Annotated in this window: 73 protein-coding genes, 2 tRNA genes and 1 pseudogene (1 of these 76 running past the window's edge); 38 read left to right on the top strand and 38 right to left on the bottom strand. The window is 34.7% G+C overall.

Translation table 11 applies throughout. The features are described 5' to 3' along the window. The 8 genes from AC6QZF_RS05955 to tyrS all read left to right on the top strand — a co-directional run. A protein-coding gene (locus AC6QZF_RS05955) for a hypothetical protein (protein WP_499798963.1) crosses the window boundary here: on the top strand, positions 1-443 show its 3' portion. Its footprint begins 247 nt before the window's first position; the window shows 443 of its 690 coding nt (coding positions 248-690); its start codon lies off the left edge, out of view; it ends in the stop codon at positions 441-443. A 171-nt stretch (positions 444-614) separates the two neighbouring features. Next, a complete protein-coding gene (locus tag AC6QZF_RS05960; RefSeq protein WP_499798964.1) occupies positions 615-1,604 on the top strand; it encodes a DNA adenine methylase in 990 nt (329 codons plus the stop codon). Continuing rightward, positions 1,605-1,874, top strand: coding sequence for a PD-(D/E)XK nuclease superfamily protein (locus tag AC6QZF_RS05965; protein ID WP_499798965.1), 270 nt, complete (start codon positions 1,605-1,607; stop codon positions 1,872-1,874). 40 nt (positions 1,875-1,914) lie between these two features. Continuing rightward, positions 1,915-2,097, top strand: coding sequence for a PD-(D/E)XK nuclease superfamily protein (locus AC6QZF_RS05970; RefSeq protein WP_499798966.1), 183 nt, complete (start codon positions 1,915-1,917; stop codon positions 2,095-2,097). Positions 2,098-2,321: 224 nt separating this feature from the next. Beyond that, positions 2,322-6,293, top strand: a complete 3,972-nt coding sequence (gene porU / locus AC6QZF_RS05975; RefSeq protein ID WP_499798967.1) for a type IX secretion system sortase PorU — start codon at positions 2,322-2,324, stop codon at positions 6,291-6,293. Positions 6,294-6,373: 80 nt separating this feature from the next. Further along, positions 6,374-7,468 (top strand): PorV/PorQ family protein, encoded by a 1,095-nt coding sequence (locus AC6QZF_RS05980; protein ID WP_499798968.1) that lies wholly within the window; start codon positions 6,374-6,376, stop codon positions 7,466-7,468. 169 nt (positions 7,469-7,637) lie between these two features. Next, a complete protein-coding gene (locus AC6QZF_RS05985) occupies positions 7,638-8,627 on the top strand; it encodes a CNNM domain-containing protein (protein ID WP_499798969.1) in 990 nt (329 codons plus the stop codon). A gap of 24 nt (positions 8,628-8,651) precedes the next feature. After that, positions 8,652-9,863: a tyrosine--tRNA ligase gene (gene tyrS, locus AC6QZF_RS05990; protein ID WP_499798970.1), complete on the top strand. Its 1,212-nt coding sequence runs from the start codon at positions 8,652-8,654 to the stop codon at positions 9,861-9,863. A gap of 213 nt (positions 9,864-10,076) precedes the next feature. Here the strand turns inward: tyrS and AC6QZF_RS05995 are convergent, their stop codons facing one another. The 9 genes from AC6QZF_RS05995 to AC6QZF_RS06035 all read right to left on the bottom strand — a co-directional run bounded on the left by AC6QZF_RS05995 (position 10,077) and on the right by AC6QZF_RS06035 (position 24,092). After that, positions 10,077-13,961, bottom strand: a complete 3,885-nt coding sequence (locus AC6QZF_RS05995; RefSeq protein ID WP_499798971.1) for a UvrD-helicase domain-containing protein — start codon at positions 13,959-13,961, stop codon at positions 10,077-10,079. A 3-nt stretch (positions 13,962-13,964) separates the two neighbouring features. Continuing rightward, positions 13,965-15,365: a sigma-54-dependent transcriptional regulator gene (locus tag AC6QZF_RS06000; RefSeq protein WP_499798972.1), complete on the bottom strand. Its 1,401-nt coding sequence runs from the start codon at positions 15,363-15,365 to the stop codon at positions 13,965-13,967. Continuing rightward, positions 15,362-15,853, bottom strand: a complete 492-nt coding sequence (locus AC6QZF_RS06005; protein WP_499798973.1) for a hypothetical protein — start codon at positions 15,851-15,853, stop codon at positions 15,362-15,364. The genes AC6QZF_RS06000 and AC6QZF_RS06005 overlap by 4 nt, the downstream gene beginning before the upstream one ends. A gap of 61 nt (positions 15,854-15,914) precedes the next feature. Beyond that, a complete protein-coding gene (locus AC6QZF_RS06010) occupies positions 15,915-16,703 on the bottom strand; it encodes an ABC transporter ATP-binding protein (protein ID WP_499798974.1) in 789 nt (262 codons plus the stop codon). 74 nt (positions 16,704-16,777) lie between these two features. After that, a complete protein-coding gene (locus tag AC6QZF_RS06015; RefSeq protein WP_499798975.1) occupies positions 16,778-19,189 on the bottom strand; it encodes a LysM peptidoglycan-binding domain-containing protein in 2,412 nt (803 codons plus the stop codon). A 158-nt stretch (positions 19,190-19,347) separates the two neighbouring features. After that, the gene (locus AC6QZF_RS06020) at positions 19,348-20,799 is read right to left on the bottom strand and encodes a hypothetical protein (RefSeq protein ID WP_499798976.1); all 1,452 of its coding nucleotides are present in this window, start codon (positions 20,797-20,799) and stop codon (positions 19,348-19,350) included. After that, positions 20,789-21,583 carry a hypothetical protein gene (locus AC6QZF_RS06025; RefSeq protein ID WP_499798977.1) on the bottom strand — a complete coding sequence of 265 codons (795 nt, stop codon included), beginning with the start codon at positions 21,581-21,583 and terminating at the stop codon, positions 20,789-20,791. Before AC6QZF_RS06025 ends, AC6QZF_RS06020 begins: the two co-directional genes overlap by 11 nt. A gap of 1 nt (position 21,584) precedes the next feature. Continuing rightward, the gene (locus AC6QZF_RS06030) at positions 21,585-22,664 is read right to left on the bottom strand and encodes an LptF/LptG family permease (protein ID WP_499798978.1); all 1,080 of its coding nucleotides are present in this window, start codon (positions 22,662-22,664) and stop codon (positions 21,585-21,587) included. A gap of 75 nt (positions 22,665-22,739) precedes the next feature. Then, positions 22,740-24,092 carry a glycosyl hydrolase family 18 protein gene (locus AC6QZF_RS06035; RefSeq protein ID WP_499798979.1) on the bottom strand — a complete coding sequence of 451 codons (1,353 nt, stop codon included), beginning with the start codon at positions 24,090-24,092 and terminating at the stop codon, positions 22,740-22,742. Between the two features lie 209 nt (positions 24,093-24,301). Here AC6QZF_RS06035 and AC6QZF_RS06040 point away from each other — a divergent pair, with 209 nt between their 5' ends. The 6 genes from AC6QZF_RS06040 (at position 24,302) to AC6QZF_RS06065 (ending at position 28,111) form a co-directional block, all read left to right on the top strand. After that, complete coding sequence (locus tag AC6QZF_RS06040) at positions 24,302-24,802, top strand: peptidylprolyl isomerase (protein WP_499798980.1); 501 nt, start codon at positions 24,302-24,304, stop codon at positions 24,800-24,802. Next, a complete protein-coding gene (locus AC6QZF_RS06045; RefSeq protein WP_499798981.1) occupies positions 24,802-25,338 on the top strand; it encodes a D-glycero-alpha-D-manno-heptose-1,7-bisphosphate 7-phosphatase in 537 nt (178 codons plus the stop codon). Before AC6QZF_RS06040 ends, AC6QZF_RS06045 begins: the two co-directional genes overlap by 1 nt. A gap of 2 nt (positions 25,339-25,340) precedes the next feature. Next, positions 25,341-25,871, top strand: coding sequence for an NADH-quinone oxidoreductase subunit C (locus AC6QZF_RS06050; protein WP_499798982.1), 531 nt, complete (start codon positions 25,341-25,343; stop codon positions 25,869-25,871). Between the two features lie 67 nt (positions 25,872-25,938). Beyond that, positions 25,939-27,303, top strand: a complete 1,365-nt coding sequence (locus AC6QZF_RS06055) for an MATE family efflux transporter (protein ID WP_499798983.1) — start codon at positions 25,939-25,941, stop codon at positions 27,301-27,303. Positions 27,304-27,309: 6 nt separating this feature from the next. Next, the gene (locus tag AC6QZF_RS06060) at positions 27,310-27,723 is read left to right on the top strand and encodes a YbaN family protein (RefSeq protein ID WP_499798984.1); all 414 of its coding nucleotides are present in this window, start codon (positions 27,310-27,312) and stop codon (positions 27,721-27,723) included. Then, entirely contained in the window at positions 27,680-28,111 is a 432-nt protein-coding gene (locus AC6QZF_RS06065; protein WP_499798986.1) for a cytidine deaminase, read from the top strand. Before AC6QZF_RS06060 ends, AC6QZF_RS06065 begins: the two co-directional genes overlap by 44 nt. A 10-nt stretch (positions 28,112-28,121) precedes the next feature. On the opposite strand, the gene AC6QZF_RS06070 is transcribed toward AC6QZF_RS06065, so the two are convergent. After that, positions 28,122-28,487, bottom strand: coding sequence for a hypothetical protein (locus tag AC6QZF_RS06070; RefSeq protein WP_499798987.1), 366 nt, complete (start codon positions 28,485-28,487; stop codon positions 28,122-28,124). A 280-nt stretch (positions 28,488-28,767) separates the two neighbouring features. On the opposite strand from AC6QZF_RS06070, the gene AC6QZF_RS06075 reads away from it, so the two are divergent. Then, positions 28,768-31,497 (top strand): cation-translocating P-type ATPase, encoded by a 2,730-nt coding sequence (locus AC6QZF_RS06075; protein ID WP_499798988.1) that lies wholly within the window; start codon positions 28,768-28,770, stop codon positions 31,495-31,497. Here the strand turns inward: AC6QZF_RS06075 and dnaG are convergent. Genes dnaG through folB form a run of 3 tightly spaced genes read right to left on the bottom strand, consistent with a single transcriptional unit; the run spans position 31,494 to position 34,229 of the window. After that, positions 31,494-33,344: a DNA primase gene (gene dnaG, locus AC6QZF_RS06080; protein WP_499798989.1), complete on the bottom strand. Its 1,851-nt coding sequence runs from the start codon at positions 33,342-33,344 to the stop codon at positions 31,494-31,496. The genes AC6QZF_RS06075 and dnaG overlap by 4 nt on opposite strands. A 1-nt stretch (position 33,345) precedes the next feature. Further along, a complete protein-coding gene (gene folK / locus AC6QZF_RS06085) occupies positions 33,346-33,846 on the bottom strand; it encodes a 2-amino-4-hydroxy-6-hydroxymethyldihydropteridine diphosphokinase (RefSeq protein WP_499798990.1) in 501 nt (166 codons plus the stop codon). Then, positions 33,846-34,229 carry a dihydroneopterin aldolase gene (folB, locus tag AC6QZF_RS06090; RefSeq protein ID WP_499798991.1) on the bottom strand — a complete coding sequence of 128 codons (384 nt, stop codon included), beginning with the start codon at positions 34,227-34,229 and terminating at the stop codon, positions 33,846-33,848. Before folB ends, folK begins: the two co-directional genes overlap by 1 nt. Positions 34,230-34,314: 85 nt before the next feature. Between folB and AC6QZF_RS06095 the strand changes: the two genes are divergently transcribed. Next, on the top strand, positions 34,315-35,433 hold the full coding sequence (locus AC6QZF_RS06095; protein ID WP_499798992.1) for a glycosyltransferase family 4 protein: 1,119 nt from the start codon (positions 34,315-34,317) through the stop codon (positions 35,431-35,433). Here the strand turns inward: AC6QZF_RS06095 and AC6QZF_RS06100 are convergent. The 8 genes from AC6QZF_RS06100 to AC6QZF_RS06135 all read right to left on the bottom strand — a co-directional run bounded on the left by AC6QZF_RS06100 (position 35,423) and on the right by AC6QZF_RS06135 (position 45,904). Further along, on the bottom strand, positions 35,423-36,388 hold the full coding sequence (locus AC6QZF_RS06100; RefSeq protein WP_499798993.1) for a helix-turn-helix domain-containing protein: 966 nt from the start codon (positions 36,386-36,388) through the stop codon (positions 35,423-35,425). The genes AC6QZF_RS06095 and AC6QZF_RS06100 overlap by 11 nt on opposite strands. Further along, positions 36,381-37,820, bottom strand: a complete 1,440-nt coding sequence (locus AC6QZF_RS06105) for an APC family permease (RefSeq protein ID WP_499798994.1) — start codon at positions 37,818-37,820, stop codon at positions 36,381-36,383. Before AC6QZF_RS06105 ends, AC6QZF_RS06100 begins: the two co-directional genes overlap by 8 nt. 170 nt (positions 37,821-37,990) lie before the next feature. Next, complete coding sequence (locus AC6QZF_RS06110) at positions 37,991-40,765, bottom strand: hypothetical protein (protein ID WP_499798995.1); 2,775 nt, start codon at positions 40,763-40,765, stop codon at positions 37,991-37,993. Between the two features lie 12 nt (positions 40,766-40,777). Then, positions 40,778-41,653 (bottom strand): hypothetical protein, encoded by an 876-nt coding sequence (locus AC6QZF_RS06115; RefSeq protein WP_499798996.1) that lies wholly within the window; start codon positions 41,651-41,653, stop codon positions 40,778-40,780. An 11-nt stretch (positions 41,654-41,664) separates the two neighbouring features. After that, positions 41,665-42,960, bottom strand: coding sequence for a hypothetical protein (locus AC6QZF_RS06120; RefSeq protein ID WP_499798997.1), 1,296 nt, complete (start codon positions 42,958-42,960; stop codon positions 41,665-41,667). Continuing rightward, positions 42,957-43,508: a hypothetical protein gene (locus tag AC6QZF_RS06125; protein ID WP_499798998.1), complete on the bottom strand. Its 552-nt coding sequence runs from the start codon at positions 43,506-43,508 to the stop codon at positions 42,957-42,959. The genes AC6QZF_RS06120 and AC6QZF_RS06125 overlap by 4 nt, the downstream gene beginning before the upstream one ends. A 230-nt stretch (positions 43,509-43,738) precedes the next feature. Continuing rightward, positions 43,739-44,275, bottom strand: coding sequence for an RNA 2',3'-cyclic phosphodiesterase (gene thpR / locus AC6QZF_RS06130; protein ID WP_499798999.1), 537 nt, complete (start codon positions 44,273-44,275; stop codon positions 43,739-43,741). Between the two features lie 210 nt (positions 44,276-44,485). Then, positions 44,486-45,904: a glycine--tRNA ligase gene (locus tag AC6QZF_RS06135; protein WP_499799000.1), complete on the bottom strand. Its 1,419-nt coding sequence runs from the start codon at positions 45,902-45,904 to the stop codon at positions 44,486-44,488. A 195-nt stretch (positions 45,905-46,099) separates the two neighbouring features. Between AC6QZF_RS06135 and rplS the strand changes: the two genes are divergently transcribed. Both rplS and AC6QZF_RS06145 read left to right on the top strand, forming a co-directional pair. Continuing rightward, on the top strand, positions 46,100-46,441 hold the full coding sequence (gene rplS / locus AC6QZF_RS06140) for a 50S ribosomal protein L19 (RefSeq protein ID WP_499799037.1): 342 nt from the start codon (positions 46,100-46,102) through the stop codon (positions 46,439-46,441). 304 nt (positions 46,442-46,745) lie between these two features. Beyond that, complete coding sequence (locus tag AC6QZF_RS06145; RefSeq protein WP_499799001.1) at positions 46,746-47,711, top strand: aminopeptidase; 966 nt, start codon at positions 46,746-46,748, stop codon at positions 47,709-47,711. Here the strand turns inward: AC6QZF_RS06145 and pdxA are convergent. Genes pdxA through AC6QZF_RS06160 form a run of 3 tightly spaced genes read right to left on the bottom strand, consistent with a single transcriptional unit; the run spans position 47,703 to position 50,683 of the window. Continuing rightward, a complete protein-coding gene (pdxA, locus tag AC6QZF_RS06150; RefSeq protein ID WP_499799002.1) occupies positions 47,703-48,698 on the bottom strand; it encodes a 4-hydroxythreonine-4-phosphate dehydrogenase PdxA in 996 nt (331 codons plus the stop codon). The two genes, AC6QZF_RS06145 and pdxA, sit on opposite strands and share 9 nt — an antisense overlap. Beyond that, positions 48,695-49,945 (bottom strand): rod shape-determining protein RodA, encoded by a 1,251-nt coding sequence (rodA, locus tag AC6QZF_RS06155; RefSeq protein ID WP_499799003.1) that lies wholly within the window; start codon positions 49,943-49,945, stop codon positions 48,695-48,697. The genes pdxA and rodA overlap by 4 nt, the downstream gene beginning before the upstream one ends. 3 nt (positions 49,946-49,948) lie before the next feature. Next, positions 49,949-50,683: a PASTA domain-containing protein gene (locus AC6QZF_RS06160; protein WP_499799004.1), complete on the bottom strand. Its 735-nt coding sequence runs from the start codon at positions 50,681-50,683 to the stop codon at positions 49,949-49,951. A gap of 425 nt (positions 50,684-51,108) precedes the next feature. Here AC6QZF_RS06160 and AC6QZF_RS06165 point away from each other — a divergent pair, with 425 nt between their 5' ends. The 5 genes from AC6QZF_RS06165 to AC6QZF_RS06185 all read left to right on the top strand — a co-directional run bounded on the left by AC6QZF_RS06165 (position 51,109) and on the right by AC6QZF_RS06185 (position 61,458). Beyond that, on the top strand, positions 51,109-54,402 hold the full coding sequence (locus tag AC6QZF_RS06165) for a SusC/RagA family TonB-linked outer membrane protein (protein WP_499799005.1): 3,294 nt from the start codon (positions 51,109-51,111) through the stop codon (positions 54,400-54,402). A gap of 14 nt (positions 54,403-54,416) precedes the next feature. Beyond that, the gene (locus AC6QZF_RS06170) at positions 54,417-55,790 is read left to right on the top strand and encodes a RagB/SusD family nutrient uptake outer membrane protein (protein ID WP_499799006.1); all 1,374 of its coding nucleotides are present in this window, start codon (positions 54,417-54,419) and stop codon (positions 55,788-55,790) included. 398 nt (positions 55,791-56,188) lie between these two features. Further along, positions 56,189-57,373: a T9SS type A sorting domain-containing protein gene (locus AC6QZF_RS06175; RefSeq protein ID WP_499799007.1), complete on the top strand. Its 1,185-nt coding sequence runs from the start codon at positions 56,189-56,191 to the stop codon at positions 57,371-57,373. Between the two features lie 143 nt (positions 57,374-57,516). Further along, complete coding sequence (locus AC6QZF_RS06180) at positions 57,517-59,955, top strand: trypsin-like serine protease (RefSeq protein ID WP_499799008.1); 2,439 nt, start codon at positions 57,517-57,519, stop codon at positions 59,953-59,955. Positions 59,956-60,114: 159 nt separating this feature from the next. Then, the gene (locus tag AC6QZF_RS06185) at positions 60,115-61,458 is read left to right on the top strand and encodes a sodium-dependent transporter (RefSeq protein ID WP_499799009.1); all 1,344 of its coding nucleotides are present in this window, start codon (positions 60,115-60,117) and stop codon (positions 61,456-61,458) included. Here the strand turns inward: AC6QZF_RS06185 and AC6QZF_RS06190 are convergent. The 4 genes from AC6QZF_RS06190 to AC6QZF_RS06205 are packed head-to-tail and all read right to left on the bottom strand — an operon-like array spanning position 61,451 to position 65,911. Then, the gene (locus AC6QZF_RS06190) at positions 61,451-62,674 is read right to left on the bottom strand and encodes a 3-phosphoshikimate 1-carboxyvinyltransferase (RefSeq protein ID WP_499799010.1); all 1,224 of its coding nucleotides are present in this window, start codon (positions 62,672-62,674) and stop codon (positions 61,451-61,453) included. The two genes, AC6QZF_RS06185 and AC6QZF_RS06190, sit on opposite strands and share 8 nt — an antisense overlap. Further along, a complete protein-coding gene (locus AC6QZF_RS06195; RefSeq protein WP_499799011.1) occupies positions 62,664-63,959 on the bottom strand; it encodes a shikimate kinase in 1,296 nt (431 codons plus the stop codon). The genes AC6QZF_RS06190 and AC6QZF_RS06195 overlap by 11 nt, the downstream gene beginning before the upstream one ends. A gap of 1 nt (position 63,960) precedes the next feature. Then, a complete protein-coding gene (locus tag AC6QZF_RS06200; protein WP_499799012.1) occupies positions 63,961-64,584 on the bottom strand; it encodes a type I 3-dehydroquinate dehydratase in 624 nt (207 codons plus the stop codon). Positions 64,585-64,591: 7 nt separating this feature from the next. Next, positions 64,592-65,911, bottom strand: a complete 1,320-nt coding sequence (locus tag AC6QZF_RS06205) for a hydroxysqualene dehydroxylase (RefSeq protein ID WP_499799013.1) — start codon at positions 65,909-65,911, stop codon at positions 64,592-64,594. Positions 65,912-65,971: 60 nt separating this feature from the next. On the opposite strand from AC6QZF_RS06205, the gene AC6QZF_RS06210 reads away from it, so the two are divergent. Beyond that, complete coding sequence (locus AC6QZF_RS06210) at positions 65,972-66,517, top strand: hypothetical protein (protein ID WP_499799014.1); 546 nt, start codon at positions 65,972-65,974, stop codon at positions 66,515-66,517. Between the two features lie 50 nt (positions 66,518-66,567). Here the strand turns inward: AC6QZF_RS06210 and AC6QZF_RS06215 are convergent, their stop codons facing one another. From AC6QZF_RS06215 to AC6QZF_RS06240, 6 genes are all read right to left on the bottom strand, one after another. Then, entirely contained in the window at positions 66,568-67,146 is a 579-nt protein-coding gene (locus AC6QZF_RS06215; protein WP_499799015.1) for a 50S ribosomal protein L25, read from the bottom strand. A 21-nt stretch (positions 67,147-67,167) separates the two neighbouring features. After that, positions 67,168-68,106, bottom strand: a complete 939-nt coding sequence (locus AC6QZF_RS06220) for a ribose-phosphate diphosphokinase (protein WP_499799016.1) — start codon at positions 68,104-68,106, stop codon at positions 67,168-67,170. A 24-nt stretch (positions 68,107-68,130) separates the two neighbouring features. After that, a tRNA-Gln gene (locus AC6QZF_RS06225) sits at positions 68,131-68,202 on the bottom strand. Positions 68,203-68,326: 124 nt separating this feature from the next. Further along, positions 68,327-68,399, bottom strand: a tRNA-Lys gene (locus AC6QZF_RS06230). A gap of 79 nt (positions 68,400-68,478) precedes the next feature. Further along, complete coding sequence (dxs, locus tag AC6QZF_RS06235) at positions 68,479-70,407, bottom strand: 1-deoxy-D-xylulose-5-phosphate synthase (RefSeq protein WP_499799017.1); 1,929 nt, start codon at positions 70,405-70,407, stop codon at positions 68,479-68,481. 63 nt (positions 70,408-70,470) lie between these two features. Next, entirely contained in the window at positions 70,471-70,911 is a 441-nt protein-coding gene (locus AC6QZF_RS06240; RefSeq protein WP_499799018.1) for a septal ring lytic transglycosylase RlpA family protein, read from the bottom strand. A gap of 153 nt (positions 70,912-71,064) precedes the next feature. On the opposite strand from AC6QZF_RS06240, the gene AC6QZF_RS06245 reads away from it, so the two are divergent. The 7 genes from AC6QZF_RS06245 (at position 71,065) to AC6QZF_RS06275 (ending at position 84,977) form a co-directional block, all read left to right on the top strand. Then, complete coding sequence (locus tag AC6QZF_RS06245) at positions 71,065-72,063, top strand: helix-turn-helix transcriptional regulator (RefSeq protein ID WP_499799019.1); 999 nt, start codon at positions 71,065-71,067, stop codon at positions 72,061-72,063. Continuing rightward, positions 72,063-72,503 (top strand): ferritin family protein, encoded by a 441-nt coding sequence (locus AC6QZF_RS06250; RefSeq protein WP_499799020.1) that lies wholly within the window; start codon positions 72,063-72,065, stop codon positions 72,501-72,503. The genes AC6QZF_RS06245 and AC6QZF_RS06250 overlap by 1 nt, the downstream gene beginning before the upstream one ends. A 7-nt stretch (positions 72,504-72,510) precedes the next feature. Next, positions 72,511-73,335, top strand: a complete 825-nt coding sequence (locus tag AC6QZF_RS06255) for a carbonic anhydrase (protein WP_499799022.1) — start codon at positions 72,511-72,513, stop codon at positions 73,333-73,335. Next, positions 73,336-75,027, top strand: coding sequence for a YCF48-related protein (locus tag AC6QZF_RS06260; RefSeq protein ID WP_499799023.1), 1,692 nt, complete (start codon positions 73,336-73,338; stop codon positions 75,025-75,027). 91 nt (positions 75,028-75,118) lie between these two features. Further along, positions 75,119-79,954, top strand: a complete 4,836-nt coding sequence (locus tag AC6QZF_RS06265; RefSeq protein ID WP_499799024.1) for a T9SS type A sorting domain-containing protein — start codon at positions 75,119-75,121, stop codon at positions 79,952-79,954. Between the two features lie 14 nt (positions 79,955-79,968). After that, the gene (locus AC6QZF_RS06270) at positions 79,969-82,107 is read left to right on the top strand and encodes an OmpA family protein (protein WP_499799025.1); all 2,139 of its coding nucleotides are present in this window, start codon (positions 79,969-79,971) and stop codon (positions 82,105-82,107) included. A 17-nt stretch (positions 82,108-82,124) separates the two neighbouring features. Then, positions 82,125-84,977 carry a S8 family serine peptidase gene (locus AC6QZF_RS06275; RefSeq protein ID WP_499799026.1) on the top strand — a complete coding sequence of 951 codons (2,853 nt, stop codon included), beginning with the start codon at positions 82,125-82,127 and terminating at the stop codon, positions 84,975-84,977. Here the strand turns inward: AC6QZF_RS06275 and AC6QZF_RS06280 are convergent. Both AC6QZF_RS06280 and AC6QZF_RS06285 read right to left on the bottom strand, forming a co-directional pair. Continuing rightward, positions 84,961-86,076 carry a tetratricopeptide repeat protein gene (locus AC6QZF_RS06280; RefSeq protein WP_499799027.1) on the bottom strand — a complete coding sequence of 372 codons (1,116 nt, stop codon included), beginning with the start codon at positions 86,074-86,076 and terminating at the stop codon, positions 84,961-84,963. The two genes, AC6QZF_RS06275 and AC6QZF_RS06280, sit on opposite strands and share 17 nt — an antisense overlap. Position 86,077: 1 nt before the next feature. After that, entirely contained in the window at positions 86,078-87,052 is a 975-nt protein-coding gene (locus AC6QZF_RS06285) for a polyprenyl synthetase family protein (RefSeq protein ID WP_499799028.1), read from the bottom strand. Between the two features lie 178 nt (positions 87,053-87,230). Here AC6QZF_RS06285 and AC6QZF_RS06290 point away from each other — a divergent pair, with 178 nt between their 5' ends. The 4 genes from AC6QZF_RS06290 to AC6QZF_RS06305 all read left to right on the top strand — a co-directional run bounded on the left by AC6QZF_RS06290 (position 87,231) and on the right by AC6QZF_RS06305 (position 92,578). Next, the gene (locus tag AC6QZF_RS06290) at positions 87,231-89,771 is read left to right on the top strand and encodes an ATP-dependent Clp protease ATP-binding subunit (protein ID WP_499799029.1); all 2,541 of its coding nucleotides are present in this window, start codon (positions 87,231-87,233) and stop codon (positions 89,769-89,771) included. A gap of 303 nt (positions 89,772-90,074) precedes the next feature. After that, positions 90,075-90,638, top strand: a complete 564-nt coding sequence (locus AC6QZF_RS06295; RefSeq protein WP_499799030.1) for an RNA polymerase sigma factor — start codon at positions 90,075-90,077, stop codon at positions 90,636-90,638. A gap of 12 nt (positions 90,639-90,650) precedes the next feature. Next, positions 90,651-91,805 (top strand): anti-sigma factor family protein, encoded by a 1,155-nt coding sequence (locus AC6QZF_RS06300; protein WP_499799031.1) that lies wholly within the window; start codon positions 90,651-90,653, stop codon positions 91,803-91,805. Continuing rightward, positions 91,802-92,578 carry a hypothetical protein gene (locus AC6QZF_RS06305; protein WP_499799032.1) on the top strand — a complete coding sequence of 259 codons (777 nt, stop codon included), beginning with the start codon at positions 91,802-91,804 and terminating at the stop codon, positions 92,576-92,578. The genes AC6QZF_RS06300 and AC6QZF_RS06305 overlap by 4 nt, the downstream gene beginning before the upstream one ends. 12 nt (positions 92,579-92,590) lie before the next feature. Here the strand turns inward: AC6QZF_RS06305 and AC6QZF_RS06310 are convergent, their stop codons facing one another. Both AC6QZF_RS06310 and AC6QZF_RS06315 read right to left on the bottom strand, forming a co-directional pair. Further along, positions 92,591-94,159 carry a hypothetical protein gene (locus AC6QZF_RS06310; RefSeq protein WP_499799033.1) on the bottom strand — a complete coding sequence of 523 codons (1,569 nt, stop codon included), beginning with the start codon at positions 94,157-94,159 and terminating at the stop codon, positions 92,591-92,593. Further along, on the bottom strand, positions 94,156-94,674 hold the full coding sequence (locus tag AC6QZF_RS06315; protein ID WP_499799034.1) for a peroxiredoxin family protein: 519 nt from the start codon (positions 94,672-94,674) through the stop codon (positions 94,156-94,158). The genes AC6QZF_RS06310 and AC6QZF_RS06315 overlap by 4 nt, the downstream gene beginning before the upstream one ends. Before the next feature lie 167 nt (positions 94,675-94,841). Here AC6QZF_RS06315 and dprA point away from each other — a divergent pair, with 167 nt between their 5' ends. The 3 genes and pseudogenes from dprA to AC6QZF_RS06330 form a co-directional block, all read left to right on the top strand. Beyond that, positions 94,842-95,930 carry a DNA-processing protein DprA gene (gene dprA / locus AC6QZF_RS06320; RefSeq protein WP_499799035.1) on the top strand — a complete coding sequence of 363 codons (1,089 nt, stop codon included), beginning with the start codon at positions 94,842-94,844 and terminating at the stop codon, positions 95,928-95,930. Positions 95,931-95,938: 8 nt separating this feature from the next. Continuing rightward, positions 95,939-96,913 carry a polyprenyl synthetase family protein gene (locus tag AC6QZF_RS06325; RefSeq protein WP_499799036.1) on the top strand — a complete coding sequence of 325 codons (975 nt, stop codon included), beginning with the start codon at positions 95,939-95,941 and terminating at the stop codon, positions 96,911-96,913. A gap of 68 nt (positions 96,914-96,981) precedes the next feature. Further along, positions 96,982-97,590, top strand: a pseudogene (locus AC6QZF_RS06330) (NADH-quinone oxidoreductase subunit F); the annotation flags it as partial.

Here is a 97,590-nt window from a genome sequence, read left to right on the forward strand (position 1 = left end):
GATTTTTCATTTCTGGGGCAAGAAACACAGATGAATTTGAATTTTACGATTATTTTACAGGAAATTCATTTATTCCGAATAAGGTTAATAGATTATATCTTATGCCACTTTCAGTAAACATTACAAGACATTTGTTTTCCGAGACTTTACATAAATCTCTCAGGCCATATGTTTCGGCCGGTGTTGGCCCTGCGTTTATTTTATCAACGCCATATAACCGAGAATTTTTCAATGCGTTTAATTATGCGAAATGGTATACTCGATTTGGAGGAAATGTTGGAATAGGTGCAGTTTTCGGACTGGAATCGAACTCATATTTAAGTGTGAATATAGACTATTACTATATCCCATTCGGTGGTAACGGACTAGAAAGTATTAAAGACAAGCCTATTAAAACTTTCGGTGGGTTGTTTTTGTCTTTATCTATTGGTTCTTTATTTTAGATTTTTTTGTTTTTAATTTCAGAGGCATATACTTATATTTGTAAATAGAGTTATGTTAATTCTCATACCTACGGCGGAGTTGGGCGTAATGCTGCGACAGCGGTTCACATTGAAAATTACGGTTCGACAAACGAACTTTTTGACTAAATTTGAAGACTGACTTTTAATAATATGGCGACAGCAACAAGATATAAAATCAAGGACGAAAATCCTTCAAAGGTTGAAGACCTTTTCAATCCTTACAATGTGGGTGCAAGACCATTTTTAAAATGGGCAGGCGGCAAAGGACAATTACTTGACAAATTTCAAGACCTCTATCCTAAACAGCTAAAACAAAAAAAGATCAAGACTTTTTACGAGCCTTTTTTAGGTAGTGGTGCGGTTTTCTTTGACATTGCACAAAATTACGACATAGAAAGTGCATACTTATACGACATTAACGAAGAACTAATATTAACTTATCAAGTTATTCAAAAAGACGTTTCAAAACTGCTTGACTTTCTGTATCGTTACCAGAAAAACTATCTGAAACTCGACAGAAAACAAAGACAGGAGTTTTTTTACGACCAAAGGACAAACTACAATTTACAACGCTTCAACACTGACTACGACAAGTATTCAGAGCAATGGTTTCCAAGAGCTGCCCAATTTATTTTCTTAAACCGGACTTGCTTCAACGGACTTTACCGGGTTAATTCAAAAGGAGAATTTAATTCACCAGCAGGCGACTACGACAACCCGACAATTTGCGATGAGCAAAACTTAATGGCAGTTCACCAAGTTTTGCAAATTGCGGAAATTAAAAAAGCTGACTTTAGACAAGTTGTTGCAGACTTAAAAGACAAATCATTTGTGTATTTTGATCCGCCATACAGACCAATCAGTAAGACAGCAAATTTTAAATCTTACAGCAAACAAGATTTTGCCGACAACGAACAAATCGAACTCTCAAAATTATTCAGAGAGCTTGACAAGGAAGGAATAAAAGTAATGTTGAGCAATTCTGACCCTAAAAACAATGATCCTACTGACAACTTTTTTGATGAAATATACAGCGACTACAACATAATGAGAGTTCCTGCGAGAAGAATGATAAACTCAGACCCGACAAAGCGTGGAGCAATTAACGAAATCGTTGTTACAAACTATTCAATCGCATAAATGGAAAAAGGAACTAAAAGTAATATTACAGGAAACCAGCTTGAAGTAGCAGTAAAGACAGTATTAACAGGAAAAGGATTTGAGTTAATAAATTATCGAGTTTGGGAAAAGAACAAAGAGAAATACGGTGAAGAATTACTTCTCGAAAATGTTCCATTCACGACAGTTTACGAACATAAAGGCAATACAGAATTTCTACTCATATCCAAAAAATATAACTTGAGAATAAGAATAGAATGTAAGTGGCAACAAAGTAGCAGGTTCAGTTGACGAGAAACTCCCCTATTTGTATTTAAATACCATAGAAGCAATGCCTGAAAATTCAATAATGATTTTAATTGACGGAGCAGGTTGGAAAGCAGGAGCAATCAAATGGTTAAAGGACGCTGTTAAACAAAAGAAATACACGACAGAAGAAACAAAGAACAAAGAAATTTTGGTGTTCAGCTTGACAGAATTTTTCACTTGGGCAAACAAGACGTTCATCAAGTGACGAAAGAAAAAGCACATACGCCCAACACGGGTTTTGCGTCAGGCGGGGTGACGTGCAAAGTTGGAGCTTTGTGCTTCGTATCAAGTTTATTGCTGGTTGACAGTTTTGTGCTCCGAAACCCGCCCGAATGCAAAGCCCGAAAACGTTATTGGCAATTTTTTACAAAATAATTGATTAAATTATTTTTAAATTTGGATTTTTATTTATTTGTTGTGGCGATAGGTATGAGATATTTTAGAATAGCATCGTTTTTTCTGATATTGTTTTTTACAGTAATTGATCTTCATTCATCTTTTACTAAAATTTCTTCCTCAATTGATGAATTAATTATTGAATATAAACCTGAATTAGTCGAATTTCAAGAAACTTCTATCGGTGAAGATATTTTTTACCAACCAATAATCAAAAATTCATATAATATCAATAAAGAAATCGGGACACCGCAGCATTTAGTGGAAAATGTACTTATTACTGTTCCTTCCCAATTTGGTTATGAAATTAAAGATGTTCAGGTGCTTGGAGTGAAAAGCTATGAGAAAAAAATGTCCACAGTTGAAAATCAATTTACCATCAATTTAGATTTCAAGATTAATAAAGAGTATTATTCCAAAAACAATCAAGCTGAGTGGGTTTGGACAGAATATCAGGGGATATCAAGAAGAAGGAACATTGCAAATGTTTATTTTACGGCAGCTCGATTTAATTCAGCTAACTCAACAATAGAAATTCCTGAAAAAATAATCGTAAAGATTGTATTTCATTATTCGAATCTAACGAAAACCAACGAAAAAGATATTTTTTCACCAATTATCACAATTAATCACGATGAAACCCGTGCGTTTGTTCTTTCTACGCAATATGAAAACATTCAAAATCAGCAAGTAAATGATCTAAGTCAAATTAGTAATGGAAAATGGCTAAGACTAACTGTTAACGACGAGGGATTATACAAAATTGATGCAACTCAACTCTCTTCACGTGGAGTAAGGATTGAAAAAGAGCTTATAAATACAATAAAAATATTTGGTCACGGAGGCGATAACCTTAGCGAAAAGGTTTCTGATGGTTTGAGTAACGATATGTGCGAAATTCCTATAATTGTAAAAACGAGCTCAAACGGTGAACTTGAATCAATTATTTTCTACGGCAATGGACCGAAAGGATTTAAATACGTGAATGGTAGTTTTGTGCATTTTAGAAATGATTTTTCGTTCAATAATTATTATTTATTGACTTACGGTGGAAGAGAAGGTAAGCGTTTTTCTATCTCTCAAAACCCAGATGGGGAAATTAATTACAAACCAGATTATTATTTTCATAGAATATTCTTCAACGAAGAGACAACAAATCCATATCCCGATGGGTCGGGACGAACTTATTTGGGGCGTAGTTTCTTTTCGTCACCGTTTATGGATATTTTACATAATTTGAGAAGAGATGAAAATATAATATATAGGATAGCCGTAGCACATCGTTCTGCAAAGTCTGGGGCTGTGGGGCGATTTATTTACAAACAATCAGGCACTCAGATTTTTTCAACTGTTCTTAATGACACTTATGGCGATTATGTTCATATTAATCGTTCAATTCAGCAATTTACTTCACCCGCAAGTTTGGTAGGAATGGATAATAGGAGTGTGCTGACGATTGAGTATTCAAATAGCAACTCATCGGCAGTTCCATATTTCGATTTTTATGAAATACATTATCCGCGAAGTTTTGTTCCGATAGACAATGAAATCGCATTCTTTTCGGATCCCTCAAAATCGGGAATAACAGAGTATCAGATTAATGGTTTTAGTTCAGGCAATATTATTGGGATTGATGCAAGCGATCCAAGGAATCCGCTGCTACTTGATAATCTAGCAAAAACTGGCGGAATGTTCATTTTCAGAAAAGAGGAAAGAAACAGCAACCCATCAAGATATTTTATTAGTTCAAAATACAAAACAGTTTCAAATATAGAAGCAATCTCTCTTGAAAATTTGCGAGGGACAATTCGAGACGTTGATGTTCTTGTAATAACACATTCTCAATTTATAGAAAGTACAAATGAATATGCAAATTATCGTAGAACGCGAAATAATTTGAAAGTAGCGGTTGTCAAAGTTGAAGATATTTATAAAGAATTTTCATCTTGCATTCCTGATGTTACAGCAATTAGAGATTTTATTGCGTTTGTTTATCACAATTCATCAATTAAACCAGCATTTGTAGTATTGTGGGGCGATGCACATTATGATTACAGAAACATACAGGTAAAATCTCCGTTGTATATACCAATGTATATGAACAAAGAGTCGGACTTTTTTGTAACAGAGACAAGTACGATTGCAACAGATGATTATATCGTTTGTGTGGACGGAGACGACTGGGTTTGTGATGTAGCTTTTGGAAGAGTGCCAGTAGATAACATCGAAAATGCGAAAACTTACTTAAATAAGATAATTCACTACGAGACAAACTCCTCGCTTGACAATTGGCGCACAAATATACTGCTCGTTGCAGATGACTCTTATACAACCAAAGGGCAGGACGGCGACATACATACTCGTCAGTCGGAAGAATTATCGTCAAAGTTACCAGCTGAACTTATTCAGAAAAAAGTATATTTAGCAGCATATCCAACTGAAAGCATTGCTGGCGGGAAACGCCGGAAACCAGGAGTAAATAAAGAATTTATTTCAACTGCAAACGCCACCGGTGCGTTAATTTTTAATTGGATTGGACACGGCAACCCGCGTGTACTGGCTCACGAGGAATTTTTTGAACGTGAGACCACCATTCCGCAATTATCTAATTACGATAAGCTGTTTTTTGTTACTGCGGCGACTTGTGATTTTGGTCGATTTGACTTAGTAGGACCACGAAGCGGAGCAGAAGAACTTATTTTTAGCAAAACTGGTGGTGCAATATCGGTCTTCACAGCAACACGCGTTGTCGGAGCATATGCAAATCACGCACTCAACCAGAAATATTATCAATCTTTATTCAATAGAAAAGCAAATGGAAGTTTCCCAACTATTGGGGAAGCTGCATTTGTTGCAAAGCAAACTTTTTTTGATGAAAATTCAAGACGATTTCTAATTCTTGGCGATCCACTGATAAAATTGAATTTTCCTGAGCTCCAAATTGTAATTGACAGCATAAATGGAATAAGCACCAATGAGCAAAGCAATTTTACAATTAAAGCATTAAGTAAAGTGGACATAGTTGCCAGAATTACTGATGAATTCAGAAACAACACGATTAATAATTTTCAAGGTACTGCTATATTTACATTATTAGATGGGGACGATAGCCGAAGCATAACAGATGAATTTGGAATAAGCTACAAATTTACCACTCAGGGGGCAACTCTCTCGCGAGGAGCATATAAAGTTTCTGATGGAATAATGAAAATCAGTTTTGTTGTGCCGAAAGATATTAGTTTCAACGAAAATAGTTCACGCATTTTTATCTATGCTTTTGCGAGTGACCGTCGAACAGCAACGGGTTCTTACTCATCAATCAAGGTATATGGAATAGAGGGGAATGCTCAGAATGATGGGAAAGGACCAGAAGTTAAAATTTACTTTGATAGTTATAATTTTCGTTCTGGTGATATTGTTCGGCGAGAGCCACTATTAATTGTTGCATTAAGTGACGAAACAGGGATAAATTCAACTGGATTAGGGATTGGGCATAATATAGAAGGCTGGATAGATGATAATCCAATACCAATTAATCTAACACCGTATTTTAATAGTTCAATTGAGAATTATAATTCAGGAATCATAAAGTATTTTCTGACAGGGCTTGCACCGGGGCTACATAAGATACGAGTTCGCGGCTGGGATGTGTTCAACAATCCTGGAGAAGCAGAAGCATATTTCCGTATTCCAGAAGAAAGTGAAGTTCAAATTTTCAACGTATTGCTATATCCCAATCCATTTGCGGAAGACGCAAAAATTGAGATTAATCATAATTTCACACCACCATTTAATATTTCTTTGAAAATTTATAATAGTATGGGACAGTTAATCAGGGAAATTGAACAATCCTGGACTTCGCAGTTCGAGACCATAATAAGCTGGGACGGACTGGACAATCAAGGGAATTTACTACCTATTGGAAGTTATTACTATCATTTAATATTATCTAATTTGTCAGGGAATATTGAAAAGAGCGGTGTATTAGGAATAAAATTAAAATAATGGTATTATATTTGATTAATAATAAATAATTTAAAGAAAAAAACGTTTAAATTTTAAATAAGAATAATTGGAGGAAATTAATGAAAAAGACCAGAAAAACAGCAATTACAGCGCTTGCATTTATATTAGGTATTGTTGTTAGCTCACAAATCGCATACAGCCAGGCTGGTGGCTCGGCTGTTCCGTTCTTGCTTATATCCCCTGATGCAAGAGCAAGCGGTATGGGCGAAACAGGCGTTGCAATTGCTGACGACATAAATGCAATTTATTGGAATCCAGGTGGGCTTGCTTTTTTAGACTATTTCCAAAATGAAAGTGGTGATAAGCCTTTCACACAGACAGCACTTTCGTTTTCTCCGTGGCTCCCGCAATTTAATGCCGATTTATTTTATAGCTACGGCACAATTGGACGATTTTTCGAAGAATTAGACGGAACAGTTGCATTCAATTTCATTTTTATGAACTTAGGCGAATTTACTCGGACAGCAGAGGACGGACGGGTGCTCGGGAAATTCACTTCTAACGAATTTTCTCTTGGACTTTCTTATGGGACACCAATCACAAATGATTTAGGAATTGGCTTTCAGTTACGCTATATTCGTTCTAATTTAGCACCAGTTGGACAAGGACAACGAGAAGCCGGTGCTGGCAATTCGGTTGGGTTTGACCTTGGTTTGCTTTATAAGCCATCGGGTTATGAACTACTGGGAGTACGCAATCCATTGTCCTTTGGCTTTAATCTTCAAAATGTTGGTCCCAAAATCACATACATTAACGAATCTGACCCACTACCAACAAATTTGAAAATTGGAGCCGCCTGGAAACTTGTCAAAGATGAGTTCAACGATCTCAAAATTGCTTTCGATTTTCAGAAATTACTTGTAAAACGTGATAGCTTGAGTGCCGATCCATTACCATTATCACTTGTTACTGCCTGGAAAAATCCGGGGGTTGAATTTTCTGTTGGTGCAGAATATTGGTACGAGAATTTATTTGCATTTCGTGCTGGATATTTTACAGAGCCGTCACGTCTTGGCAACCGTAAGTTTTGGAACTTTGGAGCAGGTGTAAAGTATGATATTTTCAAGATTGATTTTAGTTTTATCAATACAATTGAGGAAAATCATCCACTTGCAAATACAATGCGGTTTTCAATGCTTATTGATTTGAAATAACATTGAAATATTATATAGTATCTATTTTAACCCCGGATTTTCTCCGGGGTTCGTTTTTAGACAATTGAAAAGAATTTTCATAACAACAAAAAATATTGTTATTTTTGTTTTTAATATAATTTAGTTATAATTAAATACTCATACAGAAATGAGCGATTTAGCGATAATAGTGACATTAGTATTATTTTCGGCTTTTTTTTCTGGACTCACAATAGGTTTTTTTAGTATAAATTTAACAGATTTAGAAAACAAGGTTAAAATTGGCAACAAAAGAGCCAAAAGAATACTCCCGCTAAGAAAACGTTCGAATTTGCTTTTATGCACTTTGCTATTGGGGAATGTTGCTACAAACGCAGTATTGGCAATTTTTTTAAACTCAATAGCTTCGGGGGTTGTTGCAGGATTTATAGCAACAGGATTAATATTCATAATTGGCGAGATGGTTCCACAAGCAATTGCCGCACGCTATGGTTTTTTGCTCACATCATCGTTTTTCTGGGTGGTTTGGATTTTTATTGTAATTTTCTATCCAATTGCGGCTCCGATTTCTTTTATTTTAGATAAAATTTTGGGGGCCGAAAGACCAACAGTATATTCAAGAGAAGAATTTCAGGAAATAATCAAGCATCACGAAGACTCGCCTTTTTCTGACATTGACGAAGACGAGGAAAAATTTCTCATCGGTGCACTGTCTTTTTCGCATAAGTCAGTTAGTGATATTATGACACCAAGAACAGTTATTTTCGCTCTCGAAGCAAACAGAAAAATCGACGATAATCTGCTTAAAGAAATAAAGGATAAAGGATTTAGCCGAATTCCTGTTTTTGAGAATACAAAAGACAATATTATTGGAATATTGTATTCCAAAGAACTAATTGGTTACAAAGTAGATGAGAATAAAACAGTTAGCGATATTTGCGACAAACGTTCTTTGATACATATTGAAAAAAATATGAAACTTGATGAATTATTTAATTTGTTCATCAAAGAAAGGCGTCATATTGCGTTTGTATTTGGAGAATTTGGGGAATTGAAAGGACTGGTTACTTTGGAGGACGTTATTGAAGAGATTTTACGCACAGAAATTGTAGATGAGGCCGATAAAACTGTTGATATGAGAAAGCTTGCATTGTTAAAGAGGCGAATTTCTAATAAATAAATGTTGAACTAATTGAGAGAGAAAATGTTTCCAAGTGTAAATGAGCAAATGGATGTTATTCGAGATGGAGCAATTGAGGTGCTTCCCGAAGACGAACTTGTACGCAAAATAGAGAATTCAATTAAAAACAATAAACCATTAAATATAAAATTAGGAGCAGACCCGAGCCGTCCCGATTTACATATCGGACACGCCGTAGTATTGCACAAACTGCGTCAATTTCAGGATTTAGGGCATAAAGCAATACTTATTATTGGAGATTTTACTGCAATGATTGGCGACCCGACTGGAAAATCCAAAACCCGTCCTCAATTAACGCTGGAAGAAACTCGTATTAACGGACAAAGTTATCTTGAACAAGCAACAATTATATTGAAAAAAGAGAATTTGGAAGTTGTGTATAATTCTGATTGGCTTGGGAAAATGAATTTTAGTGATGTTATTCAGCTTGCTGCTCGATACACTGTTGCTCAGCTGCTCGAACGAGATGATTTTTCGAAGCGTTTTAAGTCAGGTATTCCAATTAGCGTTCACGAGTTGCTTTACCCACTGGCACAAGCAATGGATTCGGCTCAAATAAAAGCAGACGTCGAATTAGGCGGGACTGACCAAAAATTCAATTTAATTGTAGGGCGTGAAATTCAGAAAGCATATGGAATAGAACCGCAATGTATTGTTACGATGCCACTTCTGGAAGGAACAGATGGAGTTGAGAAGATGAGCAAATCGCTTGATAATTATATTGCGCTGACTGACACACCAAAAGAAATGTTCGGTAAAGTAATGTCAATTCCTGATGCATTAATAACCCGATATATGAGATATGCTGCATTTTCCCCGGAAAATCAAGCAGTTGCTGTTGAAAAAGGGCTTGCCAATGGCACAGTTCATCCAAGAAATGCGAAAGTGGAAACTGCTATGAAAATAGTTGAGTTATATCATAGCAAACAAGCTGCTGAAGCTGCTTTCGAGGAATTTGAAAGAATATTCAAAAATAAAGAACTTCCCGATGAAATTGAAGAAATGCAAATTGACAATTCAGAAATGGGACTGATGGATTTGCTTGTTGCTACTGGGCTTGCACCATCGAAGAAAGAAGCCAAGCGATTAATTGAGCAAGGTGGTGTGTTTGTCGACCAGAACAAAGTAGATGACCCTTTTCAAAAAATAGATTTAAAAAGCAAAAGATTGCTGAAAGTAGGAAAGCGAAAGTTTTTGTATGTATTAGCAAAATAAAAAATGGCTGATTAATAAATGTGACTAGTGTATTTATATCTATCTTAGTTAAAAATGAACAATTTTATGATTTTTCAGGTTAATAACTCATTTTTTTGACTTCAAGAAACTTTTCTAAGGAATTTTATGAAATCATATAAAAAAGACAAGGTCTTACTATTGAAACAGTTCCAACTATTTTGTATTTCTAATAATGAAACAAATTTTAATTTTTTATTGCAAGTGAACGTCTGTCCTATCCATTAATTCTTTGATTTCTTGGTGAATGCGTTCTAATTTGTTTCGTGAGAATTCGAAAGATACAATCCAATCCTCATCGTTTTCTTTTGATGAGGAGCGGATAAAAAATAGACGGCAAATAATTGAATTAGCCTTATGAAATAAATGAAAAGTGATAAAAGCATATATTTTCATTTGCAATTCATATTTTTCACATAGAATGGATAAATCGCTTTTTTGTCGAATAAAGTTTGTTTTCCAGTCCCAAACTTCGATTTTGCCATTATTTTTTTCAACAAGGCAGTCGATCACACCACCAATGAAATGGCTTTCGAATGGCATGACAAGATGAAATTCACGTTTAGATGAGAGCAAAATATCTTTACATTTAGTGATAAACGGAGAATTGTAAAAATTGGTTGCTAGTTCAATTAGATAATTCATTTCTGCGGAATTATTATAATAATTCAAAGTAATAGATTGCGCTATTTCAGTTAAAGCGTCGAGATTAATACTAAAATCGGGATTAATCCATACATCAAGTTTCTCAATTAGTTCGTGGAAAGCGCTACCCAAAGAAAGAGCAGCTTCGCGGGAAATATTTTCTTCCAAAACATATTCATCGAAGCCAAATTCTTTTTTTATTATGAAATTTTCTTCACTTTCAAGCACTTTTTCAAGCTGAGTGGGATAGAAAAATTTGTTTTTAGGAATAGAGACTATTTCACCAATGGATAAATGATTGTTGGCTTTATTTGTAATAGTTACTTCATAAGATGGAGTATTATTAACTATAAAGCAATAATTTGAGAACAAATTAATAGGTATTTTCAAAAATCTTGGACTAGGAGAATTATTTATCGTATATATCATTAAATCTGTCGTTATATTTTCAGAAATACTTTCTGTTTCGAAGTCCTGTTCCGCATAATCAAGATCGAGTGCATCAAAAAGCAACTCTGCAAAGCCGTTTACTTTTTCGAAACCACCTCCTAATTTTCTTGTTAGTGAAGAGGAAATAATCAAATGATCTTTTGCACGGGTACAAGCAACGTAAAATAGTCGAATTTCTTCATTATTTTCATTGGATTTATTATAATGTTTTACAACATTTCTAATTATAAAATCAGTCTCAGAAGTTTCGCCATCGACAATTTGCTTCAACTTGAACAAAAGCCCAAAATCATTGTCAATGAGGAAACTGTATGCAGGCTTTGTAATATAGTTAGAATTGTAAAGATAGACAATAGGGAATTCCGCACCTTTCGCCCCGTGAACAGTAGAAATTATAACAGCATTTTCATTAGAATAAGCAATGGCTTCGGGTTCTTTTGAGTTTTCGGAAAGATAGTGAAGTTCTTCAACAAAATCGTATAAAGAACGGAAGCCACGAGCTTCAAATTTGCGGGCATAGTCAATTAATTTATCAAAATTTGATCTTATTTGATTTCCGGAAGGAGTTTTTGAAACATAGAAATTATAACCGTCGAGACTTACTATTTTGCTGATAAGGCTTGAAACATTGATACGTGTGGAATAGAAAATCAAGTCTTCCAATACATTTTTTATTTTATCAAACTTTGCAAAATTTATATTATTTTTAAGATTTTTCAGATAATTATGATACTCAGTAAATTGGTGATAAAGCGAATAGTGATAAGTATTATTTTGCTTATTGTAAGCAATAATTTCGAACAAGTCTGCCGAGGTTAGCCCAATAAAAGGAGATTTTAAGACACAAGCAAAAGCATAATCATCGTTTTTATCAGCAAAAAAATTGAGAAACTCGCGGATATCTTGAATTTCAGGTGTCGCAAAGAAGCCCGAACCGCTCGCAAGAACATAAGGTATATTGTTGGCAATTAGTTCTTTTATCAATTTGCCGAACCCTGATTTTTTTCTTGCAAGAATTGCAATATCACTATACTCTGGTTTTCTAAAATCGTTAATTTCACTATCGAAAACTTTGTAATCTAAATTTCCCGCGATTACTGCTTTTATGTGTTTGACAATTAATTTTTCTTCGGTAGAATTTTCAACTTCGTAACTATTCTTTGAATTCACAGTCTCATTGTTTTTAATTTTTTGTTCGATTTTTAATTGCTGTTTACCTTGCGATATTGTGAGATTTAGCGTCAAATCTTTAGTGATTTTATTATCAACATTCAAGATAAAAGAAATTGACCCGAGAGGTTTCTCGGTAGAAACATCTTCAGTAAAATTATTAATAAATTTTGTGGTAGAACGCCCGCAGACAATAGGTTCATACTTAATATTGTTTTCTAAATCTTTAATTTCAAATAATTTTTGGACGGGTTCCCCAATTAGTTTGGAAAAGATTACATTAACAAAGCCAGCAATATTCGGGGACATACGAAAAGATGTAGTAAGAGAGAGAAGGCCAAACTTATTATCATCATTTAAATTATGTTGGGAATATTGAGAGCTATCAAGGTAGTCGATTTTTGTAGGAATAAATGACTTGTCCTGGTCAATATTAGGATTAGCTCTGTTTTTCTCGGCTAATGATGAAGTTGCTCTCTGGAAGACTTCGACTTCGGCACCTTGAAAGCTGTAAATGCTTTGTTTGGGGTCACCCACGATGAAAAGTTTATTATCTTGACTTGGAGAGTTATTATCGAAACACAATTTGCTGATAATATCAAACTGTTCGCTATTTGTATCCTGAAATTCATCAACAAGAATATAATCGTATTGATTTCTAATTTTCTTTGCAAAATCTTTGTTTTCGAGCATTTGGCGAACAAGAAAAATCATATCGTCGAAATCTATTGCAAACATATCTTGCTTTAGATTTTGGTAGTTCTCAAATACTTTTGAAGCGATGTCGATAATCAGCCTTGCATCAGAAATTTGTTGAAGCAGCAAAGAATGATATTGGTCATTATTTAATTCCAGAATGTCTTTATTAAAGAGAATTTTGAAACTTGTAGATAAAAGGTCAGTTTCTTGTAGAAACTTTTTAATAAGATAATTAATGAATTTAGGATTTCTTTTTGCCTTTGTTTTTTCCTGGAAGATTTCGAAAATTAGACGTATTGAGTTTATGTCAAAAATTTGAGGTGCCTTATAGAAGGATTGATTGAATTGTCTGAAAATTGATTTCATTCTTGAATGTTTTTCGCAAATGTCGTCAGTTATTTCGCTATTGTGTTCAATTTTGAGGAACTCATCGATAATAATATCAAATTTTGTGAAAAAATTCTCATAGCATTCTAACAATTTATAATTATAATAAATTAGAATTTTGTCATCCCTATTTTTGTAGAACTCGACTAAAGCAAATAGTTTTCTTCTAAAACGAATCAATTCTTTGATAACAGAAATAATATTTTTCTTGCCATGACGAACTAATAAGTCAATAAAATCAGAACTATTTGGTGAATTCTTAAAATCAAGGAAAACATCTTGGATGGCATCTTCGAGCAAAGCAAGAGCATCGAATTCGGAAAGTTCGTAAAAATTAGGAGCGATACCAGCTTCGATTGGATAATCACGCAAAAGTGAGTTGCAGAAGCTATGAATAGTAGCGATATTAGCATACTGGATACGGTCGCGGAGAATTTTTAATTTGCGAATTTTTTCGGCATTATAATATTTTTTTTCAATTTCTTTGCTAAGGAGTTCATCGATTTTTTTAGCGACGCGAGATTTCATTTCTGAAGCAGCTACCTTTGTAAAGGTAATAGCTAATATGCGTCTTACATCGCTTTGAACAGGTGGGTAATTGAGCAAAATATCGATATATTTATTAACCAGGACGGTTGTTTTGCCCGAACCAGCATTTGCAGTAAGAGAGATGTGCCTATCTCGCATAAGAGCGAGCTGTTGTTCATCCGTTAGATTATGTGACGACATAGATTAATTTTTTTTACGAAAGAAAGAAACATCAATATTATAGCGTCTAATTTTATTATGAAGTGTTTCGCGACTTATACCAAGCAAAGCAGCGCTTTTGCTTACATTCCCATTGCACTGAGCTAAGGTTGCTTCGATTTTCTTTTTATCAACTTCCGCTAAATCTTCTTTTAATGTTCTATCTGCTGCAAAAACGGGTATCTGATATTGGACGCTATTATTATGATTATTGCCTAAAACTTTTTTAACATCGGAAATCTCTATTTTGTCTTTTTGTGTAGTTTGGAGAATAAGTTTCAAAAAATTGACAAGTTCGCGAACATTTCCACGCCAGTTATAATCAGTAAGGAATTCAATAGTATCATTAGAGAAAAATTTATATTCAGAGAAATCATTATTATGCTTTTGACAGTAATGATTTATAATTTCAGAAATATCTTCGCGACGCTCAGAAAGTGGCGGGATATAAATTTCGCATTCACGCAAACGGTGATATAGTTGCTCGCGGAAGCGCCCTTCACGCATCAGAACAATTAAATCTTTGTCGGTAGCTGAGATAAAGCGAATATCGACTTCTTCGTTTTGCAAAGAACCAACTTTTCGCACAATTTTTTCTTCAATTGGGATGAGCAGATTTGATTGCAATTCAATAAGCAAGTCACCAATTTCATCAAGGAACAAAGTGCCTTTGTTTGCTTCTTGAAATAACCCGCGTTTAGTTTCCATAGCACCGCTAAAAGCACCTTTAATATGCCCATAAAGTTCGCTCTGGAACAGTTCTTTAGGAATGTTAGGGATATCAACAGTAACAAAAGGAAATTTTGAGCGGCGGCTAATAGCGTGAAGAGCTTTAGCAACAAGTTTTTTGCCAGTGCCCGTTTGCCCTGTGATAAGAACATTCAGGTCGGTGCGGCCATAACGGATAATACTATCGCCAACCTGAATTATTTGTTTGCTTTTTCCAATAATTCCGCAAGAAGCGAGGAATTTTTGAACTTCGAGTTCTTCGGAAAATGCAGATATGTGGCGAGCTGAGCTATCGAGAACAGCTTTAATTTTATCTTTGGAAATAATACTTTTCTCGATGAAATTAGAAGCACCCAGTTTAGTAGCTCGTACAGCTGCTTCAATAGTGCCTTTGCCGGAAATCATCACAACAGGAATTTGAATATAATTTTTGCGGATAATTTCAAGCAAGTCGAGACCGTTTATTTTTTCGCCGGGGGTAAATTCAATATCTAAAAGAATAATGCCGACAAATCTGTGTTTCTCATCCAGAAACGAAAGTGCCTGTGAAGGTGAATAGGCCACTTCTGTTTCATAGCCGGAAGACTGAACAATATCAGCCATTGTTGAGGCGAAATCATGATCATCATCCACTATTAGAGCAATTACTTTCATCATCTATTTCTTATTTCTCGAATACTTGGTACTAAACTATTAAGTGAATCAAAAAGTTCACGAAACTGGCGAGAACCTTTATTTTGAAATTCTGGGTTCCATACGGCAAGCATATTAAGATTTTGGTCGGGATTTGAGAACTCAACAAATCTTGCTTTACTCTCGGCGGGTGAGAACAAAGTTTGGGTTTTCAAGATAGTTGTTTGAGCAAGTTTTAATTTACTGCAAAAATCTTTATGGTCCAAATCAACTATTTTATCTTTTTTAATTTCTGGATTTTTATTGCTTTTTGAAAAAATAAAGAGCTCACCGTAAGCATTAATCTCATATCCAAAAAAAGCGTTATCCTTCGGGAAGAAATCACCCCAACGAAGAACAAGATTTTTCTCGTTTTCATTTAAGCATTTAGCTAATTGTGGCTTATTGCCTTTAAACAATGAACAAGAAAACAGCAATAAAAGTAACAATATTGAAAGAGTACTTATTCTCATTTCGAGAAATAACAGTTGAACATAATTAACAAATATAATAAAAAGACAAATAATAAAAAATTTAGTAATGATTAGTATTATTTTTATATCTATCGAGAAATTCTTTTACTATGGGGTCATTGGTTTTGTTTAAATCATCAGGCGTGCCTTCGAACTGCACCAAACCATCGTTGAGCATAACAACGCGGTCAGCAATTTTATAGACAGAGAACATATCGTGAGTAATGATTATCGATGTTACTTTGAGCTTATGGGAAAGCTCGGCAATCAGGTCGTCAATTTGTTCAGAGGTAACTGGGTCTAATCCAGTAGTAGGCTCGTCATAAAAAATGTATTCGGGATTTCCTACCAGAGCACGAGCAACTCCAACACGTTTTTTCATACCACCGGATAAATCAGATGGCAATTTATCTTTTAATATTTTCCATTCATTAATAAATGAAGTGTCATTTTCATCTGTTTGTGGGAGTAATCCGACGGCTTTAAGCACTCTAATTGCTTCTTGTTCGAGATATTTAATATTTCTTTGACCGTGTTCGTAAAGTCCTAAAACAACATTCTCGAAAACAGTAAGCGAATCAAAAAGGGCGGCGCTTTGAAATACAAAGCCGAATTTTTGCCTCAATTTATACAAAGATTTTCTATCTAACTGTGAAACTATGTTACCATCAATTGAAACTGTTCCCAAGTCGGGTTCGAGCAGCCCAACGATGATTTTGATTAAAACACTTTTGCCACAACCGGATTTTCCGATAATACAAAGAATATCATTATCAGGAATACTAATATTGATACCCTTCAAAACGTTTTTGGGACCGAAAGATTTATGGATATTAGTAATATTTATCATATTTTCAACAAATAGAAAAACAAAAAGACATCGCTATGGGTGGCGAATGTCTTTTCAAAAATAATAAAAACAAATTATTTAATTCTAATTTTTTGTCCAATTTGAAGTCTTGTTTCTTTAACTTCTCTATTCAAGTTTTTAATATCATCAATTGATACGTTATATTTGCCAGCAATTCGTTCCAAAGTATCACCAGATTTAACAGTATGATAAATAGGCTTATTATTTTTGTTAGATAATTTTGTAGGATTATTATTCGCTTCAGGTTTGTTCGATTGATAAATTTTTAGACGAGAACCTGCGATAATCAAATCACCTTTTATATCGTTTTTGTTCCATTCTCGGATTTGATCTTCGGAGACACCATATTTACGAGCAATAGAAGCAAGATTATCACCTTTTTCTACTGTATAAACAACAACTTTTTGCTGAGGTTGCTGAACAGAAGTAGGTTGAGAATTAGAAATTGGTTGTTCAATTTTGAGAACCTGTCCGACTTTGATTGAAGATTTCTTCAAATGATTAAGGGAAATAATATTATCGACTGTTGTAGAATATTTTTCTGCGATTTTAGCAAGAGTTTCACCTTTTCGAACCTTGTGTTTAACAATTTTATTTTTTGTAGAAGGGTTTTGGGATAAGTTGTGATTTAAAGTGGAGTTGTTATTGATTGAATTTCGAGCAACAATTAGTTTTTGCCCAACTTGAAGATTGTCAATATCGAATGGTAAATTATTCAAGTTTCGCAGTTCAGCTGGACGAATACCATAAAGTTTTGAAATGCTGTAGATGGTTTCTCCAGGTTGAACAATATGAGAAATAATTTGACCGACGTTTGTGTTTTCTACGTTAGGATTTTGAACAACATTAGGTTTAAGAGTATCTATTTTAGTAGGAGTACGAACAATACTACTTGAATCGAAAGGTTCAGAACCAACCGGGATGCGTAATGAATCACCTTTTTTTATCTTTGCATTATATCCACTTAAATTGTTAATAGCAATAAGGTTATCAACAGAGACATTATACTTCCTGGCAATATCTGTAAGGGATTCGTTTTGACTTACAGTATGAGAAATAAAAGGTTGTTTTTCTTCTTTAGGTATATCTTCGAAATTTTTAGTAAAAGTCTGGTATGAGTTATAAGGTATTTTAATATAATAAGTTTTCTTATCAGGAGGAGTAACGTTTTGCAAGAGTTCTGGATTGAGTTCCTTGAGTTCTTCCAAACTAATTCCGGCAGCTTTAGCAATAGCGGAGAGATTAGTTGGCTCTTTTATTTCGAAAATGTCATATTTATATTCACTTTGATAAGAGACTTCCTTTTCGTCAAATCCATACAGTTCAGGATTCATCATCACTTTTGCGGTTGCAATAAAATTGGGGACATAGATAGCGGTTTCGTTAGGAAGAAATTTTAAGATATCCCAATAAGAAGGTTTATCCTGTTTAGATTTTTTAATTGAGCGTCGTATGCAACCAGTTCCGCAGTTGTAGGCAGCAAGAGCAAGATGCCAGTCGCCAAATTCATTATAGAGGTCGCGAAGATGGCGCATTGCTGCATAAGTAGATTTTTCTGGGTCGCGTCTTTCATCTACCCAGAAAGATTCGTTTTTATTAAGATTATAATCTTGACCGGTTGCGCGCATAAATTGCCACAATCCGACAGCACTTGCACGAGAAACAGCATTAGGATTGAGTCCCGATTCTATCATAGATAAATAGACGATTTCTTCGGGCATTCCTTCTGCTTCGGCAATACGTTTCATCATAGGGAACCATTTGCCAGCACGTTCCATACACTGGCGAACAAAATGTTGCCCACGTTTGTTTTTAGTAAGGAATGTAATACTACGATTAACAAGGTCGTGGTCAATTAGAGGGATTACAAGGCTGTCTGGTTTAGTGTGTCTATTAGGGTACTTTTGGCTTGAATATGTTGAATTAAATGGTTTTTGAACCACTGGTGTGGGGGTTGCAGGTATTTTTTCGATTTCCTGGAATAATTTATCACGAATAATGAACAGAGGGGCATTCTCATCGAGGTTGTCTATATTAGTAATGTAGTTTTCGTAATCTTCAACAATAGATTGGGATAAATCATTAAACTCTGAGTTGTATTCGATATTTGGATAACTTACGAGTTTATTCAAGTTATCAATCGCTTGTTGAAAATAACGAGCAGCACTAATAGTATCACCTTTTTTGATAAGAATCAATGCTTGCAAATAGTATTGACGAGATTTTTCGAGTGTTGCAGAGACAAAATCGTCGGTTTCGATTTTGACTTTTCTATTTTTGTCTAAATCTGAATACTCGTCTTTGAATTTTTGTCTATCTTTGTAAATTTTCTCTAAATGTTCAGCTCTTTTGCGGGTTATTTGGGAAAAGGAATATTCTGGCTCAGGAAGGAAAAGAAAAAAACAGAACATAAAAAACAACAGTTCCTTCCACGCTCGATATTTTATAAATTTCTTTACTTTCATATCAACTCCGATCAAAAATACTCTTCATTTATGCTGCTTCAACAGACAACAAAAGAAAACTTACAAAAAATAAGTTTCTTGATTTACTAATAATTATAAATGTAATAATTTTTTTTGACAAAAATATTAAAAAATAATTAAAAATTTATCATAATTCACTAATCGTTAGAGTAAATTTCTTGATTGCTGCGTTCACCACTTCTGTCAATAGCAATAATTTTGAAGGAAAATGGTTTATTTGGGTCGCGAGGGGTAATTTCAAAAAATTGTGACCAAATTAATTTTTCTCTATCAGGTTTATATTGTCCAATTCTCTCTTTGTAGGTTGCATTTCCTTGAATATCAAGAGATAAAATTGTATTTTCTCTGTTTTTGAATAGTCCGAATGAATTAGTCTGGACAAGAACAGTTTTATTATCAATTTTTGATAATTTGACAATAACAGGTGGTGGAAACTTTTTGATATTTAGTTTAATTCTTTGCCCTAAAAGCTTATTGTTTAAATATCTTTCGAAGAATATATTGTCCGAGGTATCTTCATAATCAGGTGTGAAGCTGATTACTTCATCAGAAAATTGCTGGTAGCGGATATTATTATTGTCTCTAATAAGGACTTTGGCTTCGTAACCGGGAAGCATTGGCAAGTTGGGCTTGATTTTATAAGTAAGTCCGGGATATAACTCGTTTGGAATTTCAGGATTTGCAATAGGTTCAGCAATTATTGGGAACGAAATCTGGTATTCTTTGTTGTCTACTCTGCGTTTCAACAAAAGGGTAACGACTATGTTACCATAATTAGGCGAAGTGCCTTTAATCGAAATACTATTTGACGAGATGTTGCTAATAAAAGCTGAACCGCCATTGCCTTCGGGGTAGTGCTTAATACTTACTTCAATATTCTTTTGTAAATCAAGCAAAGGATTAAGCCCGCCAAGCACAAAAAGAGTATTTTGCCAATCGAATGACGAGATGGTGCGGATTCTATCATACTGAAGCGAAAAACTAACGTCTGAAAGAACAATTTGAGGTTGCTGAACAGCTTGAACTATTTGTTCAGTTGGTTGTTCCTGAACAGCAGGCAAACCTGTTTTTCTATCATAAAAGTTAATGACAAGAGCGAACTGTGCTTTTGCAACAAGTTCGTTGCCTGTTTTTAGATCATTAGCTTTAGCAGTGATATAGACAATATATGATTTGTTAATTCTGTCGAATGTAGGTGGCTTCCAAACAAAATAGGCTATCTTTTTTTCTAATTTATCAATCAACCGGAAATAGATGCTTTGGTTTTCGACGTTTGAAACCAATTTTAGTTTACTTTTGTAAACCTGATCTTCGATCATTGCTTCGTATCTGATATTCTTAACGTCGCCAGTAAAATAAATTGTATTTAAGCTATCGAGATGAAGTAAAAACGGAATGGAATCAATTGCCATTTTACAGAATAGAGCGGATTTTTCGAGTTTGATTACAAAAGGTGTTTCTATGGAAATACGTTTAGCAGTTTCGATTTCTCTTTCCTTTTGCGATGGAATGAGAAAAATTAGAGCTGCAAGGTAAAGTACAAAGTATATTTCGATAGTTTTACGATATTTGTATCTACTATTTTTCATTACGGACTATTTTGTTGGATAATATTTGTTCGAGTTCGTTTCGAATAGCAATTTTAATTTCTTCTTGTTTAATTTGAGCGACGGATTCGGTTAGAATTTTGATTTTATCATTGAAATCTAACAAAGTATTATTAGTTTGTTGTAAGATACTTACAAATTGAGGATTAGGCTGAGAAATATCCATAAAAGATTTAGCAATAACAAATATTTGAGATAATGATTCATTTTGAAGGGAAATAAGAGCATTTAATTTTTCTATAAGATTTTCTAATTGCATAGTTGTTGCAGCAAAATCTCGGCTAATTTCACCAACTTCGTTTAGGAGCTCTTTCTGAAAATCAATCTCTTCTTTTTGATTATTCGAAGTTATTTCTTCGTTTGGAGTAAAAAGCATAATAAAGAATAAGAATAGGAGCAAAGCAGCTTCGAAAATAATACCTGCAATAACAATATCATCACTTACGTGATCTGAAAAGCGTCTAACTCCAACAAGCACAAGCAGAATAGCAGCCCCAAAATAAGCAAAAGAATTAATTGTTGAAAAATAGAAACGGTTAACAATTTCTTCGAGCCATATCGCTGTACCTCTCCAGAAACCAAGACTATGGATGATTTGAATATCGTCGCCGGTGTATTGCTCGAGCTCTATCTCGCTGGTTGCAATCCGCCAGGTAGCAAATAGAGCAGCGAATGAACTCCATTGCTTTTCATAACGAAGACTTTTAAAAATATCTTGCAGCAGATGGCGCCCCGATATTGAACCAAAGTTGTCAATTTTTTTCATATTATTTTTGTGTTTTTATAAGAACAACAATACTTGCTAAAAAGAAAATAATATTAGCACTCCATCCAACAAACATTGGGTTAATATTCATCGAGAAGCCAATTGTTTTGCTAATTTCCGTAAATATCAGGTAAGAAAAAGCAATTACCATTGCGGCGGTTATTTGTATAGCAATACCACCACGCTTTTTAACAGAAGCAAATGGAACGCCAAAAAGCATAACTATTAAATTCGAAAATGGAAAAGCAAACCCCGCATAATAGTCAATAAGATTTTTGCGAATATCTTTGCCACCCATTTTAAGAACATTTATATAGTCCCGTTTTTCGTCGAAATTCATTTCGTCTGGGAGCATCTGAAGCTTGATAAGTTGTTCGTGTTTTATATTAAGACTAATATTCATAGAGTCAAAGCTATTGACAAAGACGGAATTATCAGAAAAAGTTCGAACCATTACATTTTCGAGTTTCCATTTACCATCGTTCCAGATAATTCTGTCGGCTTCAATCCTTGAGCGCAGGCGAGGAACGAGCTCATCCGAATAATCTTCGATAGCAACTTGATATCCTGTTTGTTCGGTAGGATGATAATATTGCATCATTACGTGTTTGGTAGGTGTATCACGGAAGAAAAGATTAAAAAGAGTACCGCCTTGGGCTTTTGCTTTTTTTAGATAAACTCTTTCAATTTCTAATTTAGTTTTGTTGGCAACTGGGACAATCCAACCGTTAAAATATAGTTGCCCCAGACTCAGCAGGACAGCAAAAACAACCATTGGAAGCATTAATCGGTATAAGCTAAGTCCCCCGGATTTCATTGCTGTTGTTTCATTGTTGGTTGATAGCCTACCAATAGAAAATAAGGTTGCAATTAATACTGAAATTGGTGTAAGAATTTTCAGTATTTCAGGAAAAAATGAGATATAGTATTTGAAAATTATCGGATTTGGAACATTTTTGTCAATAAAATCATCCAGATTTTCCATTAGATTAACTACTAAAAAAATCAAGCATAATGAAATAATAGCAAAGAAAAGTGTGCTAATAAACTGGCGAAGTATATATCTATCTAAAATATTCATAATCAATTCATTAAAAATCAATATCTTACAATATTAACAAAAATAAAATAAAATTAAGAGAAAAAAATGTAATTGCTAATCTTTAATGAATTTTTCAGTATAATCATCAATAGTGATAAAATATATATCTCTTGGATATTTAGAAATATTAATTACTGAATTGAGAGAACGAATAGTACCTTTATCAACAGTTGAGCCATAAATATTTCTTACATAGAAGTCGATAGGAAGTAAATTTTGGCAAAAATCAGGGAGTTTGATAACAATTTCTGTTCGTGCAGGATTAGGAAAAAGGTCGAAATAAAGATCTTGCTTTTTAAGTGTATTGGTATTGGTATCATTTTTCGAAATATTTGTTTGAATGTTGAAAATTCGTTTATAGTTTTCTGCAAACTCGTATGGATATGAGCAAGAATCGGTCGCATCCCAATTAATTGACCACGTCATCATACCACGAATATTTGGGTAACCATTTTTTTCGAGTAAAACATAAGAGCCCGTGAAATAATCTGATTTACCTAATAAATAATTCATGGCCATAAGAACACTATCTGTGTGCATATAGCCATTGCTTGCAGCAAGATTGCAAGCGGGAAGTCCTATTGTAATTTTTTCTGGTGGGAATCCCTGGAAGAAGCCACCTTTAGTATTAAATCCTTGGATTAGTTTTTCCGTCATAGCGACAATAAAGTCAGGAGTAGCCTGAGTATAGATTTTCCAGTCTAAGCCATACATACCGCCACTATTATAGAGCTGCACATTTACTAAATCTATCGAATCTCGTAAAGCATCCAAAATTGGCAAATAAGCTCCCCAAACGCCACCATAGCCACTTTGCCCACCCTGAACATAAGCAGTTTCAGGAGAAATAGACAAAATCGCCTTTTTCCCAAATACTTCGGAATACTCTTTCATTATTTCTTTGATTGCATCAATAAGCAAAACAATGCAAGAATCAACAGGTTGTGAAATTGTGCCACCCGAAATTCTTATTGAGTTGCCCTCGAAATCAATATCAATCCCATCGAATTCGTAATCGAAAAGAAGCCTAAGCACAGATTGAATAAAGACGTCGCGTTCCATTGCACTATCGAGTTTGATTGTTGTATTGCCACCTCCAATGGAAAGCAAAACTTTTTTACCTTGCGATTGAATAGTCTTAATTCTCGATTTGAAATCATCTTTTTTAATAATCAACGGATGAAAATATATATCATAATCTGTTCCAGCACGTGGAGTAGCAAAAGCAATATTTATTACGTTATAGGCAGGATGTACTTTTTCAGGACCAATCATAGGGGCAAGCGGATTATCCCAATTGTGCCAATAGCCAACAAGAACTTTTTGGGGCAAACTATAAGAATAAATTGTATTTATATTAATTAGCGAAAATGCAATTGTAATAAGCAAAATGTAATATTTATTCACGTTGTTTCACCTTAATTCATAATTCATTAATTCATATTTTGCTAAAATCAATAATAATGCCGATTTTTTGAAACAATATATTTTTTTTAAAAAAGTCTAATAATTTTGTTTAAATGTAGAATTTGGAGAATAAAAACATGCGTTTTCTGTTGTCAGTATTATTAGTAGTAACAATTTTTTCTACAAATATTTTATTTTCAGAGGGAAAAATGGATAGACCAAAGTATCTAATTACAACATATCAGAAAGGTGAAGAGCTTGGTAAAATAAAGATTGAGCTCTATAATGATGTTGCTGCGAAGCACGTTGCAAATTTCGATAGTCTTGTATCAATAGGTTTTTACGATGGCACTGCTTTTCATAGAGTAATTCCGGGATTTATGATACAAGGAGGCGACCCAAATTCGAAAGATAAGCCACGCGAAATGTGGGGGTTTGGCGACCCGAGCCAAACAACGGTTCCTGCCGAATTCAGCAATTTGAAGCACAAACGTGGTATTATTTCTGCTGCAAGAAAGCCTGACCCAAATAGTGCAACTTCCCAATTTTTTATTTGTGTTGCCGATGCACCCCATTTGAACGGACAGTATTCGATATTTGGTGAAGTGATTGAAGGAATGGAAGTTGTTGATAAAATTGTAAATATGCCAAGAGACAGTAGAGATAATCCAATTGACAAAGTAGAGATGAAAATTGAAAAGATAAAATAATGAAACGAGCTGTATTTTTTGACAGAGATGGCATAGTAAATATTAGAATAGTTGGTGATTACGTAAAAAAAATTGAAGAATTTATCTTTATTGAGGATTTTTTTGAATTATTTTCGATCGTAAAAAAGCTTGGTTATTTGGCAATTTTGGTAACAAATCAGCAAGGAATAGGCAAAGGATTAATGACAAGCAATGATTTAGAACGAGTGCATAATTATATGGACGAAAAGCTGCAAGAAAGGACAAATTACAAATTCGATGCGATTTATTTTTGCCCAGACCTTGCTAAATCAGGAAGCAAAAGGCGGAAGCCAAATCCAGGAATGTTTAATGAAGCTATTGAGCATTTCGGAATTGATGCTGCAAATTCTTGGACTATTGGTGATAGCATAACAGATATTGAAGCTGGCAAAAAAATTGGGACAAAAACAATACTTGTAGGTTTGCACTTAAAAAATGATTTAGCCGATTATATTTTCCCATCGATAAAGGAAGTAAAGCAATTTTTTGAAAATATGGAAAATTCAAAGGAATAAATATGAACAAGCGTTTTGAAAAAATAATCGAGTTCGTAAAAAAAATTGTCCCAGAAGCAAGCGAATACATTTTTCAGAAACAGTTGAGTATAAAAGTCCCGAAAGAAAGACTTGTCGAGGTAGCGGAAAAATTAAAAACCGACCCAGAAATGTCTTTCGATATGTGTATTGACGTAACTGCAATTGATTGGCTCGACAAAAAAGAAAAACGTTTTGAAGTTGTATATTTTCTATACTCGAATAAATTCAAAAGCCGAGTAAGAATTAAAACTGAGATAGATGAAAATGATTGCACTTGTCCGACATTGACAGTAGTGTGGGCTTCGGCAAATTGGTATGAAAGAGAAACTTATGATATGTATGGGATTAAATTTGATGGGCATCCTGATTTGCGGCGTTTTTATATGCCCGAAGATTATGTAAATCCAGAAACTGGGGAACCGATTTATCCTTTAAGGAAAGATTTTCCGTTGATGGGAATACCTGACTCATTGCCGCTTCCACCCTATCCTGAAAAATATGGTGGGAAATAGTTAAGTTCTACTTTTTTGAATATAAACTGAAATGTGGTTTGTAAAAACCACATTTTTATTTCGTAAAATGTTAAGTAAAGAATATAAAATACATTACAAAATAAATTGGAGAATAGCTTATCCATTAGTGCTTGGGCAAGCTGGGCATATGATTACTTCAATTGCCGATACAATAATGGTGGGGCAATTGGGTTCGTTGCAGCTTGCGGCAGCATCGGTTGCACATAATGTTTTTATTCTAGTGTTTGTATTTGGGTTGGGCATTTCTTATGCAACTACTACGATAGTAGGAAAAGCATACGGCGAGCGAAACACCGAACTACTTCAAAGCATATTTTTTAATGGACTTTGGACAACGATTGGCTTTGGAGCGTTACTTACGACTCTAATGTATTTGATAACATATTTATTTCCATATTTACAACAAAAGCAAGAAGTAATTGAGCTGGCGATCCCATATTACAAGATATTAGTTTTATCGTGGCTGCCTTATTTTATTTTTATGCATTACAAGCAATTTGTTGACGGGCTGACCAAAACAAAACCTGGAATGATTATAATATTGGTATGTAATGTTGTAAATGTAATTTTGAACTATGGATTAATTTTTGGGAAGCTTGGGATGCCAGAAATGGGTCTAAATGGGGCTGCTGTTGCAACTGTTATTTCAAGATGTTTGATGGCAATTTGTTTTATATTTTTAATGAAATACAGCAAGTCTTTAAGTATATATTTGGAAAAAGTATCTTTCAAATATTTGTTGTTTGATAGGATAAAGGAATTTTTCAGATTGGGATTACTGATTGGTGTGCAGCATATACTGGAAGTTGGTGCATTTGTAGTTGGAGCATTGATGACGGGGTGGCTGGGAGCAAAGCAATTAGCAGCATATCAAATTGTAATCAGCCTTGCATCACTCACATTTCTTATGTCGAGTGGAGTGTCGTCAACTGCTACAATCAGAATAAGCAATTTGCTTGGCGAACGAAAATATCATAGATTGAAAGTAGCTGGATTTTCTTCGTTTTATATGGTATTGGCTTTTATGTTGATTTGTGGAGTATTGTTCATCATCGGGAGATACGCAATACCCTCGATTTATATTAATGAACCTGATGTAATAGAGATTGCTGCACAACTTATGATTATCGCCGGATTATTTCAAATTATGGATGGGACTCAGGTTACAGCACTTGGTGCATTACGAGGGCTACAAGATGTAAATTATCCAACATTAATTTCTTTGCTATCGTATTGGATAATTATGCTGCCGTGTGCGTATTTGCTGGGAATATATTTAAATTTTGGTGTAAAAGGAATTTGGTGGGGATATTTGATAGGATTGTTTTTTGCGGCAATTATATTAACAGGTAGATTTTTATATTTATTGAAAAGAATTTTCAGACAATTGAATTTAAATCAATCGTCATAGTAAATTATGACAAAAGCCATATATATCATTTTAGGTTTTATTTCGCTTGGATGTGGAATTTTTGGTATTTTCATTCCTATTCTTCCAACAACACCATTTTTGTTATTAACAGCATATCTGTTTGTAAAAAGCTCACCGAAACTTTATAATTGGCTAATAAACAACTCATTTTTTGGTTCTTATATAAGAAATTATAAAGAGCACAATGGAATGTTGTTAATACATAAAATTGTTGTGATTGTATTGCTCTGGTCTGTGATTATTACGACGATGATTTATACAGCGAAAGAATTATGGGTTAGACTATTACTTGCAGTAGTTGCTATTGCGGTGTCCACACACATACTAATGATAAAAACACTGAAACAGGAAATTTATGAAGAAAGTAGAGTTAAATCAGCTGAGCAAGAAACAAATTGAACTGATAGAAGCAGCTATTGAGATAAGGGGAAATGCATATGCACCGTATTCAAATTTTAAAGTTGGAGCTGCCTTGTTGGATGAGTTAGGCAATATCCATACGGGTTGTAACATTGAATCTATAGATTTTACACTTACTTCACACGCCGAGATGGTAGCGATTGATTCGATGGTAAAATCTGGATGCAGGAACATGAAAGAAATCGCAATTGTATTAAAGTCATCAACTTATTCTGTTCCTTGCGGATTATGCAGGCAAAAAATGGTAGAATTTTCAACTGACGATGTAAGCATTATCTGCATAAATTTAGACAGCAATGAGCAAATACAAGAAATATATACAACTTCGCTAAGCGAGTTGCTTCCCTATGCTTTCAATCAATTATAGAAGAAGCAGCTTACGCTGCTTCTTCTATGAATAACGATAAGACATCTTCTGTTTTAATATTGGCTTGTGCGCCTAATGCTTCTTTTGCGTAAACATCTGTATTTAAGAAGCGAAGCTCGAGTAGTGCCTCTTCGAAAGTTTCAATAGGGCGATTTTCTACTTTGTCAAGCGGGTAACTTGCATCTGGTTGGACCTTATTTTCAATTAACTCTAACGCTGAAAGCAAAATGTCCTTTTGCCAATTCATACTTTCGGCAGAAATTTCAACTTTGTCCTTGATAGTATTGCTCTCAGCTTTTTTTTCAACTTTTTCAGGTTGAAATGATTTTACATCAACTGCTTGAATGCCTGATGCACGGATTTCTGTAACTTTCATTTGAAACCTCTCTATAGTTTGAACATTTTTTCAGAAGCATATTTGAATAATTAAATTCAAGAATAATGCCATATCAGTAAACAATAAAACAAAATCTATATATGTTACTGAAAAATAGACATTTATTACGTTGCACCTTTAACTCTCTTCATTATTTATTTGAACATTATTGACCATTTCAAAAAAATGGAAGAATAATATTATTAAATTGTAATTATACAGTTAAATATTCGTCAAACATTTGTCAAAAATATAAAGTATAATATTACAGAAAGAAAGTATGATAAAAGAAAACAATTTTTACAAATTGAGTATTGATGAGACATTAAAATTACTAAGTACTGAAATTAATGGCCTCACAGAAGAAGAAGTAAAATCAAGACATGAAAAATTTGGAGCTAATGAGCTTCGAGAAAAAGAAAAAGAACCTGTATGGAAACTATTACTTTCACAATTTAATAATTTACTTATCTATGTATTAATTTTATCTGCAATCATTTCAATTTTATTAGGCAAAACAGTCGAGCCGATAGCAATTATTGTCATAGTAGTATTGGCAGGGATAACTGGCTTTGTGCAAGAATATCAAGCAGGAAAAGCTATAGAATCGCTTCGCAAAATGGCATCTTCAACTGCAAAGGTCCGTCGTAATAGTAAAATTATGGAAATACCTGCAAAAGAGCTTGTTCCCGGCGATATTATTTTGCTTACTGCAGGGGACAAGGTCCCGGCAGATGCAAGAATTACCACAGCTTATTTACTGCGCGTTGATGAAGCAGCATTAACAGGAGAGTCGGTTCCAGTAAGCAAGCATAGTAATCCAATTTCTGGAGACAATATTCCGCTCGGCGATAGAAAAAATATGCTTTATAAAGGAACTGCAATTGTATATGGACGTGCTGAAGCAGTGGTTGTTTATACTGGGATGCAAACAGAATTTGGTAAAATTGCAGCATTACTGGACGAAACACAAACAGAACGCACACCATTGCAAAAAAATTTAGATAAATTAGGCAAGCAATTGGGTATTTTTTCAATCGTTCTGGCAACTTTGGTAAGTATTCTCGATTTTTTGAGAGGCTCCCCATTAGCGGAAGTATTCGTTTGGGGAGTTGCTTTGGCAGTTGCCATAATCCCCGAAGCATTGCCCGCAGTAGTAACAATCACTCTTGCATTAGGCGTAAAACGTATGGTTAAGCGCAAAGCATTGATTAGAAAACTGCCAGCAGTTGAGACGCTTGGTTCAACTAACATAATTTGTTCAGATAAAACTGGTACTTTAACACAAGATGAAATGACAATTAAAAAAGTATATGTTTTTGATAGATTGCTTGATGTTACAGGTTCGGGTTATGCTCCCGAGGGCAAGATATTGGAAAATGGTGTTGAGATTAATCCACTAAACGACAAACAAATATTTGAAGTCGTAATAAGCGGAATATTATGCAACGATGCGAGTTTGTCGTATGCGGAAAACGAATGGCAAATAGTCGGGGATCCAACCGAAGGTTCAATTGTTGTGCTTGCAAAGAAAATAGGCATCGAACCGGATAATATCAAAAGTGTTTATCCACGCATTACTGAAATACCTTTCTCGTCTGAAACGAAAAAAATGACAACTGTAAATCAATTTAACGACAAAAAGATAGCTATTTCGAAAGGTGCGCCAGAAATTATTCTTGGACAATGTAATTATTATTACAATGGAGAAGAGAAGAAACAATTGACGGAAGAGATAAGAAATAGGATATTGCAAGTTTATCGGGAAATGGCAGAAAGTGCGTTGCGTGCAATTGCTGTTGCAAAGAAAGAAATAATAAATGAAGAAAATGATTATGAAAGTAATCAAACTTTTTTAGGGATATTTGGGATGATAGACCCACCACGTGAAGAAGTAAAAGATGCAATTAAAATTTGCGAAACCGCTGGAATAAAGCCAATAATGATTACTGGGGACCATAAAATTACTGCCGTTGCAATTGCAAAAGAACTTGGAATAATGAAAGATGGGATTGCAATTGCTGGGCATGAATTAGAAATGATGAAAGATGGTGAATTAGAAAATGTAATTGATAATGTTGAAGTTTTTGCTCGAATTTCTCCTGTGCACAAGCAAAAAATAGTAGATGCCTTGATCAAAAAAGGGAACATTGTTGCAATGACGGGTGATGGAGTAAATGACGCACCTTCTTTAAAGCGTGCAGATATTGGAGTTGCAATGGGAATTACAGGTACCGAAGTTAGCAAGGAAGCCTCTGATATGATACTTACGGATGATAATTTTGCATCAATTGTGTCAGCAGTCGAAGAAGGACGCAGTATATTTGAGAATATACGAAAGTATCTTGTATACTTGTTAAGTGGAAATATGGGAACTGTATTTGGATTGGTTACAGCATTATTAGCTGGGTTTGCTACTCCGCTCACAGCAGTTCAAATTTTGTTTATAAATTTTGTAATGGATGGTATTTTAGCAATCACATTAGGTGTAGAACCTCCAGAAAAAGGCATTATGCAACGTAAGCCACGTCCCAAAAGCGAAGGAATACTTAATAAATCATCTGTTGCATACATAGGCGTCATAGGAGTTTGGATTGGAGTAATCTGCCTTGTAGCGTTCGCATTCTACATAAATTCGGATATTTTACAAAATACATTGAATAGGATAGGAATTGTAATTCAGGATTCAAATGAACTGCATAAGTATGCAATGACAATGTTTTTTGCTACATTAATTTTTGCACGAATATTTAATGTATTTGCAACACGTTCACTCACTGAATCGTTTCTCAGATATGGCTTAAAAAACAATAACACACTGCTTGCAGGAGTAGCAGCCACAATATTATTAAGCGTACTGGCAATAAACTGGCAGCCTATGAATAAGGTATTTTCAACTGTTCCACTTACAATTCAAGATTGGGCGATAGCATTGATTTTAGGACTGTCTGTTCTATTTATTGCTGAAATTTTCAAAATTGCATCGAAAAGATTTCGAACAGGGCATTAGGACATCATTTTTTGCGAAAGAGCATTTCTTTTGTGTGTGAGTTCTGCTTGTCTTTGTAATAATCTATCCAAAATCTCGCTATCAGCATTGGCAATACGAGATTTAATTTCGTCAATTTCGTTGTTGATAATTCGAAGTTCTAATTTGATAAGAGCATCGGAGATGATTTTTCTGACGTCTATATTTTCCACTGTTTCATCAATTTCTTTCCATCGTTCGCTGGGAGCTTCTTCTTCCATCATCAAAAAAATTAGAGAATTTTTGACATTAGAAGGGTAGCTTTCGTCTTCGATGATACTTTGTAAAATGTTCAATTCATTCGAATATTCGTGAACAATTGAGTAAACTGTTTTTGCAGAGGCAGAGATAAAAGTTGCTTCTGTAACACCCATTTCATCAATGATTTTGAAATATTTGGGCAATTTCATAGCTAATTTAAGAATTATTTTTTCTTCTGGAAAAATTTCATTGATATTGAAATGGATAGAATTGTCGAATTCTTCATCGGTGTATTGGTCTTTATCGGTTACTTCAGTTTCACTCTTTTGAGAGCTGGATGCGAGGTTTTTATTTCGTTCAGAATAAAGCAGGCGAACTTGATTTTCTGTTAAATCGAGCAAACTTGCCAGCTCGGTTATGAGAAAATCGTGCTGGAAAGTATCTTGGATTTTGCTGATTAAAGCAAGCATTTCACGAGCAAAGTTAGATTTAGCCAGAGCAGTTGGTTCGCTTCGAGCAAGGAACATATCCACTGAGTATTTAAGAAAAGTTTTGCTATCGCGGAGTTTCGCCTCGAAAAGTGCCTTTCCGTGATTATTTACCAAGCTATCTGGATCTTCGCCATCAGGTAGTGTTATTATTTTTAGATCGAAACCCTTTGACAATCCAAGTTCAATTGCTCGATGAGTTGCTTTTTGCCCGGCTTCGTCGGCATCGAACACAAGGAATAGATTTTTACTATATCTACCGAGCAAATCAAGTTGTTGAGAAGTGAGAGCGGTACCAGAAGAAGCCACAACATTTTTGACACCTGATTGATGAAGAGAGATAACATCAACGTAACCTTCTACAATTATTGCTTTATCTTGATTGCGAATTTCGTTTCTGGCTTCAAATATACCATAGAGAATTTTGCTTTTGTCGTAAATTTTTGTTTGTGGAGAATTGACATATTTTGCTACATTATCACGCCCCGAAATATCACGTCCACCAAAACCCACTACACGCCCAAGGAAATCGCGAATAGTAAAGATTACTCGTCCAGCAAAACGGTCGTAAAGGGTTCTATCGTTGCGGCGTCCTACTATTCCTGCATCTATAATTGCTTTTTCATCAAATCCGAGCTTTTTCAGTTCGTAAACAACATTATCATAATTTATAGAATATCCTAAAAGAAACTCTTTAATGGTATTTTGCGTAAAGTTGCGTTTGTAGAAGTAATCTAAAGCGGCGGAACACTCTTTTTTAAATAAATTAGAGTGATAAATATTGGCTGCCGATTGAAGCACATTGAAAAGAGTATCAATTTCGTCGTTTGATTTTTTGTCCGCGACTGCTTTTAAATTAACGTTATATTTTTTGGCTAAAAACTCAATTGCTTCGGCGTAAGTCATTCCTAAATAATCAGAAATAAACTTGAAAGCATCACCTGAACGCTTGCAACCGAAACAATGATATAATCCTAATTCAGGAGAAATGGAAAACGATGGTGTTTTTTTATCATCGTGGAATGGACAGAAAGCAACATAGCGTTTGCCAACGCGTTTAAGTCGGAGGTGTTCGCCAATAACATCGAGGATATCGGCTCTAAGTCTTAGTTCTTCAATTGTTTCTTTTGAATATTTCATATTAGTTAGAAAACTCTTTCACGACTGAGCTATCGGTACAAACATTTAGTAGTTCTGATATTGTGTGTTTATAGACGGGATGAACCAGCTCGGCGGCAATTTCTGCTGCTGGAATAAGTACAAATCGCCGTTCTTGCATACGTGGATGAGGAATTTGCAGATGTTCGCTTTCAATGATGTTGTTGCCGTAAATTAAGATGTCAATATCAATTTCGCGCTCAGTCCACTTTTTCCGTATTTTTCGACCGAGCAAATATTCAATAGATTTGCAAAGCTGGATTAATCGGTTAAGTTCGAGAGTTGTTTCGGCAGCAACTACAATGTTAAGGAACCAAGGTTGGTCTTTATAACCAACAGGCTCAGTTTCATAAATTGAAGATGTTTTAATTATACGTATTTCTTGGTGTTCGGAAAGCAAACGGATTGCTTTTTCTATGGTGTCTTTTCTATTACCAAGATTAGCACCAATCGATAGCAATATGAAGTTAGAATTATTTTTCATCAATTATTTTTTCTTTCGATAGTATGTTCAGCTTCAACGTAATCGGTATAATTTTTAATAGGAACAGAAATTTTACGAATTTTAATTGTAGCTTTTTGAAGATGTTCAAATTTTTCCATAAGCAAGTTCAAGATTTCACTTGCTAAAGTTTCAATCAAATTGTAGTTTTCTTCGGAAATAACATCAGAAATAATATCGACAGCTTCTTCGTAGTTGACTGCAAATTTCACGTCGTCGTGAATAATTGCATTGGTGGCATCATAATATAAATCTAAATCAACTTCGTATTTACCACCAACATCTTTTTCTGATTTTTTGACACCGTGATAAGCGTAGAATTTAATTCCACGCAAGCTCAATTTTGTAGGATGAGTTACTTTCATAATTAAGCAACCATATATTAAAGAAAATTGCAAATTAACAGTTTTTTGCTATCTTTGCAAATTATTAAAGATTAATAAATAGTATATGAAAATTCTTGCAATAAATTGGCAGTGCATAAAGAATCCTTATGGTGGCGGTGCAGAAGTTCATTTTCACGAAATTTTTTCGAGAATTGCAAGCAAAGGACACAAAGTAGTATTGCTTGCCTGCAAATTTGAGGGTGCAAGCGAATACGAAGTGATCGATGGCATAGAAATATATCGCACCGGAAGCAGAAGTTTATTTAATTTTTATGTTCCAAAGCAATTAAAGCAATTAGATAAAAAATATAATTTCGATATAATAATTGATGACATTAATAAAATACCCTTTTACACACCTTTATACGTAAAGAAACCTATTCTTGCGATAAGTCATCATTTTTTTGGACGCAGCATATTTAGAGAGGCATCTATTCCAGCAGGTTTATATGTTGTTATAGGTGAATATTTGATGAGGTTTGTTTACAAGCACACTCCATTTAGTGTTGTTTCGCAGAGCACGCTTGATGAATTTATCAGAATGGGATATGATAAACGATATTTTACGATAATTTATAATGCCATCGACCAAAATCGTTTTCCATTTTCTATTGGTGAGAAAGAAGAAGAGCCAACTGTATCGTATTTTGGGCGACTGAAAAAGTATAAAAGCGTTGACCATTTATTGAGAGCATTTGCAATTGTGAAGAAGAAGCATCCTCAAGCAAAGCTTCATATTTTAGGACGAGGAGATTTCCGCAGCGAACTTGAAAAATTGGCAAATCAACTTAAAATTAAAAAAGATACAATATTTTTTGGATTTGTTACGGAAAAAGAAAAGGTAAAGCTTTTATCGCGCGCTTGGTGCGTAGTAAATACATCTATGAAAGAAGGCTGGGGAATAACCAATTTAGAGGCAAATGCAGCAGGGACACCTGTTATTTCTGCAAATTCGCCGGGCTTGCGTGACTCGGTAGCGGTCGGGAAATCAGGATTACTTTATGAATATGGCAATATCGAAGAACTTGCTGAAAAAATTGAGATAATTATTTCTGATGCCGAATTACGTGATAAATTATCTGAAGGAGCAATAGATTGGGCAAAACAGTTCAGTTGGGATAAATCTGCTGATGAAATGCTTATTTTAATCGAGAAAGTAATAAAAAGCGAGTTTAAATTTTAGCAAATTTTTGAAATTTTTTGGGACTAATTCCAAATTTTTTAGCAAATTCACGGGAGAGGTGTGCGGGACTGCTAAAACCAAGTTCATAAGCGACTTTAGTTACATTTTGTCCGTTTTCGAGCATTTGTCTGGCAACTTCCAATCGTTTATTACGAAGGTAATCGAAAACAGTAAGCCCGAACTCTTGTTTAAAAGCTTTGTTAAGCCGGGTGTGAGTAATATCGGCAACTCTACAAAGTTCTGCGAGTGGCGGCACATCGGCAATATTTTCGAGAATTAATTTTTCGACAAGTTTAGCTTTTTCTAAATCAGCATCTGAGATGTGAGGAGAGGTGCCTCGAAAATTATCGCTGATTTGATTAATAAGAAGCGTCATAAGTTCAAGCGATTTTGCTTCGAGAAACATTTTACGAGGGACAGTTGAGTAATTATCAGTTATTTGAGTGCAGGCAATTTTCATCAATGGATTGATTTTACTTGTAATAACAAAAGGATTACCTGCCTTTGAAAAAATTAATTCTTTAAGATTTTCAGGAAAATTTTCAATTTCGTTTTCAATAAATTTTCTTAGATAATCAACAGAAGTATGTAGCGAGAGAACTAAAATTTTTTCTGAGCCATTGAGAAATAATCTTCCTTTCGAATTAGGGAGGTAAAACACGGCGCAAGTGCCAGCAGAAATTTCAAGAAAGTTGCTGAAACTATTTGCAGAATTAATTTCAACGGACATACTGCCGGAAAGGCAGAAGGCAAATTCGAGAGGAGCCTGCTCAATTGAGAAATCAACGCTAATATTTTTTTTTAGTTTATACTCTGTTACGACAAGTTTAAGACCGTCACGCAATTCAATTTCTTCTTTGAAAGCTTTTTTCAATTTATTGGAAATAGAAAAAAGCGGCAATTTGAGAAAGCGTTTGCCAAGAGTGATACTTACCGAAAAATTATAATCATCCATTTTTGCTACGTTTTTTGTTGAAATAATAATAAAGAGGAATTCCAATTAAGCATAGAAAAATACCGAACAGAGAATTAATAAGATGAGTACGACCTTCAATAAACATTTGAATATCGTTATATAAAGTAAAGACGACATAAATTATTGAAAAGGAAATAAAAAGCAAAGGTATAACAGGATAGCCCCAAACACGATAGGAGCGTTTAACATCGGGATATTTGCGACGCAGGACAAACACCCCAGCAGCACCGGCAGCATAAAAAATCCAGCTGACAAAAATTAACATATCAGTTAGAATATCGAATGTACCGCTAAGGACAAGCGCAGAAGCCCACACTGCTTGCAAAATGAGAGAGCTTGATGGAGTATGCCATTTGGGGTGCACCTTTGCAATAGATTTGAAGAATAAATTATCGCTTGCCATTGCAAAATGGACACGGGCGCTTGCTAAAATAGTTCCATTAGCAGTGCCGAAAGTTGAAATCATAACAGCAGCAGCAACGAAAGCCCCACCAATTGCACCCATAGAAATAGTTGCTGCATCAGCAGCAACAAGCGATGACTGAGCCATTTGTTCAATTGGCATAACGTAAATAAAAGCAATATTAATCAGGACGTAAACAGTGATGATTATCAAAGTGCCAACTCCGAGAGCAAGCGGTATATTTCGGCTCGGATTGCGAACTTCACCTGCAATGTATGTAATATTATTCCAGCCGTCGTATGCCCAGAAAGCACCAGCAAGAGCAACCATAAATCCTGAGAAAAAGCTAATTTCGCCCGACAAATATGCAGACGAAGGCTTACTGAGATTTTCGAAGCTCCCACCGCTGAAAGAAAAACAGAAAAGCACAAGCAGCAATATTGCTGCAACTTTCATAAAAGTAAAGGAGGCTGAAACAGTACCGCTGAATTTAACGCCATAATAGTTGACTGCAGTTAGCCCAGAAATAACAAAAATTGTAAGAAATTTGACGCCGATATTTTCAAGCGGATAGATATATCCAATGGCTGGAAGGAATACACGCCAGGTTTGCTCAATTTCTGTGCTAAAACGTGGCAACTGTATGAAAAACTGTGTATATTCAGAAAACACATAAGTTATGGAAGCGATAGAGCCTGTTTGAATAACAGCAAAAATTGCCCAGCCATAAAGATAAGCAACCAAATCACCATACATACGCTGAAAAAACACATATTGTCCGCCAGTAGCGGTAATCATACTTGCAATTTCTGCATTTGTAAGAGCACCAAAGAGAGTAAGAAGTCCTGCTATTACCCAAATTGCAATCAGCCATTCAGGCGAACCAAGATGAACTGCCATAAATGCAGGTTTCTTGAAAATACCAGAACCGATAACAGCTCCGACGACAATAGCAAGTGTAGTTACAAAACCAAGTTGAGGAATTAATTTAGGAAATTTATCACTCAAAATGACTCCATACCAATATTGAAACTTTGCAAATATAATTAAAAAAATGCAAGTGCAAGTATTGTAAAATATACATATGATATAAATATGGATTTTTCAATTCGCACTAATGAATGCAAAAAAAGCAGCCAAATATATTGGCTGCTCAGAAACAATGATTTATTTAATCACTATTCGTTACAACAATCGGCAGAAATAACAAATTTATCTGAAAATTTAATAAGTTGAATAAACAGATTTAAGCGGCGAATAGCATCATATTCCTTATCGTTTTCTTTAATAATAGGGTCGAATTTTTTCCCTTCTGCAATAATTATTATTTTGGCGTTGCGTAATGCTTCATACATTTTTTCCGGGGTATCGAATTTCTGAGTAGGTAAGAAAACAAGACCTTGATTTAGATATTTTCGGAATCTTTCATCTTTTCGCAGCAAAGCTATAAGTTCGCTGAAGCCGTAGTAGGCACGAAGTTTTGAAAGGTTGTCATTGTCGGAGTTTAGATTATCACCGTTTTTGATAACAACTTTATCTAAAACAATCTGGGAATTTTCATTGATTCTACCTTGAATGTAACTTACAGTTTCGCCGAAATAATTACAGGGTCCAGCATCGCGAATATCACTATATGCTTCAAGCTTAATAATTAATTTAGTTTGTGGCGATAGTTGAGAAATTTCTTCGAATGCAGGAATGAAGTGGTCAGTAATTTCAGTTTTCATACCAAGAAGATTTTTATCAACAGTTTGAGCATATCTGCGGTATTCATTCAAACGAGTTTCACGATTGATACCTGTCCAAACACCATAGCGGGTATTTCGAGGATGAAGTTCAATACACGTAGCATTTTCAAGTGGGTTTCCACGCTGCATAAGAAGGATATGACGTGGAAGGTTAGCTGATGTATTGACTTCCCAGAATGCAGTCTGGTAATAAGGCACATTTTTGTAATAATCGTCCAAAAGATCAACGAATTTAGCAGAGCATTTTGGCTTCACAAAATATTCTGGTTCAAGGAGAATTTCATCGTTGATAAGTGTATCTCGTTCAAAATGAAGGTCGATAGGCTTTAGCATTGTCTTTTCAGAACGGGCGAGCGGACCGATAACGATTTTATTAAGAGTATCAAGTTGAGGAATTGTATCATATTCGATTAATTTCAGAGTCTTTTTCTGAACGCGACCACCTTCAAAAACAAGACGTTTATTAATAACTTGCTTGGTTACCTCAACAAGAGATGTGCGAGTTTGAGTAATGATTTCGGTTGTAACTTCAGATTTCATTTCACTTTTTTGAATAACTCCTGATTCAACTGGCTTCACATTTCGAGACGGACAACGAACATAACGAATATTAGTAACCATTTCTTTTTTCTGGACTTCATTGCTTGTTTTATTATCGGAATCAGAAACGAATTCTTTTTCGACACGAATCGAATCTAAAAGTGAAATGGGAATTAATTCAGTAACATAAGTTGTATCGTAAACAAATTTAGGTGTGGGATTAATAATTGTGTCGTATTCAATAATCTTTTCTTTTGGAAGAATTTTAGGTGCAGTGAAGAAAATCTCGTTATATTTATAATATTTTAAAATAGTTTCTTGATGGGGGTCGCCACAATCAAGAGTATTATGAGCAGAACCACCCCAAATTTCGTATTTATGTCCGTTAATTAGAGAAAAAGAAGCTTCATTTGCGTTTTTTTCTTGGGCATTACCTGTTGTCAAATCAACAAGTTTAATAATTGGAAGTAAAACCCTGTCGGAAGGATTATGTTTATTGACAACTCTAATATTAATTGTAGCGGCAGGAGGTGGAGGCGGAGGCGGTTCTTTGCACTCAAATGAGTAAGGAAACATATAAATATCGAATTTCCCTTTGTTAGCAACAATAGTATCGCTTTTAGGTTTCAACGGCTTATGTGCAATATTTCTATTAGAAGAAATAAATAATTCTTTTTGATTTTCATTATAGTATGGGAATGCAACAACCGGGAACAATTCATCAGCGTTAGTATTTATGAATTGATTTTCAAAATCGAATTGGCTACCTTTTGCTAATTGGCGGGCTGTACCAATTGGTCTAATTGTCTGAGATTTGAAATCAATTTCAATATCGGCTTCGTAAATATCATAATCTTTGTCCCGATTTGAAGCAAAAAGAATCTTTGGTGAAATTTTCGAGCAGGCTACAAATGGAGCTATTTCATTGTATTCATCAGTGTTAATCAAGCTCAATCTATCGAATTTTTGTGGAGAGGACCAGACACCTTCAATTCGGAAGGCATAGAATAAATCGGAGTTCCCTTTTTTGATGATCTGCTTATCAAGCGAAGTAACAACTGAATATGGATTATCCCTATCCGAAGCCCATATAAGGACTAAATTGCAGAGAGAATCAATTCCTACCCAGGGATGAGAATCCCAAAAAACCGAATTAATTGGTTCGGGAAGGGAACGGAAGACGTAGCGACCGTTTTCTTGCTGAAAGAAGTAAATATCGGTTCCACCAACAAATCCAACGAAAGGGAGTTCCATAATTCGAGTGTAATTTGCATCTGGACCGTGAGCAAGAGAGACGAAACCGCTATTGTTAGTAATGAACGAAACACTTTCGAGTTGTTTTGTAAGGTAGTCAATAACTTTTCTGTTTTTAGTAACAAAATCTTCGCCTAACAAATCACGGAAAAATGTATTAGATGGTTTAATTCTTGAAGTAGCTGGTTCGATATACAGGTTTGAATTTTCTTTACAATAAGCGTTGAAACAGTTTGTTTCGAGGACGCGTTGATATGGGGCAGTTTCATCAAACGAAGAATTAATAGAATCGGACGGGCTCGACTGTCGCACTAAATCAAGATTGCCTTTTGGTAAAACATAGTATTTAGGCGAACAACAAGAACAAGTTAACAAAGCTAAAAATAACCAGAGAAATATATTTTTCTTCATAAATTTGCTCTCCTATTTATCCAAAGGATAAAACATAATAGTAACACGTTTTCTGTTAGGTGGAACGTTTGTTTGACGAATTTCACTAACAAAGAACACGAAGCGTTTCCCATTTTTTGCGATGTAAGTATAAACATTTCCGGGCACAACAGTTAAATCCACAGCGATGCGAGAAGCGGCTTGCGAGCGAAGGTCGTTGATAATATTTGCGGGCGGTGTTGGAACATTTGGTGCACCAACAGTTCCAACAATTCTGCCGTTTTGGTCAATTACGACAACGCTGGCAGCATCGAAGCGAACAATGGAAGCGCCGGGCTGGTTCTGACCAAAACGATTAGAGGCATTGTAGTTAGCGAAAGACTGAACTATTGTCGGCAAAATACTATTTACATAATTGCAGAAAGCCTGGGCATCTTCATTTAAATAATTTTGGTCAATTTGGTCGATGCTACCAAACATTCTCAGTGTGGCTCTTTGGGCAGCAGCATCAACATCACGAACAAGTATATCGCCAGGCAGTTCGCCATTAATAGGATAGTTGTCAACAATACCAGCGTAGTAGATTTGATTATCCACGACAAAAGGCAGTGAAAAAATTGGTATTTGAACTTTATTGACAAAACGATTATCATTAGGGAAGCTACCCGAAGAATTGGCATTGATTGGGAATTCGTAAGTGCCGATATTATAGTCGGGGTCTAAAATAGTTTGTTCTTGCCCTGAGTTTGGGTCTGTAACAATTGTGAAATTAGAATTAAATTGTTCGATAGTAACAATTCTTGTCTGGCAAATTGTAACAGGATTAGCATTTTCGAGGGGACAATCGTTACAAGCAGCAAGAAGGATACTAAAAATTAAAGATATTAAGAAAATTAATTTATTTTTCATAATAATTCCCTTTATATTGTTATTCCAATTCTGAAAATTAAAGAATTGATGCGTTTGCGAGTAGGTGAAACAAAGCCTAAATTATAAGTTTTGTCGGCATAAGAAATAGAACGGAAGCCTAAATCGGTAGAAAAATCAATTTTTCGGGTAATTGGGACTTCAAATCCAATGCCAAATCCAATATTTAGAGGTAGAGAAATGTCTAAATCGGGTGCCTTTGCATCTAATTTCTTTTTGCAGTCGTTATTGAAGCTCAATTGCATTAATTCCACTGAAAATTTATCGATGCTAAAACCAAACAAACCATAAACGAAAGGCACAAAGCAAGGTCGTTTTTCGTATTCTTCGACTATTTGGCGATTTTTAACTTCAACAAGATAATCCGGATTAATCTTTTGTATAATTATCAAAGAATCGCCTTCTTCGGGACATTCGCAACTTTTTGGGACAACGATTGTATCGTATGTAAACATTTCAGCAGTAGTAACAGCAGTGTCGGAAATGTTAATACTTCTGGTGAAGTGGTCCCTTACGAGTTCATATCTACCATATAAATTTAGAGAAAATCTGCGGGTAAGCGTACTATCAAATTTATTGAAAGCGTGAACACCGGTAGACGCAATTAGCCCTATCCCCCATCTGCGTGAACTTCCGAAGCGGTAGCCAAAAGCAATATCGGCAGTCCAGTCATCACGTCCAATTTTTTTAGAAAAGGCATTAAAATCATTGTAAAGAGAGTAGCCTGGCTTGATTTCTAAGAAATATTTTTGAAGTTCTCTATCGGGACATTCAAGGCACAGTATACAAGGAACTTCGAAATCGAAATCAAGAGATAAAGGTTTGCAATTACAAGGCGTCGAGCAAGTATCTTTATACAGAGTATCAACAGGAACTTCCCTGAGCATTCTTGGCAGAAGTGGGTCATTGTAATTTTCGAAATAATTAATATTTTGATATTGATTTAAAGGTAGATTGAGTTTCAGTCCAACTAAGTCTACATCTTCGAGAGGGATACGTTCTTTGATATTTCTTTTTTTCACGGACGAATCAACAAAAACGACAAAGCTTTTATAAACCCAATTATTCATTGGACATGAGTCTGGATAGCCAATGACTTCGATTTTTTTAACTTCTCCACGAAGGGTGGCACCGGAACGGAAATTTTTTGTTTTTGGATGAGTTATGTATTTATAAGTAGAATCTTTCTTAATTCTAACAGCGTCGTCCCAGGAAACCTTAGCAGAGCAAGAGAAAAGCATTAGAAAAGCAATGCTTGCAATAGACATAATAAGTAAATTGTTTTTCATAGGCTTACACTCAAAGATAATCCACAATTAATAGATTTAAGGTTTTCGCGTTTATCAGCTCTGTGAATAAAATTTGGTGCTGAATAAATTGCTTGCACGTCAATCATCCAGCATTTTTTAAATATTACAAAATTATATGCAAGACCAAGACCTAACCCTCCACCTACACCAAGTTTTGAAAGGTTATCTGTTCCGGAAATAGAGCTCAGGTTAATTTGTCCTTCAATGTAGGGAAGAAACTTGTTGTTGAAGCAATCTCGGACAAATGGGGAATACTTTACAACTGGTGAAATAAGCGTTTCTTTCTTGTAATAACTTATTTCATTTTTCTTTTTAAGATTGAATTGGTCAATTCTCAATCCATACCACAAGCGGCAGTAATTTTTGCTTATAACCTCAAGTTTTATACCTATTGAATTTTTATTTGCATCTTTAAACTTTTCAGTAGGTATAAGGTAATTTACTCCCACGGAATAGTAAATGCTACTGACTAATTTGAGCGGTAGAAATAATATCAAAAAAGTTAGCAAAACAAGGCATTTTCTCATAAAACCCCCAATAATTATATACCACGATAGGCTGCTTGAAATAAATTATTTAAACTATTTAAATTATTTATACTTACACAAAAACATCACAAATGAAAATGCAATTACCGATAATATAAGATAAATCAAGTTTAAAAACAAGAAAAAAATGAAAAATTACAGGATATTAATAATTAAATAATGAGGCATTAATCAAAAATAAATAGATGGTTTATTATCTATTTTCAAAATTAGATAATAGTATATTTAGGGCCGGAAGGAGTTAAACTACTTTCAATGAGTTCAATACGAAAGTTTGTGAGTGTTCCGAAGTATTCATTTGAGTATTTATCTAGATAGCGATAGAAGCTATTCGAAACGCTTTTCATTCGAAGTAGAGTAAGATGCGGTTTAAATTCTCTGCTTTCTTTCTTAATACAGAAATCTGAGCAGATATCATCAATAATTATAAATTTTTCGAGTAACAAATTTGTTTCTGTTTGGATATCAATATATAACACACGAGGTGTTTTGCGATTAGGTAGAACGGATACACCAGAAAAGACAAGATTTTCTTGGTAATCAGTGAGATGCTCTGATAGAGCGGATTTCAATTCAGAAATTTGATTGATAGGAAAATCCCCTATAAATTTCAAGGTAAAATGAAGATTATAATCTTCGACCCACTTCCCTATTGTAACTCTATCAAAATCTTTTTTCAATTGAATTAGTTTGTTGTCGAATATCGAACTATTTATAAAAACACCGACAAATAATCTTTTATTCATAACTCTCAAAAATATTATAAGACTAAAAATGTTGATTATAAAATAATATAAGCAAAAATATTTAGATAATACCAAAATAATTAAATAATCACACAAAGAATTATGCAAGCATTTAAGAAAATTCGAATAATTGCAGCAAAAATATTATAGTGAAAAAATGTCTGCTCTTTCAAAAAAAACTTGAAGAGCAGACATTTTACGAGCATAGAATTATATTAAATTGTCTATGAGGTAATTTTTCAAGTTATCAGCATTAATTCTAACTTGCTGCATTGAATCGCGCTGACGAACAGTAACAGTATTGTCTTCTAATGTTTGACCATCGATAGTGATACAGAATGGGGTTCCGATTTCATCTTGACGGCGGTAGCGGCGACCAATAGCACCAGATGTATCATATTGGACTTTGAAGTATTTCTGCAAATCTCTGTAAATTACTTCAGATTTTTCGGGCATACCATCTTTGTTGACAAGTGGGAGAACTGCTGCTTTGATAGGAGCTAGCACATTAGCAAAGCGAAGAACAGTTCGTTTTTCTGATTTCCCGTTGTCGGAAGATACTTCTTCTTCGTCGTAAGCATTGCAAAGGAAAGCCATAAACGAACGAGAAACACCGCCGGAAGTTTCAATTACATAGGGGATATAACGCTCGTTGTTCACAGCATCAACGTACTCCATTTTTTTACCGGAAAATTCCTGGTGATTACGGAGGTCGAAATCAGTGCGAGAGTGAATACCCTCGATTTCACCGAAGCCAAACGGAAATTCGAATTCAATATCAACTGCATAATTAGCGTAGTGAGCAAGTTTTTCGTGAACTTTCCAACGTAGTTTTTCTTGTTTCATACCTAATCGACGGTACCAATTCCAGCGTTGTTCTTTCCAGTAATCGAACCATTCTTTTTCGGAGCCGGGTTTAACGAAAAATTGCATTTCCATTTGTTCAAATTCGCGAGTACGGAAGAGGAAATTTTTGGTATTAATTTCATTGCGGAAAGCTTTACCGATTTGAGCAATACCAAATGGAATTTTTTGGCGAGCAGTATCAAGAACATTTTTGAAATTAACGAATATACCTTGTGCAGTTTCGGGACGTAAATAAACAATAGAGCTATCGTCTTCGACTGGACCGATAAATGTTTTGAACATAAGATTGAAATTGCGGACTGGTGTCCAATCGGTAGTACCCGAAACTGGATCAGGAATTTGATATTTTATAATAATATCATAAAAATCGTTGGGTTCTTTGGTTTGATTAAGAGCAATTTCGATTTCGTTTGCAAGTTCGGTTTTATTCTTTTTTCTCATTTTTTCGATAAAATCTTCAATTAGATTGTCGGCACGATGGCGGGCTTTACTTGTTTTGTTATCAATCATTGGGTCGCTGAATTGCGAGGTATGCCCACTTGCGTCCCAGGTGCGAGGGTGCATAAGAATAGCAGCATCGAGACCTTCAATATTATCGCGAAAAGTCATTTCTTTCCACCAAGCATTTTTAATATTAGCAAGAAGTTCAACTCCTAATGGACCATAGTCCCAGCAACCATTGAGCCCACCATAAATTTCAGAGGACTGGAATACAAATCCGCGCCTTTTCGCAAGAGAAGTAATTGCATCAAGTGAAAACATATTTCGAACCACAAAGTGAAACTTACAAATTTTCAAAAATAACAAAAAGGTAGATAAGAAATAAGAAAAATTAAATGTGGATAATTTTATTTGGATAATATTTGTAATTTTAATAATTTTGTGTTTTATATGTAACTAAGGAGCGTAAAAGTGAATACTTTAGATTATGTAAATCAAATACTGCTTGAAAAAACAATTGAGGCCCGTAAAAATAAGGACGGCGAAAATTTTGCAGAAATACCTGATTTCAAGCCGGGCGATACAGTAAATGTAGCAGTTCGAGTAGTTGAAGGCGAAAAAGAGCGTATTCAAAATTTCAAAGGGATTGTGCTTTCACGTCGTGGTTCTGGTATCAACGAAACTTTTTTAGTAAGAAAGATTTCCAACGGAGTTGGTGTCGAAAGAATTTTCCCATTGTATTCGCCAATGATACAAAGCATAAAAGTAGAGCGCACAGGGCGTGCTCGCCGTGCTAAATTATATTATCTAAGAGGAATGAGCGAAAGAAAGATACGCGCTAAAACGTCGAATAATTGATCATAATCAATAAAAATTTAAAAAATGCCTTTCACTTACGAAAGGCATTTTTTAATTATAAAATATTTATTTTGTTTTTTCGTTTTATTATTTGTATATTTATTTTAACAGTTTCAAGTAAGTTAGCACCGATTAAAAAATAATTTAATATAGAAAAAAAAACTAATCAATTGTTAATTTTCTTGTGATTTTTATAAAAAATAGATATTTTGCAACATAGAAGCTTGCAGATATGCAATTTTGTTTTCAGCAAAAAACAAAAATATAGAATTAATCGAATATTGTTAATTATAAAAGATATATTATGGCTACACTTAAATTAAAAAAAACAGCACAAACTGCTTTAAAGGACTATATGGGTGTTTCAGAAGATGAGACATTGCTTGTTTTGTCTGATGAGCCTATGCGCGAAATCGGAATGGCGCTGTTCGAATCTGGGAAAAGCCTCTGCTACGAAGCATTTTACTTAGAAATGTGTCCGAGAAAACTAAATGGAGAAGAACCACCTGACCAAATCGCTGAATTTATGAAGAATGTAGATGTTGTTATTGCACCGACTTCCAAATCGATTACGCATACAAACGCACGTAGAGAGGCATCCAAGCAGGGAGTGCGAATTGGGACAATGCCAGGGATATCAATAGAATCAATGACACGCTGTTTGTCTGCTAATCCAGATGAAATAATCGAAATTAATGAGAAACTTTCTACAATTCTTAAGAATACAAAAGAAATTCGTATTACCACAAAGCTGGGAACAGACTTACTAATCCCAATAAAACAAAGAAAAATAATATCATCAACAGGTGTGCTGAGAAATATTGGTGATAGCGGGAATATTCCGTCTGGTGAGGTATATGTAGCTCCAATAGAGGGAAAAACAAACGGAGTAGTAGTGATCGATGGGTCGATTGCAGGATTTGGGCTTGTTACTTCTCCTGTAACAATTGAGATTAACGATGGATTTGCAGAAAAGTTCTACGGCAAAACAGAGGAAGCACGTCAACTGGAAAAAACATTACAAGATGTGGGTAAGTATGCACGTGCAGTTGGTGAGTTTGGGATTGGCACAAATCCAAAGGCAAAAATTTCGGGTGATATTCTTGAAGACGAAAAAGTATTAGGAACTGTTCACATCGCGTTTGGAAATAATTTATCAATGGGTGGGAAAATTAGCGTCCCAATACACATAGACTGTATAATCAAAAAGCCAACAGTATATGCTGATGATGAGAAAATAATATCTGCTGGGAAACTAATATTAGATTAATTTTCTTCTGTTCTCATAAATTTGGTAAGCGGATTTAAAAGCTTCGATTGTGCTTTGAGGGTTTGCTATTGACTTCCCAGCAATTTCGAACGCGGTACCGTGGTCAGGCGAAGTTCTTACAATCGGCAAATTAGCAGTAAAATTCACTCCATTGCCTTGAGCCAGAAGTTTTAGAGGTATAAGACCTTGGTCGTGATACATTGCTAATATGCCATCATATTTTTTATATTCACCGAAACCAAAGAAGCCATCAGCTGAAAAAGGGCCACTTACGTTTATTCCACGTTCTTGAAGTTTGTGCATTGCAGGAATAACTATTTCAAGTTCTTCACGACCGATATTTCCACTTTCGCCAGCGTGAGGATTAAGTCCGAGCACAGCAATATTAGGCTTTTCAATGCCAAAATCAATTTGCAAAGAATTATTAAATACAGAACCAATATGAATAATTCGATTATAGGAAATTTCAAAGGGTAGTTCTTTGATAGGTGTGTGAAAAGTAACAAGAGCCACACGAATTTTATCGTGAAAGAGTATCATTAGAGGATGTTTGACACCAAGAGCATTAGATATCATTTCTGTATGACCGGGGAATTTCCATCCTGCAAGTTTAGTTGCTTCCTTAGAAATTGGCATTGTGATTAGAATATCGTAATTACCTTTAACAAGTTCTGAAACAGAAAATTCGAGAGAATGAGCAGCTACCAAACCAGAATTCTGGTTAATCTTACCAAATTCAATATCAATATCGTCAGTAGCGGAAAGAATTTGATATTTCCTCCCATTTAAAATAAGATAATCATCAACAATTATATAAGGATAATTAATACGCTTTAGATATTTATCGATTAAATTAACATTACCAGCTATATCAAGCTGAATATTTAGAAACCAGCTGCAATTATCATTTAGATAATCCAAAGCCTTCACCAGACATTCAATCCCAATGCCATTAGGATCCCCGATAGTAGAGATAATTTTTATCATATTGACCTCTTTAAATAGTGGGTTCTATGAACATTCATTACCAAACCAACAAGAATTAAATTAGAAATAACAAAAGTGCCGCCGTAACTCATAAATGGGAGAGGAATTCCCATCACAGGCATAACGCCAATTGCCATTCCAATATTAATAAATGAGTGATAGAATAAAATTGAAACAGCACCAATACAAACAACGCTATGAAATTTATCGTGAACAATAGCAGATATGTTAATCATTCTCCAAATCATTGAGAATAAGAGTAAAATAACAACCACTCCTCCTATGAAACCGAACTCTTCGGTAGGAACAGAATAAATAAAATCTGTCCATTGCATAGGGATATAACGGAGTTGAGTTTGAGTACCTTGAAGAAATCCTTTGCCAGTAAGCCCACCACTACCGACAGCCATAACAGATTGAATAACATTATAGCCAGCACCAAGAGGATTTGCCTCAGGTTCGACAAAAGTCTGAATGCGTAACTTTTGATGCGGAGAAAGTTTATCGTAAACGTTGTCAGAAATAAAATTGATAGAAAAGAAAACTAAAATTAGTCCAATTGTTAGAATGAAATTCTTTCGGAATGCAAAAAGAGAAATTGATAACAAAGTTGCCAAAGAATAGAACCAAATATCACCTTTGAAAGAAAATAAGATAAGAAAAGGTATGCTGATTAAGGTAAAAAGAATAAAAGGATTAAACCCAATCCACAGTAAGACCCCATAAAGCATAGCAAAAATAACAGTTGCAGTACCGAAGTCAGGTTGCTTCAAGATCAAGAAAGATGGGATAGCAATAATGAGCAGAACCAAAGATAAATCTCGCCAGGTATGGATGTTCATACCTTTTCTTGAAACAACAGAAGCAATAGCAAGTAATACGCCAATTTTAGCAAATTCTGCTGGTTGCAAAGAAAAGCCACCGAACCGTAGCCATCCTTTTGTACCATTGATTTCAACACCAGCAAAAGCAACAACAACAAGTAACATCAAACTGATAATATATACGGTCCAACTATTGAATTTTATCCAACTATCGGGCAAATATGCAATAATAAACATCAGAATTAAACCAATACTGATAGAGATGATTTGTTTATAAAAAAAACTGCTCATATTGGAATCGTATGTAGCGCTATATAAAGAAATAAGACCGATTAGAAGAATAGAGATAGTTGTCAAAAACAGTATCCAATCGAAATGTATTTTACGACGAGCATCAATAAGTATGTTCTTATCGAGTTTCATAGGTTATTTTGCAATTATTACATTAATTATAGCACCGGGCGAAACCATTTCGTTGGGTTTTGGGTATTGGTCTATGACAGTATTCGGTAAATAAGTTTCGCTGACTTTATATTGCACAGAACCCAAAATAAATCCGGATTCTTCGATGATTAATTTCACTTCATCGAAGCTATAGCCAATTAAAGATGGAATTAATGTTTGATTAATTGGTCCTTTGCTGATAGTAATATTTACCTTGCTACCGAAAGGTACCATTGTGCCTGTTGAAATGGATTGATTGCAAATAGTATCTTTTGGGTAAAAATCATTAAACTCATAATTAATATTCCCGAGTTCCAGACCGCGTTGCATCAAAGCAAGTCTTGCTGAACGAGCGCTTGAACCAATTAAATAAGGTACGGCAACTTTTTCTTGTCCCTTGCTAACAGTAAGTAGAATTGGTCTGGAAGACTTGACAAATATATTCGGTGCTGGTGTTTGAGAAATAATTGTGCCAGATGGGAATTTTTCAGAATAAGCTTCTTTGGTGGTTTTCCAGCTCAATCCAATTTTATCTAATTCAATTTTAGCTTTTTCTAATGGTTTACCAATTAAATAAGGAACTTTGACTTTTTCGCCTGAATTAATCACAGCAGGCATAATCAGATTATCGAAAACCAATAGAAAGAACAGCAGAATTGCTAAGTAAATAGCAAGAATAATAGCATACTTCCTATATTTGTAAAGATTAGCGTTCACCTACATTAACAATCATAGCGTAATTAACAAAAAATTAGAAAACTAATTTAATAATAAATTGTTAATTATTAGAAACAAAAAGGCAAAAATAAAAATAAGGTTGTATTTTATTTTAGTTACAAAAATAAAAGTTTGTTCAAAAACGTTAAGAAAATATTAAAAATTGACTAATAAAAGTATTTTTTTAGGGAAAAACTCATTTTTTTTTTGCTTTATAAAATAATTTTTTCTAAATTTAGCATAGAGTTTAGATTTCAAGTGCTTTTAGCAGATTTCATAAATTACTAACAAAGCAAGGGGGATTATAAACAATAAATTAACTTACTCATTTCAAAAAGATTTATAGCGTTGTTATTAGTTCCATTTTGTTTCTTTTACAGTTTATTACATTTTTTTACTTTTTTCACAAACAAAGGGTAGTGCCTATGCTAAAACTTGCATGCTTTAAGCTACCACGGAAATCATCGAGTATGATTTTCAGAGGTATCTTTTTGACGGTTTTGATTGGAGTACTGTCGCTTTCGTTGCTCAATGAAAGCGCAATAGCTCAATCAAAACGTGCTACTATTAAGGGTATTGTATACGACGCTGAAACAAAAGCTCCACTCCCAAGGGCTTCTGTTTCGATACCTGCATTGCGTGTTGGCGCAGTTACAGATGCAAAGGGTGCATTTTCTTTTGAAGCACCTGCTGGAACACACACAATAGAAGTACGATTTGTCGGCTACGAATCACAAACAACAAAAATCACATTAAAAGAAGGCGAGACAAGAAACCTGGACATTGGCCTGAAGACTCAAAGCATATTAACAAGTCAAATTGTTGTAGTTGGGTTAACAGGTGAAGTAGATAGAAATACACTTGGTAACACAATTGCCTCAGTAAGCGGAAGAGATGTAGCCAATGTTGTTTCACCATCAGCAATCGATGCAATAAGTGGACGAGTACCTGGCGTCTTTGTAACAAGAAACTCGGGAACACCTGGTGCCGGTACTTATATTACTATGAGAGGACGCAAGTCAATTCTTGGTTCATCAGAGCCTCTCTATGTTGTTGATGGTATTGTAATAGATAATACTTCGCTCTATGATGGAAGTGGTACAGTCCAGTTTTCTAACCGTGCAGTAGATATTAACCCGCAAGATATTGAATCCATTGAAATTTTGAAAGGTGCTTCAGCTGCTGCAATTTATGGCTCGCAAGCAGCAAATGGAGTTATTTTGATAACAACAAAGCGCGGGAAATTACAATCAATGGATAAACCTGCGCAAATTATTTACACCAGCTCATATACATTCGACAAACAAGCCGGTGAAGTGCCGCTGCAGAGAGAATATGGTCAGAGAGTAAAATTCCAGGAAGGCAAACCTGGTAGCAACGACTCCTGGGGAGCAAAGTTACCGGACAGTATTAAAACATACGACCATTCATCCGAACCATTTCGAACTGCATTCTCATATGAGCAATCACTTACAATTTCGGGAGGTGTTCCACAGTTTGATTATTTAATTAATGGAACATATGCCAAAAACGAAGGGTATGTTATTGGTTCATTATTAGAAAGAACAAGTGTAAGAGCAAATATTGGGGCACAAATTCTTCCAGGGTTTAATATTAAAACTAGTAATAACTATATTATTACAAACAATGATTTGCCACAAGATGGTTCAAATACATCAGGTATCTTGTTAGGAGCATTGCGTACTCCTCCCGAGTTCAACAATAAGAATTATTTGTACCCTGATGGCACGATGCGTCGATATGGAACTTATGATAATCCAATCTGGACACAACATTTCAACAAATTCAACTCCAAAATCACTCGCTTCTTACACTCAACAGATGCAAAATTGCAAGTTTTCGATTGGATGAGTTTAAATGGTCGAGTAGGATACGATAGATATTATTATCAGAATAACGAAAGGTTAGCTGTTGGAAGTGCTGCCTCAAATAATCGTCAGGGATACATTTCTGACCAGAGAATAGACAATGAAAAAACAAATCTTGATTTTACAGCAAACTTCCAGACTTATTGGCTTGATAATCAATTCTTTACAACATTTGTAACAGGTAGTCAGATTATTTGGGATTATCGTACTGCCAATTTTGGTGATGCAACAAGCACTATTCCATTCTTTGATATGCTTGCAGCTGGAGCAACAAGAGATGCTGGGTCAAACAAATATGAAAAGAAAACGGTCGGTACGTTTGCTCAATTGACAAATACCTGGCTTGAAAAATTATCATTAACGTTGGCTATGCGTCGTGATGGAAGCTCTACATTTGGCGAGTCTGATAAATTCCATTACTATCCAAAAGTTAGTTTCTCATATGTGTTGAGCAATGAAAGCTTCTGGGAAGCATTGAAACCAGCATTTTCAAACGTTCGTTTGCGTGCATCTTGGGGTGAAGCTGGTTCGCCATCACTTCCTGATGTGTATGCAACTAACTTTTTATATGGTGTTGCAGGATTTTTTGACCCATGGGGACGCTCGACAACTGCATCACGTTCGGGATATATTGGTATTAAACCAGGTGGTGGAACAAGTGCTGCATCATATGTCGTGGCAGGTGCAAAAGATATAAAACCAGAATTGACAATTGAACGCGAGTATGGTTTGGATATTACTTTGTTTGATAATTTGTTCAACATTGAAGTTACTTACTACAAGCAAAATGTATTTGATATGATTCTGAATGTCCCAGTTCCTACTTCAACGGGTTACGACCAACAGCTTCGGAATGCTGCTGAGATGTGGAACGAAGGGTTGGAATTCTCACTCAAAGCAAATCCAATTACATCATTTGATTTCAATTGGGTAACTACTTTCAACTATTCACACAACCGTAACAAAGTAACCAAGATGATTATTAGCCCAGTACAAAAACCAACAGATGTAATCACATTAGGTGGCGGATTTGTTGGTATTCAAAACGTAGCAATGGTTGGTCATCCACTGGGTGTATTTTATGGTTATGGATGGTTGCGTGATGTAAACGGCAAAATTGTTTACTCTGGAGAATATATTAAGCTCAACAACGACGGTTCGATAATGCGTGATAAATATGGTCGAGTAACTAAAACAGATGCGAATGATCCGAACGGATTGTTAATGGAAGACGACTATGGAAATCCATATATTAATACTCCAATTCAAGACCCCGATCAAAAAATAATAGGTAATTCCAATCCAAAATTTCAATTTAGTTGGAGGAACGACTTTACAATAATGCAGAATTTAACAGTTGGCTTTTTGTTTGATGCAGCAATCGGGTTGGATGTTTGGAATGGTACTCGTGGTGCATTATATAATTTTGGAACTGCAGGTGATACTAAGGATCGCGATGAGCCTTGGATTAATTTCGATGGTAAACCTGTGTTAGATGTTACAGATCCTAACAATCCAAAGCAAGTTACAAAAACTCCTTTCTACCGTATGTACAGCAATGGATTCTATATTAACGAACCATTCATAGAAGATGCTTCCTATATAAAGCTTAGAGAATTTTCTATAGAATACCGTTGGAATGGCTTAAAGGATTGGAACATACAAACTGTTGCCTTCACTTTCTCTGCTCGTAACTTGTTAACAATTACTGATTACAAAGGCTACGATCCTGAAGTTAACACATTCTCGTTAGCAGAAGGTCGTGGATTTGACTACTTTACATTGCCACAAGTACGCTCCTATCGTTTTGGTATTTCAATAATGTATTAATCGGGGGATAGAATATGAAAAAATCAAATAAAAAAGTATTTAGCCTCTTGATGATGCTTCCATTGTTTGCTTTGATAGCAATAACAATATCGAGTTGCGATATTGATGATAGCATCAATCAATCACCTAATGCGATTAACGAATCAAATGTAAAGACTGCAACAGGAATTAAAGGCTTATTAATTTCGATGCAAGTTGCAGCAGGCGATTTTTATTCAGGCGATCGCTCACGTATTGCTTCGATGTGGTCTCGTCAAATGTGTGCTCCTCCGGGATTGGGACGTCCGCAACCGGTAAGCTGGAATTCATACCAAATGCAAACAGACGGGTTTGTCGATGATATGTGGAAGCTCGGTTATAGAGGTGTTCGTATAGCAAACGACATAATTAATTATTCACCAGAAGTTACTTTTGGTGCTAATAATCAAGCTTTGCAGAACACATTTATTGGGATTGCAAAAGTGTACAAAGCTTTATTCCTTGGTGAACTTGCAGCATTTTATGGTTCTATTCCAGTAGATATTCAAGGATTGCAGGCACCTACCTTTGTATCGCAAGCTCAAGCATATGACAAAGTCCAACAATTACTAACCGAAGCAATAACGCATTTTGCAAATACTGCTGCTGTCCCACAAGACTTGAACTTTGGTGGCGATGGTGCAAAATGGACAAAGGTAGCTCATTCACTCAAAGCTCGCTATTACTTGCATGCAATGAATTATCAAAAAGCAGCCGAAGAAGCAGCATTAGGTATTGATGCACCTAATATTGTGCTTCTTGGAATATATAATGAAGCTGCTGGAGAATACTCTGTCTGGGGACACTGGGCATTGACTGAAGTTGGCGAACCAATTCGTGCGACTCATACTTTTGTACGTGCTCTTCAAGCAGAAGTTGGTGACAAACGTTTGAGTGAATATTTCTCCCCAAATTCTGATGGAAATTTTGTTGGATATGCTTATTTCGACGAACAAGGTATTACTCCAACAAATGATGAGAAAAACATCACCAAACTTGTCTCTTTGAAAAAATATGGTAAATATGCAGACGATTTCCCATTAATTTCTTATCAGGAAACTGTTCTTATCCTTGCTGAAGCACTTGCTCGGACAGGAAGAGAAGGTGAGGCTTTAACTAAGCTAAACATAATCAGAAATGCTGCTGGTTTGGCTGATTTCTCGGGTTCTGGTACAGCGTTAATTGATGAAATATTAAAACAGAAATTTTTGCAGTTGTTCTTAGAAGGACAGGCTTATACTGATATGCGCCGCACTGGTAAGAAACCTGCTGCTAATTTGCCAATGCGATTTATTTATCCAATAACTGAAAAGAACGCAAATCCAAATGTTCCAGCTGATAGCGACGGCTTGGTAATGTGGCAGAAGTAGAATAGTATTTTTATACAAATTGGCTGTCCCTATCATTTGGGACAGCTTTTTTTATTAATATAATATAATAATTATTCATTCTCAAATTATTATAAATCTAATTATATTTTATATAGGAATAAAATCGTGATTGGAGGTATTAAGTTGTTATTGAAGTTTAAAATGATATTTTCTATATTCAATATATTTTTTTATATAAATATTTAATTAAAAGTGTAAAAAATAATTAACATTATAAATTAAGGTATTGATAGATTATGAATATTATAACATTTAATAACTTACTAATCCTAATAATTTCAGTTGTACCCTGTTTATGTTTCGGGGGAAATTATACATCCTATTTGACTGGGAATAATACTGATATAATTACAAAACCTTCAGGCGGAATATGTTTAATGGGAGGATCTCGGGAAGATGATAATGCAATGAGATGGTTTTTACAAAAGGCAAATGGCGGAGATGTTTTAGTGTTGAGGACCTCTGGGGCAGATGGTTATAATTCATATCTATATTCTGAATTAGGCGTTCCAATAAATTCTGTTGAGAGTATTGTTTGTCATAACAAATTAGCAAGTTATGAACCATATATAATTCAAAGAATTCAGCAAGCAGAAGCTATTTGGTTCGCTGGCGGGGACCAATGGACATACATTAGTTATTGGAGAAATACACCAATTGATAGTGTAATTAACTCCGCTATTAAACAGAGAAACATAGTAGTTGGTGGAACAAGTGCAGGAATGGCAATACAAGGTCAGTATTATTTTTCGGCACAAAATGGAACAGTAACATCAGCTCAGGCCCTTTCAGATCCATTTAATAACCGAGTTACTATCGATACATCATCATTTATAAAGCACAATTTATTATATAATACTATTACAGAAACGCATTTCGATAACCCTGATAGGAAAGGAAGACTTGTGGCATTTTTAGCAAGAATAATTACAGATTATGGAGTTTTTGCAAGAGCAATAGCGTGCGATGAATATACAGCTGTTTGCATTGACACGAATGGTATTGCACGCGTTTTTGGGGGGCATCCAAATTATGACGATAATGCATATTTCATCCAATCCAACTGTGAACTGAAAATTAAAACACCAGAAAAATGTTCTGTGGGAAATCCTTTAACTTGGGATTTAGATGGTTTAGCAATTAAAACTTATAAGATTAAAGGAGATGAAAAAGGTAGTGGAACATTTGATTTAAATACCTGGCAATCTGGCACTAATGGCATTTGGTATAAATGGTATGTCTCTGATGGAATATTTTTTGAACAACCTGGAACTGCTATTAATTGTTCACCTTTGTCGATAAAAGATAATTCTAATTTTTCAGAAATCAATATTTTCCCAAATCCAATTGCAGATAAATTAACAATAAAATCAAGTAACTCAACAATTGATGAATACAATATATACATATTCAATAGTCTTGGAAAGAAATTACAAGTAAAGATAATTCAAATGGGTAATGAATACACTCTTGATTTAAGTAATCTCACAAATGGGCATTACTATTTGATAATCGCAAAAAATAATGGCAAAATCTATACAAGAAAAATAATAAAAGACTGATAGTAGCATTTCATATTGGTTTTTAACACATTATAAATAGAAACAAGAAATCTTAACAAAAATTAATTAATTTGAAACAAAAAGCGATTTAATTCGTAAATCATAAGTAGTTCATTTTTTATTAACATTGTGGAGATAACCAGATGAAGATAATTATTAGTCTCAATTCCGTGTTTTTTGCTATAATACTTGTTTTGTTTAGTTTAACGCAGGTTTTTGCGCAAGCTCCCGATATAAAAATAGTTGGTGGAGTGCCTGCAAATATTGAAGATTATCCTTACCAAGTAGCGCTATTTTCGATTGATGAAGAGGGCAACATTAATGAATTTATGTGTGGCGGTTCAATAATTGATAGATATTGGGTGATAACAGCAGCACATTGTGTCCTGCAGAATTCGCACAAAAAACAAAGAATATTAGCAGCATTTTCTAAATTAAGTGAAATGAGTGAAGCAGTAGTTTATGAAATTTCCGATTATATTATCCATCCTGAATATGATATGAACACAGTCGTAAACGATATAGCGTTGTTGCGGTTAGCATATCCAATAGATACAGCAAACCTCAGTAGCAAAATAATAAGATTAGTAACACCTGAAGAAGAGCAATCAGGGCTAATTTCTCCTGGAACAATGGCAACAATAACTGGATGGGGAACAACTCAGTACATGGGCGAACAACCAGACCAATTACAGGTTGGTGTTTTACCAATAATTTCGGTGGAAACGGCGAACCAATGGTTTGCAGAATCTACACAAGGAATGAATACAGTTCTTGAAAGTATGTTACCAGCAGGTTACGAAGAAGGTGGAGTAAGCGGCTGCCACGGCGATAGCGGAGGGCCACTCGCGGTAAAAGACTCTATAAATAATTTCGTTTTAGCAGGCATAACTTCGTGGGGAAACATTTGTGGAGCACCAAAACAACCAGCTGTTTATACTCGCGTGCCTTATTTTTACGATTGGATTATGGACAACTCAAAAATCAATGTTATTTTTGAGCCTACAAACGATAATTTCATCGATCTGGATAAAATATATATAAAAGACAAAGTATATTCTTGCGGAGAAGTCCCACAAATTGGCGAATATTTAGTTGTTAATACGGGAAAAGAGCCATTAGAAAAATTCGACGTAACAATAAAAATCGGAACTGACCCAAATAATATATTAAACTCTATTACTCAAACGATACTGATTGATAATCCATTATTAACAGGTGGAAGTAAAAGATTTCCCATTGAATTGAGTGGAACTATTGAAAATTATGGGATGTACTGGATAGAAGTAACTATTTCAAAACCAAACGGGTATGAAACTGAGCTCGAAAAGTATACAGATAACAAGTATTTTGAGTTAGCAAAACCAAATACACTTACATTATCTCTTGATTTTGGAAATATCTTTTCTGTTGGTTGGGCGATATTAAATGCAGGAACAATGGAACAAATTGAGACAAAAGATTATAATTTTGCTTCATCCGGCAAGAAAGTGGAAGAACAAATATGTCTTGGCGAAGGTAATTATATGTTCTTTATCGGTGGAATGGGTGAATATGATTTTAATTTATCTGTTGATGTAGATGACAAAAAATACGACTTGCTATGGAACGAAGAGCAATCTTTCTTCCATATGACATCGTTCTCTATTCCATTTGAACCAAATTATAATATAACTGTTATGAAGAATGATATGACAGATTATGTAATAGTTTGTGATTTAAATGAAGTTAGCGAAAACTTAAACCTGACTTTGAATAATACCGGGACATTACCGATTAAGAATTTGAAATATAAAATAACTTATGAGAACAGTCAAAGCTCGGAAACCAAAACATTATCGAACACAATTTTCGCTGGTTCGGCTTATCCAATCGAACTAAATCTTGATGAATTATCTGTCGGAAACAACAAAATAAAAGTCGAGATCATTTCGTATGATAATTACGAAGAAGAGATAAACCTCGATGATAATATATTAAATGCAGAATTTCAAGTTGAATTACTTCCAAAATTTGCTACTTTGAGCATACAAACAGATGAAAACTTCTGGGTATATGGTTGGGAAATCAGAAACGAAGAAGGACATATAGTAATGAGTAGAAATGTGGAAAGTCCTTACACAACTGAATATGATTTATGTCTGCCAGAAGGATGTTATTATTTGGTCCCAATTAATAGTTCGGAAGGTGGAGTAAATGTAGATACAGCAGTTGTTATACGAGACTTCGCTGGACAAATAATATTAGTAGTTACAGGTAAAGAATTTATTAATGAAAACCAATTCAAATTCTGTAATGAATTTTCATCAGTCAAAGATGATATAAAAGTTGATAATCTATCGTTATATCCTAATCCAGTTTCAAATTCTATAAATCTGTCATTCGCGACAAGTAACATTTCAAGAGCAGAAGTATCAATTACAAGCACATTAGGTAATGTCCTTTACTTGAATGAAATCCAGACAACTATTGGACAGAACAACAAAACAATTGATACTAGTAGACTGCCTATTGGTGTTTATTCTCTGAATGTCAAAATAAATAACCAAATCTTGAGTAAACAATTCGTTGTAGTCAAATAATATCGATTTGTTAAACAATAAAAACTGCTCTCCAAAATTATAGGAGAGCAGTTTTTTTATAAAAATTTTCATTTTTAAAATATCAATAATGTTCATATATTAAAAAAGATTTTTTTCACAAAAAGGGTAGTATATAAATCAATTTTACGAGGTAACCTAATGGAAACACAAAGAGGACAATGGAGTTCTAAAATTGGTTTTATTTTAGCCGGAGCAGGAGCAGCAATAGGTTTGGGAAATATTTGGCGATTTTCGTATGTAGCCGGTGAAAATGGTGGTGCAGCTTTTGTTCTAACATATTTGATATTTGTAATATTCTTTGGAATACCTTTAATGATTGCAGAAATTGCGATAGGTAGAAAAACACAGAAAAATCCAGTTGGCGCATTTACAAGTATCAGAAGTTCTTCATTCTGGAAGTTCGTTGGTTATTTTGCCATTCTAACAAATCTTGGTATTTTAGCTTTTTATTCAGTGATTGCTGGATGGACATTCGGTTATATTTTCAAAATGTTGAGTGGAGACGCCTTTGGCTATCAGACTTTTATATCTAACCCATTTTTTGAAATTGGTCTGTTTGCATTGTTTTTAATTTTTACTGCCGGAATAGTTTATGGAGGAGTAGAAAAAGGGATAGAGAAGTGGTCTAAAATATTAATGCCACTACTAATACTGATAATGATTTTTCTAATAATATATGCTAATCTTTTAGAAGGTTCATCGAAAGGTTTAGAATTTTATTTGAAACCAGATTTCTCTAAAATTACTCCTAAGGTAATTCTTTCGGCAATTGGGCAAGCAATGTTCTCGTTAAGTCTTGGGATGGGATTAATGATTACCTACGGAAGTTATTTATCGAAAAAAGAAAACATATTTGTCAGCGGGATAACCATCGCAATACTGGATACGACAGTAGCAATTATGGCAGGCTTCATTATTTTCCCTGCTTTATTTGCAATGGGCGGCAATCCTCAGGCTGGACCAGCACTTGTTTTCGAAGTATTGCCAAAATTATTTATGGGAATGGTCGGCGGACAAATAGTTGGTGCATTTTTCTTTGTATTGCTTTCAATAGCAGCGCTGACCTCGACTATTTCTATGTTAGAAGTTCCAGTTTCATTTTTCGTTGATGAGAAGAAAATAAATAGGAAGAGAATTGTGATTTATGCGACAATATTTACATTTTTTATGGGACTGCCGTCGGCATTATCACAAGGAACAGTTGACTTCTTTACAAACTTTGGCTTGTTGCCTAAATCCATTTGTTCAGCAGATTTTTTATCACATATGAATTTTATTTTTGGTGATTTTGCTGTTGTATTAGGAGCATTGTTTGCATCTGTATTTGTTGGATGGATATGGGGCACAAAACCGGCGATTGAGGAAATTTTGCAAGGATCGAAATATTTCAAAAAAATTGCATTTTTATGGAGCTTTTTTATAAAATATATTATTCCAGCTATAATTACTTTGATTTTGCTAAGTTTATTCGGTATTATTTAAACAATTTCCAGAAATCTGGAAAAGATTTATTGACTGAAGCGGGATTGTCTAGAACAATTCCGCTTTTTGAATTAAGGGCAGCAACAGCAAGAGCCATAGCAATTCGATGGTCGTTTCTGGAAGACACCTCTCCCCCAATCATTTGAGAATTCCCATCAATAAGAAAACTATCATCGTCAATAACGATATTTGCGCCAATCTTTGTGAATTCATCCAGCAAAGACAAAATTCTGTTGCTTTCTTTATTCACAAGGCGATGAATACCTTTAATTAAAGATTTCCCTTTTGCATTTATGGCAAGCACTACAAGCGGAGGAACTAAATCGGGATAATCAGTCGCATCAAACTCAAATGGAGGAATAATTGACTTTTCGCAAATTAATTTATATGAGTTTGAATGAATAGAAGAACAATTTAGCCCGATTTTTTTGATAAAGTCAACAAAAATACAGTCGGGTTGAAACGATGTTGGATCTAAGTTCAAAATTTCTACTTTACCAGAGATAAGCCCAGCAACCATTAAAAAAGCTGCGGCACTCCAATCACCTTTAATAGTGATTTCATTATTAGAAATAATAGGATTATTTGCAAGATAGAATGCATTCCCCGAATAATTATAAATTATTCCAATTTTTTCAAGCATATTTAAGGTAAGAGCCACATATCCTTTGCTGACAATATGAGGACATTGAATAGTAAAATTATTTTCAGCAAAGGCATTTCCAATCAGCAGACCGGAAAGCAATTGAGAAGATTGAGAAGCGTCCAGCTCAATTGGATTTTGTATATCGCTTTTGGAGAGAGTTAATGGTAGAAATGGAGAATTTCCTTCAAATTTTATGTTATTACGCACGAAAAAATCGAAAATATCAGAAAGATTACGAGTAACAAGGGACCCGGAAGCAGTAATTTTAGTGTTCCAGCCCATTACTGCCGATATTGCCACAAGACTTCGGGCAAGAAAAGCCGATTCGCCACAATGGAAATGAAAGTTATTTTTTCTTTTGATTTTTTCAACAAGTAACTTATTGTTGTTACAAGTGCAGTTTGAATACTCTTTTAAAATATTAACTGCCGCGGTAGCATCTTCTGAATTTGGTGTATTTTCTATAGTAAATTTGTTATTCAACAAAGCAATTAAGCAAGCTCGCAGGAACTCGCTCTTTGAAAATGGTGCAGCAATTTGTTTGTCGATGGTTTGAGGATTAATCTGCATTTAAGTAATTACATAATTCGTTTTTCAATACCTGGAAAGCAGTATCAAATTTAGCAAAAGAATAAATTAAATCTGAGCATTTAAAATAATTATCAAGTCTTCGGTTGAAAATACTAAGAAACTCCTCGTAATTAGCGTGTTTTAAAATTGGACGATTATCGGTTTTAACATCGTTCCAGATATGCTCAGGTTTTCGGGCAAGGAACACAACAAAGGAGTGAGATTTAAGCATTTCAATATTTTCATTGAAGATGCAAGAACCGCCACCAGTATCGATAATCGAATTTTTGAGTGAACTAATTTGCTTTATCACATTTGCTTCAATTTTTCTGAATTCAGATTCGCCTTGCTCTTCGAATATTTTCGCAATAGATTTACCGGCATATTTTTCAATAAATTCATCGACTGAGAAATAATCCATATTAAGTTCACGGGCAAGAGAGCGAGCAAATTCAGTTTTACCGACGCTCGTCATACCAATTAGAGAAAAGTTACTTTTTTTGCTTTTCTTTTGTCTTAAAAGTTCAGAGATATTTTCATCTTCAAAAAGAACGTTTTTTGAATGAAAAATATCATCTGCGAAATGATTGAAAGCATAAAATGCTTGATTTTTAAGTATTTCGAAGCCATCAATCAAGTATTGGTAATTAGGAAAAAGCTTGCAGAGTTGATTTTTCATATAGTTAAAATCGAATAATATTTTAGCGTTTGTCAATTTTGAGTAGTGTTTGAAAAAAGACAAATCAGAAGCAGTATTGGTTATCAGGTCGTAACTCTCTTTTACTGTATCTTCGTTAATAACACGAACATTATCATAAAAGCTGCTGATAATATTAACATTTTCTCTTGTTCTATTGATAATGTCGATTTGTTTATTTAGTTTTTTTAAAATATCAACAACGGTTATTGCTGTGCTACCGGCTCCAATAACAAGGATATCAGAGAGCGAATCGACTTTGATTTTATGAAGTACATCGTAAGTAGCTTTGTAATCAGTGTTATATCCAAAAATCTGTTCCTTGAAAATTAGTGTGTTACAAGTTTCGGTAATTTTTGAAATTTCGTCAGGGTAATCAACCCAACCATAGACAAGTTGTTTGTAAGGCATAGTTACATTAACTGCATCCAGCTTAAGCAAATGAAAAGTATCTAGTCCATTTTTAATATCAGTAACAAGCAATCTTGAATAGTAAGCATCTAAATTATTTATTTTGAATAAATAGTTATAAATTATAGGGCTTGCACTATTAATTATAGGATTACCAATAACAGCGAATTTTTTCATATCACACCTCTTGAATCTCGTCAAGCGAAAATTGCCCTTCGGCAGTTTCGCCAAATGAAGAATGGGCTACATACATCAATGGAGAACCTTTTTTGATTGCTTCCAAACGGGTAAATTTTAGTTCTTTTCCCATCCCAAAAAGCAGTAATCTATGACTTGGAAAAATATCGTATAAACTTAATACTTGATTAATATCCAGTGAGTTCTCATCATTAAACACAAGTTTTACATAATTAGGACTGAAACTCAACATTTTTTTTATCAAAAGTTGGATATCTTCAACACTAATTTTTTCTTCTGACAAATGATATGAAACAATTGTTTTGACGTTATACATTACTGAATAGTTTATTAATTCAGAAAGATTACTTTCAAATTTTAGAAAATCAATGTCTATATATTTGGGCGACAGTTCAATGATTTTTTTTATTTCATTATAGATAATATTTATTTTTGGTGCAATAATACAATTATAATTGTATATCATATTCTTAATATCATTAAGCGAATATGGGATATCGAGCCTATATTCAATAAAGCTTCCTTTTGGAATATTATTTTCTATTTTTGTAATAGAGTGTTTATTCGAGATGCTAACACAGTATGTTATTTTTTGTTCAGGCATGATAATTTCAAATACCTTTTAAATAATTAATTACTTTTTCAGCAGCAAGCTTGCCGCTTAGGGCAGCGCTTTCGACAGTTGCAGGCAAAGAAGTATCTACCCAGTCGCCGCAAAGAAACAGATTGTCATAATCAGTATCAATTGGTAATCTTTTTCTCGAATTGTTAATATCTATTGAAATTGTTGCTTTTTTATCGAAGATTATCTTTGAATGAATAATGCCTGTTGAATTTCTAATAAGTCCAAGATAAATTAGTTCGTCAGTAATTATTTTTGCAATCTCATAATGGCTCATTTTATACATTTCTAAAGCATTACTAATAGTTACTGTGTAGAGATAATACTTGGGATTGTGTAAATTTGATATTTTAGATAAGTTGAAAAGCCAATGAGATTTAGTTCCAAGCAAAGCATTTATCTCATCACAATCAATTTTTTTTCTTGACCAAAAATAAAACGATAGAATTGGAGAAAAATCGAAATTTTTTTTAAAATCATCACAAATTCCGCTATTGCTGAACACTCGGGCTAACCTATCGAAAGGAAGAGCAAGAATGAACGCATCAGCATAATAAATATTTCCTGCTTTATCATAACAACTTGCAATTTTATTATTTATGACAGATAATTTGTTAATCTCAGTATTTTTTACAACTTCAGAATTATAAGATTTTAAAATAGTATCGATGTGCTCAAACAAATTGCTTAAAGGAACAGTAGAAAAAAATATTTTAGCATTGTGGACACTTTTGAACATAATTTTTATTACTTCTGTGAAAACACTTGCTGGCGATTTTTCGACAGATTGATTCAATGTGGCTAAAATTAAAGGTTCCCAAAAATATTTAACGGCTAAATCAGTTTGCGCATTTTGCTTTAAGAAATCGTGGCAACTAATTTCAGAAGGCAATTGAATGTTTTTTATTTTTAGAATAAGTTTAACAATAGAAATTTTCGACTTGAAGTCAAGCATTCGGAAATTAAACAATGCAATCGCTAATGGTAATTTCCCACCAGACAAGCGAGTCGATAATTTCGTGGAACCTTTATTATCGAAATAGTTAATTCCGAAATGAGGTTGTTTTTTTATATAGTTAATAGTATTTAAGTTTCGCAACAAATCAAAAAAATTTTCATAAGCACCAATAAATATATGCTGTCCGTTGTCAATTATGTCCCCTGTTGAATTATCTGTGAAAGAGAAACATCTACCACCAATATTTTTCTTTGTTTCAAATAATTGAACTTCAATTCCAGCTTTTGCAAGCTGTATGGCAGCATTGATACCAGCAATCCCAGCACCGACGATGATTACTTTTCTTTTCATAAAAATTGGTATAAACTTTGTTATAAAAATAGTGATTTTTGAATTAAATGGAAAGTAGTAATGAAAAAAGTATTATTCGTAATATTGCATATATTGCTATTTATTTGTATTTATAGCAAATTATATACACAGGATAATTGGTTCGCGGGAATAGAAGAAGAAGAAATAGTAGAGCAACATAATTATAACCATCACTTAGGTTTATTTTTAGGAGCTTCCTCGAGTCTAAGCAAGGGCAAAATAAGCTTCTCTCCGGGAATCGACTATATTTATTATTTCAATAATGCTGAACCAATAATTGGAGTAGGAGGATATATAGAAGGTGCATTCGGCAAGCATACAGAGGCAATTTTCGGAGGTATGCTAAGCATCAAGCCGTGGCAGGAAGTTCAATTTCACATGGCTCCATCAATTATTTATAGAGATTTGCATACAAATATTATTGATGAAGTTCATTCAACAAGCAAAGTGAAATTTTTGTTGAGGTTTGGTGGGAATTACTCAATTCACATAGAAAATTTCTCAATTTCGCCTACTATTAATGCAGATATTGTTGGCAGCAAAGTTGGATTAGTATATGGGATTGGATTTGGTGTTGGGATATAAAAAAACGCCTTGAAAAACAATCAAGGCGTTTTTTTATCGAAAAAGTTTAATTAGGCATTTGCTTCTGCGCTGATTTGAACACCACGAGGTACTTTGCAAACAACAATAATAGTGTCGCCTGGAACGACAAATTCAATTCCTTCCAAAGACAAATCACGAATATGAAGTGATTTTCCTAAGTCAAGATTAGTTACATCAACTTCGAGAGCATCTACTAAGTACTGCGGCAAGCATTTAATAGTAACTTTATGTAAGGATTGTTGTAATTTGCCACCTTTACGAACACCAACGGACTGACCTTTGACAACAACAGGAACTTCGACAGTAAGTTTTCTTTCCGTATTAAGTCCAAGAAGATCGAAATGAAGAATTTGGTCGGTAACAGGATGGAATTTTACATCTTTAAGAACGCAGTCTTTTGCTTGCTCTTCGCCCTCAATTTGAAGTTTAATCAATTTAGTCGATGAAGTATAAACAATATTGCGAAGTGAGAGAAAATCAGTAGCAACAGGAATGCCTGGTTCTCCATTGATATAATAAACGCCAGGAATAAGACCTTCTTTGCGGATTTTATTAAGGCTTTGCTTCCCAACTTCTCTTTTTTTAACTTTAAGAACAACTTCTTTCATAATGAACCTCATTTATAAAACTTATCTTTCAATTTCAAACAGTGAGCTAATGGAACGGTTGTCGTGAGTTCTAATGATAGCTTCGGCAAGCAGTTCAGCAACAGATACTATTTCAATTTTATCAGAATGTCGTTTGAGCGGAATAGTATCTGTAACTAACACTTTCGAAACAGCGTTTGATGCATCAATTTTATCCAAAGCATTACCTGAAAGAACAGGATGGACGCAGACGCCAATAATATGTAGCGCACCTTTATCCATAAGAGCTTCTGCACAGTTGACAAAAGTGGTGCCAGTATCAATCATATCATCAACAATCACAACATTTTTATCTTTGACATCACCAATAATGTGCATAATCTCAGCAACATTATGCTGAGGACGTCTTTTATCCACAAGGACCAAATCGCCACCGAAACGTTTTGCATAGGAACGAGCAGTTTTTGCACCACCAACATCAGGAGCAGCGAAAGTAACATTTTCGAGCCCGATTTTTTTGAGCTGACGAATAAGAACAGGCGAAGCATAAAGATGGTCCATTGGAATATCGAAAAAGCCCTGTATTTGCGAAGAATGCAGGTCAATAGTGATTATCCTATCTGCACCAGCACGTTCGAGCAAGTTTGCAATAAGCTTAGCAGTCAAAGCGACACGGGGCTGGTCTTTTCTATCTTGTCGCGCATATCCGAAATAAGGAATAACAGCAGTAACGCGTTTAGCGGAAGCACGTTTAGCTGCATCGATTAACATTAGAAGTTCGAGAACATTATCGGCTGGGGCGAAAGTAGATTGAATAATAAAAAGATCTACACCACGGACGTTATCGTTGAATTTAACCCAGATTTCGCCGTCGCTAAAATTACGCACAAGAGTTTCAGAGAGCTCCAATCCGAGATGGTTTGCAACTTTATCAGCTAACAACTTGTTAGAACGTCCCGATGCTATTTTAAAATCGTGCATAAAACACAGTTTAAATTAAAAATGCTGGGACGGCAGGATTCGAACCTACGAATGCCGGAACCAAAATCCGGTGCCTTACCGCTTGGCGACGTCCCAGTCATACATCAAGTTAGGAATACAAAATTATCGTTTTTTTTTATTTTATGCAAATAAAAATTTCACACAAATTATCAATAAACGATTTCATCAAAAAAGCCTTGCGACAGTCAAGGCTTCTCTGTGACCCCGGCGCGACTCGAACGCGCGACCCTTTGATTAAAAGTCAAATGCTCTACCGCCTGAGCTACGGGGTCATTTTTTCTATTTTATTGTTGCTCACAATAAAATAGAATACAAAATTAAAGAATAAATATAAAATAGCAAAACATTTTTTTATTTTTGATAGAAATAATATTTTTCGTTTTGAGCATATAGATGATTTTGCTCTAAAAAATCAACTACTTGCTTGAAAATTCCTTTTTCGTCGAGACCGATTTCTTCTAATAATTCTTCCTGAGTTCCGTGCTCAATAAATTTATCTTCTATTCCCAGCACCAGAATATTGGGTTTTAAGCCAATACTGTTAGCAAATTCAAGTATAGCAGAACCAAAACCACCGATTTTTTGTCCTTCTTCCACTGTAACAACATATTCAAATCTGCTGAAAACATCTTTTAGCATATCTTCGTCGAGAGGTTTAGCAAAGCGAGCATTTATTACGGTTGCAGAAATTTCTTGTTTTTCAAGCATTTCAGCAACTTTAATTGAATATCCTACCATTTTCCCAAACGCGATAATTGCTAAATGGTTCCCAATTTTTAATGTTTCAGATTTACCGAGCGGAATATGTTTCATTGAAGTAATCGGGACACCTTGTGCAAACCCACGTGGATAACGGATGGCAATTGGAGCATTAGGATAGTGGTAAACAGACGAAAAAAGCAAATCGCGAAGTTCTTGTTCATCTTTTGGAGCAGCAATAATTTGATTAGGGATTGTTCGCAAGTAAGAAATATCAAACACACCGTGATGAGTTGGTCCATCAGCACCGACAAGACCAGCTCTATCGATAGCAAAAATAACTTTCAAATTTTGGAGAGCAACATCGTGAATAATATTGTCGTAAGCACGTTGCAAGAAAGAAGAATATATAGCGACAACTGGAAGAACGCCTTGTATAGCCAATCCCGCAGCAAAAGTAACTGCGTGCCCTTCGGCAATACCCACGTCAATAACACGTTCGGGCATAACATCTTTGAGTTTGTCAAGACCAGTTCCTTCGCACATTGCAGCAGTTATGGCAATAATATTATCGTTTTGCTGACACAGTTCAACAATAGCGTCGCCAAAGACATCCTGGTAAAGTGGAATATTTGGCTTTTCAGAAAGGGATTTTCCTGTTTCTTTGTCTATTTTGCCGATAGCGTGCAAATTATGAATATCACATTCTGCGGGACCATATCCTTTTCCTTTTTGTGTCATAACGTGTAGAAATATAGGGCCTTTAAGGTCCTTAATTAATCTCAGTATTTTTACCAATTTAATAACATTATGACCATTGAATGGACCAAAGTAAGTAAAACCGAATGCTTCGAACAAAGCGCCCGGAGTAATGATAGCTTTCATACCTTCTTCGATACGTCCAGCCAATTTACGAAGCCTATCACCGAAGGTATCGAGTTTTCCTGCCAAATCCCAAACATTTTTACGAATAGATTGAACAGTAGAAGAAGCAAAAATTTCATTAAAATAATTAGAAAATGCCGAAACATTAGCATCAATAGACATATTATTATCATTGAGAATGACAATAATATCTCTTTTTTGGACGCCAGCATTATTCATTGCTTCAAATGCAAGTCCGCCAGTCATAGAGCCATCACCGATGACAGCAGTAACTTTGAAATTATCACCCTTTAAATCGCGAGCAGTTGCCATTCCTAATGCAGCAGAGATACTTGTGCTTGCATGACCAACACCGAAAGCATCATATTCAGACTCAGATGGTTTCAAAAAACCCGAGAGACCACCTTTTTGGCGAATTGTGTGAAGAGCATCTCTACGACCAGTGAGAATTTTATGCGGATAGCCCTGATGACCAACATCAAAAACAATTTTGTCCGATGGGGTATCAAAAACGTAATGAAGTGCAACCGTGAGTTCCACAACTCCAAGGCCAGCACCGAAATGCCCGCCAGTTTTGGTAATGGTATCTATCATAAAATCACGAACTTCATCGCATACCGTTGGAAGTTCTTCCAACGGTATCTTTTTGAGATCCACTGGTGAATTTATTTTCAATAGATATTTATAATCTTTCATTTTTCTTAAACAAACTTTAACAAAACTTTAAATATGACGATTAATTAAAAAGTTAGTTTTAATTTATTCTAAAATAGTGCATTCAACATCAGTAACACCATCCTGCAGCATATCAAGTTGGCGAGCGGCTTCGTAAGATAAGTCTATAATTCTGCCTTCAACAAAAGGACCTCTGTCGTTTATAATTACTACAATTGAGCGATTATTCTTTAAATTCTTGACTTTTAGTTTAGTTCCAAATGGCAAGGAACGATGAGCTGCAGTCAGCTTATTTTGGTCAAAAACTTCACCGCTTGCAGTAGAGCGACCGTGGAATTTATCTGCGTAGTATGATGCTTTTCCTCTGAAAGTGTAACCACTTTGAAATTCTTCGCTTTTCGTATTAGAGGAAGAATTAATTTGAGAATTGTTATTGCTATAATTGTTGTTATCTGTGAATCGAACAGTCGAGGCACACGAGACAAGTAAAATTGAGGTAGCAATAAACAATAATAATAATTTCATACAAATTCGTTTGTGGTTTTAAAATACATACAAATTTAAACGATATTCTATTGTTAAAAAATACTTTTGAATTATTTATGATATTTTTATAAATTAAATTTAATTATTAATCAACTTTAATCGCAATAAAATTATCAATAACGAGGGGAGAGAATGGCAGATCAAGCACAGAGGATAGTTTTTTTATTAAAAAAACTTCAGATGGGAAATAAATACACGACTTCAGAAGCGTATGAAATGATTTGCAAGGAATTTGGACCGCATTCGTTAAGGACGGTGCAACGAGATATGTTGCTTCTGCAAAAATGCGAGCCAACAATCAATGCAACACGTGTTGGGAAAGAGCATTTGTGGTTTATCCCAAAGGAAATTCGTAAAGCCGAAGCAATGATGAGAATTGATAATAATGAGATACTATCGTTTTATATTTTGAAAGCGCATTTAAAAACATTTAGCGGGACGGTAATTGAAGATGACATTAATAGGTTAATTAATAAGTTGGAAAAATTTGCTCCCGAAGAGATATATGCGCCAGAAAGTTTGTTTTGGGACCAAAATATTGGATATTTTGATTACTCAAAGTATAATGAGAGATTAAAAGAAATAATTGATGCAATTGTTAATAAAAAATGGGTAAATATTGATTATAATACGTCAAGCAAAGGCATAATAAACAAGATATTGATTAATTTGCGGTGCCTATTTACATACAGTGGGGCATTATATGCGGTGGCATTTGTTCCAAAACACGACTCACATATAGCACTTGCAATACACAACATATTAGAAATAGAGGAAGTTCCAAACTTTAAGAAGAAATTGCATGAATTCAGTTTCAAGGAATGGACGAAAAATAGATTTGGTGTGTTTTATGGCGAGCCAAAACGAATTGTTTTAACGATTAAACCAGAGTTTAAGCACTATTTTATGAACAGGAAATGGCACCAATCTCAAAATTTAATTGAAGAAGAAGATGGAAGTTTAACAATGGAACTGAAAGTTCCAATTGGACCTGATTTTATTAGTTGGGTGATGAGTTGGAGCTCAGCAATAATCATCAAAAAGCCCAAAGAATTAAGAAAAGCAATAATTGAAAAACTTGAAAAAGCTTTGATAGATTATGAATATAAAGAAATAGAAGGAAATGAATAATGAAAGTAAAAGAAATTATCGAATTTGCGATCGACAAAGAAATTGAAGCAATTGAGTTTTATAAAAAGCTCCAAAATATCGCAAAGCTCCAATCGAGCAAAGCATTTTTGAAAGAGTTAGAAGAAATGGAAGTATCTCATAAAAACATTCTTCAAAATTATTTGGATAATCCAGCGGGAATTAGCTTGATTGAGCAACCTACAAATTTGCAGATAAGTGATTATATGGATGATGTGGAAGCTGAAAGCGATATAACATTCCAGCAAATACTAATTATTGCGATGAAAAGAGAAGAACGGGCAATGAGTTTGTACCAGAAATTAGCAGAGCAAGTCGAAGGCGATACTCGAAATGTGTTTATTCGTTTGTCGCAAGAGGAAGCAAAGCATAAACTTCAACTTGAAACTATTTATGATGAAGAAATTTTAAAAGAAAATTAGAATAAACATGAAGAGAAAAATTTACTTATTAATTGCTGTTACCTTTTTAGGTATGGTTGATAACATTAACGCTAACCCGTGGGAAATCTCGTTGCAGCGGCTTCGAGAAGGCAATGAGCGATTCGTTGCAGGGCAAGCCACTCATCCAAATCAAACATTTGAACGAAGACAGGAAACAGCGAACAAGGGTCAAAAGCCATTTGCTACAATTCTTGCTTGTTCGGATTCGCGAGTGCCTGTTGAAGTAATTTTTGACCAAGGTGTTGGCGATTTGTTCGTGGTAAAAGTTGCTGGAAATGTGGCAGATGTTGATGAAATTGCAACAATTGAATATGGAACAGAGCATTTAGGGACACCTGTACTTATAGTATTAGGACATACCAAATGCGGCGCAGTAACAGCAGTTGCAAGCGGCGCTCATTTAGAAGGGCATTTACCAAAATTAGCTGATAAGATAAAACCCGCATTCCAAAAAGTTCAAAAAGAGCATTCTGATAAGCATAATTTAGTAAATTTAACGATAAAAGAAAATGTTTTTCAAACAATCAGCGACATTATTTCAAAAAGCAAAATTATAGGTCATTTAATAGAAGAAAAAAAACTTCAAGTTGTAGGTGCAATTTATGATATTGAAACAGGAAGAATTGAATGGTTAGGCAATCATCCAGATGAGAAAAAACTTATTGAAAGCTCAAAACACATTAAGGAAAACCAGTCTGACGCAAAAAACTTTTTCACATCAAAGAATTTTATATTTATGGGGATTTTTATTGTCATCGTAAGTTTGCTTGCAACTATTATTGTTTTTATACTATCAAAAAGGAAACCATAATTGAAGAGAATTGTTAACATACTGGTAATAATTTTATTATCAACAAATGTTTGTTTCTCTCAATGGATTAACAGAAACACAGATGCAACTTTTCAAATAAATTCCTCTCATTTTGTTGATGCGAATAATGGTTATATTGTGGGGTTGCTCGGATCAATTGCCAAAACAACAAATGGCGGAAGCAGCTGGATTAGTCAGAATGTCAGCAACACTTATTCGTTATTTGGTATCAATTTCACAAATATAACAACTGGCTGGGCTTGTGGCTTTTTCGGAATTATTTTAAAAACAACAAATGGTGGAAACAGTTGGAATCTTCAATTCAGCGGAACAACAAATGATTTGCTCAGAATTCAATTTGTAAATTCATCAACTGGCTGGGCAATTGGCAGGTCCGGCACGATAATCAAGTCAATAACTGGTGGTACATTATGGACATCACAAACAAGCGGCTCAACTGAAGATTTATTGGGTATTTCTTTTATTAACTCAACAACGGGATGGGTTGTCGGGACAAACGGAACAATTCTTAAAACTACAAACGGCGGGACAAATTGGATGGCATTAAGCAGTGGAACAACAGAAAACCTGGCAGGAGTTAGCTTTGTGAATGCTAACGTTGGTTACGTTGTCGGTGGAAATGGCACGATACTGAAAACTACAAATGGCGGTGCAACTTGGGCACAGCAAACAAGCGGTACGACTGTGCAACTTACAGCAGTGCATTTCTATGATATGAACATTGGGGTTTGCGTAGGAGTTAGCGGAAAAATATTAAGGACAACCAATGGTGGAACAAACTGGATTGATGAATCGACAAGTGCAGCAGTGCAGTTAACAGATGTACAATATGTCTCCTCAACTATTGCATACGCTGTTGGGTATGGTGGAAATGTGCTTCGTTATGAATATAGTGCTTTGCCGCCTCCCAATTTAATCTCTCCTGCAAATAATTCATCTAACTTAATGCCAAATGTTACATTGAGCTGGAGCAATGTATCGCTTGCTTTGTCCTATAGAGTGCAAGTTTCGACAAATAATAATTTTAGCAATTTCATTCTTAATACTACTACGACATCAACAAGTTTTCAATTACAATCGTTGCAGCTAAATACAACATATTACTGGAGAGTTTGCTCTAAGAATGCAACAGATTCGTCTATCTGGTCGAGTATTTATAGTTTTACAACAACTGATAGTGTAGCTCAGAATATTAATCTTATTCCGGGTTGGAATTTAATTTCGTTGAACGTATTTCCATTTGATAGTTTGTTTTCTCAAATCAAACAAAAAATAGGTAGTAAATTCATCATTGCAAAAAGTGAAGATGGTAGAATATTTTGTCCACCTTTTACAAACACACTATCGGTGTGGAATAATAAAGAAGCGTATTTGATAAAAGTATCTGATACGACAATTTTGAGCATAACAGGTTTAGCGATTAGTCCGGAGAATTATTCCATAAGTTTGGGTAGAATAGGTTGGCACTGGATACCATACATAAGAAATTCAGATATTTCACCTGCTCTTGGTTTGATTTCTTTGATTGGAATGTACGATCACGTAAAAGATACTGATGGTAATTCTTACAAACCAAATTCTTCGAATACATTACAGAATTTAGCTCCTGGCAAAGGTTATATGATATATATAACAAATTCTAATGCTACACTGCTCTATCCACCTAATTAAATGAAAATATAATTAAAACATTTTTATTTTTCTACGTCTAATTAATCAATTAAACAAAGAATAAGTTACCCTATTTGAGTAATAAATTGCTATGAAAAAGCTAATATTTTTATTGGTGATTATTTTTCCTCATTTTGTGAAAGGCAATGTAGTTATTTCTTATATACAGCCTGATATTGTTGCCCCAGGAATGAATAGTTACCTTGAATTCATTGCACCATATAACGCATATGGAAATTTTGGAGCAGATAGAACGTTCTACAATTTGCTAACCGATACTTTAAGAATTGAAGTTGTTAATCCAAATGATAGATGGAAGGTAACGTTTGGTCCGTTGGTGGTAAGTTGGCAGGGACGGATGATATCGACTCAAGTTTTTGCTCATCCATCACTTAAACCAAACTCGTGGGATTGGAGTTTGCTTCAACAAGATTTCAAAATAAAAGTGCGAATCAATAAAAATGGTATTTTATCAAATGAAGTAGATTTATATATTGTTCAGCCATTTCCTTTTGGAAACAAAAGTAGCATCCCCGATAGCATTATTGGAGATGGCTCGCTTGGGAAACGTTCACCACGTGGTGCAATGATTGTTGATTCGATGATATTAGCCAATAGAACTTATTACGTTTCAACAGCAGATGTGGACCCAATGACACCCGGAAATCAAGGATATTTGCCATTTATACTTATTTCAAAAGGCCCAATCCGAGGCGGAGCTAACACATTGATATCAGTAGATGGTGGGTTAAGCGGTAGACAGCAAAGGCTACAAGACGGTGGTCCTGGCGGTGGAGGCGGAGGTGGAAGATTTTACGATGCAGGTTTGTTTGTAGATAACTCACGAAATGGGGATGATGGCGGAGATGGATTTACTGGAGGCGGAAGTGGAGGACGTAACAATAGCAGTCTACCCGGCGTAACTAATTCAATGAAACTTCCCGGTATTGGTACTTTAGAAGTGGCAACCGGAACACCAGCAAGGGGTTATTCACTGAATGGTATTCCACCAAGCTACATCCCTAATGTGTATGAATCCGCTGGTGGTGGGACAGGACATCCATTTGGCCGTTCAGGCGAGCATTGTAATGACGGAAACAATTGTACTCCAGCGGGTGGATATGGAGGTGGTTCAGGAGTGAAGCAAAATACACCGGGAGGCTCAGGTGGTAACGCTACTGATGGTCAAGGTAGTAATAATTCAGGTGGTAAAGCAGTGGGCAATCGGATGATTATCCCATTAGCTGGTGGTAGTGGCGGTGCCAGTGGAAATCCACAATCTGGTGGTAATTTTTCAGGCAGTGGTGGTGGAGGGGGTGGTGCTATAATGATTTACGCAGCGGGAATTAATAATGTACAAATTTCTGCAAAAGGCGCAAATGGTCAGGATGGCATCAATTCATCAAACGGTGGCGGTGGAAGCGGAGGTTCGGTTATTACCTCAGCAAAATTGTTGGTTGATAACGGTAGTTCACAATCAATTTTTATTGAAGGAGGTAAAGCAGGAGGCGGCACAAACCAATTTGGCGGATGGGGTCGAGTGCGGCGAGATGCTCCGATTTGGAATGTAAACGTTGGCAACGCTGCATTTGAACCAACCACTTATTATCAAGGGCCGTCGTCTGACACAACAAAATATATTAAGCCACTTATTCCATTTTGGGTTAGAGGAAGCAAAAAATTTGAAGATTCTTTGCAAATTTGGCTGAAACCAGAGACACGTCAATGGACTTATGTTGCAACAATTCCACAAAATCAGCTATTCTGGGAAGTTCAAATGCTTCTCGATAGAACAGATTCGGTTTATTATCTTGTGGCTATGCAAAGCGTTCCCAATCCTGAAAAATCAAACGAATTTCGTACTGAACCTAATTTTTTGATGACACAAGCAGCAGCAAATGTCCTTATTTTGGAAAAAATACCTGAATTTTATTGCCAGGACACACTTTTCAGCGATACTTTGCTCGCTTGCGACGGACAAGAAGTCAAATTCAAGGCAAGAATTTACAACTTAGGAGACACTGATTTGATTCTGTCGGATGCGTATTCTAGAAGAGGCTTTCTTTCGTCGAACATAAACAATACAATTATTCCTCCATTTGATAGTTTAGATGTTGTAATAACATACACTTACAATAAAAATCACCCGCTAATCATTAACGACACTTTGTTTATTAATCATAATGATTACTGGACAGGAGCTAGCAATCCCTTCCCCATTGCTGTTAATCTGAACTTATTAGATATAATTCTATATACTAATTTGCATAGTTATTTACAGCCATACAACAAAGAAATAAACCTTCCAAGTGTGAAAACTTATATTATCAATGCTTGCTTAGGAGCAAGCTACAAGATACTTGCAAGTGTTGGAAATTTGACTGATACAACTATTAATTTAGAAAATATTTTGACACATAGTTCAGATATTAGTACGCAGATTGTTGGGAATCGTTCAATTTCACGACTGGGCACTTGCACTTATGTGATTGATTTGATAGCAAATATCTTAGGTACAACAAGTTACAAATTATATTATAAATTATTTGAATGTGATAATATTATTGATTCATTAGAAATAATTTTGATAACAACACAAGCGGAGCTGACTTTTTTGGATCACGGCAATTTCCCAGACACACGTATCGGAAGTTCAAATTTGAAAGGAATAAGGCTGCGAAACACTGGCAATTCAAAAATTTATTTGAGTTCGGTTAGCGTTTCTGGAAATGATTTTTCGATAGTTGATATAATGCCAGGATTGCCAAGAATTTTAAATCCAAATGATGAAATTAACATTACAGTTAGATTTTCTCCTACAAATCAAGGTGACGTATTTAGACGGTTAAATATTACAACTTTGCCAACAGATAGCACTTGTGTATATAATATTGAACTGCCACTTCGCGGTAAGGGATTAGAAACCAGCGTTATTGCTTCAAAATATTTGCTTAATTTTGACACTTTATACACCTGCCAGATTGCTTATGATACTGTTTATATTATCAATCCAAATGGGTCGAATTTTAGATATATGATTATTCCACCAGCAAGAATTATAGGTTCAAATGCATTTGTGATAGTTGAACAACCCACAGCAACAGTTGCTGTTCAACCCGGCGACTCTGTGCGATATATAATAAAATTCGAGCAAGGATTTGCGGGTAGTCACTTAGCTGAATTGATTATCAACACTGATGAGCCTGGTTATGAGGAAGTGAAAATACAACTTAAAGGAGCCAAAGATACATTAAATATTGAAATTATTCCAAATCCAATTAATTTAGGAAATATCGATGTTGGTTCGGCAGTTCTTTCAGCATTTAGCATAAGAAACAAAGGGCTGTTGCCAATAAATTTAAAAAACATAAGGTTTGAAAATCAGCAAATTGTTGGTAGCTTTTTGCCTTCGAGTGCTCAAATTCTACCAAATGAAGTTCAGAATATTGACTTTTTAATCAAAATTGACAAGCAAAATAGAAAATCAGAGTCGATTTTACTCGAATTTGAAGAATGCGATTGGACTGCAACTGAGTTTGTAGTATTTAATAAAATTTATTCTTATCCAACCACAAATAGCCCGGTGGACTGGGGAATTGTGTCAGGTTGCGAAGATACTGTAAAATCAATTTACGTTAGAAATATTGCATCAAATCCTTTTATATTGAAGTCGTGGCAAATTGATGGAATTGATAAAGATTTATTCCATTTTCGTGGACAAAATTACACATTGCCAAGAAGTTTTGGGCTAAATGAAACATTTGAGATGATAATTGCCTTCGAGCCGTTTTATAGCGCAAATGGGAATAAACAAGCGTATGTAGTTTTCGAGGCCGAAAGCAACGGAGAAGACACAACTATTATTGTTCAACTGCTTGGCGAGAAACGTTCAACGGCAATTGCAGCTCCTGATAATATCGCTTTCGGTGGAAAAGTGGTCAATACTTTTTCGCAATTGAGTTTTTCGCTTACTAACAATGGTATTTTCCCGATTACAATAACTTCGATTGAGATGCCAAAGCACTATCCAACAGTATTTTCGGTAGAACCCAATATCCTCGGGGTTACTCTGAATCCACAGGAACAACAAGTTTTTACTGTTGGCTTTCTACCGATTGAACAAATACGATATTTGGACACAATTGTAATTAATACAAAATATAAGAATTGTGATGAAAAAGTATTTGTTTATTTAGATGGTACTGGTCTTCCACCTCGGATACTGACAATAAGAATACCGAACTTAGAATTGCTCGACCCACGGTGGACTGATTATGCTATTCCAATTTATGCAAAGGTAGAAAATGACACTTTGCAAAATTATAAAATTGACACACTCTTGGTTGAGTTCAACAGAAGTTTGTTTTATCCGAAATCTGTTACAAACGGTAGAATTATAAGCAACAACATAGTAAATCAAAATAGAATAATTGGAGTTGAGATCGACAATATTAATATGGCTCAATTGAATGCAGAGAGAAAAATAGCTGAAATCGTCGGCGATGTACTGCTTGGGAACGATACAGTAACCACAATTAACTTGTTGAGAGTTAGTAAACCTGATACTTTGAGAATACAAGAGTTTTATCTTGAAAACGGCTTATTATCGATAAAAGTTTGTTCAGAAGGCGGGAATCGATTGCTTGATGTACATAATCGCCCCGTTTCGATAATTGTATCGCCAAATCCTTTCTCGGGCAATGCTACAATAACTCTTAACTTGCTCGAGACAGGATTTCATAAGCTTGAACTGTATAATTTGAATGGTGCTATAGTTGATGAAATCAGCTCTTTTGAAATCGGAGCAGATGGGAACAAAGAAAGGACTATAAATATTAATTCATCGAAAATAGCCAGTGGTGTATATTTACTGAAATTGACAGCACCAACAACTTATTATATAAAATTAATAGTAGTAAGTAAGTAGAAAAGGATAAATCAATGACAAGGTTTTCGAAAATTATTTTAATTATTTTAGTGTTATCAAGCAGTTTGACTTTTTCTCAGGAAAGAGCAGTTCAATTTTATTTAGGCGGATATTTCGGACTGAACTATAATAATCATATTGCGTCGTTCAATAAATTAGATGAAAAATATGCTAACTGTTGTCCGAAGTTCAAAAGTGCAGATGGAATTGGGCTTTCAATAGGTGGATTGTTCGAAAAAAATATTAACGAGCAATTTTCCTGGGGCTTAAAATTTGGTTTTTCTCAATTAGATGGCACTTTTTCGCCTAAAGAGATAATAGGGAATACTGAACTTCGTGAAGAAGCTCCTCCCTACAATACAATTTTGGTACAAAGAGCAGAAGTAGAACACTATTTATCGAGCAAATTATACACACTTGGAGCGGAACCTTACATTTCTTATAATATTTTCGATAAGTTAAACTCGATCGTTGGACTTCGATTTTCTTACTTGTATTTGGCTGAATTTACTCAAAAAGAAAAACTGTTGCGTCCCAATAATGTTACATTTCTTGGTGGTTCAAGAATACGGAATGAATTTAAAGACGAAGAAATTCCGGAGAAAAACGCATTGCAACTATTTGGAAATATTGGAATTAATTACGACTTGAAGATTGGTGCAAACTCATATATGTCTCCAGCGATAAATTTCTATATTCCTTTTACTAATATATCAAAAGTAGATTGGAAGGCGAATTCTGTTCAATTTGCTTTGAATTTGAGATTCCCGATTTACGAACCCAAACCTATTTCTTTGAGAGATACAATCATTGAAAAAGATACAACTTTAATAATCGATAAAAGTGTTAAGACTGAATTTGTTCGACTTACCAAAACAACACGACAAACAAAAATAATAGACAATGAAAAAGATAAAATTGAAAGAACCATAATAAAAGAATATTACGAAAAGGTTGTGCCCAAAGAGGAAGTTTTAGAGGTAAGGTTTGATGTGTTTGGAGTAGACAAGCAGGGCAAGAGAACAGAAAATCCTACCTTAATCATTGAAGAAGTCGAGACAGAAGAGGGATTTCCTCTGCTTCCGTATGTGTTTTTCCCACCAGGAGAAAATTCACTTGAAAAAACAAAAATGAACAAAATACCAAAAGAGGAAACTGCAAAATTTAGTGAAATTAACCTTCAATGGAATACTTTGGAAATTTACTATCAATTGTTGAATATAATTGGAACGCGTTTGCGAAACAATCCAAAAGCCAATATTACTCTGATAGGAACAAACAATAATGCCGGGGTAGAACAAAACAATTTACAACTTTCATTGGAGCGAGCAGAAGCGGTTAAGAAGTATCTTGTTAGTGTTTGGGGAATTGAGTCACAAAGGATTAAAACACAAGCCACAAACCTACCAGCTAAGCCTACAAATCCAGTTATAGCAGAAGGCATTGAGGAAAATAGCCGAGTAGAAATTACTTCCAATGATGTTAACATCATTGCACCGGTGTATATGAAGGAAATTGATATTATTGCCAATCCACCTGTTATTGAAGTAAGACCACTAATTCAAACAAGCGTTGGCGTAAAAGAATATAAATTAGAAATCGTTCAAAGCAATCAACCAATTAGAACTATGGAAGGAAAAGAAATGCCAGAACAATTTATTTGGGAAATTACTCAATCTCCAATACCGAAATTAGAACAAGAGGCAACTATTACTCTCACGGTAGTGGACAACGAAAATCAAACAAAAACATATTCGAAAAATGTGAGTATTCAACAAAAAACAATCCGCAAAAAACGCGAAATTATAGAAGACGATTATCGTATAGAGCGATATTCTTTAATTTTATTCGATTTTGATAAATCAACAATACTCGATATTCACAAACCAGTACTTGAATATATTAGGACCAAAATAACATCAAATTCAAAAGTAAAAATTTATGGTTATGCAGATAGAACGGGGACCGTTGAGTACAATCGCGAGTTAGCTCGGCGCCGTTCTGAAGAAGTGCGAAACTATTTAAAAATAAAACCTGAAAATGTCGAGTTGTATCCGATTGGTAACGATGATTTATTATTTGATAATAATATTCCCGAAGGAAGAAGTTACAGCAGAACTGTAAAAATTGAAATAAGAACACCTATTTTTTAATTGTATCGAGAATTGAAATGAAGAAGATAATTTTTGTTTTTTGCTTGCTTTGCTTGCCAGCAGTAATTTTTGCCGAAAATGAAGAGTATTATCCAAATAAAATTGTAGTTAAATTCAAAAAATACTCTCAAACAGCAAATAAATGGGAAACTGGACAAAGACAAACCAGTTTGATTGAATTTGAAAAGATTATTGGCGAAAATATTGTAGCCCAATTTGTCCCAGATAATCTACTAAATTTATATAATTCCGCAAAAATTAAAAATCGACAGAAAAATGCTGTCAGCAGTAATAAAATAAATTTAGATTTAATTGCAATAATAGACTACAAAAAGTCTATTGATCCTTTGATTGCCGCAAAAAAGCTTGCTACACATCCTGATATAGAATATGCTGAACCTTTGTTTAAGCATAAGATACTAGAAACCACAAATGACCCATTATTTATCGAACAAAATTACATCGAGCAAATCAAGGCTAATTTAGCATGGAGCTATATTGATACAAATATTACGATCATAGTTGGAATTGTCGATACAGGAATTGATTATGAACACGAAGATTTAAAGGAGAATATTTATTACAATCAAGGAGAAATAGGTTTTGATGAAAGCGGAAACGACAAACGCTTCAATGGAATTGATGATGATGGCAATGGATTTGTGGATGATTGGCGTGGATGGGACTTCTATGGAGATGGTGATAATGACCCAATGCCGGGCAACCCGCACGGCACACACGTAGCTGGAATTATTGGTGCAGTTGCTAATAATGGGATAGGAATAGCAGGAATTGCAAGAAATATCAAGTTGCTTCCAGTGAAAATTGGTTCAGATATTCCTTATGCTTCAAACATTGCGAATGGATATTCTGGAATTTTGTATGCTGCTTCGATGGGGGCAAGGGTTATAAATTGTTCCTGGGGTGGAACGCACTATTCAATGGCAGAAGCCGATATTATAAGAGCTACAAATGAATTAGGTTCACTTATTGTGGCAGCAGCGGGAAATAATAATCAATATTTGATTTATTATCCAGCTGCATATGATGGAGTATTGTCTGTTGCAGCGGTTGACAGTGAGGACAAAAGAGCATATTTTACAAATTATCATTACAAAATTGATGTATCAGCACCGGGAGTAGAAATATTATCGACAATTCCTGAAAATGAATATCGCACAATGAGCGGGACTTCAATGGCGTCTCCTGTCGCGGCGGCAGTTACAGCATTAACGATGAACCGTTTCCCTAATAAACCAAATTTCGTTATTCGAGAAATTGTTAAAGCAAGTTCAGATTACATTGATTACAATAATCCATATTATTCAGGAATGCTGGGCAAGGGACGTGTTAATGCATTGAGAGCGATGACCGACAATTCTTTTATTTCGCTAAAAGTCCTTTCTTTGCAAAATACAGGTGAAACCATTGATAATGAATATTTTACGAACGACACGATTAAATTTAAACTGACAATTATTAATTATCTCGATGATGCTGAGAATGTAAGAATAAAGATTTACTCAACAAACAGCAATTTGTTTACAGTAATTAATGATACTTGTTATTTAGGAAGAATAAATAGTTCAGAAATTGCTCAAACTGATGAATTTGCATTTATTGTAAATAATGTTAATGAGTATGACAAGGAAATAAGGCTTGTCGCAAGACTTATAGCAGATGGCTATGTATCGGACAATTTTGCTTACGAAGCAATAATCTCGCCATCATACAGAACTTTCGATAAAAATAACATTACTGCAACAATTAATAGCATGGGAAATATTGGTTATAATGACTACCCTCGCAATCAGCAAGGTAAAGGAATACGATATAAAGAAAGCGAAAGTATGGCTTTCGAAGGTGCTTTGTTGCTCTCCGTAAATGGGAATGAATTATATAATGTCGCTCGTGGTGAATACCAGTTGAGAAAGGACGTGGATTTTCAAATAATTAAGACAATGAATTTGAACTATCCTGGAATTTTTGCGGATGCCGAAGGTAGTTGCCTGTTTGAAACTATAAACGATGACACTTTGAATGCTAGTAAATTGAGGATTAGCCAAAGCAATTTTCAATTTAAAAGAAAAGAAATTGAAAATACAATTTTTACTTTTTACAAGGTAAATAACTTCTCCGATAAAAGGCTCGATTCAGTTTATGTCGGGTTGTATTTCGATTGGGATATTGGAAATCCCCAAAGAAACAAAATTTGGTGGGACGAGCAGCATAGCATTGCAATTGCGAAATCAATTGATGACGGATTGTCAATTGGCGCGGTAATTAATTTATCTCAATTCAATAACAATTTTGTTGCTATTGATAACGATGGGAATAGCGAGGATTGTCCCGGGGTATATGATGGTTTTACTCCTAATGAAAAATTGCGTTTTTTGAAGGGTGGTTTACAAAGGCAACAGTCATCAATTACAGATGCATCGATGGTTATAGCGGCTGGACCATTTTCATTAGCAGCCGGTGATTCTGCGCTTGTGCCTTTTGCAATAATTCTTGGAATGGACACACAAAATATTATTTCGGAAGCAATTTATGCAAGGACTTTTGTTAATCAAATTATTTCTGCAAGTGTTGAAAGAAATGATAAAGTAATTTTAAATAAAGTATATCCAAATCCAGCAAAAAGGCAAATATCTTTAGAAGTCTTTTCTGAAAAAGATATCTTTGGTACAATTTCCATTTTCAATGAACTTGGCAAAGAAGAAAAGATTTTGGAGAGCAACAAATTCTTTAATTCGGGTATAAATAAATTGACTTATAATATCACAGATTTGTCAAGTGGGCTATATTTTGTTAGAGTTTCTTTTGACGATGGCACGGTTAAAAGCTCAAAAATTATTCTTGTTGATTAATTTTTGCTGAAATTTCATTGGCTTTTTCTAAATAATAATCGCATTTTTCTGGTTCTTTTTCGGCAAGAGTAAGAAAAATCTGATATGCTTTTTCGAATTGTCCTTGTTGAACAAGGATTTTTGCCATAGTTTCAGTTGCAGGTGGAGTGTAATCGACGTGTTCTTCCTCAATTTCTTTTTCTACTGGTTCGGATATTTCGATTTTACTGATACTTGATATTTTTTCCGCTAACTTTCGTATTTCGTCCGGTTGAGTCGACTGATTTTCATATTTAGAAATGAGTGAATTTGTGTCGAAGCTTGCTTCTATTGCTAAATTAGCAGGTTTTCTGTTTATTGAAAAGTCGTAGAAAAGATAGTCGAAAAGCCCATCAATTAAAAGTTTGTTTTCAACATTCAGTGCAGGAACGTAAGAATCAGGAATTATTCCGGTTGCAAAAGCTTTGAGAAAACCTTTCGGCAAATTTATGGGTTCGGGAGGATATTCAACTGAAATATCTTCATTTTCTTCAATATCAGGTTGTTGCTCAATATTGATTTCAACTAATTTTCCCAAATTGATTTCATTATAATTAGCATCAGTGTTGAGTTCTTGTATTATCAGTTCGCTTTCGGAAACTTCAAAATCATCAGTAATTTGTTTAGTTTGTTCTATTTCTGTTTGAACTTCTATCGTTATATCGTTGAGACTGGTATACAGGTTGTCGTTTATTTCAGACTTATTATCATTTAATTCAGACTGGTAGTTTTCGAAAATGCTATTCAAAGTAGTTTCCTCGATAGCTTGCTCAATATATGGATTTATTACCGTTTCATCATTTTGTGAAATTTCATCGTTTTGTACAAGAGATAGAATTTTATCTTCAAGTTCGGAAATTTGTTTTTGATTGTTCGCAATTTGTTTGAATTTATCAAGGAATTCTCTGGCTTTTTGTGAGTTGCCAATTTTAATAAAAAAATCAATAATTGTAACATAGCCAGTAAAATAATCAGGAAATTGCTCTATGCCTTGAATACAGAGTGCAATTGCATCGTCATAGTTGCCGTTTTCGAAGAGTTCGACTGCATCGAGAGCAAAAAAAGGTGAAATTTTTGCCATATTAGAAATCTCTTGTTACAACAAATTCTGCAAAATTTATCAATGACTTTTTAGCATCTGAATCAGGAAAATCCTTTAAGCACAGTTTAGCTTTTTCTGAATAATCGTAAGCAATTTTGCGAGCATATTCTATTCCACCAGTCTCTATAATCAAATCATAAATTTCATTGATTTTTTTCTGATTAAGGTTACCTTTTTTGATTGTTTTGATAACATCCTTTGCTTTATCGGTGCTAATGTTTGCCAAAGTAAAAATAAGTGGAAGAGTAATTTTCTTTTCTTTTAAGTCGTTCCCAACTGGTTTGCCAATATCAGCATTAGAAGATGTAAAATCGAAAATATCGTCTCGAATCTGAAAAGCAAGACCGCAGTAAGTACCATAATCACGCAAAAAATTTTGAGTATTTTTGTCGTCGGTAGCAGAGAAAGCACCAATTTCACAGCAAACACTCAGAAGAGATGCAGTTTTAGCATTAATAATTTTAAAATAATCATCTTCAGAAACGCGTAGAGTTCGACTTTTTTCAATAGCAAGAAGTTCGCCCTCGCTCATTAAACGGACAGCTCGGGAAATAATTTCCAGGAACTCGAATTCTTTGTTGTCGATGGCAGTTAGCAGACCTCTGGAAAGAAGATAGTCGCCCATAAGAACAGCAATTTTGTTGTTCCATTTTTTGTTGATAGAGGTAATCCCCCGACGCTCGTCAGCATCATCGACAACATCATCGTGAACAAGAGTTGCAGTATGAAGCATTTCTACTAATGAAGCGCCAATATATGTACGAGAATTAATTCCGCCGCAAAGTGAAGCAGAGAGCATAACGAGAGCAGGACGTACCTGCTTGCCTTTTTTATAAGTTAAATATCTTATAATTAAATTAAGTAGTGGAACATTTGTTTTTAAATTCGACTTAAAGAATTTATTAAAATCTTCTAATTCGTGCTTAATTGGTTTAGTAATGTCGTTCAAATTCATATTATATTATCAATTATAATTATTTTTGTAACTAAAAATAGTAATTTTTAGTCAAATTAAAAAATTTAAAGAAATGTCGATAATAATATGGAAGAGATATCAGCTTATAAGGTAAATAAAATAATCGACAAAACGTCTATAAATGTGAATAAAGAAATAATACACAATAGAGGAAAAGATGGAAGCAAATTTCTCGAATAGAGTAAACGAAGTAATACGATTAAGTCGTGAAGAAGCAATACGCTTAGGGCACGATTATATTGGCACAGAGCATTTGCTGCTTGGGATAATCCGTGAAGGAGAAGGCCTTGCAGTAAAAATGCTGAAAAATTTAAATGTTGATTTATATCAATTGAAGAAAACTATAGAGGATACGGTTCGCACAGGGAATGCTACAATGACAATTGGGAATATCCCACTTACAAAGCAAGCTGAAAAAGTGTTGAAAATTACTTTGCTTGAAGCAAGGTTGTATAAATCTGATGTAATTGGCACAGAGCATTTGTTGCTATCATTATTGCGTGATGAGGAAAACATTGCCGCACAAATTTTGTCCCAGTTTTCTGTTAGCTACGATAATGCTCGTCGAGAGTTGGACAATTTTCTTTCAGGAGGAACTATGAAACAAGAATATTCGCAAAAAAATATACCACAAGCACCTAAATCAAAAGAAAAGGTCAAAACACCTGTTCTGGATAATTTCGGAAGAGATTTGACAAAGCTTGCAATAGAAGGCAAGTTAGACCCAGTTGTAGGGCGTTTGAAGGAAATTGAACGAGTATCGCAAATTCTATCGAGACGCAAGAAGAACAACCCGGTGCTCATCGGCGAACCCGGTGTTGGTAAAACTGCGATTGTCGAAGGGCTAGCCTTAAGAATAGTTCAGAAAAAAGTTTCACGGGCACTATTTGATAAGCGCATTGTAACGCTTGATTTGGCCTCAATTGTTGCAGGCACAAAATATCGCGGGCAATTCGAAGAAAGAATGAAAGCAATACTCAATGAACTTGAAAAAGCAAAGGATGTGATATTGTTTATAGATGAATTGCATACAATTGTTGGTGCTGGCAGTGCGAGTGGTTCCTTGGACGCATCGAATATGTTCAAACCTGCTCTTGCAAGAGGAGATATTCAATGCATAGGGGCTACAACACTTGATGAATATCGTCAGTACATAGAAAAAGATGGTGCATTAGAGCGACGTTTCCAGAAAATTTTGGTGGACGAACCGTCAATTGACGAAACTTTGCAAATTCTGAATAATATTAAAGACAGATACGAAACACATCACAATGTGATTTATTCAGACGAAGCTATTCAAGCTTGTGTTCGACTTGCGGAAAGATACATTACAGACAGAATGTTTCCTGACAAGGCAATTGATGTGATGGACGAGGCCGGTGCACGCGTTCATCTCGCAAATATTGTTGTTCCAAAACATATAATTGAGATTGAAGAAAAAATAGATCAAGTTCGCAACGAAAAAACACAAGTTGTAAAGCAACAGAATTTCGAAGAAGCAGCCCGTTTGCGTGATATTGAGAAAAATTTGCTTAACGAACTTGAACTTGAAAAAGCAAACTGGGAAACCGAATCTTCGGAACGAGTTTTCCCTGTTACAGAAGATGATATTGCAGATGTAGTTGCAATGATGACGGGAATTCCGGTGAATAAAATTGCAGAGAGTGAATCAAACAAGTTATTGAAGCTCTCTGATGAATTGAAGTCAATGGTTGTAGGACAGGACGAAGCAATAGAACATCTATCGAAAGCAATTCGTCGTGCTCGTGCAGGACTGAAAGATCCATCACGTCCAATTGGTTCATTTATGTTTCTTGGGCCGACCGGCGTTGGCAAGACTGAACTTGCAAAGGCACTTGCTCGAGTAATGTTCGACAACGAAGATGCTCTAATTCGCATTGATATGAGCGAATATATGGAGAAACACACAGTATCTCGTCTGGTAGGTGCGCCTCCGGGCTATGTAGGATATGAAGAAGGTGGACAACTTACAGAAAAAGTTCGCAGAAAGCCATATTCAATAATTTTGCTTGACGAAATAGAAAAAGCACACCCAGATGTCTTCAATATTTTGCTTCAAGTATTTGACGATGGTATTCTGACAGATGGATTAGGACGTAAAGTTGATTTCAAAAATACTGTGATAATAATGACTTCCAATGTTGGTACACGCGATTTAAAGGAAGGAGGTCGACTTGGATTTGTCGAAAAAACTGCTGAAAATGAATACGAAAACGTAAAGTCAACTATTGAGGAATCAGTTCGACGCTTGTTTAATCCTGAATTTATCAATAGAATTGATGATTTCATAATCTTCCGTAAGTTAGAGCGTAAACATATTTATGGAATAATAGATATTCAATTACGCAAATTGGTTGAGCGTTTGAAAGTTAATCGAATTGGTCTTGAGCTAACAAACGAAGCAAAAGATTTTCTTGTTGATAAAGGTTTCGATGAAAAATTTGGTGCCCGTCCGTTGCGTCGTGCATTGCAAAGATACGTGGAAGATGAATTAGCAGAAGAAATACTGAAAGGAAATTTAAAAACAGGTGTAAAAGCCATAGGAAAACTGAATGAAAAGAAAGATGCTATTGTGTTTATGGTGAAAAATTATGCTACCAATGATGAAACTACCAACACAGTGGTAGCTAATGCAGAAGAAAAAACAATTTACGATACAGATATTTCAACCAATTAAGCATTCTAAACCATAAATAGATAATTTTAAACTCCGCTAATAGAAATAGCGGAGTTTTATTTTTGTGGGAAGTAATTTTACTATCACAACCCATATGTATTCGATAATATATCGATAATATATAAGTATTTATATTTTGTTTTAATTCAAATATGACAAAAAAGAAAATCTGCTATTAATTCTTCGATATATACCTTCCACAAAAATTATCTCTAAAAAACATATAAACCTTTAATAACAATTTGAAACGAATTTTAAAATTGAGTGTAATTTGATTAAATTACATAAAATTATACTCGATTTGTGAGTTCGAAATACAAAACATATAGCGATAGAGATCTCGTCTTTCTGCTCAGGCACGACAAAAATGAAGTGGAAAAGGCATTTAGCGAACTATATAACCGATATTCGCCACAAGTACACGCATATTGTTACAGAATACTAAATAATCCTGATATTGCCGAAGACATATTCCAAGAAACATTTATTAGGTTTTACCAAAATGTGAAGGATAATCATAAAGATTTAAACGTTCCTGGTTTTTTGATTACAATAGCCAGAAATTTATGTTTAAACTACAAACGCGATAGGAAAATTGGTGTTCCGGTGGAAGAAGCCAGAAATTTATTTTATCAAGATAATTATGAAAAGAAGGAATTATTGGATTTGATAACCCGAGCATTGGATTTGCTGGAAGATGAATATCGTGAAGTATTTATTTTAAAAGAATATGCAGGGATGCAGTATAATGAAATAGCAAAAATATTAAATATAACACCAGCAAATGCAAAGACACGTGCATTTCGTGCTAAACAAAAAATCAAAGAAATTTTGTCGCCATATTTAAAAGATTTGACAAGAAATTGATGAGGTGTAGAAATGGAAGAAAAATATCAAATAATATATGAATATATAGACGGGGAACTGCCACCCGAGCAAGAAAGTGAACTTTTCGCTCTTCTTGCAACCGACCAGGAAGCACGAAACGAAATGAAATCAGCTCTGGCGATAAAAGAAGCAGTTCGAAGCGATAGCGTCGCGTTCGTTCCACCCATAAAGTCAACGAATAGGATATTTTCAGCACTTGGTTTTTCAGAACCATCGTCAATTGTAGCAACAACCTCAATTTCTAAGTTCGCTGCTTTGAAAAACTGGCTGCTACTGCAAACTAAATATATTGCAACAGGAATTAGTTCGGCAATTGTTACCGCAGCAATTATGCTAATGCTTTTACCAAAAGAAAGTGCAAAAGATAGCATTGTAAACGTAAATTCAGATATAATTAGCAAACCTAAAGAAATAATCGCCGAGCAACAGCAACCAATTCCAGAAATTAAGGAAAAAGTTGTGTATAAATATATAGTTGTAAAACAGGAAAACGCTGAAATAAAGAGTTTTGCAAGTGATGATGATGTAATAAAATTAAACAGCAGTTCTATTAAAATTCCTATACCGCAATATAATTTAAATGCTGGACGAACTCAATTGTTTCCAATGAATATAAACATTACAAATTTATTGCCGGAAGAGATTCTGCCTGATAAAACAGACAGCAAACTTTCATTTGAAATTAAAGGATTGTCGCATACATCTGACTTCAAAGAAAAAGTGCGACCCGCAGAGGAACAAAACCTGAATAATTCATCATTCTCAATTATGTACGATTATTCAAGCGAACTCGCATTCGGTTTGAATTATTCACGTGAGAATTTCTACCAAAAGTTCGAAGGATATGAAAACAATCAACTATACCAATACGAGCAAAATCCGAATTTTGAAACATTTTCCTTGATAGGTAGGTATAGTCCGGATGTCTTAAAGTTCGATTACGGAAAAATATATTCGCAAGCAGCAATTGGGGGCAACAAAGTAGGATTTGTCGGAAGGTTTGGTGTCGGTGCTGAAATACCTGTATTTAAAGGGCATAGTCTTCAAGTTGGTTATGATATGAGCAATATGTATTACAAACATCAGAGCAAGTGGTTCTCGTCGAGCAAAAAAGGTCTTGAATTTGGAGTTAAATTGGAACTATGAAAGAAAATTCCAAAAAAATTATCGCAAAAATCGAATATTTAGTATTTACACTTTTAGTATTTTTGCCAATATTATATTCCTGCACTGACCCGATCGGAATAGATGATAATATTATTAAAACGCCGTTCAGAGTTGACACATTAGTTCAAAGAGACACCATATTTTATGTTGATAGCATTTTTATTATAAGAATTGATACAGTGATTAATTACAAGGATACCATTATTCATAAAACTGATACAATTTACTTACCTACTGATAATCATTCGTACCGTAGATTTACTCCCAAAAAAGTTGATATTCTGGTTTCAGAAAAATACTTCAAGCCAGGCGATGTTCCAATTACAGCAATTTGGCATTTAGCAAACGGATATGTGAAAGTGGTCGTGGACACAAGTTTTAATGTACCAGTTGTATTTATCAGTAGCAATTTGGTCAATGAACAAAACAATTTTAATATACAGGGATTGAATCGACAAGAAATGGCAAAAGAGATTAATATAAAATATTGGGGATTTGTTCTTGCTAACGATTTGCCCGTTGAATTTGACGGAGGACCAACAAGCAGTAAATATGGAGTGGTAGCATTACGCAATAAGCAAGGAGATTATAGATATATTCGAAGTAATGAACAACGTTTTACAATTGAACAATTGCAGCAAAAGAAAAACGGAAAAGGTAAAAATGTAGGGACATTGATCAAAATTTCAACTGAGTACCAGTCAAACTCATTAAAAACAGATTTTGAAATGTTAATAGATTTAGATTTTTAGCTGAAAGAAGAATTAGTACAACCTGATAAAACCAGAAGCAGTAAAAATAAATATAGGCTTTTGTGTTTTTTTGACGAATAGTTTAAGGTAAGAGGCTTTTTTAGCTGAGTTAAAAATCTCGCAATAGAGAAAATCATCTTCGAAAAATAACTTTTTGTGAAAGTTTCTGTTAGATGATCGTTTTCCTTGAATAACGAAGTGCCCTATATTCAACGAAACAGACATCGTATCGTTTGTTTTAGAATATACAATAGAACTTTTTGTGGAAATTTCCGTACGTATTGGTGAGATTACCTCAATCGTTCGACCAAATTTGTAGGAAACAGCCTCCTGAAATCCAATTTTCATTGAATTGAGGCGATTGATTTTATCAGGGACGGCAACAACATAGATAGTATCAGCAGATGACGGAATTTTTCGAGCAAGTCCTTCAAGATAAGTGTTTGTCCTATCCCCTACTTCTTTCCGAAGTGTTGAACGTTCGAAGTTATAAAATACAAGAAACAATGTAATAATCAAAAAGAGTGCGATTTTAATTCTTTCAAATTTTCCATCATCCATAATCTGAATGATTGCCAAAAGCAAGCCGAAAGATGCTAAAAATCCGTACCATTGCATTAAAGTGGGTAAGGCAGGGAGAATAAACAACAAAAACCACGAAATACCAAACAGAAAAAGTTTTTTTGGGAGGCTTTTTTGTTTAATCAAGAAAAACAAATTTCTGCCAAAATATGCTAATACAATTAAGATAGGAATTAGAACACGAAAATTGAGCTTTGTTATAGAGGTATAGGTGTTTTCTACTATATCAGCATTGAAAAATGCAAGAGGAATATAGATGACAAAATTGATGGGCAAATGAAAAAAGGAGAAACCTGAATAGTTTGAAGTTTCAAAAGGAGTGCCACCAATTGAGAAATATCGATAAATCAAAGAAATCAATACTAATAGAATGCCAATATAAGTGGATATATAGATGTATCTTTTTGAAAATTTATCCTTTAACACAAAATAATATAGAAGAAGCGGAATAGCAACCCCAGCATATGCAATTTCTTTGCTCAAAATAGCCATAAGAAAAGAAACGGTGGTAATGATTTTCAAAAGTATGCTTTTTTTTGAACTAATAAATACAATTATAGCAAGTATGGTAAAAAAAGCAGCAAACAGGTCGGTTCTACCAGGTACCCAAGCAAAATTCAACTCTCTTGCAGGCAAAAGAGCAAAGAAAAGCAAACCGAAGAAAGCGAAGTTTTTATTTACGCCAAGTTGGCGGAATAGTACGAAAGCAAGTGTAATCAATGCTGAATAAACTACAATATTAGTTAAATGATAAGGTAACCCGTTCATACCAAAGAAATATTTAGTAACAAAATACGATGACCACACAACTGGGCGCCAGTAGGGTCCACCTGTGGTACGTTCCCAGAAATCACGGAAGCAATCGGCAAAAGTTTGTGGATTGTTCCAATGCAACACTAAATAATCTTCGTTGAAAAGTGGGATATTAGCAAAAGGAACTAAAAATAAAAAGAGAAGAGCACAAATTAGAAAAGAAAATATGAAGATATTGTTTTTCATTTGGTGAGTTGAGCAATCATTTGTGATAGTTGCGGTTCGATAGGAGAGCCTGCAAAACGAATTATGCCTTGCTTATCGATAAGGTAGCACATTGGAATTACCTTAACGTCGTAGAACTGCCCTACATCATAGCGATTGTCGTGAATATGACGCCAATTCAAATTGTGCGTTTGAATATAGTTTCTAAGTGCGGCCGTATCGTAATCACGAGAAATTGAAATAATGACAAAATCTCTGGAAGCATAATTATCCCAAAGAGAACGCAGATTCCCAATTGAATTACGGCTATATGGGCACCAAGTAGCCCAAAAATGGAGAAGAACAACAGAATCTTTGAAATCTGCAAGAGAAACACTAATTCCATTAATGTCGTAAGTTGAAAATAAAGGAGCCTTCTGCCCTACTCGCACCCCAAATGGAATATCAGAATTGCTAACCGCAGAATTTTCGCTACAAGCAACAAAAAAACAAACAATCTGAATTAGCCAAAGTACTTTGCATAATTTCATTATCATAATAAATCAAGAGAGATAAAATTGAAATCAATTCACCAAAACATTCAAAAATATATTAAAATGAGACAAAATTACATAAACAATATTATTAAATTTTTCTAATTTTTTATTTTATTCATTAATATTAATTTAAACTTATAGATTTTTTCTCATTAGTAATTTATATTATGAATAACGGTCTGGGTTGGAAAAAAGAGGATATATTAAGGCTATCGTTATATAGAAAGCTTTCGCTTCGTGAACAAAAGTATATTATCGAAAAATACAAGTCTTATAGTGATTTTTTGCAAAATCCACCTGAATGGTTCGAAAGCAAATTCAATGGACTTTTCGAGAATGATAGCAAAACGCGAATTGATTTTGATGATTTGTTGAAAAAGCTTGAAAAAGAAAAAATTGAATATATAACTTATTATGATGAGAGTTACCCTGAATTATTGAAAGAAATTTATTACGCACCATTGATTTTGTATTATAAAGGTCGACTAAATAATGGTTTTAATTCTATAGCAATTGTTGGAACCAGAAGGAATACGCTTTACGGTAAAATGACAACTGAAAAAATAGTTGAAGAATTGGTGAGAAATAAAATAATTGTTGTATCTGGGTTGGCTTATGGAATAGATAGTATTGCTCATAGAGAGACACTAAAAAATAAGGGAATAACCTATGCGATAATAGCATCTGGAATTGATGAAATCTCACCTTCGATTTCTCGTGAGCTGGCGAAAAAAATAATCGATGCAGGTGGAGCAGTTATTTCGGAATATCCACCCGGGATAAAGGCACGCCCAGGATATTTTCCACAAAGGAATAGAATAATAAGTGGTGTCTCGCGTGCTGTTATTGTAATCGAGAGCGACATAAAAGGTGGTGCATTAATAACAGTCCGATTTGCAATTGATCAGTCGCGGGAAGTTTTTGCCGTACCAGGACCAATCAATTCAAGCAAAAGTGCTGGATGTAATAAACTTATCCACGATAGTCAAGCAACACCTATCATATCTGCTGAAAGCATTCTGGTAGATTTGGGATTGATTAGTTACATTCCAAATAAGAATGAGAAGGAAGAAATTTCCTTTGACGATAAAATTCAAAAGATTATTTATGAGGAAATTTCGTCTGAACCAGTGCATGTTGACACAATTGCAGAAAAGGTAAATATTGATGTGCCAACATTGCTTGTGAAATTGCTTGAACTTGAATTTAAAGGATTTGCTCGGCAACTTCCGGGAAAATATTTTGTTAAAAATTAGGAGTATTTATGAATTTTGAAACTAAATTTGATGATTTCCGCAAAATAATCGAAAATAGAATCAAAGAAGTAACACAGATTTTCGAACCACGTGATTTATACGAGCCATATAATTATTTTATGGCAGAAGGAGGAAAACGCATTCGCCCAGCGCTAACTATGATGGCTTGCGGAGCTGCTGGTGGGCAACCCGAAAGCGCATTGGATTGTGGAATTGCACTTGAAATTATGCATAACTTTACGCTGGTTCACGACGATATTATGGATAAATCAGATTTCAGACGCAATCGCCCGACTGTGCACAAAAAATGGAATGAATCGATTGCGATTCTTACAGGCGACGCTATGATTGGCTTTGCTTACAAACTTCTACCAAATTACAAACGCTATTTTGAGATAATTCAGACATTTACAAATGGGCTGATTGAAGTATGCGAAGGACAAGTTTATGATATGCAGTTCAATTCTTCGCAAAATGTGAAAATTGATGATTACATCAAAATGATTGGAAAGAAAACATCTGCATTGCTTGAAACTTGTTGCGTTATAGGCGGATTGGTTGCCGATGCAGATAACAAGATTGTAGGAGCGTTGAAAAATTATTCAAAATACTTAGGATTAGCATTTCAAATTCAGGATGATTTGCTTGATATGATTGCCGACGAAAAAGTATTTGGGAAAAAAGTGGGATTAGACATTCAAGAAGGCAAAAAAACATATTTAGTAATACTTGCAAATGAAAGAGCAGAAAAACCTGAGCATAGAGATCTATTAAATCAATACTATAATTCAAATGGATTAAATGCTGAATATGTTTCCAAATTTAATGAAATGTTTATAGAATTGGGAATTTTTGATGAAGCGAAACGTAAAATCGCGGATTATTTTAAATCTGCCGAAGACGAATTGAAAGTATTGCCTGAAAATGACTACAAAAAGATGTTGTTATGGCTATTAGATAAATTGAATAATCGGAACTACTAAATCAATACAAAATTCATTTATTCGTTAATTAAGTTTTGAAAGCTTATTCAAAATCATTGAGTAAAATTATGAACAACATAACACCGAAATTGTTGCTACCTGAAATAGAGAGTTATCATAGATTAGAAGTGTATCGCCGACACGGAGGATACGAGCAATTTAGGAAAGCGTTGCAAATATTGCCCGATGAGGTAATAGATATCGTAAAAAAATCTGGGTTACGTGGGCGTGGCGGCGCTTGCTTTCCCACAGGTCTCAAATGGTCTTTTATGCCTAAAGGGAATGACAAACCCAAGTATTTATGTGTGAATGGAGACGAATCTGAACCCGGTTCGTTCAAAGATAGGCAAATATTTGAGTATAATCCACATCAGTTAATTGAGGGAATTCTTATCGCTGCGTATGCAATGGGAGTTACTGCTACGTATGTATATATTCGTGGAGAATACCATAAGTGGATAAATCTATTTCAGAAAGCATTAGACGACGCCTACGAAGCTGGATTGGTTGGTGAACGAATGAAACAAACATTTGGAACAAACTTTGCAACTGAAATATACGTTCATAAAGGAGCTGGCGCCTATATCTGTGGTGAAGAAACAGCGCTGATGAATTCAATTGAAGGAAAACGCGGATATCCAAGAGTGAAACCACCATTCCCAGCTCAAAATGGGCTA

It is taken from the genome of Eximiradius sp. (assembly GCA_937127445.1).
Classification (GTDB): Bacteria; Bacteroidota; Ignavibacteria; order Kapaibacteriales; family UBA2268; genus JAKIZO01.

Coding starts and splice junctions, on each gene's coding strand:
- AC6QZF_RS05960 (WP_499798964.1), top strand. CDS start 615: ATGGCGACAGCAACAAGATATAAAATCAAGGACGAAAATCCTTCAAAG.
- AC6QZF_RS05965 (WP_499798965.1), top strand. CDS start 1,605: ATGGAAAAAGGAACTAAAAGTAATATTACAGGAAACCAGCTTGAAGTA.
- AC6QZF_RS05970 (WP_499798966.1), top strand. CDS start 1,915: ATGCCTGAAAATTCAATAATGATTTTAATTGACGGAGCAGGTTGGAAA.
- porU (WP_499798967.1), top strand. CDS start 2,322: ATGAGATATTTTAGAATAGCATCGTTTTTTCTGATATTGTTTTTTACA.
- AC6QZF_RS05980 (WP_499798968.1), top strand. CDS start 6,374: ATGAAAAAGACCAGAAAAACAGCAATTACAGCGCTTGCATTTATATTA.
- tyrS (WP_499798970.1), top strand. CDS start 8,652: ATGTTTCCAAGTGTAAATGAGCAAATGGATGTTATTCGAGATGGAGCA.
- AC6QZF_RS05995 (WP_499798971.1), bottom strand. CDS start 13,961: ATGTCGTCACATAATCTAACGGATGAACAACAGCTCGCTCTTATGCGA.
- AC6QZF_RS06000 (WP_499798972.1), bottom strand. CDS start 15,365: ATGATGAAAGTAATTGCTCTAATAGTGGATGATGATCATGATTTCGCC.
- AC6QZF_RS06005 (WP_499798973.1), bottom strand. CDS start 15,853: ATGAGAATAAGTACTCTTTCAATATTGTTACTTTTATTGCTGTTTTCT.
- AC6QZF_RS06010 (WP_499798974.1), bottom strand. CDS start 16,703: ATGATAAATATTACTAATATCCATAAATCTTTCGGTCCCAAAAACGTT.
- AC6QZF_RS06015 (WP_499798975.1), bottom strand. CDS start 19,189: ATGAAAGTAAAGAAATTTATAAAATATCGAGCGTGGAAGGAACTGTTG.
- AC6QZF_RS06020 (WP_499798976.1), bottom strand. CDS start 20,799: ATGAAAAATAGTAGATACAAATATCGTAAAACTATCGAAATATACTTT.
- AC6QZF_RS06025 (WP_499798977.1), bottom strand. CDS start 21,583: ATGAAAAAAATTGACAACTTTGGTTCAATATCGGGGCGCCATCTGCTG.
- AC6QZF_RS06030 (WP_499798978.1), bottom strand. CDS start 22,664: ATGAATATTTTAGATAGATATATACTTCGCCAGTTTATTAGCACACTT.
- AC6QZF_RS06040 (WP_499798980.1), top strand. CDS start 24,302: ATGGATAGACCAAAGTATCTAATTACAACATATCAGAAAGGTGAAGAG.
- AC6QZF_RS06045 (WP_499798981.1), top strand. CDS start 24,802: ATGAAACGAGCTGTATTTTTTGACAGAGATGGCATAGTAAATATTAGA.
- AC6QZF_RS06050 (WP_499798982.1), top strand. CDS start 25,341: ATGAACAAGCGTTTTGAAAAAATAATCGAGTTCGTAAAAAAAATTGTC.
- AC6QZF_RS06055 (WP_499798983.1), top strand. CDS start 25,939: ATGTTAAGTAAAGAATATAAAATACATTACAAAATAAATTGGAGAATA.
- AC6QZF_RS06060 (WP_499798984.1), top strand. CDS start 27,310: ATGACAAAAGCCATATATATCATTTTAGGTTTTATTTCGCTTGGATGT.
- AC6QZF_RS06065 (WP_499798986.1), top strand. CDS start 27,680: ATGAAGAAAGTAGAGTTAAATCAGCTGAGCAAGAAACAAATTGAACTG.
- AC6QZF_RS06070 (WP_499798987.1), bottom strand. CDS start 28,487: ATGAAAGTTACAGAAATCCGTGCATCAGGCATTCAAGCAGTTGATGTA.
- AC6QZF_RS06075 (WP_499798988.1), top strand. CDS start 28,768: ATGATAAAAGAAAACAATTTTTACAAATTGAGTATTGATGAGACATTA.
- dnaG (WP_499798989.1), bottom strand. CDS start 33,344: ATGAAATATTCAAAAGAAACAATTGAAGAACTAAGACTTAGAGCCGAT.
- folK (WP_499798990.1), bottom strand. CDS start 33,846: ATGAAAAATAATTCTAACTTCATATTGCTATCGATTGGTGCTAATCTT.
- folB (WP_499798991.1), bottom strand. CDS start 34,229: ATGAAAGTAACTCATCCTACAAAATTGAGCTTGCGTGGAATTAAATTC.
- AC6QZF_RS06095 (WP_499798992.1), top strand. CDS start 34,315: ATGAAAATTCTTGCAATAAATTGGCAGTGCATAAAGAATCCTTATGGT.
- AC6QZF_RS06100 (WP_499798993.1), bottom strand. CDS start 36,388: ATGGATGATTATAATTTTTCGGTAAGTATCACTCTTGGCAAACGCTTT.
- AC6QZF_RS06110 (WP_499798995.1), bottom strand. CDS start 40,765: ATGAAGAAAAATATATTTCTCTGGTTATTTTTAGCTTTGTTAACTTGT.
- AC6QZF_RS06115 (WP_499798996.1), bottom strand. CDS start 41,653: ATGAAAAATAAATTAATTTTCTTAATATCTTTAATTTTTAGTATCCTT.
- AC6QZF_RS06120 (WP_499798997.1), bottom strand. CDS start 42,960: ATGAAAAACAATTTACTTATTATGTCTATTGCAAGCATTGCTTTTCTA.
- AC6QZF_RS06125 (WP_499798998.1), bottom strand. CDS start 43,508: ATGAGAAAATGCCTTGTTTTGCTAACTTTTTTGATATTATTTCTACCG.
- thpR (WP_499798999.1), bottom strand. CDS start 44,275: ATGAATAAAAGATTATTTGTCGGTGTTTTTATAAATAGTTCGATATTC.
- AC6QZF_RS06135 (WP_499799000.1), bottom strand. CDS start 45,904: ATGTTTTCACTTGATGCAATTACTTCTCTTGCGAAAAGGCGCGGATTT.
- AC6QZF_RS06145 (WP_499799001.1), top strand. CDS start 46,746: ATGGCTACACTTAAATTAAAAAAAACAGCACAAACTGCTTTAAAGGAC.
- pdxA (WP_499799002.1), bottom strand. CDS start 48,698: ATGATAAAAATTATCTCTACTATCGGGGATCCTAATGGCATTGGGATT.
- rodA (WP_499799003.1), bottom strand. CDS start 49,945: ATGAAACTCGATAAGAACATACTTATTGATGCTCGTCGTAAAATACAT.
- AC6QZF_RS06165 (WP_499799005.1), top strand. CDS start 51,109: ATGCTAAAACTTGCATGCTTTAAGCTACCACGGAAATCATCGAGTATG.
- AC6QZF_RS06170 (WP_499799006.1), top strand. CDS start 54,417: ATGAAAAAATCAAATAAAAAAGTATTTAGCCTCTTGATGATGCTTCCA.
- AC6QZF_RS06175 (WP_499799007.1), top strand. CDS start 56,189: ATGGGAGGATCTCGGGAAGATGATAATGCAATGAGATGGTTTTTACAA.
- AC6QZF_RS06180 (WP_499799008.1), top strand. CDS start 57,517: ATGAAGATAATTATTAGTCTCAATTCCGTGTTTTTTGCTATAATACTT.
- AC6QZF_RS06185 (WP_499799009.1), top strand. CDS start 60,115: ATGGAAACACAAAGAGGACAATGGAGTTCTAAAATTGGTTTTATTTTA.
- AC6QZF_RS06190 (WP_499799010.1), bottom strand. CDS start 62,674: ATGCAGATTAATCCTCAAACCATCGACAAACAAATTGCTGCACCATTT.
- AC6QZF_RS06195 (WP_499799011.1), bottom strand. CDS start 63,959: ATGAAAAAATTCGCTGTTATTGGTAATCCTATAATTAATAGTGCAAGC.
- AC6QZF_RS06200 (WP_499799012.1), bottom strand. CDS start 64,584: ATGCCTGAACAAAAAATAACATACTGTGTTAGCATCTCGAATAAACAC.
- AC6QZF_RS06205 (WP_499799013.1), bottom strand. CDS start 65,911: ATGAAAAGAAAAGTAATCATCGTCGGTGCTGGGATTGCTGGTATCAAT.
- AC6QZF_RS06210 (WP_499799014.1), top strand. CDS start 65,972: ATGAAAAAAGTATTATTCGTAATATTGCATATATTGCTATTTATTTGT.
- AC6QZF_RS06215 (WP_499799015.1), bottom strand. CDS start 67,146: ATGAAAGAAGTTGTTCTTAAAGTTAAAAAAAGAGAAGTTGGGAAGCAA.
- AC6QZF_RS06220 (WP_499799016.1), bottom strand. CDS start 68,106: ATGCACGATTTTAAAATAGCATCGGGACGTTCTAACAAGTTGTTAGCT.
- dxs (WP_499799017.1), bottom strand. CDS start 70,407: ATGAAAGATTATAAATATCTATTGAAAATAAATTCACCAGTGGATCTC.
- AC6QZF_RS06240 (WP_499799018.1), bottom strand. CDS start 70,911: ATGAAATTATTATTATTGTTTATTGCTACCTCAATTTTACTTGTCTCG.
- AC6QZF_RS06245 (WP_499799019.1), top strand. CDS start 71,065: ATGGCAGATCAAGCACAGAGGATAGTTTTTTTATTAAAAAAACTTCAG.
- AC6QZF_RS06250 (WP_499799020.1), top strand. CDS start 72,063: ATGAAAGTAAAAGAAATTATCGAATTTGCGATCGACAAAGAAATTGAA.
- AC6QZF_RS06255 (WP_499799022.1), top strand. CDS start 72,511: ATGAAGAGAAAAATTTACTTATTAATTGCTGTTACCTTTTTAGGTATG.
- AC6QZF_RS06265 (WP_499799024.1), top strand. CDS start 75,119: ATGAAAAAGCTAATATTTTTATTGGTGATTATTTTTCCTCATTTTGTG.
- AC6QZF_RS06270 (WP_499799025.1), top strand. CDS start 79,969: ATGACAAGGTTTTCGAAAATTATTTTAATTATTTTAGTGTTATCAAGC.
- AC6QZF_RS06275 (WP_499799026.1), top strand. CDS start 82,125: ATGAAGAAGATAATTTTTGTTTTTTGCTTGCTTTGCTTGCCAGCAGTA.
- AC6QZF_RS06280 (WP_499799027.1), bottom strand. CDS start 86,076: ATGGCAAAAATTTCACCTTTTTTTGCTCTCGATGCAGTCGAACTCTTC.
- AC6QZF_RS06285 (WP_499799028.1), bottom strand. CDS start 87,052: ATGAATTTGAACGACATTACTAAACCAATTAAGCACGAATTAGAAGAT.
- AC6QZF_RS06290 (WP_499799029.1), top strand. CDS start 87,231: ATGGAAGCAAATTTCTCGAATAGAGTAAACGAAGTAATACGATTAAGT.
- AC6QZF_RS06300 (WP_499799031.1), top strand. CDS start 90,651: ATGGAAGAAAAATATCAAATAATATATGAATATATAGACGGGGAACTG.
- AC6QZF_RS06305 (WP_499799032.1), top strand. CDS start 91,802: ATGAAAGAAAATTCCAAAAAAATTATCGCAAAAATCGAATATTTAGTA.
- AC6QZF_RS06310 (WP_499799033.1), bottom strand. CDS start 94,159: ATGAAAAACAATATCTTCATATTTTCTTTTCTAATTTGTGCTCTTCTC.
- AC6QZF_RS06315 (WP_499799034.1), bottom strand. CDS start 94,674: ATGATAATGAAATTATGCAAAGTACTTTGGCTAATTCAGATTGTTTGT.
- dprA (WP_499799035.1), top strand. CDS start 94,842: ATGAATAACGGTCTGGGTTGGAAAAAAGAGGATATATTAAGGCTATCG.
- AC6QZF_RS06325 (WP_499799036.1), top strand. CDS start 95,939: ATGAATTTTGAAACTAAATTTGATGATTTCCGCAAAATAATCGAAAAT.